Here is a 114,016-nt window from a genome sequence, read left to right as displayed (position 1 = left end):
GGCGCTGCTCGTCGCCGTCCATCAGGTCGTCGTGCAGGAGCGAGAAGTTGTGGACCAGTTCGACGGCGACCGCGCCGGGCACGCCCACCTCGGGCGCGGCCCCGGTGACCTCGGCGGAGAGCACCGCGAGCGCGGGGCGCACGGCCTTGCCGCCGTCCCCGTCGGTCGGGTTGCCCTGGGCGTCGATCCAGCCGAAGTGGTAGGCGGCGACCGTGTCCATGGGAGACACCAGGCGGTCGACGGCCGCGCGCAGCACCGGTGTGGCCAGGGTCCGGCCGCGCTCCAGCAGTGCGGTCACGTCCACCGCGGTCCTCCGAGCGGCCGTCTCGGCCGGGGGCACAGTGGGCACAGTTTCTCCTCTTGTCGCGGTACCGGAGGGGGTGCGGGGGTGTGCCGCGCCGTGCTGATCGAACGTCACCGGGTCCCACCTCGCAGGGGAACACCGGGGCCCTCCGGTTCTCGGCCCGGGGTCCGGCCCGCGGCGCGGCCGCCGTCGGATGCGGCGTCCCCCGGGGGGATGTGGTGGGCCGCCTCGTCGAGGGCGAAGAGGCGGCGGGGGCGGGGCCGGTCCAGGGGGCCGAGGGCGGCGTCCGCCGCACTCACGCCGCTGCGGACCGCGCTCTCCATGGTCGCGGGCCACCCGGTGGCGGTCCACGCTCCGGCCAGGTACAGGCCGGGTGACTTGGTGCGGGCGCCGGGCCTGCGCAGTCCGACGCCGGGGGTGGGAGCGAAGGTGGCCGTGCGTTCGCGGGTCACGAAGAAGTCCCGCAGCGTGGCGCCGCGGGTTGCCGGCAGCAGCCGCTCCAGTTCGGGCAGATAGCGCTCGCGCAGTGCGGCGACGGGCGCGTCGATGTCGGCCTGCGCGGCGGACTGCGACAGGGCGAGGTACTGGCCCTCGCGCAGTCCGGAGGCGTCGGTGCGGTCGAACACCCACTGTACGGGGGTGCCGAGTGCGGCGAGGAAGGGAACGTCGAGCACCTTGCGGTCGTAGACGACGTGCACGTTCAGGATCGGCGCCGTCCCGATCTCCAGGAGACGCTCGGGGGCGTCGAGTGCCCCGTCCGGCAGCAGGTCGTGAGCCTCGCGCTGCGGTACGGCGAGCACGACGGCGTCCGCGCTGAGCGTCCGGCCGGGAACCCGGACCGTCCACGTGCCGTTGTCGTCGGCGGAGAGGGAGGTGACGCGGGTACGGACCTCGGTGCGCACGCCCGCGGAGTCGAGCGCCTTGCGGGCCAGCCGGTCGTGCAGTTCGCCCAGCGGGACATGGGCCCAGCCGATGTCGGCCGCGCCCGGGTCGGACAGCAGGCCGGTCTTGAACACCATCGCGGCCAGCGCCAGGGAGGTGTCGCCCGCCACCGCGTTGAGGGTGGCGATCCCGACCAGGTCCCACAGTGCCTCGACGGCGCGCGCCGACTGGCCGTGCGCGGTCAGCCAACTACCGAAGTCCTGGGCGTCCAGGGCCGGATCGGCGAGGTCGAGCCCCTTGAGCGCGAGCGCGGCCCGGCCGACGCCGGCACGTTCGGCGAGCGAGAGGTGGGGATACGTGGCGAGACTGCGGGCCAGGTGGAGGGGGACCGGCAGCGCGTCGCGCCGCAGTCTGCCGAGCCGTCGCCCCTCGGGCCGGGCGAGGTCGACGACGGGCACGTCGAGACGGTTCTGGAGCGGTGCCAGCGCCGCCCCCTCGATGCGGTCGAGGAACCAGCGGTAGGCGGTGCAGCAACGCAGGTAGACGTGCTGGCCGTTGTCGACGGTGAGCTCGCCGCGCCGGAACGAGAAGGCCAGGCCGCCGAGCCGGGGCCGGCCTTCGAGCAGGGTGACACGGACGCCCGCGTCGGCGAGCGCGAGCGCGGCGGTGATGCCGGCGAGCCCTCCGCCGATCACGACGGCGTCCCGGCCGGAGGTCTCCGGGACTGCGGAGCGTGGCTCGTCGCTCATCGTGAACCCTCCCCCGTGCGCCCACCGCTACCGTGGGAATCCGCACGGCCGGCCGTCGCAGTCAGGGACGCCGCGCCGCGGCGGAGGGTTGCCCGCCGTTCTTCCCCGGTACCGTCGCCCTGGTCCACTCTGTCGCCCCGTGGGTCCATCAGATCTGCCTCCTGCCGGCCAGCCGGGACACCTGGCGGGTGTCCAGACCGGAGAGTCCGCGGACGGCGACGTACGCCTTCTCCCGGCCGGGCAGGGAGACCCGGCCGCGCAGGACGGCCTCGGGGTCGCGCTCGATGCGGTCGAGGAGGCGGCGGTAGATACCGGCCATCGCGGCCACGCAGGCGCCGCTGCGGCGGTCGAGCAGCGGGAGCAGCCGGTAGCCCTCGGCGAAGAGGGCGCGGGCCCGTCGCACCTCGAAGTGCACGAGGCCCGCGAAGTCGGAGCCCTCCGGCGGCGTCGCCCCGTCGAACCCGGCCGAGCAGCCGAACTTGGCGAGATCGTCGGCGGGCAGATAGGTGCGCCCCCCGATGGCGTCCTCGCGGACGTCCCGGAGGATGTTGGTCAGCTGGAGGGCGAGGCCGAGGGTGTCGGCGTACTCCGGCGCCCGCTCGGCACCGCGCGCCCCCGGCTCCGTGCCGAACACGCCGAGGGAGAGCCGCCCGATGGCGCCCGCCACACACCGGCAGTACGCCTTCAGGTCGTCCCACGTCTCGTAGGTCTCGCCGCGGACGTCCATCAGGACGCCGTCGATCAGCTCGTCCAGGCCGCCGAGCGGGATCGGGAACGTCCGCGCGGCGTGCGCGAGGGCGACCGCGACGGGGTCGGTGTCGTCCTCCTCGACCTCACCCGCGCGGACCCGGGTGAGCAGCGCCCGTGTGTCCGCCAGCCGGGCTCCCTTGACCTCGCCGTCCAGCGCGCCGTCGCCGATGTCGTCGACGCGGCGCGAGAACGCGTACAGCGCCGACATCGCGCGCCGCTTGGCGGTGGGCAACAGCCGGATGCCGTAGGCGAAGTTGCGCGCCTGCTGTCCGGTGACGGTCTCGCAGTAGCCGTAGGCGGCGAGTACCGGTGCGGACACGGGTGTCGGAGAGTCCACGTTCCGGATCACCCCTCTCCTCGCAGGGTCACGCCCACCTCGCGCAGCAGCCGGAGCCTGCCGGGCTTGGGCGGGCCGGGAAGAACGTCGTGATGGGCGGCGGCGATCGCGTGGAGCGCCGCCCTTCCTCCCGCCACGAAGCCCGCGAGCAGCAGCCTGAGCCGGCCGTGGACGCTCCCCACGAGAGGGGCGCCTTCGTCCAGCAGGTCGTGGGCGCGCCGGGCCTCGAAGGCGACCAGGGCGCGCACCGACGCGCCCGCGGTGGCCGCGGCGAGATCCGCCTCCTGGACGTGAAAACGCTTCATGTCCGTGGCGGGAAGGTAGACACGGTCGCGGCCGAGGTCCTCGGCCACGTCCTGGAGGTGCTCGACGATCTGGAGCGCCGTGCAGATCGCGTCGGAGCGGCGGACGCGTTCGGGAGTCGCGGTGCCGGTGACGGCGAGGACCAGCCGGCCCACGGGGTTGGCGGACAGCTCGCAGTAGGCCAGCAGGTCGTCGTAGGTCTCGTACCGGGTGACGAGCTGGTCCTGGCGGTTGGCGGCGATCAGGCCGAGGAAGGGCTCGGGGGTGAGCGAGCGGCGGCGCACGGTCGGCTGGAGGCGGCGCAGCAGGGGGTGGCGGGGCGTGCCGTGGAAGACGCGCCGCAGGTCGTCCTCGAAGGCGTCGAGGAGGACCAGCCGGTCCTCGGCCTCGCCGGCCGGCACGCCGAGCAGGTGGGCGTCGACCCCGCCGGGCGCCAGGTCACCGTCGCCGATGTCGTCGACGAGGCGGGCGAATCCGTACACGGCGACCAGATCCTCGCGCCAGTCCCCGGGCAGGAAGAACGGGGCCACCGGGAAGTTCTCGTGGGCGGCTTTGGCGAGGGTGCCGCGCTCCGCGTCCGCGACGCTCGGCGGCGTCATCGTCGGCTGCCGGGAGCAGGGACGGCGCATGCTGCGTTGAGCTGGGGAGTTTCCATAGCCATTGCCGTCACATCTCCCGTTCTACACCGACAACCCGACACCCACTATTTCGGACACGCCGCCCGGCCGCCCGCGCGGCGGCGGTGTCCGAGGGCGTCGCGCGTTATCGCCCCACTTGACTCGATTCGGGACCGCTACAGCTTACGTTGTACGACGCAGCGAGGTCCGCGCGGGTGTCCCGCACATCACGACAACACACCGATCAGCGTCAAGATTCCTACGCCAGGCGGAAGTTGACACTTCTTTTGCAGACGCGGGGCCCCGCCGGAAGGTTCCGGCGGGGCCCCGACGGCACCGGGTCACTTCCCGGTGAACTTCTCGTACTCCCTGAGGACCTCTTCGGTCGGTCCGTCCATGCGCAGTTCTCCGCGTTCCAGCCACAGCACGCGGTCGCAGGTGTCGCGGATCGACTTGTTGCTGTGGCTGACCAGGAACACCGTCCCGGCCTGCCGGCGCAGCTCCCGGATGCGCTCCTCGGAGCGCTTGCGGAACTTCGCGTCGCCGGTGGCCAGCGCCTCGTCGATCATCAGCACGTCGTGGTCCTTGGCCGCTGCGATGGAGAACCGCAGTCGGGCCTGCATGCCGGAGGAGTAGGTGCGCATGGGCAGGGTGACGAAGTCGCCCTTCTCGTTGATGCCGGAGAAGTCGACGATCTCCTGGTAGCGCTCCTTGATCTGCTCTCGGGACATGCCCATGGCCAGTCCGCCGAGGACGATGTTGCGCTCGCCGGTGAGGTCGTTCATGAGGGCGGCGTTCACGCCGAGCAGGGAGGGCTGGCCGTCGGTGTAGACCTTGCCGCTCTCCGGCGGCAGCAGGCCGGCGATGGCACGCAGCAGCGTGGACTTGCCGGAGCCGTTGGAGCCGATCAGGCCGATGGCCTCGCCCCGGTGGGCGACGAAGGAGACGCCGCGCACCGCGTGCACCTTGCGCACGCCCCGGTCCTCGCTGCGCTTGACGATACGGCTGAGGGCGGCGGTGGCGCTGCCCTTGCCCGTCCGGGTGCCGTTGACGCGGTAGACGATGTGCACGTCGTCGGCGATGACGGTGGGGACCCGGGTGCCCGGCGCCTGGTCAGCCACGGCCGTACCTCTCCTCCGCCTGCCAGAAGTAGACGAAGCCGCCGATCGCGAACAGCGCGGCCCAGCCGCCGGCGACCGCCCACACGTGCTCGGGCAGGTTCTCGGCGCCGTACTCGTCGATGAGGGCGAAGCGCATCAGGTCCATGTAGATGGCGGCCGGGTTCCACTGGAGGACGTTGGCCACCCACTGCGGCTTCTCGGCGAGGAAGACGGGGATGGAGAACATGACGCCGGAGGCGTACATCCAGGTCCGCATGACGAACGGCATCAGCTGGGCGAGGTCCGGGGTCTTCGCGCCGGCCCGCGCGAAGATCAGCGCCAGCCCGGTGTTGAAGCAGAACTGGAGCACCAGCACCGGGACGATCAGGGCCCAGGAGGCGTCCGGGTAGCTGCCGAAGCCGATCACCACGAGGAACAGCACGATCATCGAATACAGCAGCTGCTGGAGCTGCTGGAGCGCGAAGGAGATCGGCAGCGAGGCCCGCGGGAAGTGCAGGGCGCGGACCAGGCCGAGGTTGCCGGAGATCGCGCGGACCCCGCTCATCACCGAGGACTGGGTGAAGGTGAAGACGAACACGCCCGTGACGAGGAACGGGATGTACACCTCCTTGGCCATGCCGCGGCTGGCGTTCAGGATCACGCCGAAGATCATGAAGTACACGGCGGCGTTCAGCAGCGGCGTGGCCACCTGCCACAGCTGGCCCAGCTTGGCCTGGCTGTACTGCGCGGTCAGCTTCGCCTGGGAGAAGGCCAGGATGAAGTGACGACGCCCCCAGAGCTGGCGGACGTACTCCCGCAGCGGGGGCCGGGCACCGCTCACGGCCAACCCGTGCCTGGCGGCCAGCTGTGCCGCCGTGAGGCCCTCGTCGGGCGACGGCGGCGCACTCACCGCGACTCCGCCGTCATGCGTTGTCTCACTCACCAGTAGGAAACTTTCGTCTTCGGGATGCGCGGCCTCGACCGGGCCGGCACGTGCCGGGGGGCCGCGGAACGGCCCGGGGCCCTCGGGGACGAGCTTGTCAGATGACGGGAGGCCGGCCCAGTCGGGTCAGCCGCCACACCGTACGCCACTTCATGGGCCTGCGCGGTCCGCACGAGGTGGTCCACCCTTCCCGGAAACCACCGAACCACGCCTTCAGGGCCGAGCGCGAGGGGCGGCGCACGAGAGTGAGCAACAGCCAGACGCCGAGATAGACCGGGACGAGGAGCGTGGGGAGGTTGCGGCGGGCCAGCCAGACCCGGTTGCGGGCGACCATGCGGTGGTAGACCGCGTGCCGCGAGGGAGCGGTCGTGGGGTGGTGCAGCACCATGTCGGACCGGTAGTCGATCATCCAGCCCGCGTCGAGGGCCCGCCATGCCAGGTCGGTTTCCTCGTGGGCGTAGAAGAATTCGTCCGGGAGCCCGCCGACCTCGGCGAGGACCTGGGTGCGCACCGCGTTGGCGCCGCCGAGGAAGGTGGTGACGCGGGAGGAGCGCATCGGGTCGGAGGCACGCAGCCGGGGCACGTGGCGGCGCTGGGTGACCCCGGTCTCGGGGTCGGCGATGCGGAAGCTGATGATGCCCAGCTCGGAGTCGGCCGCGAAGGCCTCGCGGCACAGCCGTGCGGTGTCGTGCCGGGCGAGCAGTCCGTCGTCGTCCAGGAACATCAGCACGTCGACGTCGCGGCCGCTGGGGCCGAAGGCCGCCGTGCCGACGTTGCGGCCGCCGGGGATGCCCAGGTTCTCGGGCAGTTCGACGGTGCGCACGTGCGCGGAGAACTCGCTGAGGTCGGGGACCGGGGAGCCGTTGCCCACCACGACGACCTCGACCGGGTCGCCGTCCTGCCTGGCGATCGATTCGATCAGGGCGCGCAGTTCCTCGGGACGGTTGCCCATGGTGATGATCACCGCGCCGACCTTCATGGGGGCGCTCACCGCAGCCTGCTGGACGCGAGGATGGACACCAGGTGCAGCACCGTCTGGAGCAGCGCGATACCGGCCAGTACGGCGACGCCGAGCCGGGAGAAGAAGAGGTCGCCGCGCGTCTGGTCCACGATCGCCAGCACCAGGATGAGCAGCGAGGCCTCGATGCCGAGGACCAGGCGGTGGAACTTGAGCGCGGCGGCGGCCCGGCGGGCCAGCGCCATGCCGGAGGAGCGCGGCTCGGACGCCGTCTCCTGGACCGGCGGCAGTCCGCCCTGGTGGCGGGCGACGCCGACGAGGTCGGTCTCCGCCTTGATCAGGATGGCGCCGAGCGCGGCCAGCGTGCCGAGGAAGGCCCACAGCCAGTCGATGCGCCCCGTGCCCCACAGGTCGGCGGCGCGCAGGCCGAAGCCGACGAGCACCGCGGCGTCGGTCAGATAGGCGCCGACCCGGTCCAGGTAGACGCCGCCGAGCGAGTACTGCTTCTTCCAGCGGGCGATCTCGCCGTCGACGCAGTCCAGCAGCAGGTACATCTGCACGCAGACGACGCCCAGCACCGCGCCCGTGATCCCCGGCACCAGCAGCGCCGGGGCCGCGAGCACGCCGAAGACGGTCATCAGGTACGTGAGCTGGTTGGGCGTGACCCTGGTGTTCACCAGGTAGCGGTCGACCCGCAGGGACACCTCACGCATGTAGAGGCGTCCCATCCAGTGCTCACCGCTGCGCCGGTCCTTCACCCCCGCGGGGTGGACGACCGGTCTGAGTTCAGCTACCGATGGCCTTGACATAGTCGGCGTAGGTGTCCTTGATCTGTTCGGTCTTGAGGTCGAGGTGTTCGAGGATCGTGTAACGGCCGGGGCGGGTCTGCGGGGCGTACTCCACGACCTTGACGAACTCCTCCGTCGTGAAGCCGATCTCGCCGGGCAGCACCGGCAGCCCGTGCCGGCGCAGGACCTCGGCCATGTACGCCGACTCCTCGTGGGCGCCGCGCAGGTACATCGCGAAGGCCGCGCCCAGGCCGCACTGCTCGCCGTGGGCGGCGGCGCGCCTGGGGTAGAGCAGGTCGAAGGCGTGGTTGATCTCGTGGCAGGCGCCGGAGGACGGGCGGGAGTCGCCGGACACCGACATCGCGATGCCGCTGAGGACGAGCGCCTCGGCGAGCACCTGGAGGAAGCCGGTGTCGCCGATGCCGCCCGGGTGCCTGAGGACGGCCTCGCCGGCCTGCCGGGCGATCGCGGCGGCGAGGCCGTCGATCTTCTCGCCCTTGACGCGGTGGGCGAGCTCCCAGTCGGCGATCGCGGAGATGTTGGAGACGGCGTCACCGATGCCGGCCCGTACGTAGCGCACCGGCGCGTCGCGGATGACGTCCAGGTCGATCACGACGGCGATCGGGTTGGGCACACCGTAGGAACCGCGGCCCGCGTCGTTGTCGAGGGTGGCGACCGGCGAGCACAGGCCGTCGTGCGCGAGGTTCGTCGGTACGGCGACGAGCGGGAGGCCGACCCGTGCCGCGGCGAACTTGGCGCAGTCGATGATCTTGCCGCCGCCCAGGCCCACGACGGCGTCGTAGTGGCCGGCCTTTATGTCACCGGCGAGCCGCACGGCGTCGTCGAGGGTGCCGCCGCCCACCTCGTACCAGGTGGCGCCGGGCAGGGCGGGGGTGAGGCGCTCGCGCAGCCGGGCACCCGAGCCGCCGCTGACGGCGATCGCGAGCTTGCCGGAGTGCGAGATGCGCTCGTCGGCGAGGACCCCCACGAGGTCGTCGAGGGCACCCGGACGGATGTCGACGACGACCGGCGAGGGGATCAGCCGGGTCAGTACTGGCACGCGATCTCCCGTCCACGGGCGAGATCGTCGTGGTTGTCGATCTCGACCCAGCTGACGTCGCCGATCGGGGCCACGTCGATCCGGAAGCCGCGGTTCACCAGTTCCTGGTAGCCGTGCTCGTAGAACTGCTGGGGGTCGGTCTCCCACACGGTCTTCAGCGCGTCGGCCAGTTCGGGAGCGGCGTCGCCCTCGATGAGAGTGACGCCGATGTACTCGCCGGTGGCCTCGGCGGGGTCCATCAGCTTGGTGATCTTCGTCATGCCCTTGTCGGGGTCGACGACGACCTTCATCTCCTCGTCCGCGAGGGACTTCACGGTGTCGAGGGCGAGAATGATCTTCTTGCCGTCGCCGCGGGCGGCGAGCAGCGTCCTCTCCACGGAGACCGGGTGCACCGTGTCGCCGTTGGCGAGGATCACCCCGTCCTTGAGGGCGTCACGCCCGCACCACAGGGAGTAGGCGTTGTTCCACTCCTCGGCCTTGTCGTTGTCGATGAGGGTCAGCTTGAGGCCGTACTTCGCCTCCAGGGCCGCCCTGCGCTCGTACACGGCTTCCTTGCGGTAGCCGACGATGACCGCGACCTCGGTCAGACCGATCTCGGCGAAGTTGCCGAGGGTCAGGTCCAGCACCGTGGGTTCGCCCTCTATGCCCGCGGGCCCCACCGGCACCAGCGCCTTCGGCAGGCTGTCGGTGTAGGGGCGCAGACGCCGTCCGGCGCCGGCCGCCAGCACGAGGCCGATCATGCGGGTTCTCCTTCATCGTGTACGGCTGGGGCCCCTGCGGAGACCCAGAAGCGGATGCTCTCGGCGAGCACCACGAGGGCGACGGCCACGGCGAGGACCGTGAGCGCGACGGTGAACTGCCGGGCGGTGAGTACGGCGGCCAGGACGGCCACGAGCAGCGTCCGCCCCTCCTGCCCCCCGACGGCGCGCACCAGCCAGGCAGGCGGCGCTCCGGCGTTGCCGCGGATGCGGTACACCGTGTCGTAGTGATGGTAGGCGACGGCGGCCACCAGCCCGAAAGCCGCCGGTAGCGCTCCGTTCACGTCCGCCTTCGCCGCGAGGATCAGCACCGTGCCGTACTCGGCGGCGCGGAAGAGCGGCGGGACGAGCCAGTCGAGGGCGCCCTTGAGGGGGCGGGCGACGGCTTCACCGGACACCAGCGCGTAGACGACGGCACCCAGGACGACAAGCCGGCCGGCCCCGTGGAGCCAGGCCCCGAGCAGCAGGAAGGCCGCCCCGGAGGCGACCCAGACGATCGGCGGGAGGAAGCGGGTGGGCGGCAGGACGCGGGCGAGCAGGACGGCCACGGGCCCGCTGTCCGCGAGGTCGGCCAGGGCCAGTGCGGCCCGGTCCGTGCGCCTGGCCTTACGGGTCAGGGAGCGCAGGACGCGGCCCGCCGTCGTGTACGTCGCGGCGAAGGCACAGCCGACGAGAAGGGCGTAGAAGGTGATGCGCGGGGTGGTGGCCGCGGTGAGGACGGCGATCATGGCCCATCGTTCGCCGATGGGCAGCACTATCATCCGGCGCACCCAGACCGTCCAGCCGACGCTGTCCAGCTTGCCCGAGAGGGCGGCGGTGGGGCTGGTGTTGGCGGTGGCGTCGTGGTTGGCCTCGTTGAAGGAGAAGTCCACGACGTGCCGGCAGGTCTGCAGAACCATCGCGCCGAGGGCCAGCGCCCAGACGTCGTCACCGCCGCGGGCCGCTCCGAGGGCGAGGCCGGCGTAGTAGGCGTACTCCTTGGCCCGGTCGAAGGTGGCGTCGAGCCAGGCGCCGAGGGTGGAGTACTGGAGGGAGTAGCGGGCGAGCTGGCCGTCGGCGCAGTCCAGGACGAAGGAGAGGAGGAGCAGCAGCCCGGCGGCGATGTATCCGCCGCGGGTGCCGGTGGCCGCGCAGCCCGCCGCGATCAGCGCGGTGATCAGCGAGGCGGTGGTGACCTGGTTGGGGGTCAGTCCCCGGCGGGCGCACCAGCGGGCGAGGTAGCGCGAGTAGGGGCTGATGCAGAACGTGGTGAAGAAGCCGTCGCGGGCCTTCACGGCCGACTTCAGGCGTACGGCCTCGTCGTCGACGGCGCCGACGGCCTGCCGTGCCTCGTTGCGGGACTGGGGGTCGGCGGGGACCGCGGCGACCAGGCTGCCCAGCTCGGGCCGGTGGACCTCGCTGCCGTCGGCGTCGAGGGCGGTGGCGATGCGGTCGGCGAGGCTGTCCACGGCGAGCGCGGTGCCGCCGCTCGCGGAGTTCTCGCGGGCCATGGCGCGGGTCAGTGCCTGGCGGCCGGCCGGCTGCGCGGTGACGGCGCCCGGCACCGCGGCGAGCGGGAAGCGGGGGTCGGTCAGGCCCAGGCGCAGCGCGTGCTGATGGCCCACGAAGCGGGTGTCGACGACGGCGACCCGCTGGTCGCCCGGGACGGCGGCGAGAAGCGTCTCCGCGTCGGCGGCATCGGCGGCGGTCCGGACGTCGAAGCCGAGGGACCGCAGGTCTTCCTCGATCGACGAACCGGGGACCGGCTGACCGGTGAGGATGGCGGTCGACAACCGAACTCACTCCCTGGGTCCCGGCGCGTGCGCGCCGGTCTTCTGCATGGTGGGCTCTGCGTGGCGGGCACCCCTGGACGGCACCGGTGAGGGCACCGGGCGCGCGGCGTTCGGCAGAGGCTATCGGATGCCCGGAAGGCCGTGTTCACCGGCCGTTCAGGTCCGATCCACACGCTCCGGACCGGCCTTCGCCGAGATCATCATGTGCGATCGGCGGCCCCGCCGACAAACCGCGCTCCCGCACGGCAGACATCCGGGACATTGCGCACGGACCCACGGCCTCGGCATAGGGTGGGCGGCCATGACGTGGCTGATCACCGGCGGGGCCGGATACATAGGGGCACATGTGGCGCGGGCCATGACCGGCGCCGGCGAGCGCGTCGTCGTACTGGACGACCTGTCGGCCGGTGTCCCCGCGCGGCTGCCGGCGGAGGTGCCGCTGGTGGCGGGCTCGGCGCTCGACGCCGGCCTGCTCCAGCGCGTCCTGGCCGAGCACGCGGTGACCGGGGTGGTGCACCTGGCGGCGCGCAAGCAGGTCGCCGAGTCGGTGGCGCGGCCCACGCGCTACTACCGGGAGAACGTCGGAGGTCTGGCCACCCTGCTCGAGGCGGTCGCCGAGGCCGGTGTCCGGCGCTTCCTGTTCTCCTCGTCCGCCGCCGTCTACGGCAACCCGGGCGTGGACCTGATCACGGAGGACACCCCCTGCGCCCCGGTCAACCCGTACGGCGAGACCAAGCTCGCCGGGGAGTGGCTGGTGCGGGCGGCGGGCGAGGCGCACGGCATCGCGACCACGTGCCTGCGCTACTTCAACGTGGCCGGGGCGGCCGAGCCCGAGCTGGCGGACACCGGCGTCTTCAACATCGTCCCGATGGTCTTCGACCGGCTCACGCGCGACGAGGCCCCGCGGATCTTCGGTGACGACTATCCGACGCCGGACGGCACCTGTGTGCGGGACTACATCCACGTCGCCGACCTGGCCGAGGCGCATCTCGCGGCGGCCCGGCGGCTCGCCGAGCCGGACGCGAGCGGCGATCTGACGGTGAACATCGGCCGGGGCGAGGGCGTCTCGGTGCGCGAGCTGGTCACGCTGATCGGTGAGGTCACCGGCGACAGCCGGCCGGCCGTGGTCGAGGGACGACGCCCCGGCGACGCGCCGCGCGCGGTGGCGTCGGCGGCGCTGGCGGCCCGGGAGCTGGGCTGGAGCGCGTCGCGGGGGATGCGCGAGATGGTCGGTTCGGCCTGGCGGGGCTGGCAGTTGCACCACGGCGGGTGAGCCGTCCGCAGGCGTCTGACCTGCCGTTCGTTTCCGCAGGTCAGGGCATATGACAACGGTGTTCAGTGCCGCGTTGCCGGATACCCCCCACCCGTAGTTCACTGGGGTCCCGGGCGGATCACAGGAGGCTGTTTCTCATGGGGGCTGGGCACGATCACGGCCACGGTCACACGCACGCGCCGGCCACGGGTACGGCCGCGGCGGCGTACCGCGGAAGGCTGCGGGCCGCACTGTCGATCACGCTGACCGTCATGGTGGTGGAGATCGTCGGCGGTGTGCTCGCCGACTCCCTCGCCCTGGTCGCCGACGCGGCGCACATGGCGACCGACGCGCTGGGCCTGGGCATGGCACTGCTCGCCATCCACTTCGCGGGCCGCCCGCCGTCCGGCAACCGCACCTTCGGGTACGCCCGCGCCGAGATCCTGGCCGCCCTCGCCAACTGTCTGCTGCTGCTGGGCGTGGGCGGTTACGTCGTGTACGAGGCCGTGCAGCGGTTCTTCACGCCGGCCCCGACCGAGGGCGCCCTGATGATCGTGTTCGGTGGGATCGGCCTGGTCGCCAACATGGTCTCGCTGACGCTGCTGATGCGCGGGCAGGCGGACAGCCTCAACGTGCGCGGCGCGTTCCTCGAGGTGGCGGCGGACGCGCTGGGCTCGGTCGCGGTGCTGCTGTCGGCGGTGGTGATCCTGACGACGGGCTGGCAGGCCGCCGACCCGGTCGCCTCGCTCGTCATCGGCCTCATGATCGTCCCGCGGACGGTGAAGCTGCTGCGCGAGACGCTGGACGTGCTGCTCGAGGCGGCTCCGAAGGGGGTCGACATGGCCGAGGTGCGCACCCACCTGGTCGCCCTGGACGGCGTGGAGGACGTGCACGACCTGCACGCCTGGACGATCACCTCCGGGATGCCGGTGCTGTCGGCACACGTGGTGGTGCGCTCGGACGTGCTGGACGCGATCGGCCACGAGAAGATGCTGCACGAACTCCAGGGCTGCCTGGGCGATCACTTCGACGTGGCGCACTGCACCTTCCAGCTGGAGCCGGGCGGGCACGCGGAGCACGAGGCGCGGCTGTGCCACTGATCGCCGGCGCGGCACGGCGTTCGCACACCCGTTCCTGACGGTTCCGTGCCCGCGGCACCGGGCAAGATCACTTACCGGACGCCTTTTCCGGCGATGCCGGCGGCGGGACATGCGGGCGTTCGTACGGAAGTGCCGGGAGCACCGTGCACGTGCGGCAGACTGGGGCGCGAGGACCGATGTTAAGGATGGGTATGCCGATCACACCTGCCACCGCGACGAACGGCTCGTCGAACGGCACCGCGGACGCGATTTTGCTGGAACTGGTCGATGAGGACGGCGTGACCATCGGCACCGCGGAGAAGCTCGCGGCCCATCAGGCGCCGGGGCGGCTGCACCGGGCGTTCTCGGTGTTCCTCTTCGACGAGCGGGGCCGGCTGCTGCTCCAGCGGCGGGCGCTCGGCAAATACCACTCCCCCGGCGTCTGGTCCAACACCTGCTGCGGTCACCCCTATCCGGGTGAGGGGCCGTTCGCGGCGGCCGCGCGGCGCACCTTCGAGGAGCTGGGAGTGTCCCCCTCGCTGATGGCGGAGGCGGGCACGGTCCGCTACAACCACCCGGACCCGGCCTCGGGCCTGGTGGAGCAGGAGTACAACCACCTGTTCGTGGGGATGGTGCAGTCCGCGCTGCGGCCGGACCCGGAAGAGGTGGGCGACACCGTCTTCGTGACGCCCGCCGAGCTGGCGGAGCGGCACGCGCGGGACGTGTTCTCGTCCTGGTTCATGACCGTGCTGGACGCGGCCAGGCCGGCGGTACGGGAGCTGACGGGCCCCTCGGCCGGCTGGTGAACCGCCGGCCGGCGAACTAGCGCGGTCCCGCGGGCTTGAGCGGCAGGGCGGCCCAGATCACCTTGCCGCCGCCCGAGGTGTGTTCGACGTCGCACACCCCGCCCGCCTCCCGGGTGATCTCCCGTACCAGCAGCAGCCCCCGGCCGCCCGTCCGGCCGTGGTCGGCCTCCAGGGCGGTCGGGCGGTAGGGGTGGTTGTCCTCCACGGACACCCGCACCCACTCGGCCCCCACGGCCACCTCCACCGCGAGCATCGGCGACAGCAGCGCAGCGTGCCGCACGGCGTTGGTCACCAGCTCGGAGACGATCAGCAACAGGCCCTGGACCAGGTCGTCCGAGACGGGCACCCCCTGCCGGTGCAGCAGGTCCCGCACGGCGTGTCGGGCCTGCGGGACCGAGGCGTCCTCGGCGGGCGCGGTGAACCGCCAGACACCTTCGTACGGCAGCGGTCGGGGCGGCTGGTGCGGCCCTCTGTCGGCCGGGGACGCCTCCGGCGTCTCGGGAGGTGTCCCCGCGTCACCCTCGGGGCGTGGGCCGGGCTCGCGCCCGTGGTTCTCCATCGTCCGGTCGCCGTCCTTGCGCTCGATTGTCACCACACGTCGAGTGTTGGTAACGCCGCGCTTCCCGCCTGATAACTGAACAGAAGTCAGCCCATATCGAGCGTTTCCGACCGCCGGAGTCGCCGAATGCCAGGGGTGCGCCCACTTCTGGCTCGCCCGTGCCGCCTTCGCGCACTCTTCGGGTTGTACGCGTCGGGCCGTGCGCTCGTCCCGCTCGGGGGCCGCGTCGACACGTCTTTCGGCACCTCCTCGTAGCGCCCGCCCCACGTCCCTCCGCGTCGATGCCGTGACGCTCGCCGGCCGGCTTGATCGTGTGCACGGCCGGACGGTTAGCATCCGGGCCATGGAGCCCGAACTGCTGCACGGTGTCACCGACGCTGTCGCCACCGTCGTCCTGCACCATCCGGCCAAGCGCAACGCCATGACGGCCGCGATGTGGCGGGCGCTGCCGCCGCTGCTGGAGAAGCTGGCCGCCGATCCCGCCGTAGGGGCCCTGGTACTGACCGGCGCGGGCGGCACCTTCTGCGCGGGGGCCGACATCTCCACCCTGCGGGGCTCGCCGGCCGAGGCCCAGGCACTGGCCGTGCGGGCCGAGGAGGCCCTCGCCGCCTTCCCCAAGCCGACGCTGGCCGCGGTGAAGGGGCACTGCGTGGGTGGCGGCGCGCAGCTCGCGGCCGCCTGCGACCTGCGGTTCGCCGAGGAGGGGGCGCTGTTCGGGGTGACGCCGGCCAAGCTCGGGATCGTCTACCCGTCCTCCGCCACCCGGCGGCTGGTGGCGCTGGTGGGTCCGGCCACCGCCAAGTACCTGCTGTTCTCCGGCGAGCTGATCGACACGGAGCGGGCGCTGCGCACGGGTCTGGTGGACGAGGTGCGGCCGGCCGGCGAACTCGACGAAAGGGTCGCGCAGTTCACCCGTGTCCTGGTGTCCCGGTCACGGCTGACGCAGGCCGCGGCGAAGGAGTTCGCCGACGGACGCACGGACCGCGACGCCCACTGGACGGCGCAGGCGCGGGCAGGCGGCGACACCGCGGAGGGGGTCGCCGCCTTCCTGGAGCGCAGAGAGCCGCGCTTCACCTGGACTACGTCAGGGTGAACCGGTGGACTACGTCAGGGTGAACCGGCTCGCGGCACGGAACTCCTCCACGAGGTGTGCCGGTGCCTTGTCCGGTGACCCGGCGTCGTAGGGCGGCCGCGGGTCGTACTCGGTCAGCAGTTGGACGGCCTGGGCGTGTTCGTCGCCGGCGATCCGGCGGAGACACCGGCCGAGGTGGAGACGTGCCCGTCGCGCACATAGACGGGGTCGGCCTCGACCTCGATCGCCGGGTGGTCCCGGGCGATGGTTTCAGTACGCCCAGTGGGTGGTGGCGCGGCGGCCGTCCAGCAGTCCCGCCTGCGCCAGCAGGATCGCGCCGGTGCACACGGAGACCAGGCGTTCCGCACGCGGGCCGTGCTCGCGCAGCCAGTCGGTCAGCCGCGGGTCGGGCGTGCGGGTGCCCTGCCCGCCCGGCACGAGGAGGGTGTGCGGGCCGGGCGCGTCGGCGAGGGCAGTGTCGGGTACGAGGGTCAGGCCGCTGGAGGTGCGCACGGCACCGCCGTCCAGAGAGGCGGTCCGGACGCGGTACGTGCCCGGCGTGAGCGTGTCGGCCCCGGCGAAGACCTCCACGGGGCCGGTGACGTCGAGGCTCTGGACATCGTCGAAGAGGACGACGAGAACGGTTCGCTGGGCCATGCGGTCGATTCTTCGCGGGCCGCCCCGTGGCCGCAACGACGAGTCCCCACCTTTTCCGCCATGCGCGGCCGCCCGCGCACGGCGGACCGCCGGGGAGGCTCTCGACGGCATGGCGTGCGGTCCCCGTCGTGCGGGTGACGCGAGCGCACGGCCCGCGCCGCCGCCTCGCACGTGTCGGCCGACGCCGGGGCCGGCGCCCCCTGCCCCACGCTGGGCACGGTCCCGGACAAAGAGCGGGAAAACGCCCTGGCAGCCGGGGACCAGGGAACCCGCAGGCGCATGATCGGCCGCCGGCGAGGTATCCGGACAGCCCGGCCGTTCGGCCGGAGGACGAAAGGAGAACTCCGTGTTCCGTGCCATCGCAGACGTACTGCGTCAGATCGGCGGTGCGATCGCCACCGTGGTGACCCTGCCCTTCCGGGCTCTTGCCCGGCTGTTCGGCGGGGCCTCCTCCAGCACGCGGCGCGGCACGTCCTGAGGGCCGGCCCGGACGCGCCCTGATCCCCGGGTGTCGGTGCCGCCTGCCACAATTGCCGCGCAACCTCAGTGGAGAAGGCGGTACGGGAATCGTGACGACACAGCTGCCACCCCTCGCAGGGTCCATCGAAGGCAGGATCGCCGAGGAACTCGGCGTACGGGAGCGGCAGGTGAAGTCCGCCGTGGAGCTGCTCGACGGCGGCTCGACGGTGCCCTTCATCGCCCGCTACCGCAAGGAAGCGACCGAGATGCTCGACGACGCGCAGCTGCGCACGATCGAGGAGCGGCTGCGCTATCTGCGGGAGCTGGAGGAGCGCCGGACGGCGATCCTGGAATCCGTGCGCGAGCAGGGCAAGCTCACCGACGAGCTCCAGGCGCGGATCCGGGGCGCCGAGACCAAGGCGCGGCTCGAGGACATCTACCTGCCGTTCAAGCCGAAGCGGCGGACGAAGGCGCAGATCGCGCGGGAGGCCGGCCTGGAGCCCCTCGCCGACGGGCTGCTCGGCGACCCCTCGGTGGAGCCGCTCGCCGCGGCGGCCGCGTTCGTCGACGCCGACAAGGGCGTCGCCGATCCGCAGGCCGCGCTGGACGGCGCGCGGGCGATCCTCACCGAGCGGTTCTCGGAGGACGCCGACCTGATCGGCGAGCTGCGCGAGCGCATGTGGGTGCGGGGCCGGCTCGCCGCGAAGGTGCGGGAGGGCAAGGAGGAGACGGGCTCGAAGTTCGCCGACTACTTCGACTTCGCCGAGCCGTTCACCGCCCTGCCCTCGCACCGGATCCTGGCGATGCTGCGCGGTGAGAAGGAGGAGGTCCTCGACCTCGTCCTGGAGCCGGAGGAACCGACGGAAGGGCCGTCCTCGTACGAGGGGATCGTGGCGCACCGGTTCGGCATCGCCGACCGGGGCCGACCGGGCGACAAGTGGCTGAAGGACACGGTCCGCTGGGCCTGGCGCACCCGCCTCCTCGTGCATCTCGGCATCGATCTGCGGCTCAGGCTGCGCACGGCCGCCGAGGACGAGGCGGTGAACGTGTTCGCGGCGAACCTGCGCGATCTGCTGCTCGCCGCCCCGGCGGGCACCCGCGCGACGCTCGGCCTGGATCCCGGCTTCCGCACCGGCGTGAAGGTCGCCGTCGTCGACGCGACCGGCAAGGTCGTCGCCACGGACGTCATCCACCCGCACGTCCCGGCGAACAAGTGGGACGAGGCGATCGCCGCGCTGGCGCGGCTGGCGAAGGAGCACGCCGTCGAGCTGATCGCGATCGGCAACGGCACCGCGTCCCGCGAGACCGACAAGCTCGCCGGCGAACTCATCGACAAACACCCGGAGTTGAAGCTCACCAAGGTGATGGTGTCCGAGGCCGGCGCGTCGGTGTACTCGGCGTCGGCGTTCGCCTCGCAGGAGCTGCCCGACATGGACGTGTCGCTGCGCGGCGCGGTCTCGATCGCGCGCCGGCTCCAGGACCCGCTGGCCGAGTTGGTCAAGATCGACCCGAAGTCGATCGGGGTCGGGCAGTACCAGCACGACCTGTCCGAGCTGAAGCTGTCGCGTTCGCTGGACGCGGTGGTGGAGGACTGTGTGAACGGCGTCGGTGTCGACGTCAACACCGCCTCGGCCCCGCTGCTCGCCCGGGTCTCCGGCATCACCTCCGGCCTCGCCGAGAACATCGTGGCGCACCGGGACTCCCACGGGCCCTTCACGTCCCGGCAGGCGCTGAAGAAGGTGCCCCGGCTCGGTCCCAAGGCGTACGAGCAGTGCGCGGGCTTCCTGCGGATCCGGGGCGGCGACGACCCGCTGGACGCCTCCAGCGTGCACCCCGAGGCGTACCCGGTGGTGCGGCGGATGGTGAAGACGTCCGGTCAGGAGGTCGCCTCGCTGGTGGGCAACACGGCCGTGCTGCGTTCTCTGCGGCCGGCCGACTTCGTGGACGAGACATTCGGTCTGCCGACCGTCACCGACATCCTGAAGGAGCTGGAGAAGCCCGGCCGCGACCCGCGGCCGGCCTTCAGGACGGCCACGTTCAAGGACGGCGTGGAGAAGATCTCCGACCTGGAGTCCGGGATGGTCCTCGAGGGGGTCGTCACCAACGTCGCGGCCTTCGGGGCGTTCATCGACATCGGCGTCCACCAGGACGGACTGGCGCACGTCTCCGCGCTGTCCAGGACCTTCGTCAAGGATCCGCGCGACGTGGTCAAGCCCGGTGACATCGTCAAGGTGAAGGTCCTCGACGTCGACATCCCGCGCAAGCGGATCTCCCTGACGCTCCGGCTGGACGACGAGGCGGCCCCGAAGGGAGACCCGTCGGGCGAGGGCCGGCCGCAGCGCGGCGGGCGTCCGCCCCAGCAGCGTCGGCAGGGCGGGCCGCGCCGGCAGGAGGGGCAGCGCGGCGAGGGCCAGCGGCCCGCCGGCGGGCGGCAGGCTCCGCCGCCGGCCAACAGCGCGATGGCGGACGCTCTGCGCCGCGCGGGTCTGACCGACCCGAAGGGCAAGCGGTGACGGGCGGGCGGTGGGCCCGGTTCGGCGCTCCGCGACGGCCGGGCCCGGCTCGTGGAGTGCCGGTATGAGCTCCACGCGTGTACTCACCTGGGACGTACCGGCGAGCCGGGGCTACGAGACCGCCTGGGCCGAACTTCACGGTGACGCCCTGCTGGCCCGGGGGCGGGCGGTCGGCACCGTGCCGGAGCCGTACTGGATCACGTATGAACTGCGGACCTGGGACGGCTGTGTCACGCGCCGGCTGCGGGTGACGGCCGAGACCGCCGCCCGCAGCCGCAGCCTCGATCTGCGGCACGACGGGCGGGGCGGATGGACGGCCGACGGCGAGCGGCTGCCCGCCCTGGAGGGCGCGCTCGACTGTGACCTGGGGCTGTGCCCCCTGACCAACACGATGCCGGTGCTGCGCCACCGGCTGCACCAGGTGGCGGGCGAGCGCCGGCTGCTGATGGCGTGGGTGTCCGTGCCCGACCTGGAGGTACGGCCGTCGCGGCAGACGTACACCCATCTGGCACCTGCGCGCGGCGGCGGGGGCCGGGTCCGGTTCGCCTCCGGGACCTTCCGCAGCGACCTGGACTTCGACGCGGACGGTTTCGTCGTCGACTATCCGGGCCTGGCCACGCGGATCGGAGGGTGACGGGCGGCTAGCGTTCCGTCACCCTGCCGTCGGCGACCTCCAGGCGGCGGGTGACGTGGACCGCGTCCAGCATGCGGCGGTCGTGGGTCACCAGCAGGAGGGTGCCCTCGTAGGCGTCGAGGGCCGACTCCAGCTGTTCGATGGCCGGGAGGTCGAGGTGGTTGGTGGGCTCGTCGAGGACCAGGAGGTTCACTCCCCTGCCCTGGAGGAGCGCGAGAGCCGCGCGGGTGCGTTCACCGGGTGACAGGGTGGCCGCCGGGCGCAGCACGTGCTCCGCCTTGAGACCGAACTTGGCCAGCAGGGTGCGCACCTCCGCCGGCTCGGTGTCGGGGACGGCCGCGCCGAACGCGTCCAGCAGCGCCTCGGGGCCGTGGAACAGCTTGCGGGCCTGGTCGACCTCGCCGACCAGGACGCCCGAGCCGAGCGCGGCGTGTCCGGCGTCCAGCGGGACCCGGCCGAGGAGCGCGCCGAGCAGAGTGGACTTGCCCGCGCCGTTGGCGCCGGTCACCGCGACCCGGTCGGCCCAGTCGATCTGGAGGGTCACCGGGCCGAAGGCGAAGTCGCCGCGCCGCACCTCGGCGTCACGGAGGGTGGCCACGACGGCGCCGGAGCGCGGGGCGGACGCGATCTCCATGCGCAGTTCCCACTCCTTGCGCGGCTCGTCGACCACCTCCAGGCGTTCGATCATGCGCTGGGTCTGGCGGGCCTTGGCGGCCTGCTTCTCGCTGGCCTCGCTGCGGAACTTGCGGCCGATCTTGTCGTTGTCGTTGGCCGCCTTGCGGCGTGCGTTCTTGACGCCCTTGTCCATCCAGGAGCGCTGGGTCTGCGCGCGGTCCTGGAGGGCGGCCTTCTTGTCGGCGAACTCCTCGTAGTCGTCGCGAGCGTGCCGGCGGGCCACCTCCCGCTCCTCCAGATAGGCGTCGTAGCCACCGCCGTAGAGAGTGATCCGCTGCTGGGCCAGGTCGAGTTCGAGGACCTTGGTGACGGTGCGGGTGAGGAACTCGCGGTCGTGGCTGACGACGACGGTGCCGGCGCGCAGGCCGGTCACGAAGCGTTCGAGGCGCTCCAGGCCGTCCAGGTCGAGGTCGTTGGTCGGCTCATCGAGGAGGAACACGTCGTAGCGGGACAGGAGGAGGGAGGCGAGACCCGCGCGGGCCGCCTGGCCGCCGGACAGCGAGGTCATCGGCTGGTCCAGGTCGACGCCGAGACCGAGGGAGTCGGCGACCTCCTCGGCACGCTCGTCGAGGTCGGCGCCGCCCAGGTCGAGCCAGCGCTCCAGGCTGGTGGCGTACGCGTCGTCGGAGCCGGGCGCCCCGTCGACGAGGGCCTGGGTGGCCTCGTCCATGGCCCGCTGGGCCTCGGCGACGCCGGTACGGCGGGCGAGGAACTCCCGCACGCTCTCGCCGGGGCGGCGTTCGGGCTCCTGGGGCAGGTGGCCGACGGTCGCGGTCGGCGGGGACAGGCGCAGCTCGCCCTGCTCGGGGGCGGTGAGCCCGGCGAGGAGCGTCAGCAGGGTGGACTTGCCCGCGCCGTTGGCTCCGACCAGCCCGATCACGTCCCCGGGGGCGACGACGAGGTCGAGCCCGGAGAAGAGGGAGCGGTCGCCGTGGCCGGCGGCGAGGTTCTTGGCGACGAGGGTGGCAGTCATCAGACGCCAGATCCTAGTCGCACCTCCGGTGCAGGGTCGCGGCGGTCTCGTACCGTCGCCGGTGGGCCGGTGACCGGCTACCGTCCGGGCGTGGACACTCAGCGCGGTGGCGATGTGATCGTGGTCGGAGGCGGGGTCATCGGGTTGGCGACGGCGGTCGTCCTCGCCGAGCGGGGCCGGCGGGTGCGGGTGTGGACGCGGGACCCGGTCGAGCGGACCACCTCGGCCGTCGCGGGCGCGCTCTGGTGGCCGTACCACATAGAGCCGATGGTGTCGGCGCGGACGTGGGCGCTGCGCTCCCTGGAGGTGTACGGGGAACTGGCGCGGTGGCCGGAGTCGACCGGGGTGCGCCTGGTCGACGGGGTGATGGGCGAGACGGACCTGGACGAGGTCGGGGGCTGGACCGTCGGCCGGCCGGTCGGGCTGCGCCGGGCGACGGCGGCGGAGTACGCCGGCGGCACCGCCGTCCACGCCCGGCTGCCGTTGATCGACATGGCGGCGCACCTGCCCTGGCTGCGGGAGCGGCTGTGGCGCGCGGGCGGCACGGTCGAGGAGCGCACGGTGCGGGATCTGGCCGAGGCGGACGCGCCGGTCGTGGTCAACTGCACCGGCCTCGGCGCCCGTGAGCTGGCCGCGGACTCCTCCGTCCGGCCGGTGCGCGGTCAGCTGGTCGTCGTGGAGAACCCGGGGGTGCGCACCTGGCTCGTGTCCACCGCGCCGGACGGCGAGGTGGCCTACCTCTTCCCGCAGCCTGGGCGGCTGCTGCTGGGCGGCACGGCCGAGGACGACGTGTGGTCCCTGGAGCCCGACCCGGCGGTGGCGGCGGCGATCGTGCGGCGCTGTGCGGCGCTGCGGCCGGAGGTGGCCGGGGCTCGGATCCTGGAGCACCGGGTGGGACTGCGGCCGGTCCGGCCCGCGGTGCGGCTGGAGCGGGAGGTGCTGCCGGACGGACGGGTGGTGGTGCACCACTACGGGCACGGCGGGGCCGGGGTGACCGTGGCGTGGGGCTGCGCGGAGGAGGCGGCCGGGCTGGCCGCCCCCTCCTGAACCCGCCTCTCGCGAGGGCCTCGAGGCACGCGGTGGGTGTGCCGCGGGGCAGCCCTGCCGTCCGGCGGCGCGGACTCGGGCGTGGCCGTCGCGGTAGCGGCCGCGGCGGCGAAGGCCGGGGCGCCGCCGCAGGACGGGACGTGGGCGGTGGTGCGGCACAGGTCCGGGGTGAGGGTCGGGGTGTGGGCGGGTGGGTCGACGAGGTCCTTGTCGGGGCCGGCGACGATCAGCGCCAGGCGGTGGCCCGCCGGGACGACATGGTCGCCGACGGCCAGGTCGACGGTGATCGTGCGGGCCTGGCCCGGCGTGAGCGGGACGCCCTCGCCTTCGTCGGCATGGGTGCCGTGGTCGGCGCCGGGGTCGGCCCGTCCCCGGCTGAGGACGGTGTGCCCGACGGCGGCGGTCTTCGCCCGTGCCTGCTTGGAGCAGGCGCTGCCGCCGGCGGTGCTCGGGCCCCGGCCGGTGCGTTCGGTGAGGGTGGTGACGCCCCCGCCGCTCGCGGCGTGCTCGCGGGCGGTACCCGTCCTGGGCCCTCAGCCGGTGGGACTCCCCTGGGCCGTCCCGGCGAGGAGCTGGTCCCGGCCGATGGCGTCCGCCACCGTGGACGGCACCGTGCAGGCGTACGCCCCGGCCATCGCGCCGTACTCGGCGCACCTGTGCGGGGGTTCGCCGGTGAGCCGGCCGTAGAGGAAGGCGGCGGCGAAGGCGTCGCCGGCGCCGTTGCTGTCCACCACCGGCGCCGGGGGCGTCACCGGCGGTACACGGGTCAGTTCGCCGTCGGCCAGCAGGTACGCGCCCGCGGCGCCGGCCGTGGCGACGACCACCTCGGCGCGACCCCGGTCGGCGATGCGGCGCATGGTCCGCTCGGGGTCGGTCAGCGCGGTCGTGGAGAGGAAGACGACGTCGGCGGTATGGGCGAACGCCTCGTGGTAGGGGTTCTCGCCGTCCCAGTCGTGCAGGTCGGTGGAGAGGGTCACGCCGGTGTCACGCAGGGCGGGCAGGGCGTGGGCGCAGGGCTGGGTGATGGACACGTGCGCGTGCCGGCTCGCGCCGGCGAGGGTCCGCAGCGTGTCCTCGGGGAACCGGTCGTCGGGGTGGGCACGGCTCGTGTCGTACAGGGAGAGGCGTCGGCCGTCCGGGCCGACCAGGTTGACCGCGCGCTTGGTGCCGGCGGGCTGCGGGACCGCGGTCAGGGCGATGCCCCGGTCCTCGTGCAGGGCCCGCACCAGGTCGCCCTCCGGGTCGTCGCCGAGGAAGTCCAGGTGGTGGGTGCGCAGGCCGAGGGTGCTCAGCCCGAGCGCGACGAAGTCGCCCGTCTGTCCCGCACGGGTGCGGACCCCGCTGTCGATCATGTAGCTGTCGGCGTACGGGAGCGGCAGCTCCGGCACGTACACGATGGTGTCCACACCCGCGCCGCCCAGCACGAGTACGTCGATGTCCCGGCTCACTTCGGTCCCTCCCCGTGGTTGCGGACGGTGACAGCGCTCCCGCGCGAGCCGCCCGAGGACGGGCGGCTCGCGCGGGACCACTTGCCGCCGGCCGGAGCGCAGCCTAGCGCTCCGCCGGGTGAGCAGGCCTGGTGAGTGATCGTTCCTGACCGACGGCCCACCGCCGTGGGTGTCCGCCGTCGCGCGGACCGGGGGCGCGGTCCCCCGTGCCCGCCCGGACGCGTCCACGGCCGTCCGTCGGTGAGGGGCGGGGCCACGGACGGCGGCGCCGTCCCTCACCCTTGTCTACTTCGTCAGGTCGGTCGGCTTCCGGTCCGTCGATGGGGACGCGCCACGGCGGAGTGCGAACCAGCCGAGGACCAGGGCCGCCGCGACGGCCGGGATGAGGAGGAGCGTCCTGCGACCGACCTCGGGGTCGTTCCACATCAGGGCCAGGACCGCGACGAGGAAGACGATCGTGACGATCTCGGTGACCGGGCTGCCGGGGAGGCGGAAGGCCGGGCGGGTCAGCAGGCCGGCCTCGGCACGGCGGACGAAGACCAGGTGGCAGACCATGATGATCACCCAGGTGCTGATGATGCCGAGGGAGGCGACGTTCAGCACGATCTCGAAGGCCTGGTCCGGCATGAGGAAGTTCAGGCCGACGCCGAGGACGCAGACCGCGCAGGTCAGCAGGATGCCGCCGTAGGGGACCTGGCTGCGGTTCATGCGGGCGGTGAACTTGGGGGCCGAGCCCGCCATCGCCATGGAGCGCAGGATGCGGCCGGTGGAGTACAGGCCGGAGTTCAGTGAGGACATGGCGGCGGTGAGGACGACGAGGTTCATCACGTCGCCGGCGCCGGAGACGCCGATCTTCGACAGGACGGTGACGAAGGGGCTCTCGTCGCCGGAGTAGACCGAGCCGGGCAGCAGCAGGGCGAGCAGGACGACCGAGCCGACGTAGAAGAGGCCGACGCGCCACATGATCGAGTTCACCGCGCGCGGGACGACCTTCTCGGGCTCGGCGGTCTCGCCCGCGGCGACGCCGACCAGCTCCAGGGCGGCGTACGCGAAGATCACGCCCTGCATGACGAGGACGACGGGCATCGCGCCGTGCGGGAGGAACCCGCCGTGGTCGGTGATCACGCCGAGGCCGGGCGTCCGGCCGTCCACCTCGTGCCGGGTGGCCAGCAGGAAGATGCCGATGCACATGAAGGCGACGAGGGTGGCGACCTTGACGATCGCGAACCAGAACTCCATCTCGCCGAAGATCTTCACGGAGATCAGGTTCACGGCGAGGACCACGGCGAGCGCGATCAACGCCAGCACCCACTGCGGGATGCTCGTGAACATGCTCCAGTAGTGCGTGTAGAGCGCGATCGCGGTGATGTCGGCGATGCCGGTGGTCGACCAGTTCAGGAAGTACATCCAGCCGGCGACGTAGGCGCCCTTCTCGCCGAGGAACTCGCGCGCGTACGACACGAAGGACCCGGAGGACGGGCGGTACAGGACCAGCTCGCCGAGGGCCCGCACCACGAAGAAGGCGAAGACGCCGCAGACGAGGTAGGCGAGCGCGAGCGCCGGGCCCGCGTTGTGGAGGCGTCCTCCGGCGCCCAGGAACAGGCCGGTGCCGATGGCGCCGCCGATCGCGATCATGTTGACGTGGCGGTGCTTGAGGTCCTTGCTGTAGCCGGCGTCGCCCGCGTCCGCGGGGTGCGCCGTCGCCTGGGGGTGGGCGGCGACTTCGGCCGTGTGCACGGCGTCCTTGCTCACGGGTGGTTCCACTTTCTGGTGCGCCCGGAGCGTGGTGCGCCCGGGTGTCCGTACTGTCGTGGCCGGCGGCTCCCGGGTAGGGGCACAGACCAAGGGGGCAGCTTCCCAGAGCCCCGGCGGCCACACGATGGCCTATGTCACAGCGCGTTACTTCTCACAGGGCGGTCGTCGCGCGTCCACGGGTTTCACAGCACTGGTGTGACAGCGATACTGCTGCGCATGACGATCGAGACCGAGGAGCCGTCCCTCACGGTCGACGAGCTGGCCGCGCGCGCTGGGGTCACCGTGCGGACGGTGCGGTTCTACAGCACCAAGGGGCTGCTGCCGCCGCCGGTGATCGGTCCGCGCCGGGTGGGGCGCTACGGTCCCGAGCACCTCGCGCGCCTCGCGCTGATCGAGGAGCTGCAACGGCAGGGCCTGACACTGGCGGCGATCGAGCGCTACCTGGACCGGCTGCCGCCCGGCCTCGACGCCGAGGACCTGGCCGTGCACCGGGCGGTGGTGGCGTCCTGGGCGCCGGACACGGTGGAGACGGTGACCCGGAAGGAGCTCCAGCGGCGGGCGGGGCGGGCACTGGACGACGCGGACGTGGAGCGGCTCACCGCGATGGGCGTACTGGGCGAGCGGGCCGGCGACGGTTCGTACCGCGTCGACGCCGGGCTGCTCAGGCTGGGCGTCCGCCTCCTCGACGTGCCGCTGTCGCACGAGGCGATCCTGGCGTCGCGCAAAGTCCTGGTGGACCATGCGCGGGCCGCGGCCCGCGAGCTGTCGCGGCTGTTGCGCGAGGACGTGGCGGAGCGGGACGCGCGGGCGGTGCGGTCGCTGTCGGCGCACATGCAGCCGCTGGTCGTGCAGGCGCTGCTGACGGCCTTCCAGCGGTCGCTGACACAGGAGGTTCGCCAGTGGCTCGGGGAGCCGCCGCAGAGGGACGGCTCCCCGTGACGGGTGGGCGGTTCAGCGCCCGTCGGTGAAGGTCTCGCCCCGCTCCGCCTTCTCCACCAGCAGCGCGGGCGGGGTGAAGCGGTCGCCGTAGCGCTCGGCGAGTTCACGCGCGCGGGCCACGAATCCGGGCAGGCCGCCCTCGTAGCCGTTGATGTACTGAAGGACGCCGCCGGTCCAGCCCGGGAAGCCGATGCCGAACAGGGAGCCGATGTTGGCGTCGGCGACGGACGTCAGGACGCCCTCCTCCAGGAGTCTGACGGTGTCGAGGGCCTCGGAGAACAGCATGCGTTCCTGCATGTCCTCGAAGGGGATCCGCGCGCCCTCCCGCGTGAAGTGCTCGCGCAGGCCCGGCCACAGGCCGGTCCGCCTGCCCTCCCCGTCGTACTCGTAGAAGCCGCCGCCGCCGCTGCGGCCGGTGCGGCCGAACTCGTCGACCATGCGGTCGATGGCGGCCTCGGCGGGGTGGCCGGGCCAGGTGCCGCCGGCCTCCTCGACGGCCCGCTTCGACTCGTTGCGGATCTTGCGCGGCAGGGTGAGGGTCAGCTCGTCCATGAGGGACAGCACCTTGGCCGGGTAGCCGGCCTGGGCGGCCGCCTGTTCCACGGACGCGGGCTCGATGCCCTCGCCGACCATGGCGACGCCCTCGTTGATGAAGTGGCCGATCACCCGTGAGGTGAAGAAGCCGCGCGAGTCGTTGACGACGATCGGCGTCTTCTTGAGCTGTCGGACCAGGTCGAAGGCGCGGGCGAGGGCCTCGTCGCCGGTGCGCTCGCCCTTGATGATCTCCACCAGCGGCATCTTGTCGACGGGCGAGAAGAAGTGCAGACCGACGAAGTCGCTCTGTCGCTCGACGCCCTCGGCGAGGACGGTGATGGGCAGGGTGGAGGTGTTGGAGCAGAGCAGGGCGTCCGGCTCGACGATGTGCTGGATCTCCTGGAACACCTTGTGCTTGAGCGAGGTGTCCTCGAAGACGGCCTCGATGACGGCGTCGCAGCCGGCCAGGTCCTGCGGGTCCGCGGTGGGCGTGATGCGGGCGAGCAGCGCGTCCGCCTTCTCCTGACTGGTGCGGCCTCGGGAGACGGCCTTGGCGCAGAGCTTCTCGGAGTACGCCTTGCCCCTGAGGGCCGCTTCGAGGGAGACGTCCTTGAGGACGACGTCGATGCCCGCGCGAGCGGCCGAGTAGGCGATGCCGGCGCCCATCATCCCGGCGCCGAGGACCGCCACCCTGCGGACCTGGCGGGGCTCGACGCCCCGCGGCCGGCTGACGCCGGAGTTGACGGCCTGAAGGTCGAAGAAGAACGCCTGGATCATGTTCTTCGCGGTCTGCCCCGCGGCCAGTTCCACGAAGTAGCGGGCCTCGACGACCTGGGCGGTCTCGAAGTCGACCTGGGCTCCCTCGACGGCGGCGGCGAGGATGTTGCGCGGCGCCGGGTAGGGGGCGCCGCCCGTCTGCTTGCGCAGGGTGGCGGGGAAGGCCGGCAGGTTCGCCGCGAACCTGGGGTCGGCGGGGGTGCCGCCCGGGATGCGGTAGCCGGGCCTGTCCCAGGGCTGCTGCGACTCGGGGTTGGCGTCGATGTAGGCGCGGGCCCTGTCGAGCATCTCCTCGTGGGTGTCGGCGACCTCGTGGACCAGGCCGTTCTCCAGGGCGCGCCGCGGGCTGTACTGGGTGCCCTGGAGGAGGACCTTGAGGAGGGCGTCGGCGATGCCGAGCAGGCGGACCGTGCGGACGACGCCGCCGCCACCGGGGAGCAGACCGAGCGTGACCTCGGGGCAGCCGATCTTCGAGCCGGGCGCGTCGAGGGCGATGCGGTGGTGGCAGGCGAGGGCGAGTTCGTAACCACCGCCGAGTGCCGCGCCGTTGAGGGCGGCGACGACGGGCTTGCCGAGGGTCTCGATGCGGCGCAGGTTGCGCTTGATCTCCAGGCCGCCGTCGAACAGCTCCTGGGCGGTGTCGGGGGTGACGCGGATCAGGTCGCGCAGGTCGCCGCCCGCGAAGAAGGTCTTCTTGGCGGAGGTGATGATGACGCCCCGGACCGTGTCCTTCTCGGCCTCCAGGCGGTCGGCGACCACCGCGAGCGACGCGCGGAAGGCCTGGTTCATGGTGTTGGCGGACTGGTCGGGGTCGTCGAGGACGAGGGTGACGAGGCCGGTGCGGTCCTGTTCCCAGCGGATGGTGGTGCTCTGTGTCATGACAGGGTCTCCGTAGAAGTCTCGTGGTTCCGCCGGGGTGGTCAGACGCGTTCGACGATCGTGGCGATGCCCATGCCGCCGCCCACGCAGAGGGTGGCGAGGCCGTAGCGCTTGTCCTGGCGCTCCAGTTCGTCGACGAGTGAGCCGAGGATCATGGCGCCGGTGGCGCCCAGGGGGTGGCCGAGGGCGATCGCGCCGCCGTTGACGTTGACCTTGTCGAGGGAGAGGCCCATGTCGCGCGCGAAGCGCAGGACGACTGCCGCGAACGCCTCGTTGATCTCGACGAGGTCGATGTCGTCGATGGTCAGGCCGGCCTTGGCGAGCGCCTTGCGGGTGGCGGGGGCGGGGCCGGTCAGCATGATCGTGGGCTCGGAGCCGGAGACGGCGGCGGAGACGATCCGCGCGCGCGGGGTGAGGCCGTAGCGCTCGCCGGCCTCCTTGGAGCCGACCGCGACGAGCGAGGCGCCGTCGACGATGCCGGAGGAGTTGCCCGCGTGATGGACGTGGTCGATCTTCTCCACCCAGTGGTACTTCTGGAGCGCCACGGCGTCGAACCCGCCCAGCTCGCCGATGTCCGCGAACGAGGGCTTCAGCCGGGCCAGGGAGTCGGCGGTGGTACCGGGGCGCAGGTGTTCGTCGTGGTCGAGGACGACGAGGCCGGCGCGGTCCTTCACGGGCACGAGGGAGCGGTCGAAGCGGCCCTCCTTGACGGCGGTGGCCGCGCGCTCCTGGGAGAGGGCGGCGTACTCGTCGACGTCCCGGCGGGAGAAGCCCTCGATGGTGGCGATGAGGTCGGCGCCGATGCCCTGCGGCACGAAGTTCACGGCGAGGTTGGTCATCGGGTCGTTGAACCAGGCGCCGCCGTCGGAGGCCATCGGCACCCTGGACATCGATTCCACGCCACCCGCGAGGACGAGGTCCTCCCAGCCGGAACGCACCTTCATGGCGGCCAGGTTGACGGCCTCCAGGCCGGAGGCGCAGAAGCGGTTCTCCTGTACGCCCGCCACGGTGTCCGGCAGTCCGGCGGCGATCGCGGCGATCCGGGCGATGTCGGAGCCCTGGTCGCCGACGGGCCCGACGACACCGAGCACGATGTCGTCGATCGCGGCCGGGTCCAGGCTGGGGAAGCGCTCACGCAGCTCGTGGATGAGCCCGACGACGAGGTCGATGGGCTTCGTGCCGTGCAGGGCGCCGTTGGCCTTGCCGCGCCCGCGCGGGGTACGGATCGCGTCGTAGACGTACGCTTCGGTGCTCACGGGGAGGCCTTTCGGTGAGGGTCGGGGAGCCGGGGGTCTTCGGGTTCGGCGAGCCGGGGCAGGTCCCAGTCGCGGGCGACGGCGGCGGTGTCGGCGCCGGGCCGGGCGGGCCCGCCGCGCACGGCGGTCGAGGTCGCGGAGAAGCGGGGGGCGGGGGCGGGCTGGGTGAGCCCGCCGTGGTCGGTGAAGGTGCCGCGGGCGGCGAGGTGCGGGTGGTGCGGGGCCTCGCGCAGCGACAGCACGGGGGCCACGCAGGCGTCGGTGCCGTCGAAGACGGCCGTCCACTCGTCTCGGGTGCGGGACGTGAATGCGGCCGCGACGGCCTCGCGCAGTTCGCCCCAGCGGGTCCGGTCCGTGCGGGCGTCGTCGAAGCCGTCGAGGCCGAGGAGGCGTACGAACTCGTCGTAGAACCGCGGCTCCAGGGCGCCGACGGCCATGTGGCCGCCGTCGGCGGTCTCGTAGGTGCCGTAGTAGGGGCAGCCGCCGTCGAGGAGGTTGGCGGCGCGGCGGTCCTGCCAGGCGCCGGCCGCGAGCATGCCGTGGATCATGGCTGACAGGTGGGCGGCGCCGTCGACGATGGCGGCGTCGACGACCTGGCCGGTGCCCGTCGCGCGCGCGTGGTGCAGCGCGGCGAGGACGCCGACGACGAGGTAGAGGGATCCGCCGGCGTAGTCGCCGAGGAGGTTGGCGGGCGCGGGCGGCGGGGTTCCGGGGGCGCCGGTCATGCCGAGGGTGCCGGTGACGGCGATGTAGGCGATGTCGTGGCCGGCGCGCTGGGCGAGTGGCCCGTCCTGGCCCCAGCCGGTCATCCGGCCGTAGACGAGCCGGGGGTTGCGGGCGTGGCAGGCCTCGGGGCCGACGCCGAGGCGCTCGGCGACGCCGGGGCGGTTGCCCTCGATGAGCACGTCGGCGCGGGCGGCGAGGTCGAGCACGCGCGCGGGGCCGTCCGGTGCCTTGAGGTCGACGAGCACCGAGCGCTTGTTGCGGTTGGTGACGTCGTGGGCGGGGTCGATGCCCAGGGCGGGGCCGCCGGGGCGGTCCACGCGGACGACGTCGGCGCCGAGGTCGGCCAGCAGCATGGCCGCGAAGGGGCCGGGCCCGATGCCGGCCAGTTCGACCACGCGCACCCCGGCGAGCGGGCCGTGCCCCGTCGTTCCTGCCGTCGTCGTCATCCAGCCCCCTTGCTGTGACACAACCGATGTAACACCAGTGATGCTAAGAACGCGTTCCGGTGGACACAAGACATGGCGAGCAAGCGCTTGGCCAGGGTGCGGGAGCGGGGCCGCGTCCGGGAGCCCCGGCCGCCCTCCTCGGGGGGCGTCGAGTTCCGTCATGCGCCGCTTGGCGATCGTGCGGCAGCCCTCCCCGCCCCGGTCGCAGAGCGGCTCGGCCGTGGGGGCGCCACCTTCCGCCGGCGGGACCCGCACCCCGCCCAGCTCCGCCGAGGCCGTACCCGGCCGGTGCGGCGCCCGGGGAGGCCGGCGCGTGGGCGGGGGCCGTCTCTCCGCCCTTCAGCTCGACCGTGGGTCCGAGCGGGTGACCGCCACCGGCGGCGCCGAGGAAGACGAACACCTTGCTGTCGGCCCCGGCGACGGTCTCGCGCCACGGGAACTCCTCGGTCGCACCCGGCAGGCCGAGCGCGCAGCAGCGTACTTTCTCCCGTTTCCTCATGGCGTTCCTGTCCACGGCCACCTGCTGCCTCCGGGCTCGTCGTCGGGCTCCGCCCTCCTCACGCTAACCTCAGCCACCGACAGCGGCGCGGCTGCGAGAGCAAGGGGTGTCATGAGCAGGCTGAAAAGGGCGGACCGTCCGTACGACCTCGTACTCTTCGGGGCGACCGGCTTCGTCGGGACGCTCACGGCCGAGTACCTCGCGGCCCACGCGCCCGGGGACCTGCGCTGGGCGATCGCCGGGCGCGACGCGGAGAAGCTGCGGCGGCTGCGGGACCGGCTGCCGGGCGGCGCCGAGCCCGGTGTACTGCGTGCGGACGTGTCCGATCCCGCCTCGCTGCGCGTGCTCGCCGAGCACGCGCGCGTGGTCGCGACGACCGTCGGGCCGTACGTGACGTACGGAGAGGAACTGGTGGCCGCCTGCGCGGACGCCGGCACCGACTGTCTCGACCTCACCGGCGAACCGGAGTTCGTGGATCTGACGTACGTCCGGCACGACGCACGCGCGCGGGAGACGGGCGCCCGGCTGGTGCACGCCTGCGGGTTCGACTCGGTCCCGCACGACCTGGGCGCGTACTTCACGGTCCGGCAGCTCCCGGAGGGCGTCCCGCTGACCGTGGACGGCTATGTGAGCGTCGATGCCGCCTTCTCCGGCGGGACGTTCGCCTCCGCGCTGGGCCAGTTCGCCCGCGGCCGGCAGATGGTGGCCGCGGCCCGCGAACGGCACCGGCACGAGCCGCGTCTGATGGGCCGCCGGGCCACGGCCCCGCTGGGGCCGCCCCGGTTCGCCCCGGAGGTCGGCGCGTGGGCGCTGCCCCTGCCGACGATCGACCCGCAGATCGTGCGCCGGTCGGCCCAGGCCCTGGAACGGTACGGCCCCGACTTCCGCTACCGCCACTACGCGGCCGTACGACGGCTGCCGGTCGCGGTGGGCGCGACCGCGGCCGTCGGCGCGCTGTTCGCCGCGGCCCAGGTGCCGCCCGCCCGGCGGTGGCTGTCGGACCGGCTGAAGCCCGGAGCGGGCCCGAGCGCCGAGAAACGCGCACGCAGCTGGTTCTCGGTGCGGTTCGTGGGCGAGGGCGGCGGCCGGCGGGTGTGGACGGAGGTCTCCGGCGGGGACCCCGGCTACGACGAGACGGCGAAGATGTTCGCCGAGGCCGCGCTGGCCCTGGCCCTGGACGACCTGCCGGAGACGGCCGGGCAGGTCACGACGGCGGTGGCGATGGGCGACGCGCTGACCCAACGGCTGCGCGCGGCGGGCATCCGCTTCCGGGTGGCGGCGAGCCGCTGACCGCGCGGCCCGGATCCCGTCGGCTCAGACCGGCCACTCCACCAGCGTGTAGATCATCCCGGCGACCCAGCCCAGTCCGGCCAGCACGGCGAGGACCAGCGCCACGTTCACGGCGCGCTCGACGGGCCGGTCGGGGTCGGCGAGGGGCTTCGGGGCTCGGTGCGTCGTCATACGGCCAGCCTGCCGGGCGCGCACCGGGCCCGACATCCGTACAGGTACTCAGTTCGGCCCGCTCGGGTCCCCGGGGAGTCGACCTCGCTGCCCTGACCTCCGTTTGAGGCTTCTGGCCGCCTTCCCCGCTTTCCCCAGGGCCTGTGAGCGGCCAAGTACCAACAAGCACTTCAATGAAACGATGGAAGGGCGCGAGCGGAGGGAGGTGAGCGGCGTGAAGTTCGTTCTCGAAGTAGCCGTGGACGAGGGGGCGTCGGCCCAGGACCGGGCACGCGAGCTGGGACGCGTCCTGCGGTACTGGGGCGGGAACCTCGGCCACTACGCCCTGGAGCCCGGAGACGGGTCGCCGGTGTACGACTCGGAGTACCGCGAGGTCGGTCAGTGGCGGGTGGTCGCCTCCTGAAGCGCCCGGCGGCACAGCGCGTCCGCCCGCCGGGTCGACTCCGGCAGGCGGAACTCCGGCGCGAGGGCCAGGGTGTGCGCGCAGGCGTTGTCCAGGCTCACCCGGTGGCCGACCGACACGAAGACCGGCTTGACGCCGGCGCGGGTGCGCAGGGCGCGGCCCACCTCCTCGTCCCCGGCGAGCAGCGGCGCGGCGGACCCCCGCGCGGCGGCCGGGTCGGCGTACGTGAAGGTGAAGGGGTTCTTCGCGACACCGATCGTGGGCAGGCCGGTGAGGACCCCGAGATGGCTGGCGAGGCCGAACCGGCGGGGGTGGGCGAGGCCGTAGCCGTCGCACACGACCAGTCCGGGCGCGCACGGCAGGGCGTCCAGGGCGGCGAGGACGGTGGGAATCTCACGGAACGCCAGCAGGCCGGGCACGTACGGGAAGGAGATCCGTCCCACGGCGGTGGCCTCGGCGACCACGTCGAGGCTCGCCGCGTCCAGCACGACGGCCGCGGCGACCACGACGTCCCGCTCGTCGTCGTAGGCGACGTCGACCCCCGTCACGTGCCCGGTGCCGGGCGGCGGACCCGCCTCGCGCAGCACCACCCGTGCCCGCAGCTCGTCCTGGACGGCGCGGGCCTCCTGCTCGGTCGCGGGCCAGCCCGCCGGAATGCTTACGGTCGTCATGGTGAGGACGAGCCTACGGGGCCGCCCCGGACGGCGTAGGGTCGCGATCATGTTCGTACTGGAACTGACCTACACCGCGCCGCTGGACGCCGTGGACGCCGTCCTCCCGGACCACGTGGCCTGGCTCGACGAGCAGTACGCGCGCGGGGTGTTCCTGGCGTCGGGCCGCAAGAACCCCCGCGACGGCGGTGTGATCGTCGCCGTCGCGGAGGACCGCAGCCGGATCGAGGAGATCACGGCGGGCGACCCCTTCGTCCTCGCCGGCGTGTGCGCGTACCGGGTCGTCGAGTTCGAGGCCACGAGGACGACACCCGAGCTGGAGCGGTACCGGGTCGTGCCCGGCTGACGGCCCCTGAGCTGGAGCGGTACCGGATGTCCCGGCCGGCCGTCCCCCTGGCTGGAGCGGTGCCGGATCGCGCCCGGCCGACTCACCGGAGCGCCGTCAGTCGTCGTGCCCGGCTGACCGGAGGGTCGCCGGTCAGTCCTTGCCGAGGGCGCTCCGCAGCTGGCTCTTGTTCATGTCCGAACGGCCGTGCACGCCGCGGCGCCTGGCCTCCTCGTACAGCTGGTCGTAGGTGGGCCCCTGGGAGCCCTTCCCGGACCGCTGCCCGCCCCGCTTGCCGGACGACATGTCCTGCGTGGAGGTGCGGCTCGCGGTCTTCGACTCGCCGGACCGGGCGCGCTCCTTGTTCACCGTGCGGGCGGCGATCTCCTTCGCCCGGCCGGCGCTCTCACCCCGCTCCTGCGCGCTCTCCTTGATGTGCTCGTACTGGCGCTCCCGCTTGGGGCTGGACCCGCGTGGCATCTGCGCTCACTCCTCTCGTCTCCGCACCGCCCGGGTACCCCGGAAACGGCTCACTTCTCCAGGCGCGCCACCCGGCCCTGTTCGCCGGCGGCCCAGCAGCCCTGGTCGGGGGCGCAGTCGACGGTGTCGTACGAGCCGGTGTCGAGGGTGCGCCAGGTGCGGCCGGCGTCGGTGGTCAGGTCGGTACCGGTGGGGCCGACCGCGAGGGCGGCGGTGCGGCTGTGCGGCAGCCAGGCGACGCCGGAGCGGTAGGCGGGCGGTGGCGTGTCCGCGGGCCGCCAGGTACGGCCCGCGTCGCCGGTCGTGGCGGCGGCCGACGGGGAGACCTGGTCGGCGCGGTAGTCGCCGCCGACCACGAGGCCGTGTCCACGGTCGCGGAAGGCGAGCGCGAACACCCCGCGCGCGGGGTCGCCCGCCGGGATCGGGGCGTCGGCGACCGTCCAGGTCCGTCCCCGGTCCGTGGAGTGCAGCACGCGCGCGCGTGCTGCGCCGCCGGTGGCCAGCCACACGTTCCGGGAGCCGGCCGACACCAGACACTGGCCGCTCGCCGCGAAGCCCGCCTCGCCCGGCAGGGCCGGCGGCATGCCGGCGTCCGGCAGCACCGTCCAGGAGCGGCCGCCGTCGCTGGTCGACAGGATGCGGAACCTGCCGTCGACGGGGTCGCTCATCGCAAGACCGTGGCGGCGGTCGAAGAAGGTCAGGCAGTCGTAGAAGGCCCGGGCGTCGGTGTTGCGGAAGGACTCCGTCCAGGTCGCCCCGCCGTCGTCGGTGCGGTACACGCGGGAGGCCTCGCCCTCGCCGATGGCCAGCACGACGGCGTGCCGCGCGCCGAAGGCCTCGACATCCCGGAACTGGAGGTCGGCGGCGCCGGGCGGGGAGACGTCACGCCAGCTCGCGCCGCCGTCGGTCGTGCGCAGGACGGTGCCCCGCGTACCCGCCACCCAGGCGGTGTCCCGGTCGACCGCGGCCAGGCCCCGGAAACGGACGGCGGGCGTGGCGGTGTCCTTGAGCGCCCACGCGGGCGCGTGGCCGCCCCGCCCGGCCTCATGCGCCTGCGCGGGTAGGGCCGTCAGCACGGCCAGCGCCGCCGCGCAGGCCGCTCCCGCCGCTGTGCGCCCCGCCCGCCTCACCAGCGCCGTGGGTGCCGTGCGGATCATCTGTCGCGTCTTCCCCGAGGGCCTCATGGCGGGCGAAGCTAGTCCACCGATTCGACGGCGTCCAGATGCCCGCGATCACCTCGTCGGCCGTACGGGGCACAGGAGGCACGGCAGGAGAGCTGAGTCACTCCTGTGCATGAAGGCGGTGACCGAGGTCACTCGCACCTCGTGTGCACGGATCGGCCGGTTCCGGCGTCTCTTCCAGTGTCCGGCCTCACCCACCCGGAAGTTCGCCCCGCCGTCACAAGGGAGCAAGGCGTTGTCCATCGTCATCGAGCAGCCCGTGGAGGCGCGCCTGGTCGCCGCCGCGCCGCGGATGCAGAGCATCCCCGCCACGCTGCACTACGACCGGCGTGATCCCTTCGCCGTCCGCATGACCTTCCCGGCCCCGGCCACCCTGGAGGGTGTGGACGTCTGCTGGACCTTCGCCCGCGACCTGCTCACCGCGGGTCTGCACGACGCCGAGGGCGACGGGGACGTCCGCGTGCGGCCGTACGGGTACGACAGGACGGTGCTGGAGTTCCACGCGCCCGAGGGCACCGCCATCGTGCATGTGCACTCGGCGGAGATCCGTCGCTTCCTGCGGGCCACCGACGAACTGGTGCCGGCCGGCCTGGAGCACCTCCAGCTCGACCTGGACCGCGACCTGGCGGAGCTGATGCGCGACGCCCTTTAATCCGTTGACAGCCCTCCCCGGCCGCTCCTAGCGTGGAGCACGCATCTGCTGCCGCCGATAGGAGAAGGACGTTGCTCGTCTGAGGTCCTGAGACACCCCCGCCACACACCCTTCGGGTGTGGGCGTCGCGTGCGACCTCGGCGTTTCAGCCGTCCTTGCGGAGCAGACCCGACCCACGGCTTTCCGTGCCCCGCACTCCCCCGCTCCCGCGGTGGTCGCCGCCCTGCGGTGTCTCGATACGCGTTGCCCTGACCGCACACGCGACCGCGAGGCCCCCTTGTCATTTTCGATCACCTGTACCTCCCTCTCCTTCGCCTGGCCCGACGGCACCCCCGTCTTCGACGGGCTCGACGTCGCCTTCGGCCCCGGCCGGACCGGACTCGTCGGCGTCAACGGCTCCGGCAAGTCGACCCTGCTGAAGCTGATCGCCGGCGAACTCGTCCCCTCCGACGGCACCGTCCGCCGCGCGGGCGAGGTCGGATACCTCCCGCAGAACGTCACGCTCGACACCTCCCTCCGCGTCGACGAGGCCCTCGGCATCGCCGCCCGCCGGGCCGCGCTGCACGCCATCGAGGCCGGGGACGTGTCCGAGGAGCACTTCGAGACCGTCGGCGACGACTGGGACGTCGAGGAACGGGCCCTGGTCACCCTCGGCGAACTCGGGCTCGGCCACATCGGCCTGGACCGCACCATCGGCGAGGTGTCGGGCGGCGAGTCCGTCCTGCTGCGGCTGGCCGCCCTGCTGCTGCGCCGGCCGGACGTCCTGCTGCTCGACGAACCCACCAACAACCTCGACCTCTACGCCCGACGGCGCCTGTACGCGGCCGTCACGGCCTGGCCGGGCGTGACGGTCGTCGTCAGCCACGACCGGGAACTGCTCGAACTCGTCGACCAGATCGCCGACCTGCGGTCCGGGGAGGTCGCCTGGTACGGCGGCAACTTCTCCGCCTACGAGGAGACGCTCGCCACCGAGCAGGAGGCCGCCGAGCGCATGGTGCGCGTCGCGGAGTCCGACCTGCGCAAACAGAAACGCGAACTGGCCGATGCCCAGGTCAAGCTGGCCCGGCGCAAGCGGTACGGCCAGAAGATGTGGGACAGCAAACGCGAACCGAAGATCGTCATGGGGGCGCGCAAGCGGGCGGCGCAGGAGTCCGCCGGCAAGCACCGCATCATGCACGAGGAGAAGCTCACCGAGGCCAGGGAGCGGCTCGACGAGGCGGTCGAGGCGGTGCGGGACGACGACGAGATCCGCGTCGACCTGCCGTACACGGCCGTACCGCCGGGCCGCGACGTGCTCACCCTGATGGATCTGCGACTCGCCCACGGGTCACGCGTGGAGGGCGGTTTCGACCTGCGCGGGCCGGAGCGGGTGGCGCTGGTGGGCCGCAACGGAGCGGGCAAGACGACGCTGCTGCGCACGATCGCCGGGGAACTGGCCCCGGTGGCGGGCCAGGCACACGCACACGTGCCGCTCCGTTTCCTGCCGCAGCGGCTGGACGTCCTCGACGACGAGCTGACGGTCGCCGAGAACGTGGCCCGCTTCGCACCGGACGCCACCAACAACCGGATCAGGGCCCGGCTGGCCCGCTTCCTGTTCAGGGGCGCCCGCGCCGACCAGAAGGCGGCGACGCTGTCCGGCGGCGAACGGTTCCGGGCGACGCTCGCCGCGCTGATGCTGGCCGAGCCCGCGCCGCAGCTGCTGATGCTGGACGAGCCGACGAACAACCTCGACATCGCGAGCGTCCGGCAGCTCACGTCCGCCCTGGAGTCCTACCAGGGCGCTCTGATCGTGGCCAGCCACGACCTGCCGTTCCTGGAGTCGATCGGGATCACCCGCTGGCTGCTGCTGGACGGGAAACTGCGGGAGACGTCGGCGCAGGAGCTGGCGGACCCGGCGTAGCGCGGCGCGCCCGGCGTGGCGTGCCGCGTCCGGCGTGGCGTGCCGCGTCCGGCGTGGCTCGGCGCGTCCGGCGTAGCGCGGCGCGCCCGGCGTGGCGTGCCGCGTCCGGCATGGCTCGGCGCGTCCGGCGTGGCTCGGCGCGTCCCGGGAAGGCCGGGGACCGGCGGGGAGGGTTTCGCGTCGTGGACCGGACCTGCATGATGGCTGACCGGCGCCTCTCACGGGGCGCCGGTCAGCCGCCGCCGATCCGGAGACCTGGACGTGCCCAGCAAGAAGGCCCTCATCCGCCGCCCCAGCCCGCGTCTCGCGGAAGGTCTGGTGACGCACGTCGAGCGTGGACCGGTCGACGTGGGCCTCGCCCTGGCGCAGTGGGAGGCCTATGCCGAGGCCCTGCTGGCCAACGGCTGGGAGACCATCGAGGTCGACCCCGCCGACGACTGCCCGGACTCCGTGTTCGTCGAGGACACGGTGGTGATGTACCGCAACGTCGCCCTGATCACGCGGCCCGGCGCCGAATCGCGGCGCGCGGAGACCGCCGGGGTCGAGGAGGCCGTCGCCCGGCTGGGCTGCTCGGTCAACTGGATCTGGGAGCCGGGCACGCTGGACGGCGGCGACGTCCTCAAGGACGGCGACACGGTCTACGTCGGCCGGGGCGGCCGCACCGACGCGGCCGGGGTCCAGCAGGTGCGGGAGGCCTTCGAACCGCTCGGGGCGCGGGTCGTGGCCGTCCCCGTGAGCAAGGTGCTGCATCTGAAGTCCTCGGTCACCGCGCTGCCCGACGGCACGGTCATCGGCCACGTCCCGAAGGTGGACCGGCCGGCGCTGTTCCCGCGGTTCCTGTCCGTGCCCGAGGAGGCCGGCGCCCATGTGGTGGCGCTCGGCGGCCCGAGACTGCTCATCGCGGCCAGCGCGCCCAGGACCGCGGACCTGCTCGGCGGCCTCGGGTACGAACCCGTCGTGGTGGACATCAGCGAGTTCGAGAAGCTGGAGGGATGTGTGACGTGTCTCTCCGTGCGGCTGCGGGGTCTGTACGCCTGATCGGGTGATCGCGCCCCCGATTCGGCCCCGCGACCTGCGTGTCCCGCGCTCCTTCGGGGTACTCGGACGACGGCCCCGGCCTCCCGGCAGGGTGGGGCTGATCAGCAGTCTTTACTCCGAACTTAACCTACGGCTACGTAACCTACGGGTTCGTAGCCTACGATCCCGTAAGTTCCGGCGTTCGCCCGCCGGTCGTAGTCCGCTCTGCATCACGTCCCCTGGAGTACCCGTGACGACCACTTCCCCGCACCTCGGCAGCCCCTCCGCCGTCTGGACCGACGCCCGGCTGCTGTACGCCTTGGAGGAAGTGGTCGAGACGGAACTGAACCGGCACCTGAAGGTCGCCAAGGACTGGATGCCGCACGAGTACGTGCCGTGGAGCGACGGCCGCAACTTTCCCGGTCTCTTCGAGGACGGCCAGGCCTGGGACAAGGAGCAGTCGAAGGTCACCGAGATCGGCCGGATCGCCCTGGTGGTGAACCTGCTCACCGAGGACAACCTCCCCAGCTACCACCACGAGATCGCCTCGCTGTTCGGCCGTGACGGCGCCTGGGGCACCTGGGTGCACCGCTGGACGGCGGAGGAGGGGCGCCACGGCATCGTGATGCGCGACTACCTGCTCGCCTCGCGCGCGGTCGACCCGGACAAGCTGGAAGCGTTCCGGATGGCCCACATGAGCGAGGGCTTCGAGTCGGACAACCGTCACTCGATGCTGCACTCGGTGGCCTACGTCGCCTTCCAGGAACTGGCCACCCGCATCTCGCACCGCAACACCGGCCACCAGTCCGGCGACCCGGTGTGCGACCGCATGCTGGCGCGCATCGCGACCGACGAGAACCTCCACATGGTCTTCTACCGCAATCTGCTGAAGGCCGCCTTCGAGCTGGCACCCGACCTGACCATGCAGGCGGTGCGGGACGTGGTGGTGAACTTCCGCATGCCCGGCCACGGGATGCCCGGCTTCGAGCGGGCGGCGGCGCAGATGGCCATCGGCGAGGTCTACAACATGCGCATCCACCACGACGACGTGCTCCAGCCCGTCCTGCGGCACCTGAGGGTCCTGGAGATGGACGGCCTCGGCCCGGAGGGCCTGAAGGCGCAGGAGGAACTCGGCCTGTACATGGGCGGTCTGGACGCCGAGGCCCTGAAGTTCGACGAGAAGCTGGCGGCGCGCAAGGCCCGCATGGCGGCCCGCGCCGCCGGCTGACCCGCCACCACCGCGACACCTCGAACGGCCCGCACCGGGAGCGAACTCCCGGTGCGGGCCGTTCCGGGCTACGGCACCATGCCGCCACGCGAGCTCCCGGATATCGACCGCACCCCCGCGATGCGGTCGTACAGATGTCCGGGTCGGGCATGCCCGTGCGGGCTCAGTTCGAGATTCGGCGCAGGTGCAGGCGTTCCTTCTCGGACAGGCCGCCCCAGACGCCGAAGCGTTCGTCGTGGGCGAGTGCGTAGTCGAGGCACGCGGTGCGCATCTCGCACATGCCGCAGATGCGCTTGGCCTCCCGCACCGAGCTGCCGGGTTCCGGGAAGAAGAAGTCCGCCCCGGTCTGTGCGCACAGCGCCTCCCGCTGCCAGGCGAGGTCGGACGGGGGAATCGTGTCGGTGTACATGGCCAGAATCGTGGCCCGCGGCGAAAAACGTTCCCTCAACGCCGGATATACGCGGCTCGGCGGGGCCCCCGGCCGCACTGACGGTGCCCCTGGAACGGACCGTGGCGCACGGCGGCGCGCCGCGTCCGCCGTCCGCGCTCCGGCAGCGGTTGTCGGTGGGCGGTGCCAGACTCGGCAGTGCGAGAACGGATCTTCCGAGGAGGAGGGCGAAGATGCTCACCACCCGCTTCGTCGACGGCGCCCCGAACTGGCTCGACATCGGCACGTCCGACATCGACCGCGCCGCCGGCTTCTACGACGCCCTCTTCGGCTGGCGGTTCCGGTCCGCGGGGCCCGACGCCGGCGGCTACGGCTTCTTCCAACGGGACGGCAGGACCGCGGCGGGCGGTATGCAGGCCGCGCCCGAGCAGGGCCACCCGTCGTGGACGGTGTACTTCCGGACCGCCGACGCGGACGCCACCTGCAAGGCGGCCGAGCAGGCGCACGGCAGGGTGCTGTTGCCGCCGCTGGACGTCATGGGCCAGGGCACGATGGCGATCATCGCCGACCCGGCGGGCGTGCCCTTCGGCCTCTGGCAGCCGGGCCGGCTCGAGGGTGTGGACGTGGCGGGCGAGCCCGGCTCATTGTGCTGGGTCGAGCTGTTCACCCCGGACATCGCCGCGGCGGCCGCCTTCTACTACGCCACCCTGGGCCTGGAGACCTCGGCCGTCGCCTTCCCCGGCGGCACCTACACCTGCCTGAATCCGGCCGGGACCGGCGAGGAGTCCATGTTCGGAGGGGTCGTCCCGCTGGCCGACGACCCCACGGACGCGCCGTACCCGGCGTACTGGCTGCCGTACGTCGAGGTGACGGACGTCGACGCGGTCGTGGCGCGGGCCGAGGAACGGGGCGGCACCGTCCGGATGGCCCCGACGGACATCGCGGGCGTGGGCCGGATCGCCCGGCTGGCCGACCCGGACGGTGCCCGGTTCGCGGTGATCAGAAGCGATCCGCGGGAGGCGTGAGCAAGCCCGGCACCGCCCGCGTCGAACCCCGCTACGCCGAGGCGCGGCGCACCAGGGTGGTCGGCAGGACCAGGCCGCCCGGAGCCGCTGGTGCCACGGGGTTCGGGGCAGCGGCTCCGGCGGTGTTGCGACCCTCGACGCCGCGCATGTTGCGACCCTCGATGCCGCGCAGCAGGAGGCGGGTCATGAGGCGGCCCATCTCCTCGATGTCCTGACGGATCGTGGTCAGGGGCGGATCGGTCTGTTCGGCGACCGGCACCATGTCGTCGAAGCCGATCACGGCGACGTCCTCGGGCACCCGCCGTCCGCGTTCGCGCAGGACGCGCAGGACGCCCGAGGCGGTGAGGTCGTTGGCGGCGAACACGGCGTCGACGTCCGGGCAGCGCTCGAGGAGGTCCCGCATGGCCCGCTCGCCCCCGCCGGGGGTGAAGTCGCTCTCCACGACGAGCCTCGGGTCGGCGTCCCCCATCACGTCCCGGAAGCCCTGGAGCCGGTCCGCGGCGGAGGTCTGGTCGAGCGGCCCGGTGATGTGTGCGACGCGAGTACGGCCGAGGCCGACGAGATGGCGTACGGCGGCACGGGCGCCACCGCGGTTGTCGCTGTCCACGTAGACGACGTCACGCGTGCCGTCGCCCCAGCCGGGGCGGCCGCCGAAGACCGTCGGCACCCCGACGCCCGGGATCAGTCCCGGGAGCGGGTCGTCGACGTGGAGGGAGAAGACGAGGGCGCCGTCGACATGCCCGCCGGCGAGATACCGGGCGACCCGGCCGTGATCGTCGGGTCCCTCGGTGAGCAGCAGCACGAGCTGGTTGTCGTGGGCGGTCAGCTCCTTGCTGATGCCGCGCAGTTGGAGGGCGAAGAAGGGGTCGGCGAAGACCCGTGTCTCCGGTTCGGCGATGACGACGGCAACGGCGTCGTGCCGCTTCGTCACCAGGCTGCGCGCCGCCTGGTTGGGGACGTACCCGAGTTCCTCCACGGCCCGCCGGACCCGCTCGACGAGCGGCTCACGGACACCGTCGCCGCCGTTGACGACCCGCGAGACCGTCGCCCGCGAGACCCCCGCCCGTGCGGCCACTGCCTCCAGCGTGGGACGCGGCGCTGTGTCGCTCACTTCGGGCTCCTCCTCGGTGCGGTGCGGCTCAGGATAGCCGCGGAGGAGGGAGGGCGAGAGCGCTCCCGGTGCCGGGGAGGAGGCACAGGTGAGAGCGCTCCCGGTGCGAGCGAGGAGGAGTGGTGAGCGCGCTCCCGATGCCGGTGGGGGGCGCGGGCGGGCAGGCCGTGGCGGTGCCGGAAGCTCTCGCGCCGGATGGGGGGGCGGGCTTCGCCGCGCGCGGTCCGTCAGTGCTCGTGGGGTTCGTGCGGCTCGTGTCCCGGTATCGTGCCGTCCGGCTTCTTCACCAGGAACAGGCCCACCATCCCCATGTCGGAGTGGCTCTGTACATGGCAGTGGTACATCCACGCCCCGGCGCCCACGCCCTCCCCCGCGATCACCTGGAAGCCGAAGGAGTCGGCCGGACCGACGATCTTGTTGTCGATGACCTGGCTGGGGTCGTCGGGGCCGGTGAGCATACCGGTGCGGTTGTCGGCCCAGCGATGCCCGTGCAGGTGGAAGGTGTGGTAGTACTCGCCGTGCGTGATCATCACGAACTCGACGCGATCGCCCACCGTGGCCTCGAAGTCCGGGCCGCTGTGGGCGGGCCTGTTGTTGATCGTCATGTCGTTGAAGACGATCGTGTGGGTCGCGTCGGGCAGGACGTCGCCCTTGCGGCGGACGATCACCGGTCCGTAGAGGCCCTTGCGGATACCGCCCGTCCCGTGTTCCGTGCCGACGACGTGGTCGTGGTAGTGCCAGTAGCCGGCGCTGCCGGCGCGCCAGGTGCCGTCCGCGCGGCGGCCCGGGGCGTGGGTACGCCATGTGTAGGTGCGGGTGCCGCCGGGTTCCACGTCGCTGTGGTTCATCGCTGTGCCGTCGCTGGAGATCTCGTAGTCGAGGCCGTGCACGTGCAGACTCGCCGCCACATCCAGGGTGTTCTCGAACTCGATGTGGACGGTGTCGCCCTCGTTCACCTCGATGAGCGGGCCCGGGATCGTCGCCCTTCCCTTCTCGAAGCCGTAGCCGTACTGCCCGTCGGGCAGCTTCTCGGCGTACAGCCTGAGATGTCGCACCTGGCCGCCGGCGGGGGCCGCCCCGGCCGGGGTGTCGGCGCCGGCGGCCCGGGAGGCGGCCAGTGATAACGATGTCGCCGCAGCGCCGCCGAGCAGCACCCGCCGGTTGAAACCGCGTCTGTCCATGCGGAACTCCCCTCCGTGGGACGGAACGTGCGGAGGCGTACCTGTGATGATTCTGTGTGACGGTACCGGCCGTTCCGCCGTTCATCCACACCCAGGACAAAGTTCGTGCCATTGCGGTGATTGGTATTGGCGAGGCGGGCAAAGAGGTCTAGCTTCCTTGGCGCTGCCGCTGTGACCAAGGAGGTGCCCATGCGCTTACGAGGGTTGAGCACGGGAAGTGCGCGTAGCGCGAGAAGTGCCGTACACCGTAGGAGACGGGCCAGGGTGGCCACCGTGGCCGCCGGGGTCGTCGCCGCCGGGCTGCTGTCCGGGCCCGCCGCACAGGCGCGCCCGGCGCCGGAACCACCCCTGACAACGATGTCCGTGAAGTCGCCGCCGGGCGGTCCGGGCGTGACCGTCCTCGTCTTCTACGGCTCCGCGGCCGCCGGGGACGAGTCGCCGGTCGTGGACGCCGGTATCGAGGCGATCGAGGACATCGGTCTCACCGGCCCGGCGGACCAGCGCTTCGAGGTCGAGGCCACCGACGACGCCTCGGTCTTCACCGACGGGACGCGACTGGGGCGGTACAACGCGATCGTGTTCCTGACCGGTGGCGGCGACGTCCTCGATCCCGAGCAGGAGGCGGGCCTGGAGGCCTACATGGAGGCCGGCGGCGGTTTCGTCGGCCTCCATGACGCGGCGCGCGCGGAGCCGTACTCGGACTGGTTCACCGGTCTGATCGGCGCCCGCCCGGCGGCGAACGGTCCGACGGCCGTCCAGCGGGCCACCGTCGAGGTCGGCGACCGTCGTCACCCGGCCGGAAAGGACCTTCCCCTCGAGTGGAAGCGGCCCGACCGGTGGCCGAACTGGACACGCAACCCCTCCGGCACGGTGCACACCGTCGCCCGGGTGCGCGAGTCGACGTACCAGCCGGGCGCGAGCGCCAACGGCTGGGACCATCCGATCAGTTGGTGCCGGGACTACGACGGCGGCCGGTCCTTCTACACGGGCATGGGCGGCACGGTGTCCTCGTACGACGAGACGGACTTCCGCGCGCACCTGCGGGGCGCGTTGCTGTGGACGAGCCGGCTGACACAGGCCGACTGCAAGGCGACCATTGCGGCGAACTACAGGGCGGAGCGGCTGACGCAGCCCAATCGCCCGGGACTCAACGACCAGATCGGCGAGCCGCACGGGCTCGTCACGGCGCCCGACGGCCGGGTGTTCTACATCGGCCGCGGCGGTGCCGACTCCTCCCAGCCCGTCGTCACCGACTGGAACGACCCGGCCATCGGCAAGGGCAAGGGCGAGATCCACGTCTACGACCCCGCGACCAAGCAGGTCACCCTGGCGGGCGCGTTGACCGTCTTCGGCAACAAGGGCGGCGGTGACGAGCTGGTCAAGGTGGAGGAGGGCCTCCTCGGCATCGAGCTGGACCCGCGTTTCGAGCAGAACGGCTGGGTGTACCTGCACTACACGCCCCACTCGGGGCTCGACCGCGAGAAGCGGATGGCCGAGCGGCGCGTCTCCCGCTTCACGCTCGATCCCGCCACGGACAAGCTGGACCTCGGCAGCGAGAAGGTGCTGCTGAAGTGGCCGGTGCAGGTGCACAGTTGCTGCCACGCCGGCGGCGGGATGACCTGGGACTCCAAGGGCAACCTGTACATCGCGACCGGTGACAACAACTCCAGCGGTTTCAGCGACGGTTACTCCGGGAACAACCCGCAACCGAACTACAAGGGCGTCTCCTTCGCCGACGCGCGCCGCACCGCCGGGAACACCAACAACCTCAACGGCAAGATCCTGCGCATCCACCCGGAGCCGGACGGGACGTACACGCTCCCCCAGGGCAACCTCTTCACCGGCCGGGAGACCGAGGAGGGCGGCGGCAGGACACGCGGCGAGATCTATGTGATGGGGGTCAGGAACCCGGCCCGCATCTCCGTCGACCAGCGGACCGACATCCTGTACGCGGGCTGGGTCGGACCGGACGCGAGCGTCCCGTCGACGACCTGGGGCCCCGCCAAGTACGACACGTTCGCCGTCATCACCAAGGCGTCCAACCGGGGCTGGCCGTACTGCATGGGCAACAAACAGCCCTACCGCGACCGCAACCTGCCGGACCCGGCCAAGCCGCTCGGCTGGTACGACTGCGACCACCCGAGGAACGAGTCGCCGAACAACGACGGCCTGGTGAACCTGCCACCGGTTACCGGCAACAACATCTGGTACTCGCCGCAGGGCGGCGCCCCGGACTATCCGCGGGACGCGAGCGGCGTGCCGTCCTACAAGCGGGAGGAGGCCCGCCACCTGCTCCCGTGGCTCAAGGGCGGCGGCCAGGCCGCGATGAACGGGCCGGTCTACCGCTACGACGCGGCGAGCACGAGCACGGCGAAGTGGCCCGCCTACTGGGACGGCAAGTGGTTCGTCGGGGACTTCTACGACGCCGACCAGCCGCGCAACGCGGTCCTGATGAACCCGGCGACCCAGGGCGACGGAGGTCTGCCGGTGCACTCCGAGTCGTTGAAGAAGATCGTGCCGGTCGGCAACGACGGCATCAAGAACCTCATGGACTGGAAGTTCGGTCCGGACGGCGCGCTGTACGTCCTCGACTACGGGCGGGGATTCTTCACCTCCGACGCCAAGTCGGCGCTGTGGCGGGTCACGTACACCGGTGGCGGTCCGACGCCGGCCGCCGGGCGATTGGCGAGGGGGACACGGTGACAGGACGACGAAGAGTCTGGACGGCCCTGCTGGCCGCCGTGCTGACGGTGCTCGGCCTACAGGCCGCGCCCAGCGCGGCGCGGTCCGAGCGGCAGCCGGCTCCCGCCGCGGCCGCGCAGGTGCTGACCTGGACGGCCGGTGACGACATCACCAGGTACACGACGGTGCCGACGACGGCGGTGGCGGGTCCGGCGACGATCGTCTTCGAGAACAGCGCGGCGACCGGCAACACCACGGGGATGCCGCACACGTTGACGTTCGTGACGAGCGATCCCGAGTTCAACGACGATGTCGAGCTGAACATCCTGGCCGGTCCGAACGACGGCATGGGCGGCCGGCACACCGCCGAGGTCACGCTCTCCCCGGGTCGCTACTTCTACCACTGCACCATCCCCGGTCACGGCCAGATGCAGGGCATCCTCGTGGTGACCGAGGGCGGCGGAGAGGACACCACCGCGCCGGAGACATCGGCGCGCGTCAGCGGGGTGCAGAACGCCCGGGGCGAGTACGTCGGGTCCGCGAGTGTGACGGTCTCGGCGACGGACGACGACGGCGGGTCGGGAGTCGACAGGATCCAGTACACCGTCGACACCACGGGCGACTGGCTGCCGTACACAGCGCCCGTGGTCGTCGACCGGGTCGGCAACCACACCATCCGCTACCGCGCCTTCGACAAGGCGGGAAACGTTTCGGCGGAGAAGACCGTGGCCTTCACCGTCGTCCCTCCGTCCTCCGACGACACCACCCCGCCGGAGACGTCGGCGACGGTGAGCGGAGAGCGGAACAGCGACGGCGCGTACGTCCACATGGCCACCGTCACGGTCACGGCATCCGATACGGGCTCGGGCGTCGACCGCATACAGTACGCGGTCGGCGCGGCGGGTGACTGGATCCCGTACACCGCCCCCGTCATGCTCCACCAGTACGGCACCCACACGGTCCGCTACCGCGCGGTCGACAAGGCGGGCAACGCGTCCGCCGAGAAGAGCGTCACCTTCACGGTGGTCGCCGCACCCCCGCGGGACACCACTCCCCCGGTGACGGGCGCGACCGTCGACGGCACGCGCAACTCCGCCGGCGCGTACGTCGGCCATGCCCGCGTCACCGTCAGCGCGAGCGACGAGGGCGGCTCCGGGGTCGCCGGCGTCGAGTACTCGCTCGACGGCGGCCCCTACCTGGCATACACCGCACCGGTGATCGTCGACCGGGCCGGTACGCACACGGTGGCGTACCGGGCGAGCGACAAGGCGGGCAACACCTCGGCGGCGCGGAGCGTGAGTTTCACGGTGGCGGCCGGCGGCGGCGTGCCCGCGCCCAACTGCCCCGAATGGGACGAGCGGTTGACGGTGATCGTCGGCACGGTCGACAGCGGCGTCCCGAACCGGGTGACCGACAACCGGTGCCGGATCAACGAGTTGATCGAGGACGAGCGGGAGTGGACGTCCCACGCCCTGTTCCTGAAGCACGTGAAGACCGTCCTCGACGGGCTGTTCGGGCACGGGGTCGTCGACCAACGGGAGCACGACACCGTCCTGGAGGCGGCCCGCGCCTCCGGGATCGGCAGGCCGGGGCAGACCGAGGGCTACCGCACGATCATGGACGGCAGCGCGGCGTCCTTCGCGCAGTGGGAGCATGTGGGCGGGGGCTCCTTCGCCCCCGACGGCGACGGTTCGATCACCTCGGGCACGACGAGGGACGGCCTCGGCATGCTGTGGTTCCCGCAGCGCAAGTACGGCGACTTCTCGCTGCGGTTGCAGTGGCGGGACGACGCGCCGGGCACCGGCAACGCCAACTCCGGTGTGTTCGTGCGGTTCCCGTGGGTCCACGGCCATGCCGAGGAGCCGCGCCCGGAGTGGGCCGCCATCAAGTACGGGCACGAGGTGCAGGTGCTGGACCGGCCCGACGGCGACATGTACAAGACCGGCTCGGTCTACGGCTTCGACCGGGTGGGCCTGGCCGGGGCCGGTGTGACACAGAAGGGCACGTGGAACGACTACGAGATCCGGGTGGTCGGCCAGCACTACTCGGTGTTCCGCAACGGTGTGCTGATCAACGAGTTCGACAACACCGGCGGCCAGCAGTTCTCCCCGCCGCGCGCGGACGATCCGGGCACGGACGGGCGGCGGTTCGCCTCCGGTTACCTGGGACTCCAGGTGCACGGCACGACCGACGTGGTGTCGTACCGGGACATCCGCGTCAAGGAGCTGTAGGCCTCGGGCGACCGGCGTCTCGAGCAGGGCTGTTCGTCAGGAAGCCGTGGGCGCGTCCGGCCCGTCCTTGCGGGCCCGGCTCGGCTGTACCCGCCTGGGTTCGCCCGGCATCTTCGGATACTCGGGCGGGTACGGCAGATCGCCGAGCCCGTGGTCGTGTTCGTCGCGGCGGGCCAGCTCCAGGAGAGCCTCCAGCGAGAAGGCGTGTTCGTCCATGTCGGCGTGCACGTCCCCGAGTTCGGCGAAGCGGACCGGCATGGTCGCGATGTCGAAGTCACGGGGGTGGGCCACGCCGACCTCCTCCCAGCTCAGGGGGGCCGAGACGGGGGCGTGCGGGCGGGGGCGTACGGAGTAGGCGGAGGCGATGGTGCGGTCGCGGGCGGTCTGGTTGTAGTCGACGAAGATGCGCTCGCCCCGCTCCTCCTTCCACCACTTGGTGGTGACCCGGTCCGGCATCCGACGTTCCAGCTCGCGGCCGGCGGCGATGGCGGCGCGACGGACCTGGGTGAACGTCCAGCGCGGCTCGATCGGCACGAACACGTGCAGGCCGCGTCCGCCGGAGGTCTTGGGCCAGCCACGCAGGCCGCCGAACTCCGCCAGTACGGCGCGCAGTTCGTGGGCGGCGCGGACGGCGTCGTCGTAGTCGGTGCCGGGCTGCGGGTCGAGGTCGATCCGGAGTTCGTCGGGGCGGTCGACGTCGCCGCGGCGCACGGGCCAGGGGTGGAAGGTGAGCGTGCCGTACTGGGCGGCCCACAGCACGGCGGCTTGTTCCGTGGGGCACATCTCGTCGGCGCTGCGGCCGCTGGGGAAGGTGATGTGGGCGCGCGGGATCCAGTCGGGCATGTTCTTCGGCGCGCGCTTCTGGAAGAAGGACTCACCGGTCACGCCGTCCGGGTAGCGCTCCAGGGTGGTGGGGCGGTCGCGCAGGGCGCGCAGGATGCCGGGGGCGACGGCCTGGTAGTAGCGGGCGAGGTCCAGCTTGGTGAAGCCGCGCTCCGGGAAGAAGATCTTGTCCGGGCTGGACAGCCGCACGGTCCGGCCGGCCACCTCGAGTTCCACCGCATCGCCCATGCGAGCCACGGTAGGCGTACCTCGCACGGCTCGCACACCGGGCGGTCGCGGCGGTTTCCGAGCAGAATCGGACCATGGATCTGCCCGTCATGCCGCCCGTGAAGCCCATGCTCGCCAAGTCGGTGACGGCGATCCCGCCGGGGATGCAGTACGAGGCGAAGTGGGACGGCTTCCGGGCGATCGTGTTCCGCGACGGCGCCGAGGTCGAGCTGGGCAGCCGTACCGGCAAGCCGCTGACCCGGTACTTCCCTGAACTGGCGGCCGCGCTGCGTGAGCGGGTGCCCGAGCGGTGTGTGCTGGACGGGGAGATCGTGATCGCCCGTGAGGGACGGCTGGACTTCGACGCGCTGACCGAGCGGATCCACCCGGCGGATTCGCGGGTGCGCACGCTCGCCGAGCGGACGCCGTCCTCCTTCGTGGCCTTCGACCTGCTGGCGCTGGACGACGAGTCGCTGCTCGACGTGCCGCTGACCGACCGGCGGGCGCTGCTGGAACGGGCACTCGACCGGGTGACGCCGCCCGTGCATCTCGCGCCCGCGACGACGGACATCGACGTGGCACGGCGGTGGTTCGAGGAGTTCGAGGGGGCGGGTCTGGACGGAGTGATCGCCAAGCCGCTGACGCTGGCGTACCGTCCGGACGAGCGGGCCATGTACAAGGTCAAGCACGAGCGGACCGCGGACGTGGTGGTGGCCGGATACCGGCTCCACAAGAGCGGTCCGGTGGTCGGCTCGCTGCTGCTGGGCCTGTTCGACGACCGGGGTGCCCTCCAGCATGTCGGTGTGTCGGCCGCGTTCACGATGAGGCGCCGCGCCGAGCTGGTCGAGGAGCTGGGACCGCTGCGCATGGACGACGTGAGCGGACATCCCTGGGCCGCCTGGGCGGAGCAGGCGGCCCACGAGAGTGCCCGGCTGCCGGGTGCGCCGAGCCGCTGGTCGGGCAAGAAGGACCTGTCCTGGGTGCCGCTCAGGCCGGATCGGGTGGCCGAGGTGGCGTACGACCACATGGAGAACGGTGCGCGCTTCCGGCACACGGCCCGTTTCCGCCGCTGGCGCCCGGACCGGACCCCGGAGAGCTGTACGTACGCGCAGTTGGAGGAGCCGGTGCGCTACGACCTGGCGGAGATCCTCGGGGCGCCGCCGCGGAAGGCGCCCTCCTGACCGGCCCCGCACCGGACCGCGCGCCCCGCGGTCACGACCCGGCGACGTCGCGGTTCGGGCCCCGCGTCACGGCGTCATGAGGATCTTCACGGCCCCGTCCCGCTTGTGCTGGAACATCTCGTACGCCTTGGAGGCGTCCGAGAGCGGAATGCGGTGGGTGGCGAAGTCGTCGACGCCGAGCGGGTCCTCGTCGGTGAGGTAGGGCATGATGTCGTCGCTCCAGCGGCGTACGTTGGCCTGGCCCATCCGGATCTGTAGCTGCTTGTCGAACATGGTGAGCATGGGCAGCGGGTCGGCCGTGCCGCCGTAGACGCCGACCAGGGAGAGCGTGCCGCCCCGGCGCACCAGTTCGATGGCGGTGTGGAGGGCGGCGAGCCGGTCGACGCTGAAGTGTTCGGCGAGGGGGCCGCTGATCTTGCGCGGCAGTAGGGCGGACGCGTTCTGGATCAGGCGGGCGGCCGCGCTGCCGTGCGCCTCGGTGCCGACGGCGTCGATCACGGCGTCCGGGCCGCGTCCGTCGGTCTCGTCGCGGATCGCGTCGACCAGTTCCTTCTCGCTGTCGAAGTTCCTGAGGTCGTACGTCTCGACGCCGCGCGAGTGGGCCCGGCGCAGCCGGTCGCCGACCAGGTCGACGCCGAACACCCGCCCGGCGCCGCGCACCTGGGCGACGCGGCAGGCCATGTCGCCGATGGGTCCGAGGCCGAGCACGGCGACGCTGCCGCCCTCGGGGATGCCGGCGTATTCGACGGCCTGCCAGGCGGTGGGCAGGACGTCGGAGAGGTAGACGAACCGGTCGTCGGGCGGGCCCTCGGGCACCTTGATGGGGCCGTACTGGGCCTGCGGGACGCGCAGGTACTCGGCCTGCCCGCCGGGCACCGCACCGTACAGGCGGGTGTAGCCGAACAGGGCGGCGCCCATGCCCTCGGCGGTGACCTGGGTGGTCTCGCACTGGGTGGGCAGGGAGTTGAGGCACATCCAGCAGCCGCCGCAGGCGATCTGGAAGGGCACCACGACCCGGTCGCCGACGCTGAGGTCGGGGACGCCGGGGCCGACCTCCTCGACGATGCCCATGGGCTCGTGGCCGAGGATGTCGCCCGGCGTCATGAACGGGGTGAGCACTTCGTAGAGGTGCAGGTCGGAGCCGCACAGTCCGGTGGACGTGACGCGGATGACGGCGTCGGTCGGTTCCTGGATCGTCGGGTCGGGCACGCTCTCCACCCGTACGTCCCGCTTCCCCTGCCAGGTCACTGCCTTCATCGTGCCGCGCTCCCTCCGCCGAGTTCGGGGGCCCGCCGCGTTCGGAGCCGGGTCCCGGGGTGCCGCCCGGGTACCCGGGACCCCGTCCCCGAACCGCGCCGGGCGTGGCCGGGCCGCGCCGCACCCGCACCCGCACCCGCACCCGCACCCGCACCCGCACCCGCACCGGAGTGGACGGATCGGCCCGGCCGACGCGAACGATCAGGCTCGGTCGCGTATGGCCACCACCGAACCGACAAGCGCACAATCGGGGCAGGGAACGGGGTGGCGGCGAGGGTGGACATGGCGACGGTGGACGACACGACGGGCCCGGGACCCGGCAGGCGGATCCGGCCCCCGCGGCGACGGGGCCCGCGGGGCCTGGGCGCAGGCCGCGGGCGGGCCGTGGCGACCGCGGCGGCGCTCGCCGCGGCGCTCACGCTGTCCCTCGCGGCGGGCTGCACGAGCGGGTCGGGCCCGGCCGAGGACGGCCGGGGGACCGGCCGGTCGCCGAGCCGCACGGGCACGAGCACGGCCACTCACGGCCAGGTCCTGGCCGTGAAGATCGACAACGTGCCCGCGGCCCGCCCGCAGACCGGCCTGGAAGCCGCGGACATCGTCTACGTCGAGCAGGTCGAGGGCGGCCTGAGCCGGCTGATGGCGGTGTACGCGACGAGGTTGCCGGAGACCGTCGGGCCGGTGCGCAGCGCCCGCGAGTCCGACCTGGAGTTGCTGCGCCAGTTCGACCGGCCGGTGCTGGCGTTCTCCGGCGCGCAGGGCAAACTGCTGCCGCTGATCGACAAGGAGCCGCTGGAGGCCGTCACCCCGGAGGGTGCGGAAGACGCCTACCACCGGGGCACGGACAGGCCCTCCCCGCACAACCTCTATCTGCGTCCCGGCCGGGTGCTGCCGGCCGCACCGGGCGAGGCCGCGCTGACCACCGGCTTCCGCCACGGTCCCGCGCCCGACGGGGGCGCGCCCGCCACCTCACGCACCGTGCGCTACCCCTCGGCGCGCTTCACCTTCACCTGGTCCGGGGAGCGGCGGCACTGGGAGGTCGCGACCGACGGCACGCCGACGGTCACCGCCGGTGGACAACGGCTCGCCCCGGCGACGGTGGTCGTGCAGTACGTGGAGGTGCGCGGATCCGGCTACCACGACTCGCTCGGCAACCACACGCCGTACACGGAGACGGTCGGCTCCGGGACGGCCGAGGTGCTGCGCGACGGGCGCTCCTACGACGTGCGGTGGCAGCGTCCGCGGGCGGCGGACGGTACACGGTTCACCACGCGGGACGGCGAGCCGGTCGCCTTCGCCGACGGCCAGGTGTGGGTGGTCCTCGCACAGGCGTCGTGACGCCCGCAGGCCGCGTGCGGAAACCGTCCGGCGCGGGTGCCCAGGCGTTCGGGTCCGGGTCGGGCCAGGCCCAATCCCGCGAGGCCGGCCTGGTCCGAACGAGTGGCCCTACGCGTTCACACCCGGGCCGACCAGGGGCTCCGCCGGGTTGCGCAACCCCTCCGCCGCGTCCGCCACCCGTCGGATCAGATCGAAGAAGAGCGTCTGCTCCTCGGCGGACAGCGGCGCGAGGAAGACCTGGCTCATCCGGGCCGCGCGCACGGCGAGTCTGCGGTGGGCGCGTACGCCGTCGTCGGTCAGGCGCAGCAGGAACCGGCGGCCGTCCTGCGGGTCGCGGACCTTGTCGAGGAGTTCGCGTCGGATCAGCCGGCCGATCACCTCGGCGACGGTGGAACGGTCCAGGCCCACCCGCTCCCCCACCGTGCGCTGGTCGAGGCCCGGCTCGGCGACGAGCGCGTTGAGGACGGCGAACTGCGGCGAGGTGATCTCCTCCGAGACCATCGCGTTCCACAGTAGGTAGTGCGCCTGCTGGAGCCGCCGGGCGAGGTGCCCGGGATGGGTGTTCAGGTCCACCGCAGCCATGCGCGCTCCCTCTGCCGAATCATACGTGCACGGAACGATACCCCGCCAGAAGACTACCGCCCGTCTGCCTTCGAAGCTGATGACCTCACCCTCGTCAGCACTCTTGACGGCCCCGGCCCGCCGATGACAGCGTGAGGGCACCTCGCGAAATAGTCAGTGCCCTGATTAATTCGGGCTGGGGCGCATCCGAAGGAGAGGGGGCCGCAGGCATGGACAAGGTGGTGGCCACGGCCTGGGAGGCGGTGGCCGACGTGCCGGACGGCGCGTCGCTCGCCGTGGGCGGTTTCGGACTCAGCGGCGTACCGGGCGTCCTCGTCCAGGCCCTGTACGAGCGGGGCGTCACCGGAGTGTCGGTCGTCTCCAACAACTGCGGGGCGATGGAGTCGGGCCTCGCCGTCCTGCTGGCCGCCGGGCGGATCGCCCGGGTGACCGGTTCCTACATCGGGGCCAACAAGGAGTTCGCGCGCCAGTACCTGTCCGGGCAGCTGGAGGTCGAGATGATCCCGCAGGGCACGCTCGCCGAGCGCCTGCGGGCCGGCGGCGCCGGTATCCCCGCCTTCTACACCCCGGCGGGGGTGGGCACCCAGGTCGCCGAGGGCGGACTGCCGTGGCGCTACGACGGCGAGGGCGGGGTCGCGCTCGCCTCGCCGCCGAAGGAGGTGCGGGAGTTCGACGGCACCGAGTATGTGCTGGAGCACGGCATCCGCACCGACTACGCCCTGGTCAGGGCTGCGAAGGGGGACCGGCACGGCAACCTCGTCTTCCACAGGTCCGCCCGCAACTTCAACCCCCTCGCGGCCATGGCGGGGCGGATCACGATCGCCGAGGTGGAGGAGCTGGTCGAGCCCGGCGAACTGGACCCGGACGCCGTGCACCTGCCGGGCGTCTTCGTCCAGCGGGTGGTGGCCCTGACGCCCGAGCAGGCCGCCGACAAGAAGATCGAGAAGCGGACCGTCTCGGCACCCGCCACGACGGAACGGGTGAGCGGCTGATGGCCTGGACACGCGAGCAGATGGCCGCCCGGACCGCACGCGAGCTGCGGGACGGGCAGTACGTCAATCTCGGCATCGGCCTGCCGACCCTGGTCCCCAACCACCTCCCGGCCGGCGTCGAGGTGGTCCTGGAGAGCGAGAACGGCATCCTGGGCACCGGCCCCTACCCCACCGAGGACCAGGTCGACCCGGATCTGATCAACGCCGGCAAGGAGACCGTCACGGTCCTGCCGGGCGCCTCCTTCTTCGACTCGGCGCTCTCCTTCGGCATGATCCGCGGTGGCCACATCGACGTCGCCGTGCTCGGCGCGATGCAGGTGTCCGAGAGGGGCGACCTCGCCAACTGGGCGATCCCGGGCAAGATGATCACCGGCATCGGCGGGGCGATGGACCTGGTCCACGGCGCCCGCACCGTCATCGTCGTCATGACGCACACCGCGAAGGACGGCAGCCCGAAGATTCTCGCCGAGTGCGCGCTGCCCCTCACCGGCAGGGGCTGCGTGAACCGGATCATCACCGACCTCGGCGTCCTCGACGTCACCGAGGACGGCCTGCTGCTCGTCGAGACCGCGCCCGGCGTGGGCGCGGACGAGATCGTCGCGAAGACCGACGCCGAGGTCGGCGTCCTGGAGGGGATCCGGCCGTGAACAGCGTCCACATCGTCGACGCGGTGCGGACCCCGGTCGGCCGCTGCAACGGCGGCCTGGCCGCGTTGCGCCCGACGACCTCGCCGCCCATGCGATCCGGGAACTCCCGTCCCGGACACCGGCGTTGGACCCGTCCCGGATCGAGGACGTGTACTTCGGCAACGCGAACGGCGCCGGTGAGGACAGCCGCAACGGGGCGCGGATGGCCGCGCTGCCGGCGGGGTCGCCGACCTCCGTGCCGGGCGTGACCGTCGACCGGCTGTGCGCCTCGGGCCTGGAGGCGGTGATCCCGGCGGCCACCGCGATCGCCGTCGCGACGCCTCGATCGCGGTGGCCGGCGGGGTCGAGTCGATGACCCGCGCGCCCCATGTGCCGCCCGCGCTCGCCAAGGTCGGCAGGGGCTTCGACGACCTGTCCGTGCTCGAGCCGGACGAGGCCCTCGCCGCGCAGGTGCCGGGCTGCGTGGCCGAGTGGCCCGAGTTCGACCCGGCGATCCTCAACCCGCAGGGCGGCGCCATCGCCCTCGGCCGTCCCCTCGGCCGTCCCCTCGGCGCCTCCGGCACCCGCCTCGCCGGCACCGTCGCCCACCAGCTCACCCGCCGCGGCTCCGGCACCGGTGTCGCCGCCGCCCTCTGCGTCGGCGTCGGCCAGGGCCTCGCCCTCGAACGTCAGCGACCCCAGGATCCCTCATGACTCACACGCAAGCCGACATCGACCAGGAGATCGCGGCCGAGCACGCCGCGTACGAGCAGCGGGTCGCCGACGGCGCCCCCGTCGAGCACCATCCGCGCCGCGACTACGCGCCGTACCGCTCCTCCGCCCTGCGCCATCCGCGGCAGCCGCCGGTCCCGATCGACGTCAGCAAGGACCCGGAGCTGGTGGAGCTGGCCTCGCCGGCCTTCGGCGAGCGGGACGTCACCGAGATCGACAACGACCTGACCCGCCATCATCGCGGTGACCCGATCGGCGAACGCATCACCGTCTCCGGCCGGCTCCTCGACCGCTCCGGGCGGCCGGTCCGTGGCCAGCTGGTGGAGATCTGGCAGGCCAACTCGGCGGGCCGCTACGCCCATCGGCGCGAGCAGCACGACGCACCGCTGGACCCGAACTTCACCGGCGTGGGCCGCACGCTCACCGACCACCAGGGCTTCTACCGGTTCACCTCGGTCCAGCCGGGCCCGTATCCGTGGCGCAACCACGTCAACGCCTGGCGGCCCGCGCACATCCACTTCTCGCTGTTCGGTTCGTCGTTCACCCAGCGGCTGGTGACGCAGATGTACTTCCCCGGTGACCCGCTGTTCGTCCACGACCCGATCCTCCAGTCGGTGACGGACGAGGCGGCCCGGCAGCGGCTGGTCGCCACCTACGACCACAGCCTGTCCGCGCCCGGGTTCTCGCTCGGCTACCACTGGGACATCGTGTTGGACGGCCCGAACGCCACCTGGATCGAAGAAGGACGCTGACCCCCCATGACGAAGATCGACACCAGCGGCCCGGAGAGCGTGCCGCCCACCCCGTCGCACACGGTCGGCCCCTTCTACGGGTACGCCCTGCCCTTTCCGGGCGGTGGTGACATCGCGCCCGTCGGCCACCCGGACACGATCACCGTCCAGGGCCATGTGTACGACGGGGAGGGCAGGCCGCTGCCGGACGCCTTCGTCGAGCTGTGGGGCCCGGACCCGGACGGCCAGGTCCCGGCCGTCGACGGCTCGATCCGGCGGGACCCCTCCACCGGCGGCTGTCTGGGGCGCAACGGCGTGGAGTTCACCGGCTGGGGCCGCATCCAGACGGACGCCAACGGCCACTGGTACGCGCGCACGCTACGACCCGGCGCGCGCGGCCGGAGCGCTCCCTACCTGAGTGTGTGCGTCTTCGCGCGGGGCCTGCTCGTCCATCTCTTCACCCGGATCTACCTCCCGGAGGACACGGCCGCGCACACCAGGGACCCGCTGCTGGCCGGCCTCGGCCCGGCGCGCCGCGGCACGTTGATCGCCGCGGACGCCGGCAGGGGCACCTACCGTTTCGACATCCGCCTTCAGGGCGAAGGCGAGACGGTCTTCCTGGAGTTCCAGTGACAGCTGATCAGTCGGACGGCGGTCTGCTCGCCCCCGGGTGGGCCGGCTCTCCCGCCGCCTCCGCGACGAGCGACACCGCATACCTGCGGGCCCTGCTCGACGCGGAGGCCGCGCTGACCCGTGCGCAGGCCGGGCTCGGGCTGGCCCCGGCCGCCGCCGCGGCGGCCGTGACCGAGGCCGCCGCGGGCACCTTCGACGTACGGTCCCTCGCCGGACGCGCGCGGGGCGGCGGGAACCCGGTGATCCCGCTGGTCGCGGATCTCGCGGCGGCGGTCGGCGCCGAGCACGGGCCGTACGTCCACCGGGGTGCGACCAGCCAGGACATCATGGACACCGCGACGATGCTGGTCGCGGTGCGGGCGTTGGAGCCGGTCCTCGCCGACCTGGACCGAACACAGCGGGCACTGGCGCGGCTGGCCGCGGAGCACCGGGACACGCCCATGCCGGGCCGGACGCTCACCCAGCACGCCGTACCGACGACGTTCGGGCTGAAGGCCGCCGGGTGGCGGTCGCTGGTTCTGGACGCGCGGGACCGGATCTTGGGCGTACGCGACTCCCTGCCCGCCCAACTCGGCGGTGCGGCCGGGACGCTGGCGGCCTTCACGGCGTACGGCGCCGAGGACCCGACCGCGCTGCCCGCCGCGTACGCGCACGAACTGGGCCTGCGCGCGCCGCTGCTGCCCTGGCACACGCTGCGGACGCCGGTCGCCGACCTGGCCGGGTGCCTGGCCTTCGCGGCGGGGGCACTGGGAAAGACGGCGGCCGACGTGCTCACGCTCTCCCGAACCGAGATCGGCGAGATCGCGGAGGGCAGCGGCGGCGGCTCCTCGGCCATGCCGCACAAGGCGAACCCGGTACGGTCCACGCTGATCACGGCCGCCGCCCTGCGGGCCCCGCAGCTCGCGGCGACGCTGTACGGCGGGCTGGTCGCGCCGGACGAACGGCCGGCCGGGGCCTGGCACGCCGAGTGGGAGCCGCTGCGGGATCTGCTGCGGCTGGTCGGCGGAGCCGCCCGGGACGCGGCGGAACTGACCGGAGGTCTGCGGGTGCGGGCGGACGTCATGCGCTCGCACCTCGGGCTCACCCACGGGCTGATCGTCTCCGAGCGGCTCGCCGCCGAGCTGTCGGCCGTGCTCGGCCGGGACCGCGCCGGGGAACTGCTGACCCGGCTCGCGTCCCGCGCCTTCGACGAAGGCCGCTCACTGGGCGAACTCCTGTCGTTCGAGTCGGCGTTGCGGGACGTCGACCTGGACGACCTCACCGATCCCGCCCACTACACCGGCTCCGCCGGAGTCCTCACCGACCGTGCGTTGGAGCGACATTGACCGACAACCTGCTCAACCACCGTGCCGAGGGTGCCACCTCCGCTCCCCCGCTGCTCCTCGGCCCCTCCCTCGGCACCTCGTACGCGCTGTGGGACGAGGTCGCTCCCGAACTGTCCATCGCGCACCGGGTGATCCGCTGGGACCTGCCGGGACACGGCGGCTCGCCCGCCGGCCTCGTCGGCCCCGGCGCCACCGTGGGCGACCTGGCCCGCCTGGTGCTGGCCCTCGCCGACTCCCTCGGCCTGGAACGGTTCGCCTACGCGGGCGTGTCGCTGGGCGGGGCGGTCGGACTGCATCTGGCACTGCACCATCCCGAGCGGGTGTCCTCGCTGGTGGTGATCTGCTCGTCCGCCCACTTCAACGGCGACCGGCCGTGGCGGGAACGGGCCGCGCTGGTGCGGCGCGAGGGTCTGGCCTCGCTCGCGGACACCGCGAACTCGCGCTGGTTCACGGACGGGTTCACCGTGCCGGAACTGGTCGCCGACCACCGCCGCGCCGACCCGGCAGGCTACGCGGCCTGCTGCGACGCGCTGGCCGCGTTCGACCTGCGCGGGAGGCTCGCGGAGATCTCCGTACCCACGCTGCTGGTCGCCGGTCGCGAGGACCCGGCGACGCCGCCGGCGCACCTGCGGGAGATCGCGGACGCGGTGCCGGGCGCCGCCCTCGTGGAGATCCCGGGTGCCTCGCACCTGGCTCCCGCGCAGTGTCCGCAGGCCGTGCTGACCGCACTGCGCGCCCACTTCACAGCCGGCACCGGGCAGGGCATGCGGGTACGGCGTGAGGTGCTGGGCGACGCGCACGTGGACCGGGCGCAGGTCCGTCAGACGCCGTTCACCGCCCGCTTCCAGAACTTCGTCTCCCGCTATGCCTGGGGCGAGATCTGGACCGATCCGACGCTCAGCCGCCGCGAGCGCAGCATGATCACCCTGACCGCGCTGGTCGCCCACGGCCACGACGAGGAGCTGGCCCTGCACGTCCGGGCGGCCCGGCGCAACGGACTCACGCCGGAGCAGATCGGCGCGGTCCTGCTCCAGACGGCCGTCTACTGCGGCGTACCGGCAGCGAACTCGGCGTTCGCGACGGCCCAGCGGGTGCTGGCGGAGGAGGAGGACGGCGAGTGACCTCGTCGGGGCCGGCCCCACCTCCGGTGCGGCCGGGCCGGCTCGTCGGGGCTCCGGCGCGGGCGGGACCCGACACCGATCCCGGCCGGCTCCCCACCCCCCCTCGCGCCGCGCCGGGGGGCGGCCCGACCGGCCGGGGCGGACGCCCGCCGCATCCCTGCCGGGCACCAATAGCGGGGCTCGCCGGCGCGGACGTCGCCTCCGCCGGGGCCGACCTCGCCGGGACGCTGCCTCGGTCGCGGTCATGGCCGTGCCCGGCTGGGGCCCTGTCGGCGCTACTTCCGCTTCTGGCCCGGTACCAGCCCGACCGCGGGGGCGCCGAGGGCGTCCAGGGCGGCTTGGGCCTGGGTGACCAGGCCGTCCGCGTGGCAGGAGCGGGCCAGGGTGAGCCCGCGGTGGAGCTCGGAGGCCGAGCGGGAGGCGATGCCGTACTCGACGCGGGCGGCGGCGTGTTCGTACTGGCAGGGCGAGGCTTCGAGGTAGGCGACCGCCTGGGCGGCGAGGCGGACCGCGCGCTGACCGGTCTCCAGGGCGGCGGCACAGCGCAGGGCCTCGCCGATGGCGGTGTCCGTGCCGAAGCGTTCGGCCTGGCGGCGGGCGTCGGAGGCCAGCCGGGCGGCGCGGGCCGGGTCCTCGGTGGCGAGGGCCTTGGCCAGGTCGGCGGCCCACGGAACCATCACCGGGTTGAGGTGGCCGCGGACGGCCGCCGCCTTCTCGGCCTCCTCCAGTTCGTTGATGCCGTCCTGGGTGCGGCCCACGGCCAGCAGCAGCCGGCCGCGCACCGACCGCGGGTCGGGCAGCACGATCGTGGACGGGTAGGGCGGGGCGAAGCCGTACTGCTGGGCGATGTCCCAGGCCTCCTGGACATGGCCGCGGGCGAGCAGCGTGTCGACGAGGTTGCAGACGGCCGACCAGTACAGCGGCAGGCCACGGCCGACGCGTTCGGCGATGCGCAGCGACTCCCGCAGGGACTCCTCGGCCTCCTTCAGCCGGCCCCGGCGGCGCAGTCCGAGTCCGAGGTAGGCGTGGGCCAGGGCGAGGTGGCCGCCGCTCCAGCCGGCGGTGACGTAGGCGCGGAGCGCCTCGTTGAAGAGGGCCTCGGCTCGGTCGAGGCGGTCGGTGTAGGCGTACGAACTGGCGAGCATCATCAGCAGTTCCAGGCCCCACTCGGGGTCGGTCCAGCCGAGGCCGGGTGCGAGGCGGCCGTTGACCAGGGCGCGGTCGCACATTTCGACGACGACTTCCGCGTTCTCCCCGTGGGTCATGGCGTCGAAGCCCCGCAGGATGAGCAGGGCCCGCTCCGCGTTGTCCCGGCCGGTGCAGGTGGCGGCGAGCGCGCTGAGCTTCTCGGAGCGGCCGGGCGAGGTCGTCTCGCCGGCGTGGATGCCCTCCCACATGAACTGCACGGCCTGGAGCCGCATCCGGGCCGGCCCGGCGGTCTGCCGGGCGGCCTCCGCCTCGACGGTGCGGACGGCCTCCTCCAGCTGGTCGTTGTGGGTGAGGGCCTGGGAGAGGCAGTAGACGGCGTCGACCCGTTCGGCGTCGTCGAGGCCGGGCATGGCGAGCGCTGTGCGCAGGTGCTCGATGGTCCTCGCGGGCGCGGTGAGGAGGGTGGCGCAGCCGAGTTCGTAGAGCACGTGCGGGTGCACGTCGGGCGCGGGCGGTTCACGCAGGGCGCGTTCCAGACAGCGGCGGGCCGCGTCCGGGGCGCCGACGGCGAGATGCTCGCGGGCGGCCTCGCGCAGCTGCTCGACGAGTTCCTCGTCGTCGTCCGCGTGGACCTGGAGCAGATGGCGGGAGGCCGCCGCGAGGCCCTTGCCGGCGTCGATGACGACCTGGGCGGCGATGCCGTGCATCGCCTTGCGCAGGCCCTCGGGGATGGAGTCGTAGACGGCGGTGGCGATCAGCGGGTGGACGAACTCCAGGTCGCCGTCGTCGGCGGGTGCGGCCACCGTGTCGGGGGCGGTCAGGATGCGGGCGGTACGCAGCAGTTCGGCGCAGCGCACCGCGACGTCGTGGCGCATGCCGGCGAGCCGGGCCGCCTGGCCGACGGTGATCCCGGCACCGAGGATCGCGGCCGCCATGGCGAACCGGGTGGCGTCGACGCCCAGTTGTTCCAGGCGGGTGACGAGGCCGCCGCCGCGTGCCGAGCGGTTCAGCGGGCGCAGTTCGGTGGCGGAGGACTCGCCGGGTGTCAGGGCCCGGTCCTGGACCTTGGCGAGGAGTTCGACGGTGTCGTAGGGGTTGCCGCCGGTGACGGCCCAGACCTCGCGGCAGAACGGGTCGTCGGCGTGCGCGCCGAGGGTGGCGCGGGTGAGTCCGGCGACCGCCTCCGGGGTCAGGGCGCTCAGGCTGGTGACGGACGGTCCGGCCGCCGCGGCGACCGTGTCGAGGTGCCGGGCGCTGTCGCCCTTGACCTCGGTGGTCCGGCGGGCCACGACGACCAGCACGGACAGGTCGTCGAGACGTTCCACGAAGGCGGCGAGCCAGCGCAGGGTCTCCTGGTCGGCCCAGTGCGCGTCGTCCACCAGCAGCACGAGCGGCCAGTCCCGCCGGGCCAGCCGGGTCACGGCGGCGACGAGGCCGTCGCAGACGCCCTGCGGGTCCGCATTGCCCTCACCCGGTTCCGCGATGCCGAGGGCGGGGCCCGCGATGTCGTACCAGTCGCCCAGGTACTCGCGGGCCTCCTCCGGGTGCAGCGACAGCAGCGCGGGCTGGAGCAGTTGCCGTACCACGTTGAAGGGGACGGACCTCAGGGTCTCCCCGCCGCGCGCCGACCACACCGTGCAGCCACGGGCCTCGGCGATACGCCGTGTCTCGGCCAGCAGTGCCGTCTTGCCGATTCCCGCGTCGCCGCGCAGCAGATGCACCTGTCCCGATGAGGAGCGGTCGGCGCAGAGCCTGTCCACCACCCGCTCGATGGCGGCCACTTCCTCGTCGCGCTCCCACAGGGAGGCCGAGGCCGCCGCCGCCGGCCGTACCTCCGTCATCCCGCTACCTCCCCGAGTCGCCCGAACGACGTACCAGACCTTGAGCGTAGCCGTCCTGCGGTCCGGGCGGAGGACGGTCCGCCCAGCTGTTGCCCCGGCGGGTGACGGGGGGTGCCCCGCGGGGGCCCGCGGGCCTGCGGGAGAAGCCCGGCGACGTCAACGAGAAGGGACTCGCGGCGAATTGACGTCGGTTTCCCGCCAACGGGCACGGAGTGCCGGAGGGACTCCCCGCACAAGGGGGCCGTCCCTCTCATACGGATTTCACCGACGCCTCATACGGTGGGGGCATGACGCAGGTGACTCCCCCCGGGTGGTACCCCGACCCCGGGCAGACAAGTGACGCTCCGCCCACCGAACGATGGTGGGACGGCGGGGCATGGACGGACCGGACCCGTCCCGCGGGCTCGGCCGCCGCGTGGGGTGCGCCGGCGCAGGCCCCGACGGTCGGCGCCTTCCCGGCATATCCGACGCATCCCCACCCCTCCGCCCCGCCCGCCGGCTCGCGGCGCGGGCTGCGCACCGCGACAGCCGTCGCGGCGGCCGTGGCGGTCCTGGCCAGCATCGGGGTCGGCGTGTACGCGCTGGCCAAGGACGGCGGCGGTTCCGACGCACCCGGCACGGCGCAAGGACCCGGCGGCCGGGGCGGGCCTGAGGGTCCCGGCGGCCGGGACCCCTTCGGCGACTCGGGTGGCCGGGGAGACGCCTCGCCGTCCCCCGAGGGGTCGCAGGCGCCGAAGATCAGGAGCGGCGCGGTGACCGACGCGTTCAACGGCATCAGCATCCCGATCCCCGACGGCTGGAGCGGGCAGGAGCTGAGCGTGGGCGCCCAGGTCACGTCCGAGTCCTCCTACCCGTGCCCCGGCGACACGTCGAAGACCTGCGCCGAGGGCGGCGTGTACTCGGCTCCGGCCCAGGTGCCCGGCTCCACCGCCGAGGCGGTCGCCAAGGCGGACATCGAGGCCAACGCGGAGGAGTCCTACGGCGGTACCACGTACGGCGAGATCACCTCCCACCAGGTGCTCGCGTCGAAGGCGGTGACGGTGGCAGGACAGAAGGGCTACCTGGTCCGCTGGAAGGCGGTCACGAGCAAGGGCGCCGACGGCTACGTCGAGTCCCTGGCCTTCCCCGCGCCCGCGGACGCCAAGCGGATGGTGGTCCTGCGCTTCGGCGTCGACGCCGACCAGAAGGTGTCCGTCATCGACGAGATGACCAAGGGCATCAAGGTGGCGACGGGGGGCGGCAGCGGCCGAGGGGTGTGAGCGGGTCCGGATCGGCGTCGGCGGGACCGAGCCGAACGCCGGCCGGTGCCGTGCGGCCCGATCCGGCGCCGGGACACGGACGGCCGGGTGGGGCACCCCTCCGCTCAAGGGGTGCCCCGCCCGGCCGGGGGTGCGCGCCGCCCCCGTCCCCACGGTGCGGCGCGGGCAGGTCACCGTCCGGTCATCCCGCGGACGGCGGCCTGGGTCTTCACGGTCCGAGGCCGAGCGCCGGCAGTACGGCGGCCTCCACGAAGCGCAGCAGATAGTCCTCGTCGGCGTACTCCCCGTCCACCACGGGACGGGCGCGGACGACACCGAAGATCTGGGCCGGGATGTACTCCAGCGCCGGGTGGTCGGCCGCGACCTCGCCGCGCTCGACGCCCCGGCGCAGGATCTCCCGCAGAGCGGTGACCTCGGGTTCGACGATCGCCTCGCGCAGCGCGCAGGCCAGCTCCGCGTCCTGGGTGACGGCGTGCCCGAGGGCCTGGAGGAGCTTGGTGTCGGTCATGGACCACCGGGCGGTTCCCCGCGCGGCCTCGCGCAGGTCGTCGGCGAGTGATCCGGTGTCGACGCCGGCGAGCCGCGACCGGCGGCGGGAGCGCAGGGCCGCCACGACGAACTGCGGTTTGGTCTTCCACTGCCGGTACAGCGTGGATTTGCTGCACCGGGTGCTCGTGGCGACGCCCTCCATCGTGACGGCCTCGTACCCGCACTCGCGGATCTGTTCCAGGACGGCGTCGAAGAACTCCTGCTCGCGCTCGGGCGTGAGTTTGGAGCGGCGCGAGGCGGCTACCGACTCCGGTCCGTCCGCGGCCTGCGACGTCATCGGCGCTTCTCCTCACTGCTGTCCGGCGGCCCGTCGAAGGGGCCCGCTTCCAGTGTGTCCTATCTCAATCGATACGCCAGTGTACCGGTACCCGAGCGTATCGGTACACTGGCGTATCGGTACTGCACCGTATCGATGATGCGCACAGGGCCCACGGGCCCGCGCACCAGCACCACGCGCCCGCAGCACGCCCGTGCACCGCACGCGCACCACCCACACGCACCACGTCAGTGAAGGGGCCGGGGGATGAATGCCCGTACCGAGCCTGAAGAAGCGGAACCGGCCACGCCGGTACGGCCGCCGATAGTCCGGGAGCTGTTGCTCGTAGCCGGTCTCTTCCTCGTCTACAAGTTCGGCCGACAGCTGGCCACGGGCCACACCGCCGAGGCCTTCCGCAACGCGCACCGCGTGTGGGACACGGAACGGTGGCTCCGGCTCCCGGACGAGGACGCGGTGCAATCCCTGCTGCTGCACGGCGACGGCCTGGTCCATGTCGCGAACACCTACTACGCGACCGTCCACTTCCCGGCCACCGCGGCCTTCCTGGTCTGGCTCTACCTGCGCCGGCCCGCGCACTACGTCTGGGCCCGCCGGGTCCTGGCCGCCGTCACCGCCGCCGCCCTGGTGGTCCACCTCACGTTCCCCCTCGCCCCGCCCCGGATGCTCGCGACGACGGGTCTGGTCGACACCGCGCGGGTGTACGGGCCGTCGGTGTACGGGCCCCCGCAGACCGACACGCTGTCGAACCAGTTCGCGGCGATGCCCTCGCTGCACTTCGGCTGGGCCCTGATGGTCGCGGTCGGACTGATCGTCTCCACCCGGTCGCGCCGGCGGTGGCTGTGGCTGCTGCACCCGCTGCTCACCCTGCTGGTGATCGTGGGCACGGCGAACCACTACTGGCTCGACGCCCTCATCGCCTCCGCCCTGCTCGGGGTCGCCCTCGCGGTGATCCACGCGCCGCGGCGCAGGGTGACGACGGCCGGTCGCGGTGCGCCCGCGCCCGTGGCGGCCGGTGGAAAGGTCCTCGTGGGGGCGGTCCGATGAGCGCCGCCCTCGTCGCCGTCGTCCTGTCGCTGTTCTCCGCGGTCGCCTACGCCGCCGCGGCCGTGGCCCAGGAACGGCTGGCCGCCCGTTCCCCCGGCACCGGGGTGGCACGACTGCTGGGCGGCGGCGCCTGGTGGGCTTCGGTGGGACTCAACGCCGGGGCAGCCCTGCTGCACGTCGTGGCCCTCAAGTACGGTCCGCTGACCGTGGTACAGCCGCTCGGCGCGCTCACCCTGGTCGCCGCGGTGCCGCTGGGCGCGCGCATCGCCGGACGCCGGGTCGGAGCGGCGGAGTGGCGGGGCACCGCCCTGACCCTGCTCGGGCTGGCCGCGATCCTGGTCTCGGCGTCCGGTTCGGCCCCCGCCGACGTACTGAGCGGGTCCGAGGCCGTCGCCGTGGCGGGGGTGACGGCGGCGCTGATCGGGCTGCTGGCCCGGCCCGGCGCCCGGCCGGGCCTGCGGCACGCGGGCGCGTCCGGCTTCGCCTCCGGGGTGGCCTCGGCCCTCACTCAGACCGTGACGGTGGCCGCGACCGACCGGTCCGGTCCGCTGCTGAGCGTGCAGGTGATCGGGGTGGCGCTGCTGGTGGCCGCCTTCGCCACGGGCGGGCTGCTGCTGTCGCAGACCGCCTACCGGGGCGGACTGGGCGCCCCGCTGGCGGTGGTGACGCTGGCGAACCCGATGGCCGCCGCGGTGATAGGCCTCAGCCTGCTGGGCGAACGGCTCCAGGGCGGGGCGGCGGGCGTGCTCCTCGCGGTCGCCGGGGCCGGACTCTCCGCGTGGGGCGTGGTGCTGCTGTCCCGGGCGACGCCGCAACCCGCCACGGCACTCCCCACGGAGCCCACCGAGACTCCGACGGTGGTCCATGGCCGCGGATACGGCTTTCGGTTCGACCCGCGGTACGACGGGGAGCACGCCGGGGGCCGCGACGACGAGCACGACGAGCATCCGGTGGCCGCGGTGCTGGCGCTGAAGCCGGGGACGGCGTCGGCCGAGCCCGCGCTGCTGCCCCGGCCGGCCACGGGACCGGGGCACCTCACGTCGCTGTGACCGGCGTCAGCCGAGGCCGCGGGAGTCCTGCTTCAAGGCCGTGTCCACCGTCAGGGCGGTGGCGACGACCAGGCTCAGCAAGGGTTCGGGCAGCTGGTAGTGGATCTGAAGGACGTAGTTGTCCGCCGTGGTGAAGAGGGTCTTGGCCAGGCCTTCCCAGGTCTTGGTGATCCGGGCGACCTCGTTGTCCGCGTGGTCGACGATCGCGAAGTTCCAGGCCCGCCAGTTCTCCGCCTTGATCGCGCCGACCTGCCGGCCGTCCGCGTGGATGGCGAAGTTGATCTTGCCGAAGACGTTCTGCTGGGCGATCTCGCCGACCGGCTGTCCGTCGGGACGCGTCACGACCACACGCGACTTGAGGAACTTGCGCGGGCGGGTGAGCAGCAGCACCGGCTGACCGTAGGCGTCGCGGATCTCCAGCTTGTGCGTCATGAACTGGTCGATGCTGGCGACGAAGCGCAGGATCTTCTTCAGCGCGCTCTGCCCGACCTGCACGACCGAGCCGAGCTGGTTGCCCTGCTGGTCCATGACCTTGTACTCGTTGGTCAGCTCGATCAGCTTGGCCTTCTGGTTGACCACCAGTACCGGCTCGCTGAACAGCGTGCCGCCGCCGGGGCCGCCCGCCGCGACCCCCGCCTGCTGCTGCACCTGGCGCTGCACACGGGGATCGGGCCCGGCGGCCGGCTGGGCGGGCACCTGCGGCGGGAAGGGCTGCGCCGCCACGGACTGCTGGACAGGTGCCTGCTGATGGGCAGGTGCCTGCTGCTCGGCGTGGGTGTGCTCGGTCCACTGGGACCCGTCCCAGTAACGCAGGGTCCGGTCGGCCCCGTGCGGGTCGGGATACCAACCTGAAGGTGTGTTCGAATGCGTGGTCACCGGGGCACACTACCCCGAGCCCACCCGGACCTGACCAGCCCCCACGATGCGGTGTTCACCGGGCTTTTGGCGTCGGCCCGCTCATTCCGTGACGATGGCCGGGTCACTCACGCCGGGGCGCCCGTTCTCGACGTGCCCGGCGAACCGCCGCTGGAAAGACGGGTCCGCGACGGAGGTGACCGTGAGGTCGTACCAGCGGCGGCCGGCGCTCAGGTCGACGGTGCGCTTGAGGACGGCGCCCACCCGCACCCGTACGGACGTGGTGCGCCCGCGGTAGCCGTCCGCCACCTTCAACTCGAGCGCTCCGGAGCCACGGTTGGTGAAGGTCAGCTCCAGGTGGTCGCCCACGTGCCGGGCGACGACCTCGGCTCCCGCGGTCTTCCCCGGCCCCTTGAAGACGCGCAGGAAACCGTTCGGCCCGTGCACGGTGAGGTCGTGGGAACCGCCCGAGTACGCCGGGTTCCAGGTGTCGGAGACCTTCCTGCCGGCCCCGGTGGTGTACGTCCACGGCCCGTCGGCGCGGTTGCCGGAGGTGACCAGGAAGGCGGCGCCGGCCTTGGCACCGGAGGCGAAGGTAAGTGTGAGCTTCCCCGTGGCCGGATCGACCGAAGCGTCCACCGCGGGCGCGTACTCGAGGGGGCGGGTGGGCCGCAGACCGCGCTCCTGCGTGGGCAGGGCCCCCTCGGCCGGCGGGGTGGGCCGGTAGTCGGGGTGGCGCTCGCGGTCCTGTGGCTCGTATCCGCCGGTGTCGGGCAGCGCGACCGGACCGGTGTCCCTGCGGGAGAAGTCGAAGGCGCCGGTCAGGTCGCCGCAGACGGTCCGCCGCCAGGGCGAGATGTTCGGCTCGTGCACCCCGAAGCGGCGCTCCATGAAACGGATGAGCGAGGTGTGGTCGAGGGTTTCGGAGCAGACGTAGCCGCCCTTGCTCCAGGGCGAGACGACGAGCATCGGCACCCGCGGGCCCAGACCGTACGGGCCGGCGACGCGGTCGCCGGCGCCCGGGTACAGGTCCAGGGTCACGTCGACGGTGGACCTGCCCCGCTCCTCGGAAGCGGGCGGGAGCGGCGGCACCACGTGGTCGAAGAAGCCGTCGTTCTCGTCGTAGGTGATGAACAGCGCCGTCCTCGCCCACACCGCCGGGTTGGAGGTGAGCGCGTCCAGGACCTGGGCGATGTACCAGGCGCCGTAGTTGGACGGCCAGTTGGAGTGCTCGGAGAAGGCCTCGGGGGCGACGATCCAGGAGATCTGCGGCAGCTTGCCGGCCTTCACGTCGGCGCGCAGTCGGTCGAAGTAGCCGTCGCCGTTCCTGACGTCCGTGCCGGTGCGGGCCTTGTCGTACAGCGGGTCGCCGGGGGCCGCGTCGCGGTACTTGTTGAAGTAGAGCAGCGAGTTGTCGCCGTAGTTGCCGCGGTAGGCGTCCTGGATCCAACCCCAGGAGCCCCGCGCGTCGAGGCCGTCGCCGATGTCCTGGTAGATCTTCCAGGAGACGCCGGCCTTCTCCAGCCGCTCGGGGTACGTCGTCCAGTCGTAACCCACCTCGTCGTTGCCCATGACGGGGCCGCCGCCCCGGCCGTCGTTGCCCGTGTGCCCCGTCCACATGTAGTAGCGGTTCGGGTCGGTGGAGCCGATGAACGAGCAGTGGTAGGCGTCGCAGACGGTGAACCTGTCGGCGAGCGCGTAGTGGAAGGGGATGTCCTCGCGGGTGAGGTACGCCATCGTCGTCGTGCCCTTCGCGGGCACCCACTTGTCGTACGTGCCGCCGTTGTAGGCCGCCTGGCCGTCGGGCCAGCTGTGCGGCAGACCTTCGAGGAACTGCATGCCGAGGTCGTCGGCGGTCGGGTGGAAGGGCAGGAGGTCCTTGGTGCCGTCCGACTGGTGCCACACCGACTTGCCGTTCGGGAGCGTCACCGGGCGCGGGTCGCCGAAGCCGCGCACACCCCTGAGCTTGCCGAAGTAGTGGTCGAAGGAACGGTTCTCCTGCATCAGGACGACGATGTGCTCGACGTCCTCGATCGTCCCGGTTCGGTGATGGGCCGGCAGGGCCGCGGCACGCTCGATGCTGCTCGACAGCGCGCTGAACGCCGTGGTGGCACCCGCGATCTGGAGGAATCTGCGCCGGTTGACTTCGGACATGGGGAAAGCCTCTCGTGCGGGACGTGTTCGGCGGCCGGTGGCTCGCTGGGGGAGTGCGCGCGCAAGTGAGTGTTCCAAGGGCGCGCAACGGGAGGGAAGGCGCGGATGGCCCCCATGTGAAGGCCGACGGTACGGGGAGTGCGGGGCGGCCACCGTGGTTCGGGCGCGGCTGACGGGGGGGGGACGCACACCCGACGCAGCCGCGGAGCGGGCCGACCGCGCGCCATCCCTGACGACCGGTTCGACCGCGGGGGCAGCGGCGGGCCCGTGTACACGCCCGAGACGCGTGTCCTGTGCGCCTGACGGGCCACCTCCGACGGACCACGTCCGCCGGAGGCCGTCGGACGAGCGCGCCCGACGGGACTCGCGCGCCGAGCCGGACCCGACTGTCCGTCGGAAACTGTCGGACGCGTTCACACTGACCGGAAATCGGTTCGCGACCTGGAAAGCGCCTGTGAACGGGCGCGCACCACGCCAGGGATCAACGGTGCCGAGCGCGGCGGGCCGGACCGGCCCGCCGGAACGCCCTCCGAAGCCCGGACCAGCAGGCTCTCTCCTGGCGCCACCCGGCTTCCCCGGCGGACCGGCCGACGGCCCCAGGCCCTCTTCGGTTCCCGGGGACCTCATTGGCCACCTGCACTTTTCCGTCACGTTTCGCAACACCACCACGAAAGCTACACAGAGACATCACTATGTGACGCGACGGATGCGTCGACGACCGGCTTCTGAGGGGGATGCCGGCGCCGCGCGAGGGGGTGCGTCCGCTCCATGGGAGCCGTGCTCACCCCTGCCCGGGGAGGGGACTTCACCGCATGAAGCGGACCATACGCACCACCGTGCTCACGGTGGGCGCGCTCATCGCCGCCTTCGGCCTGCCGGCCGGCGCGGCGCACGCGGACACCACACCCCGCGTCGATCTGCGGGTGCTGGTGGTGAGCGACGGCGGCCCCGCCACCGGCGCCATCGCGGCCGAACTCGACGCGGCCGGCACGCCGTACACCGAGATCGACCTGACCCGGCCCGGACGGCCCGTGATCGACACCGGCTTCCTGGCCGACACCGTGGACGGCCGGCCGCGTGCCAAGTACCAGGCCGTGGTGCTGCCCAACGACAACCCGTTCCCGGCCGGTTCCACCGAGATGGCGGCCCTCGCGGCCTACGAGCAGACGTACGCGGTGCCCCAGGTCGACGCCTACACCTACGCGCGTCCGGAAGCCGGTCTACAGTATCCGGTGTACGGCGGCTACTCCGGCAGCCTCGACGGCGTGCGGGCGTCGGTGACCACCGCCGGCCGCGCCGGACCCTTCGGCTACCTGGACGGTGCCGTGCGGTTCGATGACAACGACGCGGCCGTCGGGGAAAGTTACGCCTACCTCTCACAGCCCGTCGCGGGCGCCGACTTCACCTCCTACGTCGACGCGCCGATCCCGGGCCGGACGACGCGGGGCTCCCTGGTGGGCGAGTACCGGCACGACGGGCGGCGCGAGCTGGTCGTCACGTTCGTCTACAACCAGTACCAGCAGCAGTATCGGCTACTGGCCCGCGGCATCGTGGAGTGGATGACCGGCGGCGTGCACCTGGGCGCCTCCCGGAACTACTTCGCGGTGCACGTGGACGACGTGCTGGCCGCCGACGACCGCTGGAACACGGCCCTGAACTGCACTCCGGGCGACGTCGACTGCACCGACCCGAACGCCGCCCCGGACCCGATCCGGATGACCCCGGCCGACGTCGACCACGCCGTCTCCTGGCAGCGGGAGCACGCCTTCACCCTCGACTTCGCCTACAACGCCGCGGGCAGCGTCGACCACCGCGAGGACAACCACGGCTCCGACCCCCTCGCCGACGAGCTGATCACCGACCGGAACGCGTTCCGCTGGATCAACCACACGTACACGCACGCCTTCCTGGGCTGTGTGCAGGACACCTCGGTGGTGCCGTGGAAGTGCGCCACCGACCCCGACGGTTCCACCCGGTGGGTGAGCCGCAACGAGATCGCGGACGAGATAGCCGCCAACCGCGCATGGGGATCGGCGGCGGGGCTCCCCATGGAGAACGGCGAGTTGGTCACCGGCGAGCACTCGGGCATGAAGGTCCTGCCGCAACAGCCGATGGACAACCCCAACCTGGCGCCCGCCCTCGACGACAACGACATCACGTGGCTCGGTTCGGACAACTCCCGTGAGAAGGACCAGCGTTCGCTCGGCCCGGCGACCACCGTCCCCCGTCACCCGATGAACGTCTTCTACAACGCGGGCCGCGCCGCCGAGCAGGTCGACGAGTACAACTGGATCTACACGAGCCGCGCCCAGGGCGGCAGCGGCATCTGCGAGGACAACCCGGCCACGACCACCTGCCTCGCCGCCCCGCTGGACCCGGCCACCGGCTACACCGGGCACATCGTGCCGCTGGAGACACGCATCGCCCTCGGGCACGTCCTGTCCAACGACCCCAAGCCGCACTTCATCCACCAGTCGAACCTCGCCGAGGACCGCATCGCCTACCCGGTGCTGAGCAGCGTCCTCGACGGCTACGCGGCCCTGTTCGCGGACGACACCCCGGTGGTGAACCCGCGAATGAGCGAGATCGGCACGGAGCTGGGCCACCGGTCCGCCTGGCGGAGCGCCCTGCGGGCCGGCCGGGTGACGGCCTACCGCGTCGGCGACACGGTCACCGTCGAGGCACCGGCCGGGCTCTCGGTCACCGCGACCCTGCCGGCCGGCTCCACGCTGGACGGCACCGCGTTCGGCGCGCCGTACGCGGGCAAGGTCTCCGGCTGGACGCCCTCCGCCGGCACCCCGATGGCCCTCACCCTGCCGGCCTCCGCCCCGTCCGTCACCGCCCCGGCCACCGACGGCGACGCCGCCCCGGTCACGAGGCCGGCCCCGGACACCCGCGTCCCGGCGGGCCTCACCGCGCCGGTCACCTCCTCCGCACGGCGCTGAACGGCGCACCGCCCCGGTCCCACCGAAGGTCCCGGCCGTCCACCCGCGGCCGGGACCGTCACTGGAGAAACGGTTCCTCGGAGGGGCCGTCCACCGGGCACGACCACCCCACTCCTCGGCCGTGGAGCACCTCGATGCACGATCCCCACGGCGCGCGACGCCCCGGCGCAACGCGCGTCACCCTGCTCACCGAAGGCACCTACCCGCACAGCCATGGCGGCGTGAGCGTCTGGTGCGACCAGCTCGTCCAGGGCATGCCCGACATCGACTTCGACGTCCTCGCCGTCACCGGCACGGGACGCGAACCCCTGGTGTGGGACCTGCCCGCGCACGTCAAGGGGGTGCGGTCCGTCCCCATGTGGGGCGCCCCGCCCGAGGGACGCGTGCCTCGAGGCCGGTCCCGCGGTCGCATCGCCGCCGCCTACGAGCGGTTCCTGACCGCGCTCCTCGATCCGTGCGCGGAGGACGCGTTCGCACCCGCGCTGTACGCCATGGCGGGGGCGGCGGGGGACGGCGGGCTGAGCGCGTTCCTGCGGAGCGACCGGGCGATCGCCCTGCTGTCCTCGGTGTGGAACCGTCCCGGCCTGGCCGTGCGCGAGGCCCGTCCCACCGTCCATGACGCGCTGACCGCGACGGCCCTGCTGGAGCACGCCCTGCGTCCGCTGGCCGTACCGCCGCCGCAGAGCGGGGTCGCGCACGCGGTCAGCGGCGGGCTGGCCGCCCTGCCCGGCCTCGCCGCGCTCGAACGGCACGGCGTGCCGCTGCTGCTGACCGAGCACGGCGTATACCTGCGTGAGCGCTACCTCGGTTACCGCACAGCCCCCTACCGCTGGCCGGTGAAGGCCGTCGTCCTCGGCTTCTTCCGGCTGCTGGCGGAGGAGACGTACCGTCGGGCCGCGCTGATCACGCCCGGAAACCGTTACAACCGGTTGTGGGAAGAGCAGGGCGGCGCCGACCCGGAGTCGATCCGCACGGTCTACAACGGCGTGGACCCCGCCGCGTTCCCGCCGGCCGGCCCCGAGCCGGAGGCGCTCACCCTCAGCTGGGCGGGCCGGGTCGACCCGATCAAGGACCTGGAGACCCTGATCCGGGCCTTCTCCCTGGTGCGCGCCGAATTCCCCGCCGTACGACTGCGGTTGTTCGGCGGGACGCCGCGGGGCGGGGAGGCGTACCGTGAGCGGTGCGAGGCGCTGGCCGCCGAACTGGGGCATGCGGACGCTGTCACCTTCGAGGGCCGCGTCGACGACATCAAGGACGCCTACGCGGCCGGCAACGTGGTGATGCTCTCCAGCATCAGCGAGGGTTTCCCCTTCACGCTGATCGAGGCCATGTCGTGCGGGCGGGCCACCGTCTCCACCGATGTGGGCGGGGTCCGCGAGGCCGTCGGCGACACCGGTCTGGTGGTGCCGCCGCGGGATCCCGCCGCGATGGCGGCCGCCGTGCTGCGACTGCTGGGCGACCCGGCGCGGCGCCGGTCGATGGGCGAGGCGGCGCGGTCGCGGGTGATCGAGCAGTTCACCCTGCGGCAGACCATCGACACCTTCCGCTCCATCTACCGGGAACTGCCCGTCATGAAGCGGGAGTCGGTCACCCCGATCGTCCTGCCCGCTCCCGCGGTCACCGGCACGGGGAGCCTCGCCGGATGAGCGGGCCGATGTCCCTCGAACCCGGCGGCGCCGAACAGGACACGCTGGCCCTGTGGCTGGCGACGCCCCGCCCTGCGCGCCGCCGCCCGCGCTGGGCCCTGGACGACACCACCCTCGCCATCCGGCTGCCCCGGCAGGGCCCCGACGAGGAGGCGGTCAGCGCCCTCGCCGCCGAACTCGCCGACCGCGTCGGTCCCGCCGTCCACCCCTACGAGGTGGCCGCGCTGCTGGAGGCGGAGGGCCTGTCCGCCTCGGTGATCAGGGAGCGGTACGGCCACCCGAACCTCTTCTCGCTCGCCTCGGCGCTCTACGAGAGGGTGCCGCGGACCTTCCCCGAGCCCGCGTCGCCGGCCGACCCCTGGCGCCCGGACACCGTGCGCTGTCTGCTGCGGGGCGTCCTGTTCGCGCTGCCGGGACTCGCCTATCCGCTCACCGCCCCCCTGTGGGACGCCGGCCGCCACACCGCCGTACTGGTCGTGGCGGGACTGATCTCGTGGGGCTGGGGGCAGGCGCTGGGGCACCGGGCTCACCTGCGGATGACGGCCGGGCGGCGCGAAGCCGGCCGTACTCTTCTCGCGGGCGCGCCCCTCGGGGCGGCGATCGCCACGGCGGCCGCCGCGCTGCCCGCCGGGGGCGGACCGGTGACGCTGGTCGCGGCCGGGCAGTCGGTGTATCTGGCGGCGGCCGGCGTGCTGCTGGTGCTGGGCCGGGAGCGGCTGCTGCTGGCCGCGCTCGGTCCGCTGGTCGCCGGGGCCGCCGTACTGCCCCGGTGGGACCTCGCCCCGTCGCTGCGGGTCGGGTTGCCGCTGCTGGCGCTGCTCGCCACGCTCGCCGTGACCGGTCACGCGCTGCGCGCCGCCCTCGCCGTCGCGCCGGCGCCGGCCGCGGCCCGGCCACGCCTGCTGCGGTCGCTGCCGTACGGGCTGTTCGGGCTGGCCGCGGGGGTGCTGGTGCTGTTGGAGGGCCACCAGGAGCCGTACGCGGTGATCGTGCTGACCGTGAGCATGGGACCGGCGGAATGGTTGCTGTACCGCTACCGGGGGCTGTCCGTCGCCGCGCTGCGCGCCACCGCCACGCCCGCCGCCTTCCTGCTGCGCTCGGCCGGCATCCTCGCCCTCTGTCTGCTCGCCTACGTGCTGCCGCTGCTGCCCGCGGCCCTGCTCACCGGCGCCGATCCGGCCGTCCTGCTGCCGCTCGGCGCCGTCCTGTGGACCGCGCTGCTGCTCCAGGCGTTCGGAGCGGCCTGGCCGTCCGCCGCGATCTGTCTCACGGCCGCGGCCGTCGCCTCGGGGGCCACCCTGCTCCACCGGCCACCCGGTCCCGCGGCCCTGGCCCTGTGCTGCGGCGCCGCCGCGCTCTGTCTGGCGGGGTGCGCGCTGCGGCTGCTCGGCCGGCCGGCCCCGCACGCCTGACCTCACCCGCTTCTCGTCCCCCGACAACCGGAAGGAACACCGCGTTGACCTCCGCACCGCTCGCCGCCGTCACCGGAGCCGAGGGTTTCATCGGCTCACATCTCACCGAGGCGCTGGTCGCCTCCGGCCACCGGGTGAGAGCCATGGCCCAGTACAACTCCTTCTCCTCCTACGGCTGGCTGGAGACACTGCGCCCGGACGTCCTGGACCAGGTGGAGATCGTCCTCGGCGACGTCCGCGATCCCGGCTCGGTGCGCGGCCTCCTCGACGGCGCCGACGTGGCCTACCACCTGGCCGCCCTGATCGCGATCCCGTACTCCTACCAGGCGCCGCACAGTTACGTGGACACCAACGTCACCGGCACCCTCAACGTGCTGGAGGCGGTGCGCGCGCTCGGTACGCCCCGGCTGGTGCACACCTCGACCAGCGAGACCTACGGGACCGCGCGGACCGTGCCGATCACCGAGGACCATCCCATCAACACCCAGTCGCCGTACGCCGCCTCCAAGGCGGGCGGGGACCGGCTGGCCGACAGCTACCACGCGAGCTTCGACACCCCTGTGGTGACACTGCGGCCGTTCAACACCTTCGGGCCGCGCCAGTCGATGCGCGCGGTGATCCCCACCGTCATCGGGCAGGTGGCCGCCGGGGAGCGGACGATCACTCTCGGCGACCTGCGCCCCACCCGGGACTTCACGTTCGTCAAGGACACCGCGCAGGCCTTCCTCGCGGTGGGTTCGGCGCCCGCCGAGCACGTCGTGGGCCGCACCTTCAACGCCGGTACCGGTGGCGAGATCTCGGTCGGGGACCTGGTGGCGCTGATCGGGAAGGTGATGGAGACCGCGCTCGACGTGCGCGAGGACCCGGCCCGCATCCGGCCGGCGAACTCCGAGGTGCTGCGGCTGGTCGCCGACGCGAGTCGGCTCGCCGCCGCCACCGGCTGGCAGCCCGCGCACACCCTGGAGGACGGCCTCGCGCACACCGTGGAGTTCTTCCGCGACCCGGGCAACCTGGCCCGCTACAAGACCGGCATCTACAACATCTGACCCGTCCGGCACGTCCCGAGCACACGCATGAAGGAGGAGCCCCATGCACGCAGTGATCCTCGCGGGAGGCAAGGGCGTCCGGCTGCGGCCGTACACCACCGCGCTGCCCAAGCCGCTCGTCCCCATCGGTGACCAGCACGCCATCCTGGAGATCGTGCTGCGCCAGCTCGCCACGGTTGGGTTCACCAGCTGCACCATCGCCATCGGCCACCTCGGCGAGATCATCCGCGCCTACGTCGGCGACGGCACCCAGTGGGGCCTGGCCGTCGACTACGCCACCGAGGAGAGCCCGCTCGGCACCATGGGCCCGGTGCTGAAACTGCGCGACCGGCTTCCCGAGACGTTCCTGGTGATGAACGGCGACGTCCTGACCGACCTGGACTACGCCGACGTCCTGCTCCGGCACCGCGCGTCGGGGGCGCCGCTGACCATAGCGACGTACGCCCGCAAGGTGAACATCGATTTCGGGGTGCTGACCACCACCGACAGCAAGGTCGTGGCGTTCACCGAGAAGCCGAGCCTGGACTACCGCGTGTCGATGGGCGTCTACGGTCTGACGCGCTCGACGCTGGACGGCTACACGGCCGGACTGCCGCTGGGATTCGACGAGTTGGTCCTGGATCTGCTGAAGGCGGAGAACGCGCCGCACGCCTACGATTTCGACGGGTACTGGCTGGACATCGGCCGTCCCGACGACTACGACCGGGCCAACGCCGAGTTCACCAGCCGCAGGTCACTGCTGCTCAAGGGAGCCTGAGCACCACATGCGCATTCTCGTCCTCGGCCACACCGGCTACCTGGGCACCCACGTCGCCGAGCGACTGCGGGCCCTGCCGGGCACGCACGTCCTCGGCGGCGGGCGTTCACCCGCCGCCGAGTTCTCCCTCGACCTCGCCACCGTCCGCCCGGAGCACCTGGCGAAGACCCTGGTCTCGGCCGCGCCCGACACCGTCGTCAACTGCGCGGGCGCGACCGGCGGCGACGCCGTGACCCTCGCGGAGGTCAACGCCCGCGGCCCCGCCGTCCTGTGCGCGGCGCTGCGCTCGGCGGCGCCGGCGGCCCGCCTGGTCCACCTCGGCTCGGCCGCCGAATACGGTCCCGGCGCCGTGGACACCCTGGTGACGGAGTCGGCGGCCACCAGTCCGGCCGGCCCGTACGGCGCCACCAAGCTCGCGGGGACGGCCGCGGTGACCGCGTCGGGGCTGGACGCGGTGGTGCTGCGGGTGGGCAATCCGGTGGGGCCGGGGGCGCCCGCCTCGGGGCTGCCGGGCCGGATCGCCGGTCTGCTGCGGGCGGCGGGAGCGGACCCGGAGGCGGTGCTGCGCCTCGGCGACCTGTCGGCCTGCCGCGACTTCGTGGACGTACGCGATGTGGCGCGGGCCGTGGCGCTGGCGGTGACGGCGCCCGGTCCGCTGCCGCCCGTCCTCAACATCGGTGGCGGGCGGGCGGTCCCGGTGCGAGAGCTGGTGCGGCGTCTGGTGCGGCTCGCCGGGTTCACGGGGCGGGTCGAGGAGAACGCGGCGGGCTCGGCCCGATCCGCTCACGTGTCCTGGCAGTGCTCGGACATCGGCGCCGCCGCGCGGGCCCTCGACTGGCGCCCTTCCCACTCCCTGGACGACGCCCTCGCCGCGCTGTGGGGAGGCGACCGTACACCGTGAGCCTGCTGATCCCGCTGTACGTCCATCCGGCCGAGGACCCGGGCGCCTGGCACCGCCTGATCACGTGCGCCCCCGACACCTACGGCGTCGTCCTCAACCCGGCGAACGGGCCGGGCCACCACCCCGACCCCGCGTACGCGGCGGCGGCCTCGGCGCTGCGGGCGGCGGGGGCGCGGCTGCTGGGATACGTGGACACCGATTACGGGACACGGGACGGCGCGGAGGTCGCCGACGAGGTGCGCCGGCACCGGGAGTGGTACGCGGCCGACGGCTGTTTCCTGGACCGGGTGACGGCGGCCCCGGACGGTCTGCCCGCGTGCCGCCGGCTGGTCCGGGCGGCGCGGCGGTCGGGCGCGGCGACGGTCGTGCTGAACCCCGGGGTCCACCCGGCGGCCGGTTACGTCCGGCTGGCCGACCTGACCGTCACCTTCGAGGGTCACTGGTCGACGTACGTCTCGGCGTTCAGCAGACCGGCGTGGACCGCCCGGCAGGCGCCCGAGCGGCTGTGCCACCTGGTGTACGGGGTGCCGGAGGCGCTGGTGCCGCTCGCCGTGCGCACCGCGCACGAGCGCGGGGCAGCGGTCTGCGGCCCCGTCACCGGCGAACTTCCCAATCCCTGGGCCGCGTTGAGCCCGGCTTTGGACGGAGCCCGGCCTTGAGGCGGGTGGTGGCGGCCCTGTCGGCACTGACCGCCGTGCTGGTGGCGGCGCTGAGCGGCTGCTCCGGGGACGGGCGGACCGGCGACCCGACCCCGACGGCGAGGCCCCGTTGGCAGCCGCGTCCGGGCCTGGCCTGGCAGTGGCAGCTCGACGGGAAGGTCGTCCCGTCGGCCGACGTGCCCGTCTACGACATCGACGGCTTCGAGAACTCCGCGGCCGACGTGGCCGGGCTGCACCGGGACGGCCGCAAGGTCATCTGTTACCTCAATGTCGGCGCCTGGGAGAGCTTCCGGCCCGACAGGGACGCCTTCCCGCGCGCGGTGCTCGGCAAGCCCAACGGCTGGGCGGGCGAGCGGTGGCTGGACATCCGGCGGCTCTCCGTGCTGCGCCCGCTGATGGAGAAGCGTTTCGACATGTGCCGCGACAAGGGCTTCGACGCGGTGGAACCCGACCTGATGGAGGGCTACGGCAACGAGACCGGGTTCCCGCTCACCGCCGGCGACCAGCTCCGCTACAACCGCATGATCGCCGAACTGGCCCACGACCGGGGCCTGTCGGTGGGGCTGAAGAACGACCTCCCCCAGATCCCCGAGCTGGTCGGCGACTTCGACTTCGCGGTCAACGAGGAGTGCGCCCAGTACGACGAGTGCGGCCGCCTCGCCCCGTTCGTGGCGGCGGACAAGGCGGTCTTCCACGTGGAGTACACCGAGCCGGCCGGGGAGTTCTGCCCCGAGTCCCGCAGGCTGCGCCTGTCGTCGATGCTGAAGAAGCCGGACCTCGGGGTGTGGCGCAGGCCCTGTTGAGAGTGCCCGGACCCGTCGTCGTGGCATCGGGCTCCCGGACGGCGGCGCGGTCCGGCCCCGCCGAACCGCTCGCACCCGAACCGCTCGCGCCGCGGGCGCCCGGGCCGTTCGAGCCGCACGTGGGGAGCCGCGCCGACCATGGGGACGGGTAGGACGCGGACGACGGGCCCGGTGCTTCCCGCGCACCGGGCCCGTCGCGTGACGCACCTCCGGTCACACGATGCCGAGCAAGGCCTTCCGTCTGGCAGAAGTCGCCTTGCCGGGCCACCGCGGGCGCGGCGACGCTGAGTTCCGACCACGGCAGGCGGGGCGACGGCGCCCCGCCGACAGGGACGGGAACGCCATGCCTCACATGACCGCCTTCGCCAGGAACCAGTGGTACGTCGCCGCCTACCGCCACGAGGTCGGGCGCGCGGCGTTGCTCGGCCGCACGGTCCTCGGGGAACCGCTCGTCCTGTACCGGACGGAAGGGGACGGGACGCCGGTCGCACTGCACGACCGCTGTGTGCACCGTCGTTTCCCGCTCTCCGAGAGCCGCCTCGACGGCGACCGGATCGTATGCGGGTACCACGGCTTCACCTACGACACGTCCGGCACCTGCGTGTACGTGCCGGGGCAGAGACGCGTTCCGCGCACCGCGCGCGTCGCCTCCTACCCGGTCGTCGAGCAGGACTCCCTGGTGTGGGTGTGGATCGGCGACCCGGCACTCGCCGACCCGCGGACCGTCCCGCGCGCCCGCCACCTCGACTCCCCCGGCTGGACCACCGTCCGCGGCATGGAGCCGATCGACGCCGACTACGGGCTGCTGGTCGACAACCTCCTGGACCTGTCCCACGAGACATATCTGCACGGCGGTCACATCGGCACACCCGAGGTCGCGGAGACGCCGATCACCACCGAGGTGGACGAGGGCGCGGGCATCGTGCGGGTGAGCCGGCACATGGACGACGCCGAGTGCCCGCCGTTCTACGCCCGTTCGACCGGCACAGAGGGCCGGGTCACGCGCTGGCAGGACATCGAGTACCACGCGCCCTGCCTCTATCTGCTGCACAGCCGCATCGCCCCGGTCGGGGTACTGCCGGAGGCCGACGGCACCGACCCGAACGGCTTCCACACCGAGATCACCTACGCCATCACGCCCTCCTCGGACGGCAGGGTGTACGACTTCTGGATGGTCTCGCGGGACTGGGCGACGGACGACGACCAGGTCACGGAGTTCCTGCGGGACAACAACCACACGGTCGTCATGCAGGACGTCGACGCACTCGACCTCCTCCAGCGCACGCTCGGTTCGGAGCGGTCGGGTTACCAGGAGCTGAGCATCAACATCGACACCGGCGGCCTCGCCGCCCGCCGGATCCTCGCCCGTCTGGTCGAGCAGGGGGACAAGCCCATGGAGAGGGTCCGGTGAGCAGCCCGACCGGCGAGGTCTACCGCATCGACTGGCTGCCAGGTACCGACGTCCTGCACGGCACCTGTCACTGCGGGGCCGAGCACACCGCCGAGGACCCGGTGCGGATGTGGGAGTGGATGCTCGGCCACCCCGAAGACCACCGGCCGCGAGAAGGCGGCGGCGTCGCCGCGGTCCCGCGCGCCGGCGGCGACACAGGGCACGACGGGAACGACGGGCACGCCGGCGACACCGACGGAGACAACGGAAGCGACGCATGACCACGGTCCACGAAACACACCTCGTCGTCGACGGTATGCGGTCCGCGGCCGACGGTGTACGGGCTCTCACCCTGCGCCACCCGCTGGGCGAGGTCCTGCCCGCCTGGGAACCCGGCGCGCACATCGACCTCCTTCTCGGTCCGGGCCTGGAGCGCCAGTACTCGCTGTGCGGCGACCCGGCGGACCGTTCCGTCTGGCGGGTCGCGGTCCTGCGGGAGCCGCAGGGGCGCGGCGGATCCGCTCATGTGCACGAGCGGTTGGGGCCGGGCGACACGGTGCGGGTGCGCGGCCCGCGCAACCACTTCGCGCTGCGGCCCGCTCCCCGCTACCGCTTCGTCGCGGGCGGCATCGGGATCACCCCGATCCTCCCGATGCTCGCGGCGGCCGAGGCGGCGGGCGCCGAATGGAGCCTCCTGTACGGCGGCCGCTCCCGCGCCTCGATGGCGTTCACCGAGGAACTGGCACGGTACGGCGACCGGGTCACCCTCGCCCCGCAGGACGAGGCCGGGCTGCTCGACCTCGGCTCCGTGCTGGACGCGCTGCCCGAGGGAACCCTGGTGTACTGCTGCGGCCCGGCTCCGCTCCTCGACGCGGTCGAGGCGCGTTGTCCGTCCGGTGCGCTGCACGTCGAGCGGTTCCGGCCCCGGGAGCCACCGGGCGGTGGGGAGGGCGAGTTCGAAGTCGAGCTGGCCCGCAGCGGCCGTACGCTGACCGTCGCACCGGACGTCTCCGTGCTGGAGACCGTTCGCGCCGCCGGAGTCGAGGTGCTGTTCTCCTGCACCGAGGGGACCTGCGGCACCTGTGAGACCGACGTCCTCGACGGCGCTCCGGACCACCGGGACTCCGTGCTCACCGAAGAGGAGCGGGAGGCCGGGGAGACGATGATGATCTGCGTCTCCCGCTGCCGGGGGACGCGGCTCGTGCTGGATCTGTGAGAGACGGTACTGCGAGTCGCGGGGGCCGAGGAGCACGGGAGCCGAGGAACGTGGAGGTGAGGAACGCGGAAGCCGGCGAGTCCGCCCAGCTGTGCACACCGGATCCAGGCGGCCGAGCACGGCGCCCCGCCGCAGGACACCCGGGTGAGGACGGGGAAGACGAACGGGACAGCGGGACGCGGGGACGGTGGTGAGGACGGAGCCGCCGTCCCGTTGACCCGGGCGCCGTCGGCGACCTGAACGCCGACGGTGCCCGGTCAGACCTCGGGGGCGGGGACCACGCTGAGGTGTCCCGCGGTGCGGCGCGGACGCCGTACGCCGCGCGGTGCCGGCGTGGGTGCCTCGCGCAGCACCATCGTCAGCCGCGTGTACCCCATCTCGCGCAGGGTCCGCGGAGCCTCGCCGACGATACGGCACTCGGTGGCGGCCCGGCGCGGGTCCGGGTGGAGCAGGGTACGGACCGCCCCGTCGTGTTCGACGGCGTCCTCGCCCATCGCGCGCACCCAGTGCGGCAGGCCCTGCCGGTAGGCGGCCTCCATGAGCGGGTCCTGGGCGATCTCGCGGCGGATCGCCTGGAGGACGGGATCGTGGCCGTGCCGTTCGAGGGTCGCGGCGAACCGGGCGAGCATCGGCAGGCACCAGCCGGCCTCGTGGTCGCCGAGGACCGAGGACGCGTCCGGGTGGAACAGGACGAACCGGAGGAAGTTGTCGTCCGGCAGGGCCGTCGGATGCGGACTCACGTCCCGGAAGAGTGACGCGAAAGCGGGATTGGCGAGAACCACGTCCCAGCGGTGGTCGAGCACGACGGAAGGGAAGGGCACGGCCTCCAGGTACGTGGCGTAGTCCCGTAGATAGGACTGGGCCTCGGGACTCTCGGGGACGGGCCGCGGTACCGACCGCTGCCCACCTGCCTGATACGCCATCGGGAGGTCACCCCTCTTGCCTCTGCGGCCTTCTCGCGGCTTGCCGATCCTGCTGCCCGGCGCGCGGCGTGTCAACTATCGTGGCATTCACCACTCGTTGACGGCTGAAATTGGCCACAGTTGTGGCGAGACCTGGATGTGAGTTCGAAAGACCGGTTAGTCTCCGGGCAGTTCACGGCGATCGCGTGTGCCCGTGAGAGGCTCGTGAGAGACGTAGGAGACCTGTCGGTGACGGATGGCTTCGAAGTTCCGGGCGCCACGGCGACGGTGCTGCTGTCCGCCGTCGTCGCCCGTGTCACCGCTCTCGCCGACCGGCTCGGCGTGCCGCACGCGGAAGTCTTCGGCACCGGGCGGCTGTCCGTCGCCTCCGGGGTCCCCGAGTCCGTGGTCAAGGCCCTCCTGAGCGGGCGACCGGCGGGTGAGCCGGATGTGCAGGCCCGGTTCCTGCAACGCCTGGACCTGCTGCGCCGCACCAGACTCAAGCCCAACGGCCGCAGATACACCCAGCAGGAGATCGCCGACGGCGCCGGAATGTCGCGGCAGCAGGCGGGCGCCCTCATCAACGGCGACCGCCGCCCCACCATGGAGCATTGCGACGCCCTCCAGCGCTTCTTCCGCGTGCACGCCGGCTTCCTCACGGCCGAGGACCCCGAGGCACTGGCGGGCGCCCTCCAGCACATCGAGCAGGAACTGCTCCAGAAACTCGCGGCCCGGGAGGCGGCCGCGGCGGTCGAGGACCCGCTGGAGCGGCTGCTCCAGGACCACGGAGTGCGCGGGATCGCGTGGCGGGCAGCCCAACTGCCCACCGACCAGCACCGCGACAAGGTCGCCGAGTGGCTGGACATGCTCCTGGAGAGCGTGAAGCGGCCCGAATCGTGATCCGGGGGAGAACTGGGAGAGCTGTGGGCATCGCCAAGGACATGCGCCGTCTGTGCGGCGAACTGGTCGCGGAACTGACCCTCCCCGCTCCCGCCGCCCCGGCCGACCTGTACACGGCCCTGTGTGACGGCATGAGCCGCCGCCGCGGCCGTCCGGTCACCTTCCGTACGGCCGCGTTCCCGACCGGTACCGCCAGCGGCCTGTGGCTCGACATGGCCGACCAGGACCTCGTCGTGATCGAGGAACGCACGGCGCCCGACCACCAGTTGGTGATCCTCGGCCATGAGCTGTGGCACATGCAGGCGGGTCACTGCGGCCACCACGTGGAGGGCGCCGCGGTCGCGGCCCGGCTCCTCCACGACGGCGCGGACCTGGAGGCGACGGTCCGCAAGGTCGCCGCGCGCACCCGGTTCGACCAGGCCGAGGAGCGGGACGCCGAGAGCTTCGGCCTGCTCCTCGCCAGCAAGTGCCGTACCTGGCTCGCCGGTTCGTCGCCACGCGGGCGGCGCGATCACCTGGCGGGCCGGATCGAGGCGGCCCTGGGGTACCTGGGGCCGCAGGGCCGGGCGTGACCCACCGGCCGGCACAGGTCATGTCAGGTCAGGTGGCGCTGTGCTCGCCGGCTTCTTCGAGGCCGCGCTCCCCGGTGGCGGGTGACGCGCCCGCGCCGGTGGACCAGGACCGGCGCGGGGCCTTTCCCCGGCCCTCCGGAAGGCGTCGCCTCGGCAGCCGTGCAGGGCGCGGTCATGCGCCTGGAGTTCGCCGTCGCCGGCCCGGCGCGGCCGTGAGGGCCGCGCCGCGGGGCGGTGCCGCGGGGGGTGTCGACCAGCCGTTCGCCTCCCCTCCCCCTGACCCGCCGGACCCCGACGGTCGGTCGAAAAGCCTTTTTCCAGGGCAGGAAGGTTTTTTCAGCAGGGCATTCGGGGCGGTTTCGCCTCCGCTGAGCGGGCGAACCGCAGGCCGGCAAAGCCGGATTGTCAGTGGTGGGCGGCAAGCTGGAGGATGCGCCGCCGTACGGGGGCGTGCGCGCCGCCGGGCGCGTGGGAGACGACGCCGACACGGGGAGAGCCGACCGATGCCCACTGCCGTACTGACCGACCGCGAGCGCACCGCCGTGCAGGCCTACCTGCGGCTGCTGCACACCGTCCGCGCGGCGTTCGGGGACGACGCCGGCGATCCACCTTACGACCGGCTGCCGCCGGTGGTGCCGCCCGGCGTCCTCGCCGAGGCGGAGCAGGCCCTGGCGGCCGCGGGACTCGCGGGCAACGAGGAGGAGTTCTTCCGGCTGCTGCACAACTGGTTCCCGGACCGCTGACGGCGGGCCGGACCGGTGCCGGGCCCCGGCACGCGGACGGCGGCGACCGGGGCGGCGGAGCTATCCGTGCGGGACGGTGATCGCCGTCGCCACCAGCCCCCGCCCCACGGTCCAGCCGCCCTCGAAGTGTCCGAGGCGGTAGCCGCCGACCACCGGTCCCGGGACGAGGAGGCGGGCCCGCAGGGTGCCCTGCGAGGCGCCCGCGGGGCCGGCGTCGATCTCGATGTCGGCCTCGCTGAAGTCCAGCCACTTCCGGGTGAGGGGGAACCACGCCTTGTAGACGGACTCCTTGGCGCTGAACAGCAGCCGGTCCCAGTGCACCTCGGGCCGGTCCGCGGCCAGCCGGCGCAGCCGTTCACGCTCCGCCGGCAGGGAGACGGCGGACAGCACGCCCTCGGGGAGCGGCTGGTGCGGTTCGGCGTCGATCCCGAGCGAGGCCAGGTCGGCGGCCCGGACCAGGGCGGCCGCGGCGTAGCCGTCGCAGTGGGTCATGCTGCCGGCCAGCCCGGCCGGCCACATCGGGGCGCCGCGTTCGCCGGGCAGCACGGCCTGCGGCGGCACACCGAACTTCTCCATGGCGCGCCGGGCGCAGGAGCGTACGAGGGTGAACTCGCGGCGCCGTTTGGCGACGGCCCGCGCCACCAGCGCCTCCTCCTCCGGGTAGAGCGGCCCGTCGCCGAACTCGCGGACGCCGTCCTCGCCGTGCGCCTCCACGGCGACCACCGTCTCCGGAAGCAGCTCCTCGATCACGCGCTCTCGTCCTTCCAGGGCAGGATGCGGCGCAGCCGGCCCGGCGGCTGCGGGCGTTTGCGCCACTCTCGGGGGTAGCCCACCGACACCTCCTCGAAGCGGACGCCCTCGTGCCAGGTGGTCCTCGGGATGTGGAGGTGCCCGTAGACCATGGCCGCGACCCGGAAGCGGTGGTGCCAGTCGGCTGTCAGCCGGGTGCCGCACCACATGGCGAACTCGGGGTACCACAGGACGTCGGTGGGGTGCCGGTCCAGCGGATAGTGGTTGACGAGGACGGTGGGGAGGTCCGCCGGGAGGGCGGCGAGCCGGCGCTCGGTCGCGGCGACGCGGGCCCGGCACCAGTCCTCACGGGTCGGGTAGGGATCGGGGTGCAGCAGGTACTCGTCGTTGCACACGACGCCCGTCCCGTGGGCGTACCGAAGCCCCTCCTCCTTGGTGGCGCAGCCGGCCGGCAGGAACGAGTAGTCGTACAGCAAAAACAGCGGGGCGACCGCGACGGGGCCGCCGGGACCGTCCCAGACGGGGTAGGGGTCCTCGGGGGTGGTCACCCCCAGCTCGCGGCACATCTCGACGAGGTGCTCGTAACGGGCGACGCCACGCAGGGTGACGGTGTCCTTGGGGTGGGTCCACAGTTCGTGGTTTCCGGGGGCCCAGACGACCTTGCGGAAACGACTCGCGAGGGTTTTCAGCGTCCAGTGGATGTCGGCCACGTTCTCCGAGACGTCACCGGCGACCAGCAGCCAGTCCTCGTCGGTCTCCGGGACCATGCGCTCGACGAGGGCCCGGTTCTCGGGATAGCCGATGTGCAGATCGCTGATGGCCAGTAGCTGCCCGGCTCCACCGGCCGTCGACGTCACGCTCTGCTCCCGTTCCCCGACTCTCACCGTCACCGCACGCTCGAACGACACGGCGGCCCTCCCATCCTTACCCGCGCTCGCGTCCCGTACGAACATGATCGGAAGATCCGTGACAGTGGCGTTGCACGCGGCACCTCCGGGAGGCCGTATGATCGCCCCAACACCACCGCCCCGACCTCCCTTCGCGCAGGGCGGTTTGGTGTCCCTCCAATCCCCCCTGCCCGGGCCGGGCCTGCTTCGCCCTGCCCGCGAACCGTGAAAGGCGGCCCGCATGGTCTCTCGCGTACGCGTCTGGCTCAACCGCACGTACGCGGAGAACGTGTTCTTCATGGATCAGCTGCGGCGGAATCCGAGCGACCGGGCCGTGGACATCCACGCCACGCACGGTGACGTCGACTCGCCCGTCCTGGCCGCCGCCGACACCGCCGACCTGGAGCCGGAGGGCCTGTCCCCGGCCGGGTACGTCGAGTACGCCCTCGACCAGTGCCGGCGCCGCGGCATCGACGTGTTCGTGCCCCGGCTGCACCAGGCGGCGATCGTGGCGCACCGCGCGGACTTCGCCGCGGCCGGTACGGCGCTGCTGGCCCCGCCGCCCGAGGCAGTCGCGGTCTTCCACGACAAGGTGATCGCCTACGAGGCGGTCCAGGCGATCGGCGTGCCCGTGCCCCCGTGGCGGCGGGTCCGGTCGGCGGACGAACTCGTCGCGGCCGTGGAGGAGTTGGAGGCCGACGGCCACACAGCGTGCTTCAAGCCGGCGTCGGGAGCGGGCGGAGTGGGCTTCCGGATGATCACGCGCGCTCCTTTCTCGCTGTCGCAGCTCAGCGGTTTCCCGACGCCCTACGTCCAGCTGGACATGGTCGTCGAGGCGTTGGAGCAGGCCGCGGAGCAGGTGGACTGGCTGGTGATGCCCCGGCTTGAGCAGCCGGAGGTGTCGGTGGACTGTCTGACCGGCCCGGACAACCGGATCCGGCTGTCCATCGGCCGCACGAAGAACGGCCGCCGCCGGGGTTTCACCCTCCAGGAGCAGTGGCTGGAGCCGGCCCGGCTGATCGCCGAGGGGTTCGGGCTGCACTACCTGTCCAACATCCAGTTCCGCATGTTCGGTGGCGTGCCGGTCCTGATGGACGTCAACACGCGTCCGGCCGGCGGGCTGCACCAGCTGTCCCTGTGCGGGGTCAACGCCCCGTGGGCGGCGGTGCAGCTGGCCCTCGGCGAGGACCCCGGCGAGATCGTTCCGCCGTTCCTCGGGCAGGACTACGCGGTGGTGTCGGGGCTGCGCCAGCTGCGCCCGCTGTCGCTCCCGCAGCCACGGCCGGAGGAGACGGAGCCCCTGCTGCCGGCCGTGCCCGCCCCGGCCGACTCCGTCGAGGTGGGCCAGGCGGCGCAGGCACTGCCCCTGTAGGCCTCACCGGTACGGGCCGATTCCGCCGACCACCTCGACCGCGGGGTCGGCCCGAAGCCACTCGGGTTGCGCATCCCAGCACCTGTCCGCACGCCCGACGTGACCCATGTCGGCGACCGGGCGGACAGCCGGCACCTCGCCCGGCTCGCCTGCCGGCCCGTCAACCGCGGCCGTCCGCGAACCGGCGGCGGAGCGACCGGCAACCGCTCCGGGATCAACGCAGCACCTGGCGGTTCACCTCCGTCACAGCCGGCTTCAGCGGCCGAACCCGCCCCGAGACGCCCGAGGTCCCCCGGACGGAAAGTCCGGGAAACTTTTCTCTCCCAGGGTGTATCAGGATCCGGGGTGCGCGCTCTTAACGGTGTAACACCGAAGGCCCACGGAGGACCACGGGGGACGACGGGGGTCATGGGGGCCTTCGTGGGAGCAGGAAGGCACGACGAGCACCACCGCACAGGGACCGACGGGGGAAACCGGGGACCGACGGGGGGTCCCCGGGGCAACGGGGGATCGGGCCGGCCGGCCGCTGTCACGGGGAGCGGCCGGCCGGCCCGAGCACGCCGGCACTCCCCGGCCGGCAGTCCGCACGCCGCCGTTCCCGACGCCCCGCGGGCCACCGTCCGACGAGCCGGGTCGGCGACTCGTGGCGGATCAGCGCGGCGAGTTCCTCGACACGCCATCGCTGCTGCTGGTGCGACCCAGACGGAGTGTCAGGATCTGGAAGGGCCGCAGTCGCACGAGGACGCCGCTCTCGCCGTCGGTGACGGCCGGCTCCAGCGGTCGCTCCAACAGGTCCGTGACATGGGCGCCGGCCAGCGGGAAGCCGGTGCGCAGGGTGCCGGTGGCCCGCCCGCCGCGCGACTCGTAGAGCCGGACGACGACATCGCCGGACGTGTCGTCGGCCAGCTTGACCGCCTCGACGGTGATGCCCTCGCCGTCGACGGAGACGACCGGGGCGGGCGCGCTCACCGCCTCGGCCATCCGCAGCGGCAGATTGAGGGCGTAGCCCTCCGCGACCGCGTCGCCGATCGTGGCGCCCGGGAGCAGGGAGTAGGTGAATCTGTGCTTGCCCTGGTCGGCCCCGGGGTCCGGGATCCGCGGGGCGCGCACCAGGCTGAGGGCGACCGTGGTCGTCGTACCGCCGTCCTCGCGGACCGTGCGGGAGACGTCGTGGCCGTAGGTCGAGTCGTTGAGGACCGCGACGCCGTAGCCGGGTTCGCCGATGTGCACCCAGCGGTGGCCGCAGACCTCGAAGCGGGCCGCCTCCCAGCTGGTGTTGGTGTGCGTGGGCCGCTGGACGTGGCCGAACTGGATCTCCGCGGAGGAGTACGCCGCCCGGACGTCCACCGGGAAGCCCGCCTTGAGGATCTTCTCGGCCTCGTGCCAGTCGATCTCGGTCTCGAAGTCGACACGGGGGCTGCCGGCGCGCAGCGTGATGGTCTGGGTGATGGTCGAGCCCTTGCCGAAGGCACGGATCACTCGGATCGAACCGACCAGCACGTCCCGCTCGACGACGGTCATGGACTCGACGTCCAGGAGCTCCGCGTACCGATTCTTGTAGTGCTTGTCGATGTCCCATGCGTCCCAGTAGTTGGGCAGGTCCGTGTGGAGGCGGAGCAGGTTCCCCTTGCCTGCGAGGACTTCGCGCTGGAAGCGCCGGTCGAAGACCGAGGCCACGGTGCCGTCCTCGGCCAGCTCCACGCGGACCAGGCCGTTGTCCAGGACGCGGTCCTCCACGACCACGATGTCGCCCGGCTGGTCGTTGGAGACGGGGGCGCTTCCGTTCGCCGGTACCCTCACGAAACCGATCCGGCCCTCACGGTCACGCACCACCTCGCGCCGCTCGAACGGGCTGGTGTTGAAGAACCGGGTCTCCCCGGGGCCTCCGCCCACCGCGGCCACCGCCGCCGCCGTCAGCGCCTCCAACTCCTCGGCGACGCGGGCGTACTCGGCCTCCGCCTCGCGGTGCACCCAGGCGATCGAGGAGCCCGGCAGGATGTCGTGGAACTGGTGCAGCAGGACCGTCTTCCACAGCCGGTCGAGCTTCTCGTACGGGTACACGTAGCCCGGCGCGTGCAGTGCCGCCGTCGTGGCCCACAACTCCGCCTCGCGGAGCCTGTGTTCGCTGCGCCGGTTGCCCTGCTTGGTGCGGGCCTGGGAGGTGTAGGTGGCTCGGTGCAGCTCCAGGTACAGCTCGCCGTTCCACACCGGTGCGTCCGGGTACTCGGCGCGGGCCTTGGCGAAGAAGTCGTCGGGGTGCTCGATGACGACCTTGGGCGAACCCTCCAGGTCGGCGAGGCGGCGGGCGCGTTCCATGATCTCGCGGGTGGGGCCGCCACCGCCGTCCCCCCAGCCGAAGGGCGCCAGCGAGCGGGTACCGGCGCCCTTCTCGGCGTAGTTGCGGACGGCGCGGTCCATCTCCTCACCGCTGAAGCGGGCGTTGTAGGTGTCGATCGGCGGGAAGTGGGTGAAGATGCGGGTGCCGTCGATGCCCTCCCACCAGAAGGTGTGGTGGGGGAACTTGTTCGTCTGGTTCCAGGAGATCTTCTGGGTGAGGAACCAGTCGTTGCCGGCGAGCTTGGCGAGCTGCGGGTAGGCCGCGTTGTAGCCGAAGGAGTCCGGGAGCCAGACCCCCTTGGTCTCGATGCCGAAGTGCTCGATGAAGAACCGCTTGCCGTGGACCAGTTGGCGGGCGATGGCCTCACCGCCGGGCAGGTTGCCGTCCGACTCGACCCACATGCCGCCGACCGGCGCCCACTGCCCTTTCTTCACCGACTCCTGGATGCGCGCCCACACCTTGGGGTGATTGTCGCGCACCCACTCGTACTGCTGGGCCTGGGAGCAGGCGAAGATGAAGTCGTCGTACTCGTCGGCCAGAGCGGTGACGTTGGAGAAGGTGCGGGACGTCTTGCGTTTGGTCTCGCGGACGGGCCACAGCCAGGCGGAGTCGATGTGTGCGTGGCCGACGCCCGAGACGGTGTGGGCGCTGGCGTGGGCGGGCCTGGCCAGGACGGGGGCGAGGAGGTCGCGGACGCCGGCGGCGCTGCCCGAGATGTCGTCCAGGTCGACGGCGTCCATGGCGCGGTCGAGGGCATGTGCGATCTCGTGCCGCCGCGGCTCGTGCTCGCCGAGGTGGACCATGAGTTCGCGCAGGACCTGGAGGTCGAGGTCGAGGTGGAAGACCTGCTCGTCCAGGACGGAGATGTCGGCGTGCCGGAATGTATACAGTGGACGGTCGCCTGCCGTCAGAACATCGCCGAGCGGCGTGGGGGCCGCGAAGCCGTTCGCCAGGATGTCGGGATTGGAAGCCGCCTCGACCAGGTAGTCGATCACCTCGCCGCCGGTCGCCGGGCGGCCTATCGGCACGTACCGGTTGAGGGGGTTGACCGCCTTCAGCGGGGTGCCGTCGGTCAGGTGCACCAGGGCCTCGGCCTGGTTGCCGGGCCAGCCGCCGACGAAGCCCAGATCGATGACCGCCTCGACCCGCTTGCCGGCCCACTCGGCGGGCACCCGGCCACGCATCCGGAACCAGGTGGTCCCCCAGGGCGGACCCCAAGGCGTGTCCATCGCGAAGGGCTCGTACGGCGCGGCCGCGGCCTCCGCGAAGGAGACGGGTTCGCCCGGTGCCTGCCAGGCCTCCACCTCCAGGGGCACGGTGGCCGAGTAGACGGCGGGCTTGATGCGCTGGGTGTGGATGCGCTCGACGCGCTCCTCGATCCGGCGGCGTTCGTCGTGCATGGAAAGTCTCCAGGAAACCCGGGAAGGCGGACTGCTGGAACCTACGGGAAAAAGAGGGAAAGCGCTTACCCGAGATAGGCCAGGCCGGGATGCACGGCGGTATAGCCCGCCACGAGCCTGCGGGCCACGTTCACCGAGTCGACGAGCGGGTGCAGGGCGAAGGCCTTCACCGCGCTCGCCCGCGAGCCGGACTCGGCGGCGGCCAGCACCTCCCGCTCGACCCCCTTCACCGCGCAGACCAGGCCGGTCGCGTGCTCGGGCAGCGGGGCCACCGCCACGGGATGGGCGCCGTTGGCGTCGACGAGGCAGGGCACCTCGACTACCGCGTCCGTGTCGAGCACCGAGAGGGTGCCCCGGTTGCGGACGTTGAGGATCAGGGTGGTGCGTTCGTCGCGGGCGATGGCCCTCATCAGGGCGAGGGCCACCTTCTCGTAGCCGCCGGAGAGGTCGTCGGCGTCACGTTCGCCGGCGCCGGCCGTCTCCCGGTTCTCGGCCATGTAGGTCGCCTCGCGCTCGGCGCGGGTGCGGTCCCAGGCCGCCAGCGCCGCCGCGTCCGGCCGGCGCATCTCCTCGTAGAACCGTGCCTGCTGATCGCGCAGGAAGGCGCCGCGGGTCTTCTCGGCCTGCTGGTAGGCGCGCACGGCCTCGCGGTTGAAGTAGTAGTAGTGCAGGTACTCGTTGGGGATCGCGCCGAGCGACCGCAGCCAGTCGACTCCGAACAGCTTGCCCTCCTCGAAGGAGCCGAGCAGGTCGGGGTCGGCGAGCAGCCGCGGGAGTTCGTCGCGGCCGGCGACCCGCAGGCCACGTACCCAGCCGAGGTGGTTGAGGCCGACGTAGTCGATGAACGCCTCGTGCGGGTGCGCGCCGAGGACGCGCGCGATACGGCGGCCGAGGCCGACCGGTGAGTCGCAGATGCCGATGACGCGGTCGCCGAGGTGGCGGGCCATGGCCTCGGTGACCAGGCCGGCCGGGTTGGTGAAGTTGATGACCCAGGCGTCCGGTGCGAGGCGGGCCACCCGCCGGGCGATGTCGACCGCGACGGGTACCGTGCGCAGACCGTAGGCGATGCCGCCGGCGCCTACCGTCTCCTGGCCGAGGACACCCTCCGCCAGAGCCACCCGTTCGTCGTTCGCCCGGCCCTCCAGGCCGCCGACGCGGATCGCGGAGAAGACGAAGTCGGCGCCTCGCAGGGCCTCGTCCAGATCGGTCGTCGCGGTCACGCTGGGGGCGTCGGCCACCGTCGACGCCTGTTCCGCCAGTACTCGGGCCACCGCATACAGTCGGCTGTCGTCCAGGTCGTGCAGCACGACCTCGGTGACCCGCCCCTCCGCGTGGTCCGTCAACAGCGCCCCGTACACGAGCGGCACCCGGAACCCGCCGCCGCCCAGAATCGTCAGTCTCACGCTTGTACCCTTCCTGCCGGGACCACCTCGACGGCCGCCTCCTCGAGTGCGACCGACCGCGCCGGACCGTGGCGGCGCTCACGCCCGACCGCTCGGCGAGATCGGTCACGGCCGCGGGAGCACCGGAGCGCCTGGCCCGCGGGATGAGTCGTTGTCGTCCTTGTGCCGGCACGACGCGAACACTACTCGTCACCTTCTCGTCGGGTATCGGCCGATCCCGCCGAGCGAGGGGCACAGCTTCCGGGCACCCGGACGAACGGTTCCGCGAACCACCGATCCGTGTGCCGAACCCGTCGGGGTCGCTCGGGTCACCCGGCGAAGCGACGCCCCGCCCGGAGGCGAGGACGTTCCCGTCGACGACGCCCGGCCCGACGTGCTGCTGGCCGGGCTCCTCCTCCACGACCCCGTTCTCACCGGCCCGGACGGGCCGCCCACACCGGGCGGGGAGACCGGGACAACCGAGCCGCGGCCGCCGGTGGCCGGGCCGCCGCCGGCCGGGACGCCGGATCGCCCGGGCCCGATTCCGCCGGGACGGTGGGTTCCTGGCCGGAACCCGACCGGAGGTACCGTGACCGCGTGACCACCGAAGAGTCGCTGCGACCGCAGTCCCTGATGCTCACCTTCCTGGGCGACCAGGTGCTCGGACGTGACGTGTGCGTCTACTCGGGCAGTGTGATCGAGGTCTTCGGACGCGCCGGCGTGGGCGAACAGGCGACCCGCTCGACACTGACCCGCATGGTGCACCGGGGTCTGCTGCGTCGGCAGCGGGAGGGCCGGCGCATGTACTTCGGCCTCACCGAGCACTCCGCGGAGGTGCTGCGCGACGGCGAGCGGCGGGTGTGGCAGACCGGCGCCGTGAACCGGCACTGGAACGGCACCTGGACCCTGCTCGGTTTCTCCCTGCCGGAGTCCTGGCAGCGCCAGCGTCACGACCTGCGCGCGAAACTCGCCTGGAGCGGTTTCGGCCCGTTGTTCGGCGGGCTGTGGATCGCGCCGGGCGACGTCGACGTGTCCGCCCTGGTCGCCGAACTCGGACTCGCCTCCCATGTGAAGGTGTTCCGTGCGAACGCCGACGCCGGCACGGACATCGGCGCGATGATCGAGGAGACCTGGGGACTCCCCGAACTCGCCGACCGCTACAGGGCGTTCCGACGGCGCTGGCAGCCCTGGGAGACGGCGGCGCCGGACCCCGACGACGCCCTGGCCCGCCGGCTGCTCCTACAGACCGAGTGGCTGCGGACCATCCGCAGCGACCCGCGTCTGCCCGTGCAGCATCTGCCGGACGACTGGCCCGCCGAGCAGGCGGAGAAGACCTTCCGGAGCGTCCACGAACGGCTGTCCCCGCTCGCGGACGCCTCGGTTGAGCGCCTGCTCGACCTGGTGCCGGTGCGCCCCGATCCGGCGTAGAGCCGGCCGGGCGGCGGCGCGCAGCGGCCGGGCCGGGACCGGTCAGGCGTAGAACCGCGACAGGCTCTGGAGCACCGCGGCCGGCTTCGGACCGCCCTCGATCTCGATCGCGCCGTCGACGGCGATCTGCACCCCGCCCGGCACCTCAGCCACCTCGGTGAGCCGGGCGGTCAGCCGAACGCGGGAGCCGACCTTCACCGGCGCGGGGAACCGGACCCTGTTCAGGCCGTAGTTGACCTTCGTGGTGACGCCCTGGACGTCCAGCAGCTCGGTGAACAGCGGGATGAACAGGGACAGGGTGAGGTAGCCGTGCGCGATGGGGGCGCCGAAGGGGCCGTCCTCGGCGCGCTCCGGATCCACGTGGATCCACTGGTGGTCGCCGGTGGCGTCGGCGAAGGTGTCGATGCGCTCCTGGGTGACCTCGATCCACTCGCCGGTGCCTAGATCGCTGCCGGCCAGCTTCTTCAGCTCGTCGAGGCCGTTCACGGTGAGGCTCATGCAGCCGTCCTTCATCGCTGGGAGTTGTCGCCGAAGCGCTTGCGCACCCGCGACTTGAGGAGCTTGCCGGAGGCGGTGCGCGGGAGTTCGTCCGCGATGACCACCGACTTCGGGATCTTGTACTTGGCGAGCCGGCCGGCGAGCGAGGCCAGTACCTCGTCGGGGTCCGGCGAGGCGCCCTCTCGGGCCACGACCACCGCCCGCGGCACCTCGCCCCACTTGTCGTCGGGCACACCGATGACCGCGCACTCGACGATGTCGGGGTGGGCGAGAAGCAGATCCTCGATCTCGGCGGGGTAGACGTTCTCGCCGCCGGAAATGATCATGTCCTTCATACGGTCGACGATGTACACGTAACCGTCTTCGTCGACGCGCGCCACGTCCCCGCTGCGGAACCAGCCGTCGGCGAAGGAGGCGGCCGTCTCCTCGGGCAGCCCCCAGTAGCCGGGCATGACGTGCGGGCCGCGCACCACCAACTCACCCGTCTCGTCGGCCCGGACGGGCGCCAGGTCGGGCCGGACCACCCGTACGTCGCTGAAGAAGTGCGGGACGCCGGCCGAGCCGGCCTTGGAGACGGCGTGTTCGGCGTCCAGGAACAGGGTGCCGGGGGCGGCCTCGGTCATCCCGTAGCCCTGGAGGAAGGTCAGTCCGCGCTCCTGGTAGGCGGCGATCAGCGGAGTGGGGACCGGGGAGCCGCCACAGGTGAGGATGCGCAGGGAGGACAGGTCGGCGTCCGGCCAGCGCGGGTGCCGGGCGATCTGGTCGAACATCGTCGGCACCCCGAACATGAAGGTGATCCGGTGGCGTTCGACGAGGTCGAAGGTGATGTCGGGGTCGAAGGACTCCGCCAGGACACAGGTGCCGCCCTTGAGCAGAACCGGCAGAGTGAGCATGTTCAGGCCGGCCGTGTGGAACAACGGCGCGCAGACCAGAGCCCGTTCGTCGGCGATCAGGTCGGTGTCGACGAGGACGTTGAGCGCGTTCCAGGTGAGGTTGCCGTGGGTGAGCATCGCGCCCTTGGGGCGGCCGGTGGTGCCTGAGGTGTACATGATGACGCAGGGGTCGTCGGCGCCGACCGGCTCGTCGATCGGATCCTCCGCGGCGGACGCCAGGGCCTCCTCGTACTCGGCACCGACCTCCAGGTAGGTCCGGACGTCGGTGCTGCCGGGCAGCCCTGCCACCAGGCCCGCGAACGCCGGACCGTGGACCAGTGCCCTCGCCCCGGAGTCGGTGAGCTGATAGGCGATCTCGGGGCCGGCCAGGCGGATGTTGAGCGGCACGAAGACGGCGCCGAGGGTACCGGAGGCGAACAGGGTCTCCAGGTACGAGGGGTGGTTCGGGCCGAGGTAGGCGATCCGGTCGCCGCGGCGGACGCCCCGCGCACGCAGGGCGTGGGCCAGACGCGTGGTGCGTGTATGCAATGTGCGGTAGTCGGTCGACCGATAGTCGATCGACAGCGCATCGTGGGCCGTGGACAGGCCAGTGTGGGTCGTAGACCGTTCACCGTGGACCGTCGACGGGCCACCGTGGGCGGCGGACCGCTCACCGCATGCCGTCGACAGGTCGCCGTGGACCAGGGCCGTGCGGTGCGGGGTCTTGCGGGCCCGGCGTGCGGGCCAGGATCCCAGTCCCTCGTTGCGCATCTCCACGCCCCTTCACGGTGTGGTCAGCCCGAGCAGCCGGGCGGCGTTCTCCTTGAGGATCTTCGGCTTCACCTCGTCCCTGATCGTCAGCTTGTCGAAGTCGGCGAGCCAGCGGTCCGGGGTCAGGACGGGGAAGTCGGAGCCGAAGAGGACCTTGTCCTTCAGCAGCGTGTTGGCGTACTGCACGAGTTGCGGCGGGAAGTACTTCGGCGACCAGCCGGACAGGTCGATGTGCACGCCCGGCTTGTGCGTGGCGACGGCGAGGGCCTCGTCCTGCCAGGGGAACGACGGATGCGCCAGGATGATCTTCAGATGCGGGAAGTCGGCGGCGACGTCGTCGACATGCAGCGGGTTCGAGTACTTCAGCCGGATGCCGCCCCCGCCGGGCACGCCGGCACCGATACCGGTCTGGCCGGTGTGGAACAGGGCGATGGTCCCGGTCTCCTCGATCACCTCGTAGAGGGCGTACGCCACGGCCCGGTCATTGGGGAAGAAGCCCTGGATGCTGGGGTGGAACTTGAAGCCCTTCACCCCGTACTCCTCGACCAGGCGCCGGGCCTGCCGCACACCCGCCTTCCCCCGGAAGGGGTCGATGGAGGCGAAGGGGATGAGGACGTCGGCGTTCACGGCGGCCGCCTCGGCGACCTCCTCGTTGGGGACGGGGGCGGTGCCGGTCGCGGACTCGGCGTCGACGGTGAAGATCACCGCGGCCATCCTCCGCTCGCGGTAGTAGGCGGCCGTCTCCTGGAGGGTCGGCTTCCGGTTGCCCTCGACCTTGAAGTAGGCGGAGGAGGCGCCGTGCAGCTCGTCGTCCAGGGAGGAGTGGCCTCGGGAGGACACCTCCGCGTGGGTGTGGACGTCGATCGCGACGAGGTCCTCGACGATCATGGAGGGAGCCGTCATCACGCCTCCGGGAACTGGGGTGCCGGGATGCCGACGGTCTGGAGTTGCGCGCCGACCGAGGTCGGGAAGGCGTCGGCCAGGCCGTCCGGGGTCCAGCCGCCGTCGGCGTACGCCGTGCGGATCTCCTGCGGATGCGACCAGAGTGCCACCTTGTCGCCGCCGATGCCGATGACCTGTCCGGTGACCGAGCGGGCGGCCTCGGAGGCGAGGAAGGGGACGAGGGCCGCGCAGTCCTCGGGGGTGCCGAAGCCCTCGCCCCGGCGGAGGAAGGCGGGCAGCGCCTCGCCGCGCTTCATGGCCTCGACGTAGGGGGCGAACGCGGGGATGGTCTCGGTCATCGCGGTGGCGGCGACCGGGACGATCGCGTTGACGGTGATGTCCGCGCGGCCCAGCTCCATGGACCAGGTGCGGGCCATGGCGGCGATGCCGGCCTTGGCCGCGGCGTAGTTGGTCTGGCCGAAGTTGCCGCGCTGGCCGGCCGGGGAGCCCACCAGGACCAGCGTGCCGCCCTCGCCCTGCTCGCGCAGCCGTACGGCGGCGGCGCGGGCGCAGGTGAAGGTGCCCCTGAGATGGGTGGTGATCACCGCGTCGAACTCGTCGTCGGTCATCTTCCACAGCACCCTGTCGCGCAGGATGCCCGCGTTGGCGACCAGGACGTCGAGCCGCCCGAACTCCTCCACGGCGCGGTTCACCAGCCGGTCGGCGGCCTCGGAGGTGCCGACGGCGACCACCTCGGCGACGGCGGTGCCGCCCGCCTCGGTGATGGACTTCACGGCCTGCTCGGCGACCGCCTCGTCGACATCGTTGACGACCACGCGGGCGCCGTGGGCGGCGAGGGCATGGGCGTAGGCGAGACCGAGGCCCCGGCCGCTGCCGGTGACGACGGCGACCCTGCCGGTGAGATCGATGGGCACGACGGTGTCCCTTCACATGGGGCGGCCGCAGCGCGCAGGGGATGCGGCCGCACGCGGTGGTGGCGCGACTTCGAGATCGAAGCTAAGAGCAATGATTGTTGTCGTCAATAGTTGTTGCCGCCCTATGGGTGCGTCATGCTGGAATGCGTCATACCGAGACCGCCCTCCGAGACCGCCCTCCGGGGCCGACACCAGGGAGCCCGCCATCGCCCGCCAGGACGACACCGTGAACGCCACACCGATCGACGCGGACGAGCCGTGGATGCGCGCCCTGCACGCGGACACCGGCTATCTGCTCTACCGCCTGGGACTGCGCTCGGGGCAGCTGTTCAACTCGTCCCTCCAGGAGTCGGGGCTGCGCCTGCGCCACTACGCCGTGCTGCGCTTCCTGGCCACGGCCGAGGGCGCCCTCCAGCGCGAACTGAGCACCCGCCTCGGCTACGACCCGAGCGCGATCGTCGGCCTTGTCGACGACCTGGAGAAGCTGGGCTTCGCCGAACGCCGCCCCGCCCCGGACGACCGCCGCAGCCGGATCGTCGTCCTGACCGAGGCCGGCCGCGCCTTCCTGCGCGGCACCGACGCGGCCGGCCGGCGGGTGACCAACGACCTCCTCGCCCCGCTCGACCGGGCGGAACGCGCGACCCTGCACGCCCTGTTGCTGCGCATCGCGGAGGACGGACTCGACTGATGTTGTGCAAATGATTGACGACTGCCGCACAGCTGCCTAACTTCACGGGACACGCCGGGCTCTCCACCGGCATCTGCACCACCTCCGCCCTCCTCCCCAGGGAGACCCCGTGCAGCCATCCCGTACGTCCGCCCGCCGCCCGTCCCCACAACTGCGCCCCGTCGCCCTGTCCGGGCTGATCGGCACCACCGTCGAGTTCTACGACTTCCTCGTGTACGGCACCGTGGCCGCGCTCGTCTTCGGCGATCTGTTCTTCCCCGGCGCCGACCCCGCCGTGGGCACCGTCGCGGCCTTCGGCACCTTCGCCGCCGGCTATGTGGCGCGTCCGCTCGGCGGCCTCGTCTTCGGTCACTTCGGCGACCGGATCGGCCGCAAGTCGATGATGCTGCTGACCATGACGCTGATGGGTTCCGGCAGCTTCCTCATCGGCCTGCTCCCGACCTACGACGCGATCGGCGTGTGGGCGCCCGTCCTGCTGGTCGCCCTGCGGGTCGTACAGGGCCTCGCGATCGGCGGTGAGTGGGGCGGCGCGACCCTCATGATCGTCGAGCACGCGGAGCACGCCGAGGGGTCCGGGGGCTCCCGGCGCGGCCTGTGGTCCAGTTTCACCCAACTCGGCGCCCCGCTCGGCTCCGTGCTGTCGGCCGGTGTGGTGACCCTCGTCTCCACACTGCCGGACGACCAGTTCCGCGAGTGGGGCTGGCGGGTGCCGTTCCTGCTGAGCGTCATTCTGCTGGCGGTCGGGGTGTTCGTCCGGCTGCGGGTCGCCGAGAGCCCGCTCTTCCACAAGGCCGAACCGCTCGACCGGCCACCGGTCCTGGAGGTGGTGCGCCGGCCGAAGCCGGTACTGCTCGCGGCCGGCGTGGGCATCGGGGCGTTCACCGCCCAGTCGCTGCTGACAGGATTCATGATTTCGTATGCGGTCGACCGCGAACACGGCGCATACAGTCGACCGCAGGTGCTCGCCGCCGTCACCATCGCCTCCTGTGTCGCCCTGGTGGTGCTCCCCGCCGCCTCCGCGCTGTCCGACCGGGTCGGCCGCCGGCCCGTGGTGCTCGCCGGTGCCGTCACCTCGGCGGCCCTGGCCTTCCCGGTACTCGCGTTGGTCGACTCGGGCTCCCCCGGCCTGCTGGTCCTCGCCCTCGTCCTCGGGCACGGCATCGCCCAGTCCACGATGTACGGGCCGCTCGGCGCCCTGCTCACCGAGATGTTCGGCACCCGGGTCCGCTACACCGGCGCCTCCCTCGGCTACCAGGCGGCGACACTGATCGGCGCGGGCTTCTCCCCGCTGATCGCGAGCAGCCTGCTCGCCTCGAACGGCGGCGGGAGCACCCCGGTCTCACTGCTGCTGTGCGCCGGCGCCGCGATCACCGCGATCACCGTGTGGCGGCTGCGCGAGACACACGGGGACCCACTCGACCCCGCTCCGGCACGGTCGGCCGACCGGGCCAGGGAAGGCACACCGCAGTGAGCGGGAGAGCGCGGCGAACCCGCAGGCCGCCTGGGCCCGTGAAGCTGGCATGACGACGTCGTGGCCCCGACCGTGAAGCCGAGGGAAGCCCGTGCCATGACCGCTCGCTCCGCTCCCGACCGGCTGCTGTCCGTGCTCGCCGCGTTCGACCACGCGCACCCCGCGCTGACCCTGACCGACATCAGCCGGCGGGCCGGGTTGACCCTCACCACCGCGCACCGGCTGGTGACCGCCCTGTCCGCATGGGGCGCGCTGGAACGGGACGCGTCCGGGACGTACCACATCGGGCTGCGGCTCTGGGAGGTCGCGGCGCTCGCCCCGCGCGGCCTCGCCCTGCGCCAGGCCGCGCTGCCCTACCTGGAGGATCTCTACGAAGCCACCCACGAGAACGTGCAGTTGGCCGTCCGGGACGGCTCCGACGTCGTCTACACCGAGTGGCTGTCCGGGCACTCCGCGGTCGGTGTCCGCATCCGGGTCGGCGCCCGCTGGCCGCTGCACGTCACCGGGGTCGGTCTGGTCCTGCTCGCGCACTGTCCTTCCGAGGTGCAGGAGTCGTACTGCGAGGCGCCACTGGCGGCCTGTACCGACCACACCGTCACCGATCCGGCCCGGTTGCGCCGGGTCCTCGCCGAAGTACGGCGCACCGGCGTCGCGGTGAGCAGCCGTCAGGTGACCGAGGACGCCCTGTCGGTGGCCGCCCCGGTGCGCGGGCCGGACGGCGCGGTGGTCGCGGCCGTTTCGGTCGTGGTGCCCTGCGCCGGCGCGCAGGTCCCGGTACTGGCGCCGACGGTCCGGCTGGCGGCGCGGGGCATCTCACGGGCGCTCGGCTGGCAGCCCGGCTGACCTCCTGGAAGGGGTCGCGCGGCGGTCCTGGCGCCGGCCGTCGGGGCCGGTGCGCGCTGGTCCGGCCTTCGGCGGCGCGACGGGCCGGGGGAAGGCCGGCGGCGCGCCGCGAGGCGGGGTCGTTGACAAGGTGAACTCGTGCGCCGAGTAGGCGGATTCCCTGCTTCGACTCTTGACGGCCGGGTTGCCGAGGAGCACATTGACGGAACTTTGAGAGCGCTCTCACGCACTGGGGCGCTGTCGAAGGCACCCGCCCACGACCACCCCGTACCCGAGAGGCGTTCCCCACCATGAGCGAAACCTCCGGCACACCACCACGCGGACGGCGCTCCCTGCGGCGCGCGCTCGTCGCCGTCGTCGGCACGCTGGGCCTCGCGGCGGCCGCCGCCACCGTCACCTCCCCGTCCGCGAACGCCTCCGCGCCCACTCCCCCGGCGGGGTGGTCGCAGGTCTTCCTCGACGACTTCACCGGCGCCGCCGGCACCGGCGTCAACACCTCCAACTGGCAGTACGCCACCGGTACCTCGTATCCGGGCGGGCCCGCGAACTGGGGCACCGGCGAGGTCGAGACGATGACGAACAGCACGAGCAACGTCTCGCTCGACGGCAACGGCAATCTGCGCATCACCCCGCTGCGGGACTCCGCGGGCCGCTGGACCTCGGGCCGTATCGAGACCAACCGCACCGACTTCCAGCCCCCGTCCGGCGGCAGACTGCGGGTCGAGGCCCGGATCCAGATGCCCAATGTGACGGGCACCGCCGCCGAGGGCTACTGGCCGGCGTTCTGGACGCTGGGCGCCCCCTACCGCGGCAACTACCAGAACTGGCCCGGCGTCGGCGAGCTGGACATCATGGAGAACGTCCAGGGGCTGAACAGGGTCTGGGCGACGATGCACTGCGGCACCAGCCCGGGCGGCCCGTGCAACGAGACCACCGGCATCGGCAACTCCACCGTGTGCCCCGCCACCACGTGTCAGTCCGGCTTCCACACCTACACCATGGAGTGGGACCGCTCGGTGACCCCCGAGGCGATCCGCTTCTTCGTCGACGGCGTCAACTTCCACACCGTGACGGCCGCCCAGGTCGACGCCACGACCTGGAACAACGCGACGAACCACGGCTTCTTCATCATCCTCAACGTGGCGATGGGCGGCGGCTTCCCCGACGCGTTCGGGGGCGGCCTGGACGGCGACACGCGTTCGGGCGTGCCGATGGTCGTCGACTATGTGCAGGTCCTCCAGGCCGCGGGCGGCGGGGGCGGCACCACACCTCCCCCGACCGGCGACCGCGACGCCTACGCCACCGTCCAGGCCGAGTCCCACGACGGCCAGTCCGGCGCGGTCACCGAGACCACCACCGACACCGGCGGCGGCCAGAACATCGGCTCCCTCGCCCACGGCGACTGGGCGCTCTACCGCGGCGTCGACTTCGGTTCCACGGCGGCGCGACAGTTCAGCGCGCGGGTGGCGAGCGGCGCCGCCGGCGGGGTCAGCGGTCTGGTCGAGGTGCGCCTGGACAGCCGTAGCGCCGCACCCGTCGGGAGTTTCGCGCTGGCAAACACGGGCGGCTGGCAGTCATGGCGGACGGTCCCGGCGAACATCACCTCGGTGACCGGGACGCACGACGTCTATCTGACCTTCACCAGCGGTCAGCCCGCCGACTTCGTGAACGTGAACTGGTTCACCTTCGGCCACTGACTGAGGACACCCGTCGACCCGGCGGCGTTTCAGCGCAGTTCCGCGCGGAACGCCGCCGGTGTCATGTCCGTGTGCTGGTGGAAGAACTTGGAGAAGTTGGCCGGGTCGGGGAAGCCCACCGCCGCGCCGACCCTGCCGATCGGCAGTTCGGTGTGGGCGAGGAGGCGCTTCGCCTCCAGGACGACCCGCTTGTCGATGAAGCCCTTGGGTGTCTGGCCGGTCGCGGCGCGCACCGCGCGCACGAGGGTGCGTCGGGAGTAGCCGAGCGCGTCGGCGTACGCGCTGACGCTGTGGTTGGTGGCGAAGTCCCTTTCCACGGCCTCCCGGAAGAGGGTGAACGTGGTGTCGGCGTGGCGGTGGGCCGCCTCCGCCGAGCTGGCGGCGAGGTGCGCGAGGCGCAGCAGAAACGCCGTCAGGGAGTGCCGCAGCACCGAGGTGTGCAGGCTCGGGGGCAGGGTCGCGGTGTCCTCGTACTCCTGTTGCAGGTGCGCCAGGGCCGCGCGAAGGCCGGCCGACCGGGCCTCGTCGGGGCGCAGCAGCGGCGGCAGGTCGTAGCGGTACAGGCCGGTGGCCTCGACGGTGGCGCGGGGCAGGAAACCGGGCTGCATGGCGAGGACGGTTCCGCGGTACTCGCTCGTCTTCGAGAAGCGGTGGACCTGGCCCGGGCGGATCCACAGGACGTCACCGGCCGTCGCCTCGTACTCGGCGAAGTCGACCATGTGACGGACGGGACCGTCGGTGAACAGCAGGACGATGTGGAAGTCGATCCGGTGCACGCGCTCCAGCGGCGCGTCGGCGTGCCAGGTGCGGCCGGCGCCCATGGGGCCGACCTGCATGCCGACGCCGCCGACGCTGAGATCGACCGGGAAGGGGAACGTTCTGATCCCGTCGCCGTCTTCGACGGTTGTGTCCGCCATGTCCGTCTCGTGCCGCCTCGATCGTGCCCAGCGTCGCCGGGGTGTCCCACTTTCACCACAGCCTGACACACGCCGACCTTCCCTCGGAAAAGTCAGACTTTTACGTTTGAACACGCCAGACCAGCCAGTTCGCTCTCACCGAGGATTTCTTGAAGATGAGCACGCAGACACCGGACACCTTCGAATGGACCGAACTCGACCGGCGTGCCGTCGACACCGCGCGCCTGCTGGCGGCGGATGCGGTGCAGAAGGTGGGCAACGGCCATCCCGGCACCGCGATGAGCCTCGCGCCCGCCGCGTACACGATCTTTCAGAAGGTGATGCGACACGATCCGGCGGATCCGGAATGGGCCGGCCGTGACCGCTTCGTCCTCTCCCCGGGCCACACCTCGCTGACCCTGTACACGCAGTTGTTCCTCGCCGGCTACGAACTGGAGCTGGACGACCTCAGGGCCTTCCGCACCCACGGGTCGAAGACACCGGGCCACCCCGAGTACGGGCACACCGCCGGGGTGGAGACCACCACCGGACCGCTCGGCCAGGGCGCCGCCAACGCCGTCGGCATGGCGATGGCCGCCCGCTACGAGCGCGGCCTGTTCGACCCCGAGGCGCCCGAGGGCACCTCGCCGTTCGACCACACCGTCTGGGCGATCGTCTCCGACGGCGACCTCCAGGAGGGTGTCTCCGCCGAGGCCTCCTCGCTCGCCGGCCACCAGAAGCTCGGCAGCCTCGTCTTCCTCTACGACGACAACCACATCTCCATCGAGGGCGACACGGCGACCGCCTTCTCCGAGGACGTCCTGAAGCGGTACGAGGCCTACGGCTGGCACGTGCAGCGGATCGAGCCGCAGGGCAACGGCGACGTCGACGTGCACGCCCTGCACGCGGCCCTGGCCGCGGCGCGCGCCGAGACGACACGCCCCTCGATCATCGCGATGCGCACGGTCATCGCCTGGCCCGCCCCGAACGCGCGGAACACCGAGGCCTCCCACGGTTCCGCGCTCGGCGACGCCGAGGTGGCCGCCACCAAGCGCCTCCTGGGCTTCGACCCGGAGCGGTCCTTCCAGGTCCCCGACGACGTCCTCGCCCACACGCGCGCCGCCCTCGACCGGGGCGCCGAGGAGCACGCGGCCTGGGACAAGCGGCTCGACGCGTGGCGCGGTGCGCAGCCGGAGCGGGCGAAACTGTTCGACCGTGTCCTCGCGGGCCGGCTCCCCGAGGGCTGGGAGGACCACCTGCCCGTCTTCGAGGAGGGCAGGGCGGTGGCCACCCGTGCCGCGTCCGGCAAGGTGCTCCAGGCGCTCGGCCCGGTCGTCCCGGAGCTGTGGGGCGGCTCCGCCGACCTGGCCGGCTCCAACAACACCACCATCGACAAGACCTCGTCCTTCCTGCCTCGGGGCAACCCGCTGCCCGAGGCCGACCCGTACGGCCGCACCGTCCACTTCGGCATCCGCGAGTTCTCGATGGCCGCCGGGATGAACGGCATCGCCCTGCACGGCAACACCCGCGTCTACGGCGGCACCTTCCTGGTGTTCTCCGACTACATGCGCAACGCCGTCCGCATGTCCGCGCTGATGCAGCTGCCGGTGACGTACGTCTGGACCCACGACTCGATCGGTCTCGGCGAGGACGGCCCCACCCACCAGCCGGTCGAGCACCTGGCCTCGCTGCGCGCCATCCCCGGGCTGAACGTCGTACGCCCCGCCGACGCCAACGAGACGGCCATCGCCTGGGCGGAGATCCTCCGTCGGCACGGCTCCCGTCCGGCCCCGCACGGCCTGGTCCTCACCCGGCAGGGCGTGCCGACGTACGCGCCGAACCCGGACGCGGCGAAGGGCGGTTACGTCTTCCAGGAGTCCTCCGAGGGCACTCCGGACGTCGTCCTGATCGCCACCGGCTCCGAGGTGCACCTCGCCGTCGCCGCGCGCGAGGTGCTGGAGGCCGAGGGGATCGGGACCCGGGTGGTGTCGATGCCGTCCGTGGAGTGGTTCGAGGAGCAGCCGCGCGAGTACCGCGACAGCGTCCTGCCGCCGTCGGTGAAGGCACGCGTCGCCGTCGAGGCGGGCATCGGCCTCACCTGGTACCGCTTCGTGGGGGACGCGGGACGCATCGTCTCCCTGGAGCACTTCGGCGCCTCCGCCGACGCCGGAACCCTGTTCACGGAGTTCGGCTTCACCCCCGAGAACGTCGCCGCCGCGGCTCGGGCCTCTCTGCACGCGGCCACGGGCCCTGCCGCCCGCGGTTGATCCGATCGCCAGAAGGAAGATGATCACAGTGACCGAAGCAACCGCCGCCGCGGGAGCCCTGGAGCGCCTCTCCGACCAAGGCGTCTCGATCTGGCTGGACGACCTGTCCCGCAAGCGCATCACGTCCGGCGATCTCGCCGCCCTCGTCGCCACGCGGCACGTCGTCGGCGTCACCACGAACCCGTCGATCTTCCAGGCGGCCATCGGCTCCGGTGAGGGCTACGAGGAGCAGCTCGCCGACCTCGCCGTGCGGCGTGTCACGGTCGACGAGGCCGTACGGATGGTGACGACCGCGGATGTGCGTGCGGCCGCCGATATCCTGCATTCCGTATACACGGCCACGGGTGGCCTCGACGGCCGGGTCTCCATCGAGGTCGACCCCCGTCTCGCCCACGAGACCGCGGCCACGATCGCCGAGGCCAAGCAGCTCGCCTGGCTCGTCGACCGCCCCAACGTCATGATCAAGATCCCGGCGACCAAGGCCGGCCTGCCGGCCATCACCGAGGTCATCGGCCTCGGCATCAGCGTCAACGTCACGCTGATCTTCTCGCTGGAGCGCTACCGCGAGGTCATGGACGCCTACCTGGCCGGACTGGAGAAGGCCGCCGCGCGGGGCATCGACCTGTCGACGATCCACTCCGTGGCCTCCTTCTTCGTCTCCCGCGTCGACGCCGAGATCGACAAGCGCCTCACCGTCCTCGGCACGGAGGAGGCCCTCGCGCTCAGGGGCCGGGCCGCGCTCGCCAACGCGCGGCTGGCCTACCAGGCGTACGAGGAGACGTTCGGCTCCGCCGACGATCCGTCACGTGCCCAGGACCGCTGGACCGCCCTCGCCGCGGCGAAGGCCAACAGGCAGCGTCCGCTGTGGGCATCCACCGGTGTGAAGGATCCTGCATACAAGGACACGCTGTACGTCGACGAACTCGTGGCACCCGGCACCGTCAACACCATGCCGGAGGCCACCCTGAACGCCACCGCCGCCCACGGCGCCATCACCGGCGACACGGTCACCGGCGCCTACGCGCAGGCCCGCGCCGACCTCTCCGCCGTGGAGGCGCTCGGCATCTCCTACGACGAGGTGGTCACCCGGTTGGAGGACGAGGGCGTCGCCAAGTTCGCGGCGGCGTGGCAGGACCTTCTGGACGCGGTCACGAAGTCGCTCGACACCTACGCACTCGCCACCGAGGCACTCGACACCGAGGGAGTTGACGCGGAATGAGCACTGCCGGCACCGACGCCGTCTGGGACAACCCGCTGCGGGATCCCCGCGACCGGCGCCTGCCCCGAATCGCCGGCCCGTCCGGGCTCGTCATCTTCGGCGTGACCGGCGACCTGTCCCGCAGGAAGCTGATGCCCGCCGTCTACGACCTCGCCAACCGCGGCCTGCTCCCGCCGGGCTTCTCGCTCGTCGGCTTCGCCCGCCGCGACTGGGAGGACCAGGACTTCGCACAGGTCGTGCACGACGCGGTGCGCGAGCACGCGCGGACGCCGTTCCGCGAAGAAGTCTGGCAGCAGCTCGCCGAGGGCATGCGGTTCATCCCGGGCGACTTCGACGACGACACGGCGTTCAAGCAGCTGCGTGACGCCGTCGAGGAGCTGAACCGCTCCCGCGGGACCGGCGGCAACTTCGCCTTCTACCTGTCCGTACCGCCGAAGTTCTTCCCCAAGGTCGTCGAGCAGCTCAAGAAGCACGGACTGACGAACGCGCCGGACGGGTCGTGGCGGCGGGCGGTGATCGAGAAGCCGTTCGGGCACGACCTGGCGAGCGCGCAGGAGCTGAACGCGATCGTGCACGACGTGTTCGAGCCGGACCAGGTGTTCCGCATCGACCACTACCTGGGCAAGGAGACCGTCCAGAACATCCTGGCGCTGCGCTTCGCCAACCAGATGTTCGAGCCGATCTGGAACCGGTCGTACGTGGACCACGTCCAGATCACGATGGCCGAGGACATCGGCATCGGCGGCCGGGCCGGCTACTACGACGGCATCGGCTCGGCGCGTGACGTGATCCAGAACCACCTCCTCCAGCTGATGGCGCTGACCGCGATGGAGGAGCCCTCCTCCTTCGACGCGGCCTCGCTGCTGACCGAGAAGCTGAAGGTCTTCAAGGCCGTGAAGCTGCCGGAGGACCTCGGCCGGCACACCGTGCGGGCGCAGTACTCGGGCGCCTGGCAGGGTGGCGAGAAGGTGCGCGGCTATCTGGAGGAGGACGGCATCGACCCGGCCTCCACGACGGACACCTACGCCGCCGTCCGGCTGAACGTCGACAACCGCCGCTGGGCGGGCGTGCCGTTCTACCTGCGCACCGGCAAGCGTCTCGGCCGCCGCGTCACCGAGATCGCGGTCGTCTTCCAGCGGGCGCCCCACTCCCCCTTCGACTCCACCGCCACCGAGGAACTCGGCGCCAACGCGATCGTCATCCGGGTCCAGCCCGACGAGGGCGTCACCGTCCGCTTCGGTTCCAAGGTGCCGGGCACGTCGATGGAGATCCGGGACGTCACGATGGACTTCGCGTACGGCGAGTCCTTCACGGAGTCGAGCCCGGAGGCGTACGAGCGCCTCATCCTGGACGTGCTGCTCGGCGACGCCAACCTGTTCCCGCGCCATCAGGAAGTGGAAGAGTCCTGGAGGATCCTCGACCCGATCGAGGAGTACTGGGCACGCCACGGCAGGCCCGCGCAGTACGCCTCGGGCAGCTGGGGACCCGAGGAAGCCGACGAGATGCTCGCACGAGACGGACGGAGCTGGCGCAGGCCATGAAGATCGACCTGACCGACACCACGGCAAGCAAGATCAACAAGGCGCTGGTGCAGGGTCGCCGCGCCATCGGCACACCGGCCGTGGGCATGGTCCTGACGATGGTGATCGTCACGGACGAGGAGAACGCCTACGACTCGATCAAGGCGGCCGAGGAAGCCTCGCACGAGCACCCCTCGCGCACCCTGGTCGTCATCAAGCGGCACGCCCGCACCCCCCGCGAGCGCACGCAGTCGCGCCTCGACGCCGAGGTCCGGGTGGGTTCCGAGGCCGGCACCGGGGAGACGGTGATCCTGCGGACCTACGGCGAGGTGTCCGAGCACGCCGACTCCGTCGTCCTGCCGCTGCTGCTGCCGGACGCGCCGGTCGTCGTGTGGTGGCCGGTCGACGCGCCGCACAACCCGGTCAAGGACCCGCTGGGCGCACTGGCCCAGCGCCGGATCACCGACATGTACGCCGTCGAACGGCCCCTCCAGGCCCTGGAGGCGCGCGTGAAGTCGTACGCCCCCGGCGACACCGACCTGGCGTGGACCCGGCTGACGCCGTGGCGCTCGATGCTGGCGGCGGCGCTGGACCAGGCGCGGGTGCCGATCGTCTCGGCCGCCGTGGAGAGCGAGGCGGACAACCCGAGCGCCGAGCTGCTCGCGCGCTGGCTCGAGGCCCGGCTGAACGTGAGCGTCGACCGGGTGGAGACCGCGGGCCCGGTCGTCACGGCCGTCCGGCTCGGCACCGAGAACGGGGAGATCGTCATCGACCGCCCCGAGGGCCCGCTGGCCACGCTGTCCCTGCCCGGCCAGCCCTCGCGCACCCTCGCGCTGAAGGTCCGCCCCACCTCCGAACTGATCGCCGAGGAGCTGCGGCGCCTCGACGCGGACGAGATGTACGCCGTCGCCCTGCGCGGCGAAGGCACCAAGGAGACCCCTTCCCATGTCTGACACACCCCTGCTCACCCGGCGTCCCGAGTGGGCGGCGCTGAAGGACCACCGCGACCACTGGCACGCCCGTCTGCGCGAACTGTTCGCGGCGGACCCCAAACGCGCCGAGCGGTACGTCGTGCGCGTCGGCGACCTGCGCATCGACTACTCCAAGCACCTGATCACCGACGAGACCCTCGCGCTGCTGCACGAACTCGCCGCCGCCACCGACGTGTCCGGGCTGCGTGACGCGATGTTCCGCGGTGAGCGGATCAACATCACCGAGGACCGGGCGGTCCTGCACACCGCGCTGCGCGCCCCGCGCGACGCGGTGATCGAGGTGGACGGTGAGAACGTCGTGCCCGGGGTGCACGCCGTCCTCGACCGGATGGCCGGCTTCGCCGAGCGCGTCCGCTCCGGCGAGTGGACCGGCCACACCGGCAGGCGCATCCGCAACGTGGTCAACATCGGCATCGGCGGCTCCGACCTCGGCCCCGCCATGGCCTACGAGGCCCTGCGGGCGTTCACGGACCGTTCGCTGACCTTCCGGTTCGTCTCGAACGTCGACGGCGCCGATCTGCACGAGGCGGTGCGGGACCTGGATCCGGCGGAGACGCTGTTCATCGTGGCGTCGAAGACGTTCACCACGATCGAGACGATCACCAACGCCACCTCGGCCCGCACCTGGCTGCTCGACGGCCTGGACGGCGAGGTCACCTCCCGTTCCGGTGAAGCCGGGAGCGGGGGAGACAAGGCCGTCGCGAAGCACTTCGTGGCGCTGTCGACGAACGCCGGAAAGGTCGCGGAGTTCGGCATCGACCCGGAGAACATGTTCGAGTTCTGGGACTGGGTCGGCGGCCGTTACTCGTTCGACTCGGCGATCGGCCTGTCCCTGATGATTGCCATCGGCCCGGACCGCTTCCGCGAGATGCTCGACGGCTTCCGGATCGTCGACGAGCACTTCCGCACCGCGCCCGCCGAGGCCAACGCCCCGCTCCTGCTGGGCCTGCTGGGTGTCTGGTACGGCAACTTCTTCGACGCCCAGTCGCACGCCGTGCTGCCCTACAGCCACTACCTGTCGAAGTTCACCGC

The 114,016-nt window shown here is 72.5% G+C and carries 98 protein-coding genes and 3 pseudogenes (1 of these 101 cut by a window edge); 56 read left to right on the top strand and 45 right to left on the bottom strand.

Going from position 1 to position 114,016, the window contains the following annotated elements:
- The 12 genes from ACZ5Y0_RS07185 to ACZ5Y0_RS07130 form a co-directional block, all read right to left on the bottom strand.
- Positions 1-340, bottom strand: partial view of a polyprenyl synthetase family protein gene (locus ACZ5Y0_RS07185; RefSeq protein ID WP_469128020.1) — the 5' portion only. It extends 725 nt beyond the left edge of the window; only the first 340 of its 1,065 coding nucleotides appear in the window; its start codon is at positions 338-340; its stop codon lies beyond the left edge, outside the window.
- A 74-nt stretch (positions 341-414) separates the two neighbouring features.
- On the bottom strand, positions 415-1,935 hold the full coding sequence (gene hpnE, locus ACZ5Y0_RS07180; RefSeq protein WP_469127618.1) for a hydroxysqualene dehydroxylase HpnE: 1,521 nt from the start codon (positions 1,933-1,935) through the stop codon (positions 415-417).
- On the bottom strand, positions 1,932-2,084 hold the full coding sequence (locus tag ACZ5Y0_RS07175) for a DUF6380 family protein (protein ID WP_469127617.1): 153 nt from the start codon (positions 2,082-2,084) through the stop codon (positions 1,932-1,934). Before ACZ5Y0_RS07175 ends, hpnE begins: the two co-directional genes overlap by 4 nt.
- Positions 2,084-3,034, bottom strand: coding sequence for a presqualene diphosphate synthase HpnD (hpnD, locus tag ACZ5Y0_RS07170; RefSeq protein ID WP_469127616.1), 951 nt, complete (start codon positions 3,032-3,034; stop codon positions 2,084-2,086). The genes ACZ5Y0_RS07175 and hpnD overlap by 1 nt, the downstream gene beginning before the upstream one ends.
- Positions 3,031-3,924 carry a squalene synthase HpnC gene (hpnC, locus tag ACZ5Y0_RS07165; RefSeq protein ID WP_469127615.1) on the bottom strand — a complete coding sequence of 298 codons (894 nt, stop codon included), beginning with the start codon at positions 3,922-3,924 and terminating at the stop codon, positions 3,031-3,033. The genes hpnD and hpnC overlap by 4 nt, the downstream gene beginning before the upstream one ends.
- Positions 3,925-4,283: 359 nt before the next feature.
- Complete coding sequence (locus tag ACZ5Y0_RS07160; protein WP_467516167.1) at positions 4,284-5,063, bottom strand: ABC transporter ATP-binding protein; 780 nt, start codon at positions 5,061-5,063, stop codon at positions 4,284-4,286.
- Positions 5,056-5,985 (bottom strand): ABC transporter permease, encoded by a 930-nt coding sequence (locus ACZ5Y0_RS07155; RefSeq protein ID WP_469127614.1) that lies wholly within the window; start codon positions 5,983-5,985, stop codon positions 5,056-5,058. The genes ACZ5Y0_RS07160 and ACZ5Y0_RS07155 overlap by 8 nt, the downstream gene beginning before the upstream one ends.
- Before the next feature lie 97 nt (positions 5,986-6,082).
- The gene (locus ACZ5Y0_RS07150; RefSeq protein ID WP_469128019.1) at positions 6,083-6,964 is read right to left on the bottom strand and encodes a glycosyltransferase family 2 protein; all 882 of its coding nucleotides are present in this window, start codon (positions 6,962-6,964) and stop codon (positions 6,083-6,085) included.
- 8 nt (positions 6,965-6,972) lie between these two features.
- The gene (locus tag ACZ5Y0_RS07145; protein ID WP_469127613.1) at positions 6,973-7,752 is read right to left on the bottom strand and encodes a CDP-alcohol phosphatidyltransferase family protein; all 780 of its coding nucleotides are present in this window, start codon (positions 7,750-7,752) and stop codon (positions 6,973-6,975) included.
- A complete protein-coding gene (locus ACZ5Y0_RS07140) occupies positions 7,730-8,791 on the bottom strand; it encodes an iron-containing alcohol dehydrogenase family protein (protein WP_469127612.1) in 1,062 nt (353 codons plus the stop codon). The genes ACZ5Y0_RS07145 and ACZ5Y0_RS07140 overlap by 23 nt, the downstream gene beginning before the upstream one ends.
- On the bottom strand, positions 8,779-9,531 hold the full coding sequence (locus ACZ5Y0_RS07135; RefSeq protein WP_469127611.1) for a phosphocholine cytidylyltransferase family protein: 753 nt from the start codon (positions 9,529-9,531) through the stop codon (positions 8,779-8,781). Before ACZ5Y0_RS07135 ends, ACZ5Y0_RS07140 begins: the two co-directional genes overlap by 13 nt.
- Positions 9,528-11,321: a DUF5941 domain-containing protein gene (locus ACZ5Y0_RS07130; RefSeq protein WP_469127610.1), complete on the bottom strand. Its 1,794-nt coding sequence runs from the start codon at positions 11,319-11,321 to the stop codon at positions 9,528-9,530. Before ACZ5Y0_RS07130 ends, ACZ5Y0_RS07135 begins: the two co-directional genes overlap by 4 nt.
- 301 nt (positions 11,322-11,622) lie before the next feature.
- Between ACZ5Y0_RS07130 and galE the strand changes: the two genes are divergently transcribed.
- From galE to idi, 3 genes are all read left to right on the top strand, one after another.
- Entirely contained in the window at positions 11,623-12,594 is a 972-nt protein-coding gene (galE, locus tag ACZ5Y0_RS07125; protein WP_469127609.1) for a UDP-glucose 4-epimerase GalE, read from the top strand.
- Positions 12,595-12,731: 137 nt separating this feature from the next.
- Positions 12,732-13,673, top strand: coding sequence for a cation diffusion facilitator family transporter (locus ACZ5Y0_RS07120; protein ID WP_469127608.1), 942 nt, complete (start codon positions 12,732-12,734; stop codon positions 13,671-13,673).
- A 191-nt stretch (positions 13,674-13,864) separates the two neighbouring features.
- Positions 13,865-14,458 carry an isopentenyl-diphosphate Delta-isomerase gene (idi, locus tag ACZ5Y0_RS07115; protein WP_469127607.1) on the top strand — a complete coding sequence of 198 codons (594 nt, stop codon included), beginning with the start codon at positions 13,865-13,867 and terminating at the stop codon, positions 14,456-14,458.
- A 16-nt stretch (positions 14,459-14,474) separates the two neighbouring features.
- On the opposite strand, the gene ACZ5Y0_RS07110 is transcribed toward idi, so the two are convergent.
- Positions 14,475-15,017: an ATP-binding protein gene (locus tag ACZ5Y0_RS07110; protein ID WP_469128018.1), complete on the bottom strand. Its 543-nt coding sequence runs from the start codon at positions 15,015-15,017 to the stop codon at positions 14,475-14,477.
- 343 nt (positions 15,018-15,360) lie between these two features.
- Here ACZ5Y0_RS07110 and ACZ5Y0_RS07105 point away from each other — a divergent pair, with 343 nt between their 5' ends.
- Positions 15,361-16,110: an enoyl-CoA hydratase/isomerase family protein gene (locus tag ACZ5Y0_RS07105; protein ID WP_469127606.1), complete on the top strand. Its 750-nt coding sequence runs from the start codon at positions 15,361-15,363 to the stop codon at positions 16,108-16,110.
- A gap of 152 nt (positions 16,111-16,262) precedes the next feature.
- Here the strand turns inward: ACZ5Y0_RS07105 and ACZ5Y0_RS07100 are convergent.
- A pseudogene (locus ACZ5Y0_RS07100) lies at positions 16,263-16,746 on the bottom strand (AraC family transcriptional regulator); the annotation flags it as partial.
- A 346-nt stretch (positions 16,747-17,092) separates the two neighbouring features.
- Between ACZ5Y0_RS07100 and ACZ5Y0_RS07095 the strand changes: the two are divergent.
- The 3 genes from ACZ5Y0_RS07095 (at position 17,093) to ACZ5Y0_RS07085 (ending at position 20,352) form a co-directional block, all read left to right on the top strand.
- The gene (locus tag ACZ5Y0_RS07095) at positions 17,093-17,224 is read left to right on the top strand and encodes an LPFR motif small protein (RefSeq protein WP_469127605.1); all 132 of its coding nucleotides are present in this window, start codon (positions 17,093-17,095) and stop codon (positions 17,222-17,224) included.
- 91 nt (positions 17,225-17,315) lie between these two features.
- Entirely contained in the window at positions 17,316-19,718 is a 2,403-nt protein-coding gene (locus tag ACZ5Y0_RS07090) for a helix-hairpin-helix domain-containing protein (protein ID WP_469127604.1), read from the top strand.
- 64 nt (positions 19,719-19,782) lie between these two features.
- A complete protein-coding gene (locus ACZ5Y0_RS07085; RefSeq protein ID WP_469127603.1) occupies positions 19,783-20,352 on the top strand; it encodes a putative glycolipid-binding domain-containing protein in 570 nt (189 codons plus the stop codon).
- Positions 20,353-20,359: 7 nt separating this feature from the next.
- On the opposite strand, the gene ACZ5Y0_RS07080 is transcribed toward ACZ5Y0_RS07085, so the two are convergent.
- On the bottom strand, positions 20,360-22,000 hold the full coding sequence (locus ACZ5Y0_RS07080) for an ABC-F family ATP-binding cassette domain-containing protein (RefSeq protein WP_469127602.1): 1,641 nt from the start codon (positions 21,998-22,000) through the stop codon (positions 20,360-20,362).
- Positions 22,001-22,090: 90 nt separating this feature from the next.
- On the opposite strand from ACZ5Y0_RS07080, the gene ACZ5Y0_RS07075 reads away from it, so the two are divergent.
- Positions 22,091-23,047 carry an FAD-dependent oxidoreductase gene (locus ACZ5Y0_RS07075; protein ID WP_469127601.1) on the top strand — a complete coding sequence of 319 codons (957 nt, stop codon included), beginning with the start codon at positions 22,091-22,093 and terminating at the stop codon, positions 23,045-23,047.
- Here ACZ5Y0_RS07075 and ACZ5Y0_RS07070 read toward each other — a convergent pair.
- From ACZ5Y0_RS07070 to ACZ5Y0_RS07060, 3 genes and pseudogenes are all read right to left on the bottom strand, one after another.
- Positions 22,969-23,436: pseudogene (locus ACZ5Y0_RS07070) on the bottom strand (CocE/NonD family hydrolase C-terminal non-catalytic domain-containing protein); the annotation flags it as partial. The gene ACZ5Y0_RS07075 and the pseudogene ACZ5Y0_RS07070 sit on opposite strands and share 79 nt — an antisense overlap.
- Positions 23,437-23,580: 144 nt before the next feature.
- The gene (locus ACZ5Y0_RS07065) at positions 23,581-24,495 is read right to left on the bottom strand and encodes a PfkB family carbohydrate kinase (protein ID WP_469127600.1); all 915 of its coding nucleotides are present in this window, start codon (positions 24,493-24,495) and stop codon (positions 23,581-23,583) included.
- A 285-nt stretch (positions 24,496-24,780) separates the two neighbouring features.
- The gene (locus ACZ5Y0_RS07060) at positions 24,781-26,247 is read right to left on the bottom strand and encodes an amino acid permease (RefSeq protein WP_469127599.1); all 1,467 of its coding nucleotides are present in this window, start codon (positions 26,245-26,247) and stop codon (positions 24,781-24,783) included.
- A 219-nt stretch (positions 26,248-26,466) separates the two neighbouring features.
- Between ACZ5Y0_RS07060 and ACZ5Y0_RS07055 the strand changes: the two genes are divergently transcribed.
- Positions 26,467-27,189, top strand: coding sequence for a MerR family transcriptional regulator (locus tag ACZ5Y0_RS07055; protein WP_469127598.1), 723 nt, complete (start codon positions 26,467-26,469; stop codon positions 27,187-27,189).
- 12 nt (positions 27,190-27,201) lie between these two features.
- Here the strand turns inward: ACZ5Y0_RS07055 and ACZ5Y0_RS07050 are convergent, their stop codons facing one another.
- Genes ACZ5Y0_RS07050 through ACZ5Y0_RS07040 form a run of 3 tightly spaced genes read right to left on the bottom strand, consistent with a single transcriptional unit; the run spans position 27,202 to position 31,807 of the window.
- Positions 27,202-29,379 carry a 3-hydroxyacyl-CoA dehydrogenase NAD-binding domain-containing protein gene (locus ACZ5Y0_RS07050; RefSeq protein ID WP_469127597.1) on the bottom strand — a complete coding sequence of 726 codons (2,178 nt, stop codon included), beginning with the start codon at positions 29,377-29,379 and terminating at the stop codon, positions 27,202-27,204.
- 41 nt (positions 29,380-29,420) lie between these two features.
- Positions 29,421-30,635, bottom strand: coding sequence for an acetyl-CoA C-acetyltransferase (locus tag ACZ5Y0_RS07045; protein WP_469127596.1), 1,215 nt, complete (start codon positions 30,633-30,635; stop codon positions 29,421-29,423).
- The gene (locus tag ACZ5Y0_RS07040; protein WP_469127595.1) at positions 30,632-31,807 is read right to left on the bottom strand and encodes a CaiB/BaiF CoA transferase family protein; all 1,176 of its coding nucleotides are present in this window, start codon (positions 31,805-31,807) and stop codon (positions 30,632-30,634) included. Before ACZ5Y0_RS07040 ends, ACZ5Y0_RS07045 begins: the two co-directional genes overlap by 4 nt.
- A 610-nt stretch (positions 31,808-32,417) precedes the next feature.
- Between ACZ5Y0_RS07040 and ACZ5Y0_RS07035 the strand changes: the two genes are divergently transcribed.
- Entirely contained in the window at positions 32,418-33,596 is a 1,179-nt protein-coding gene (locus ACZ5Y0_RS07035; RefSeq protein ID WP_469127594.1) for a saccharopine dehydrogenase family protein, read from the top strand.
- Positions 33,597-33,620: 24 nt separating this feature from the next.
- On the opposite strand, the gene mmpA is transcribed toward ACZ5Y0_RS07035, so the two are convergent.
- Positions 33,621-33,767 carry a morphogenic membrane protein MmpA gene (gene mmpA, locus ACZ5Y0_RS07030; RefSeq protein ID WP_469127593.1) on the bottom strand — a complete coding sequence of 49 codons (147 nt, stop codon included), beginning with the start codon at positions 33,765-33,767 and terminating at the stop codon, positions 33,621-33,623.
- Positions 33,768-33,981: 214 nt separating this feature from the next.
- Here mmpA and ACZ5Y0_RS07025 point away from each other — a divergent pair, with 214 nt between their 5' ends.
- The gene (locus tag ACZ5Y0_RS07025) at positions 33,982-34,170 is read left to right on the top strand and encodes a hypothetical protein (RefSeq protein ID WP_469127592.1); all 189 of its coding nucleotides are present in this window, start codon (positions 33,982-33,984) and stop codon (positions 34,168-34,170) included.
- Here the strand turns inward: ACZ5Y0_RS07025 and ACZ5Y0_RS07020 are convergent.
- The gene (locus tag ACZ5Y0_RS07020) at positions 34,146-34,841 is read right to left on the bottom strand and encodes an endonuclease V (RefSeq protein WP_469127591.1); all 696 of its coding nucleotides are present in this window, start codon (positions 34,839-34,841) and stop codon (positions 34,146-34,148) included. The genes ACZ5Y0_RS07025 and ACZ5Y0_RS07020 overlap by 25 nt on opposite strands.
- A 49-nt stretch (positions 34,842-34,890) precedes the next feature.
- On the opposite strand from ACZ5Y0_RS07020, the gene ACZ5Y0_RS07015 reads away from it, so the two are divergent.
- Positions 34,891-35,187, top strand: a complete 297-nt coding sequence (locus ACZ5Y0_RS07015) for a YciI family protein (RefSeq protein WP_469127590.1) — start codon at positions 34,891-34,893, stop codon at positions 35,185-35,187.
- A gap of 132 nt (positions 35,188-35,319) precedes the next feature.
- On the opposite strand, the gene ACZ5Y0_RS07010 is transcribed toward ACZ5Y0_RS07015, so the two are convergent.
- On the bottom strand, positions 35,320-35,646 hold the full coding sequence (locus ACZ5Y0_RS07010) for a plasmid stabilization protein (RefSeq protein ID WP_469127589.1): 327 nt from the start codon (positions 35,644-35,646) through the stop codon (positions 35,320-35,322).
- 50 nt (positions 35,647-35,696) lie between these two features.
- Positions 35,697-36,803: a WD40/YVTN/BNR-like repeat-containing protein gene (locus tag ACZ5Y0_RS07005; protein ID WP_469127588.1), complete on the bottom strand. Its 1,107-nt coding sequence runs from the start codon at positions 36,801-36,803 to the stop codon at positions 35,697-35,699.
- Positions 36,804-37,062: 259 nt separating this feature from the next.
- On the opposite strand from ACZ5Y0_RS07005, the gene ssgD reads away from it, so the two are divergent.
- The 4 genes from ssgD (at position 37,063) to ACZ5Y0_RS06985 (ending at position 41,624) form a co-directional block, all read left to right on the top strand.
- The gene (gene ssgD / locus ACZ5Y0_RS07000; protein WP_469127587.1) at positions 37,063-37,479 is read left to right on the top strand and encodes a spore wall synthesis regulator SsgD; all 417 of its coding nucleotides are present in this window, start codon (positions 37,063-37,065) and stop codon (positions 37,477-37,479) included.
- A gap of 277 nt (positions 37,480-37,756) precedes the next feature.
- Positions 37,757-39,379 carry an ABC-F family ATP-binding cassette domain-containing protein gene (locus ACZ5Y0_RS06995; RefSeq protein ID WP_469127586.1) on the top strand — a complete coding sequence of 541 codons (1,623 nt, stop codon included), beginning with the start codon at positions 37,757-37,759 and terminating at the stop codon, positions 39,377-39,379.
- 261 nt (positions 39,380-39,640) lie between these two features.
- Positions 39,641-40,417, top strand: a complete 777-nt coding sequence (ddaH, locus tag ACZ5Y0_RS06990) for a dimethylargininase (RefSeq protein ID WP_469127585.1) — start codon at positions 39,641-39,643, stop codon at positions 40,415-40,417.
- Positions 40,418-40,646: 229 nt separating this feature from the next.
- Positions 40,647-41,624, top strand: coding sequence for an acyl-ACP desaturase (locus ACZ5Y0_RS06985; RefSeq protein ID WP_469127584.1), 978 nt, complete (start codon positions 40,647-40,649; stop codon positions 41,622-41,624).
- 163 nt (positions 41,625-41,787) lie between these two features.
- Here ACZ5Y0_RS06985 and ACZ5Y0_RS06980 read toward each other — a convergent pair whose 3' ends face one another.
- A complete protein-coding gene (locus ACZ5Y0_RS06980) occupies positions 41,788-42,033 on the bottom strand; it encodes a WhiB family transcriptional regulator (protein WP_469127583.1) in 246 nt (81 codons plus the stop codon).
- Between the two features lie 212 nt (positions 42,034-42,245).
- Between ACZ5Y0_RS06980 and ACZ5Y0_RS06975 the strand changes: the two genes are divergently transcribed.
- Complete coding sequence (locus ACZ5Y0_RS06975; RefSeq protein WP_469127582.1) at positions 42,246-43,037, top strand: VOC family protein; 792 nt, start codon at positions 42,246-42,248, stop codon at positions 43,035-43,037.
- A gap of 31 nt (positions 43,038-43,068) precedes the next feature.
- Here the strand turns inward: ACZ5Y0_RS06975 and ACZ5Y0_RS06970 are convergent, their stop codons facing one another.
- Both ACZ5Y0_RS06970 and ACZ5Y0_RS06965 read right to left on the bottom strand, forming a co-directional pair.
- Positions 43,069-44,148, bottom strand: a complete 1,080-nt coding sequence (locus ACZ5Y0_RS06970; protein WP_469127581.1) for a LacI family DNA-binding transcriptional regulator — start codon at positions 44,146-44,148, stop codon at positions 43,069-43,071.
- Between the two features lie 227 nt (positions 44,149-44,375).
- Entirely contained in the window at positions 44,376-45,329 is a 954-nt protein-coding gene (locus ACZ5Y0_RS06965) for a multicopper oxidase domain-containing protein (RefSeq protein ID WP_469127580.1), read from the bottom strand.
- A gap of 189 nt (positions 45,330-45,518) precedes the next feature.
- Between ACZ5Y0_RS06965 and ACZ5Y0_RS06960 the strand changes: the two genes are divergently transcribed.
- On the top strand, positions 45,519-48,032 hold the full coding sequence (locus ACZ5Y0_RS06960) for a ThuA domain-containing protein (protein WP_469127579.1): 2,514 nt from the start codon (positions 45,519-45,521) through the stop codon (positions 48,030-48,032).
- A complete protein-coding gene (locus ACZ5Y0_RS06955) occupies positions 48,029-50,242 on the top strand; it encodes an OmpL47-type beta-barrel domain-containing protein (RefSeq protein ID WP_469127578.1) in 2,214 nt (737 codons plus the stop codon). The genes ACZ5Y0_RS06960 and ACZ5Y0_RS06955 overlap by 4 nt, the downstream gene beginning before the upstream one ends.
- Before the next feature lie 36 nt (positions 50,243-50,278).
- Here ACZ5Y0_RS06955 and ligD read toward each other — a convergent pair whose 3' ends face one another.
- Positions 50,279-51,313, bottom strand: a complete 1,035-nt coding sequence (gene ligD / locus ACZ5Y0_RS06950) for a non-homologous end-joining DNA ligase (protein ID WP_469127577.1) — start codon at positions 51,311-51,313, stop codon at positions 50,279-50,281.
- Positions 51,314-51,387: 74 nt separating this feature from the next.
- On the opposite strand from ligD, the gene ACZ5Y0_RS06945 reads away from it, so the two are divergent.
- The gene (locus ACZ5Y0_RS06945) at positions 51,388-52,473 is read left to right on the top strand and encodes an ATP-dependent DNA ligase (RefSeq protein ID WP_469127576.1); all 1,086 of its coding nucleotides are present in this window, start codon (positions 51,388-51,390) and stop codon (positions 52,471-52,473) included.
- A 66-nt stretch (positions 52,474-52,539) separates the two neighbouring features.
- On the opposite strand, the gene ACZ5Y0_RS06940 is transcribed toward ACZ5Y0_RS06945, so the two are convergent.
- Positions 52,540-53,730, bottom strand: coding sequence for a zinc-dependent alcohol dehydrogenase (locus ACZ5Y0_RS06940; protein ID WP_469127575.1), 1,191 nt, complete (start codon positions 53,728-53,730; stop codon positions 52,540-52,542).
- 384 nt (positions 53,731-54,114) lie between these two features.
- Between ACZ5Y0_RS06940 and ACZ5Y0_RS06935 the strand changes: the two genes are divergently transcribed.
- On the top strand, positions 54,115-55,065 hold the full coding sequence (locus ACZ5Y0_RS06935) for a DUF3048 domain-containing protein (RefSeq protein ID WP_469127574.1): 951 nt from the start codon (positions 54,115-54,117) through the stop codon (positions 55,063-55,065).
- Between the two features lie 108 nt (positions 55,066-55,173).
- On the opposite strand, the gene ACZ5Y0_RS06930 is transcribed toward ACZ5Y0_RS06935, so the two are convergent.
- Positions 55,174-55,647 (bottom strand): MarR family winged helix-turn-helix transcriptional regulator, encoded by a 474-nt coding sequence (locus ACZ5Y0_RS06930; protein ID WP_469127573.1) that lies wholly within the window; start codon positions 55,645-55,647, stop codon positions 55,174-55,176.
- Positions 55,648-55,856: 209 nt separating this feature from the next.
- On the opposite strand from ACZ5Y0_RS06930, the gene ACZ5Y0_RS06925 reads away from it, so the two are divergent.
- The 7 genes and pseudogenes from ACZ5Y0_RS06925 to pcaDC all read left to right on the top strand — a co-directional run bounded on the left by ACZ5Y0_RS06925 (position 55,857) and on the right by pcaDC (position 61,807).
- Positions 55,857-56,639 carry a CoA transferase subunit A gene (locus ACZ5Y0_RS06925; protein WP_469127572.1) on the top strand — a complete coding sequence of 261 codons (783 nt, stop codon included), beginning with the start codon at positions 55,857-55,859 and terminating at the stop codon, positions 56,637-56,639.
- Positions 56,639-57,286, top strand: a complete 648-nt coding sequence (locus ACZ5Y0_RS06920) for a CoA transferase subunit B (protein WP_469127571.1) — start codon at positions 56,639-56,641, stop codon at positions 57,284-57,286. The genes ACZ5Y0_RS06925 and ACZ5Y0_RS06920 overlap by 1 nt, the downstream gene beginning before the upstream one ends.
- Positions 57,283-57,979, top strand: a pseudogene (locus ACZ5Y0_RS06915) (thiolase family protein). The gene ACZ5Y0_RS06920 and the pseudogene ACZ5Y0_RS06915 overlap by 4 nt, the downstream one beginning before the upstream one ends.
- Positions 57,976-58,749, top strand: a complete 774-nt coding sequence (gene pcaH, locus ACZ5Y0_RS06910) for a protocatechuate 3,4-dioxygenase subunit beta (RefSeq protein WP_469127570.1) — start codon at positions 57,976-57,978, stop codon at positions 58,747-58,749. The pseudogene ACZ5Y0_RS06915 and the gene pcaH overlap by 4 nt, the downstream one beginning before the upstream one ends.
- A 6-nt stretch (positions 58,750-58,755) precedes the next feature.
- Entirely contained in the window at positions 58,756-59,361 is a 606-nt protein-coding gene (gene pcaG, locus ACZ5Y0_RS06905) for a protocatechuate 3,4-dioxygenase subunit alpha (RefSeq protein ID WP_469127569.1), read from the top strand.
- Positions 59,358-60,686, top strand: coding sequence for a 3-carboxy-cis,cis-muconate cycloisomerase (gene pcaB / locus ACZ5Y0_RS06900; RefSeq protein WP_469127568.1), 1,329 nt, complete (start codon positions 59,358-59,360; stop codon positions 60,684-60,686). The genes pcaG and pcaB overlap by 4 nt, the downstream gene beginning before the upstream one ends.
- Positions 60,683-61,807 (top strand): bifunctional 3-oxoadipate enol-lactonase/4-carboxymuconolactone decarboxylase PcaDC, encoded by a 1,125-nt coding sequence (pcaDC, locus tag ACZ5Y0_RS06895; protein WP_469127567.1) that lies wholly within the window; start codon positions 60,683-60,685, stop codon positions 61,805-61,807. The genes pcaB and pcaDC overlap by 4 nt, the downstream gene beginning before the upstream one ends.
- A 275-nt stretch (positions 61,808-62,082) precedes the next feature.
- On the opposite strand, the gene ACZ5Y0_RS06890 is transcribed toward pcaDC, so the two are convergent.
- Positions 62,083-64,797 carry an ATP-binding protein gene (locus ACZ5Y0_RS06890; RefSeq protein ID WP_469127566.1) on the bottom strand — a complete coding sequence of 905 codons (2,715 nt, stop codon included), beginning with the start codon at positions 64,795-64,797 and terminating at the stop codon, positions 62,083-62,085.
- Positions 64,798-65,084: 287 nt separating this feature from the next.
- On the opposite strand from ACZ5Y0_RS06890, the gene ACZ5Y0_RS06885 reads away from it, so the two are divergent.
- Entirely contained in the window at positions 65,085-66,056 is a 972-nt protein-coding gene (locus tag ACZ5Y0_RS06885; RefSeq protein WP_469127565.1) for a DUF2510 domain-containing protein, read from the top strand.
- Positions 66,057-66,264: 208 nt separating this feature from the next.
- On the opposite strand, the gene ACZ5Y0_RS06880 is transcribed toward ACZ5Y0_RS06885, so the two are convergent.
- A complete protein-coding gene (locus ACZ5Y0_RS06880; RefSeq protein ID WP_469127564.1) occupies positions 66,265-66,882 on the bottom strand; it encodes a TetR/AcrR family transcriptional regulator in 618 nt (205 codons plus the stop codon).
- A 246-nt stretch (positions 66,883-67,128) separates the two neighbouring features.
- On the opposite strand from ACZ5Y0_RS06880, the gene ACZ5Y0_RS06875 reads away from it, so the two are divergent.
- Together ACZ5Y0_RS06875 and ACZ5Y0_RS06870 are read left to right on the top strand one after the other, a co-directional pair.
- Positions 67,129-67,926, top strand: a complete 798-nt coding sequence (locus ACZ5Y0_RS06875; RefSeq protein ID WP_469127563.1) for a phosphatase PAP2 family protein — start codon at positions 67,129-67,131, stop codon at positions 67,924-67,926.
- Positions 67,923-68,975: a DMT family protein gene (locus ACZ5Y0_RS06870; RefSeq protein ID WP_469127562.1), complete on the top strand. Its 1,053-nt coding sequence runs from the start codon at positions 67,923-67,925 to the stop codon at positions 68,973-68,975. Before ACZ5Y0_RS06875 ends, ACZ5Y0_RS06870 begins: the two co-directional genes overlap by 4 nt.
- A gap of 6 nt (positions 68,976-68,981) precedes the next feature.
- Here ACZ5Y0_RS06870 and ACZ5Y0_RS06865 read toward each other — a convergent pair whose 3' ends face one another.
- Complete coding sequence (locus ACZ5Y0_RS06865) at positions 68,982-69,851, bottom strand: LURP-one-related family protein (RefSeq protein ID WP_469127561.1); 870 nt, start codon at positions 69,849-69,851, stop codon at positions 68,982-68,984.
- 81 nt (positions 69,852-69,932) lie between these two features.
- Positions 69,933-71,984, bottom strand: coding sequence for a phosphocholine-specific phospholipase C (locus tag ACZ5Y0_RS06860; RefSeq protein ID WP_469127560.1), 2,052 nt, complete (start codon positions 71,982-71,984; stop codon positions 69,933-69,935).
- 812 nt (positions 71,985-72,796) lie between these two features.
- On the opposite strand from ACZ5Y0_RS06860, the gene ACZ5Y0_RS06855 reads away from it, so the two are divergent.
- The 11 genes from ACZ5Y0_RS06855 to ACZ5Y0_RS06805 all read left to right on the top strand — a co-directional run bounded on the left by ACZ5Y0_RS06855 (position 72,797) and on the right by ACZ5Y0_RS06805 (position 84,759).
- Positions 72,797-74,929 (top strand): hypothetical protein, encoded by a 2,133-nt coding sequence (locus tag ACZ5Y0_RS06855; protein WP_469127559.1) that lies wholly within the window; start codon positions 72,797-72,799, stop codon positions 74,927-74,929.
- A 134-nt stretch (positions 74,930-75,063) separates the two neighbouring features.
- Positions 75,064-76,575 carry a GT4 family glycosyltransferase PelF gene (gene pelF / locus ACZ5Y0_RS06850; RefSeq protein WP_469127558.1) on the top strand — a complete coding sequence of 504 codons (1,512 nt, stop codon included), beginning with the start codon at positions 75,064-75,066 and terminating at the stop codon, positions 76,573-76,575.
- Entirely contained in the window at positions 76,572-77,987 is a 1,416-nt protein-coding gene (locus ACZ5Y0_RS06845) for a hypothetical protein (protein ID WP_469127557.1), read from the top strand. The genes pelF and ACZ5Y0_RS06845 overlap by 4 nt, the downstream gene beginning before the upstream one ends.
- A gap of 44 nt (positions 77,988-78,031) precedes the next feature.
- Positions 78,032-79,033 (top strand): GDP-mannose 4,6-dehydratase, encoded by a 1,002-nt coding sequence (locus ACZ5Y0_RS06840; RefSeq protein WP_469127556.1) that lies wholly within the window; start codon positions 78,032-78,034, stop codon positions 79,031-79,033.
- Positions 79,034-79,076: 43 nt separating this feature from the next.
- On the top strand, positions 79,077-79,790 hold the full coding sequence (locus ACZ5Y0_RS06835; protein ID WP_469127555.1) for a nucleotidyltransferase family protein: 714 nt from the start codon (positions 79,077-79,079) through the stop codon (positions 79,788-79,790).
- Positions 79,791-79,797: 7 nt separating this feature from the next.
- Positions 79,798-80,691: an NAD-dependent epimerase/dehydratase family protein gene (locus ACZ5Y0_RS06830; protein WP_469127554.1), complete on the top strand. Its 894-nt coding sequence runs from the start codon at positions 79,798-79,800 to the stop codon at positions 80,689-80,691.
- Positions 80,688-81,350 carry a spherulation-specific family 4 protein gene (locus tag ACZ5Y0_RS06825; protein ID WP_469127553.1) on the top strand — a complete coding sequence of 221 codons (663 nt, stop codon included), beginning with the start codon at positions 80,688-80,690 and terminating at the stop codon, positions 81,348-81,350. The genes ACZ5Y0_RS06830 and ACZ5Y0_RS06825 overlap by 4 nt, the downstream gene beginning before the upstream one ends.
- Entirely contained in the window at positions 81,347-82,153 is an 807-nt protein-coding gene (locus ACZ5Y0_RS06820) for an endo alpha-1,4 polygalactosaminidase (RefSeq protein WP_469127552.1), read from the top strand. The genes ACZ5Y0_RS06825 and ACZ5Y0_RS06820 overlap by 4 nt, the downstream gene beginning before the upstream one ends.
- Before the next feature lie 343 nt (positions 82,154-82,496).
- Complete coding sequence (locus ACZ5Y0_RS06815) at positions 82,497-83,564, top strand: aromatic ring-hydroxylating dioxygenase subunit alpha (RefSeq protein ID WP_469127551.1); 1,068 nt, start codon at positions 82,497-82,499, stop codon at positions 83,562-83,564.
- Complete coding sequence (locus ACZ5Y0_RS06810; RefSeq protein WP_469128045.1) at positions 83,561-83,824, top strand: hypothetical protein; 264 nt, start codon at positions 83,561-83,563, stop codon at positions 83,822-83,824. The genes ACZ5Y0_RS06815 and ACZ5Y0_RS06810 overlap by 4 nt, the downstream gene beginning before the upstream one ends.
- The gene (locus ACZ5Y0_RS06805) at positions 83,821-84,759 is read left to right on the top strand and encodes a PDR/VanB family oxidoreductase (RefSeq protein WP_469127550.1); all 939 of its coding nucleotides are present in this window, start codon (positions 83,821-83,823) and stop codon (positions 84,757-84,759) included. The genes ACZ5Y0_RS06810 and ACZ5Y0_RS06805 overlap by 4 nt, the downstream gene beginning before the upstream one ends.
- A gap of 257 nt (positions 84,760-85,016) precedes the next feature.
- Here ACZ5Y0_RS06805 and ACZ5Y0_RS06800 read toward each other — a convergent pair whose 3' ends face one another.
- Entirely contained in the window at positions 85,017-85,682 is a 666-nt protein-coding gene (locus ACZ5Y0_RS06800) for an MmyB family transcriptional regulator (RefSeq protein ID WP_469127549.1), read from the bottom strand.
- 228 nt (positions 85,683-85,910) lie between these two features.
- On the opposite strand from ACZ5Y0_RS06800, the gene ACZ5Y0_RS06795 reads away from it, so the two are divergent.
- The 3 genes from ACZ5Y0_RS06795 (at position 85,911) to ACZ5Y0_RS06785 (ending at position 87,876) form a co-directional block, all read left to right on the top strand.
- The gene (locus tag ACZ5Y0_RS06795; protein WP_469127548.1) at positions 85,911-86,561 is read left to right on the top strand and encodes a helix-turn-helix domain-containing protein; all 651 of its coding nucleotides are present in this window, start codon (positions 85,911-85,913) and stop codon (positions 86,559-86,561) included.
- A 41-nt stretch (positions 86,562-86,602) separates the two neighbouring features.
- Positions 86,603-87,133 (top strand): toxin-antitoxin system, toxin component, encoded by a 531-nt coding sequence (locus tag ACZ5Y0_RS06790; protein ID WP_469128017.1) that lies wholly within the window; start codon positions 86,603-86,605, stop codon positions 87,131-87,133.
- Between the two features lie 503 nt (positions 87,134-87,636).
- The gene (locus ACZ5Y0_RS06785) at positions 87,637-87,876 is read left to right on the top strand and encodes a hypothetical protein (protein ID WP_469127547.1); all 240 of its coding nucleotides are present in this window, start codon (positions 87,637-87,639) and stop codon (positions 87,874-87,876) included.
- A 60-nt stretch (positions 87,877-87,936) separates the two neighbouring features.
- On the opposite strand, the gene ACZ5Y0_RS06780 is transcribed toward ACZ5Y0_RS06785, so the two are convergent.
- Positions 87,937-88,626, bottom strand: a complete 690-nt coding sequence (locus ACZ5Y0_RS06780) for a 4'-phosphopantetheinyl transferase family protein (RefSeq protein ID WP_469127546.1) — start codon at positions 88,624-88,626, stop codon at positions 87,937-87,939.
- On the bottom strand, positions 88,623-89,483 hold the full coding sequence (locus ACZ5Y0_RS06775; protein ID WP_469128016.1) for a metallophosphoesterase family protein: 861 nt from the start codon (positions 89,481-89,483) through the stop codon (positions 88,623-88,625). Before ACZ5Y0_RS06775 ends, ACZ5Y0_RS06780 begins: the two co-directional genes overlap by 4 nt.
- Positions 89,484-89,754: 271 nt before the next feature.
- Here ACZ5Y0_RS06775 and ACZ5Y0_RS06770 point away from each other — a divergent pair, with 271 nt between their 5' ends.
- Positions 89,755-90,885: an ATP-grasp domain-containing protein gene (locus ACZ5Y0_RS06770; RefSeq protein WP_469127545.1), complete on the top strand. Its 1,131-nt coding sequence runs from the start codon at positions 89,755-89,757 to the stop codon at positions 90,883-90,885.
- A 651-nt stretch (positions 90,886-91,536) separates the two neighbouring features.
- On the opposite strand, the gene ACZ5Y0_RS06765 is transcribed toward ACZ5Y0_RS06770, so the two are convergent.
- Both ACZ5Y0_RS06765 and ACZ5Y0_RS06760 read right to left on the bottom strand, forming a co-directional pair.
- On the bottom strand, positions 91,537-94,623 hold the full coding sequence (locus ACZ5Y0_RS06765) for an alpha-mannosidase (protein WP_469127544.1): 3,087 nt from the start codon (positions 94,621-94,623) through the stop codon (positions 91,537-91,539).
- A gap of 65 nt (positions 94,624-94,688) precedes the next feature.
- Complete coding sequence (locus tag ACZ5Y0_RS06760) at positions 94,689-96,026, bottom strand: 6-phospho-beta-glucosidase (protein WP_469127543.1); 1,338 nt, start codon at positions 96,024-96,026, stop codon at positions 94,689-94,691.
- Between the two features lie 576 nt (positions 96,027-96,602).
- Between ACZ5Y0_RS06760 and ACZ5Y0_RS06755 the strand changes: the two genes are divergently transcribed.
- Positions 96,603-97,433, top strand: a complete 831-nt coding sequence (locus tag ACZ5Y0_RS06755; protein WP_469127542.1) for a PaaX family transcriptional regulator — start codon at positions 96,603-96,605, stop codon at positions 97,431-97,433.
- 42 nt (positions 97,434-97,475) lie between these two features.
- On the opposite strand, the gene ACZ5Y0_RS06750 is transcribed toward ACZ5Y0_RS06755, so the two are convergent.
- The 4 genes from ACZ5Y0_RS06750 to ACZ5Y0_RS06735 are packed head-to-tail and all read right to left on the bottom strand — an operon-like array spanning position 97,476 to position 101,391.
- Positions 97,476-97,931 (bottom strand): MaoC family dehydratase, encoded by a 456-nt coding sequence (locus tag ACZ5Y0_RS06750; protein ID WP_469127541.1) that lies wholly within the window; start codon positions 97,929-97,931, stop codon positions 97,476-97,478.
- Positions 97,932-97,942: 11 nt separating this feature from the next.
- Positions 97,943-99,574 (bottom strand): acyl-CoA synthetase, encoded by a 1,632-nt coding sequence (locus ACZ5Y0_RS06745; RefSeq protein WP_469127540.1) that lies wholly within the window; start codon positions 99,572-99,574, stop codon positions 97,943-97,945.
- Between the two features lie 12 nt (positions 99,575-99,586).
- A complete protein-coding gene (locus ACZ5Y0_RS06740; protein WP_469128015.1) occupies positions 99,587-100,462 on the bottom strand; it encodes an amidohydrolase family protein in 876 nt (291 codons plus the stop codon).
- Between the two features lie 14 nt (positions 100,463-100,476).
- Positions 100,477-101,391 carry an SDR family NAD(P)-dependent oxidoreductase gene (locus tag ACZ5Y0_RS06735; RefSeq protein ID WP_469127539.1) on the bottom strand — a complete coding sequence of 305 codons (915 nt, stop codon included), beginning with the start codon at positions 101,389-101,391 and terminating at the stop codon, positions 100,477-100,479.
- Between the two features lie 262 nt (positions 101,392-101,653).
- Here ACZ5Y0_RS06735 and ACZ5Y0_RS06730 point away from each other — a divergent pair, with 262 nt between their 5' ends.
- From ACZ5Y0_RS06730 to ACZ5Y0_RS06715, 4 genes are all read left to right on the top strand, one after another.
- Positions 101,654-102,079, top strand: a complete 426-nt coding sequence (locus ACZ5Y0_RS06730) for a MarR family winged helix-turn-helix transcriptional regulator (protein WP_469128014.1) — start codon at positions 101,654-101,656, stop codon at positions 102,077-102,079.
- A gap of 109 nt (positions 102,080-102,188) precedes the next feature.
- Entirely contained in the window at positions 102,189-103,550 is a 1,362-nt protein-coding gene (locus tag ACZ5Y0_RS06725; RefSeq protein ID WP_469127538.1) for an MFS transporter, read from the top strand.
- Positions 103,551-103,646: 96 nt separating this feature from the next.
- Positions 103,647-104,393 carry an IclR family transcriptional regulator gene (locus ACZ5Y0_RS06720; RefSeq protein ID WP_469127537.1) on the top strand — a complete coding sequence of 249 codons (747 nt, stop codon included), beginning with the start codon at positions 103,647-103,649 and terminating at the stop codon, positions 104,391-104,393.
- Positions 104,394-104,683: 290 nt separating this feature from the next.
- Positions 104,684-106,090, top strand: coding sequence for a glycoside hydrolase family 16 protein (locus ACZ5Y0_RS06715; protein ID WP_469127536.1), 1,407 nt, complete (start codon positions 104,684-104,686; stop codon positions 106,088-106,090).
- A gap of 29 nt (positions 106,091-106,119) precedes the next feature.
- Here the strand turns inward: ACZ5Y0_RS06715 and ACZ5Y0_RS06710 are convergent, their stop codons facing one another.
- Positions 106,120-107,007: a helix-turn-helix domain-containing protein gene (locus tag ACZ5Y0_RS06710; protein WP_469127535.1), complete on the bottom strand. Its 888-nt coding sequence runs from the start codon at positions 107,005-107,007 to the stop codon at positions 106,120-106,122.
- A gap of 155 nt (positions 107,008-107,162) precedes the next feature.
- Here ACZ5Y0_RS06710 and tkt point away from each other — a divergent pair, with 155 nt between their 5' ends.
- From tkt to pgi, 5 genes are all read left to right on the top strand, one after another.
- The gene (gene tkt / locus ACZ5Y0_RS06705) at positions 107,163-109,253 is read left to right on the top strand and encodes a transketolase (RefSeq protein ID WP_469127534.1); all 2,091 of its coding nucleotides are present in this window, start codon (positions 107,163-107,165) and stop codon (positions 109,251-109,253) included.
- A gap of 19 nt (positions 109,254-109,272) precedes the next feature.
- Positions 109,273-110,472, top strand: a complete 1,200-nt coding sequence (gene tal, locus ACZ5Y0_RS06700; RefSeq protein WP_469127533.1) for a transaldolase — start codon at positions 109,273-109,275, stop codon at positions 110,470-110,472.
- Complete coding sequence (gene zwf / locus ACZ5Y0_RS06695) at positions 110,469-112,013, top strand: glucose-6-phosphate dehydrogenase (protein WP_469127532.1); 1,545 nt, start codon at positions 110,469-110,471, stop codon at positions 112,011-112,013. Before tal ends, zwf begins: the two co-directional genes overlap by 4 nt.
- Positions 112,010-112,945: a glucose-6-phosphate dehydrogenase assembly protein OpcA gene (gene opcA, locus ACZ5Y0_RS06690; protein ID WP_469127531.1), complete on the top strand. Its 936-nt coding sequence runs from the start codon at positions 112,010-112,012 to the stop codon at positions 112,943-112,945. Before zwf ends, opcA begins: the two co-directional genes overlap by 4 nt.
- Positions 112,938-114,016: glucose-6-phosphate isomerase (gene pgi / locus ACZ5Y0_RS06685; RefSeq protein WP_469127530.1), on the top strand; the 1,079-nt coding region annotated here is incomplete at its 3' end. The genes opcA and pgi, both read left to right, overlap by 8 nt.

This window comes from Streptomyces sp. NPDC033216, from assembly GCF_055577115.1.
This window is presented reverse-complemented; position numbering and strand designations above follow the sequence as displayed.

Bases quoted from the DNA above. Each gene is read 5' to 3' on its own strand.
- hpnE (WP_469127618.1), bottom strand. From the start codon at position 1,935: ATGAGCGACGAGCCACGCTCCGCAGTCCCGGAGACCTCCGGCCGGGAC.
- ACZ5Y0_RS07175 (WP_469127617.1), bottom strand. From the start codon at position 2,084: ATGGACCCACGGGGCGACAGAGTGGACCAGGGCGACGGTACCGGGGAA.
- hpnC (WP_469127615.1), bottom strand. From the start codon at position 3,924: ATGACGCCGCCGAGCGTCGCGGACGCGGAGCGCGGCACCCTCGCCAAA.
- ACZ5Y0_RS07150 (WP_469128019.1), bottom strand. From the start codon at position 6,964: ATGAAGGTCGGCGCGGTGATCATCACCATGGGCAACCGTCCCGAGGAA.
- ACZ5Y0_RS07145 (WP_469127613.1), bottom strand. From the start codon at position 7,752: ATGTCAAGGCCATCGGTAGCTGAACTCAGACCGGTCGTCCACCCCGCG.
- ACZ5Y0_RS07135 (WP_469127611.1), bottom strand. From the start codon at position 9,531: ATGATCGGCCTCGTGCTGGCGGCCGGCGCCGGACGGCGTCTGCGCCCC.
- galE (WP_469127609.1), top strand. From the start codon at position 11,623: ATGACGTGGCTGATCACCGGCGGGGCCGGATACATAGGGGCACATGTG.
- ACZ5Y0_RS07120 (WP_469127608.1), top strand. From the start codon at position 12,732: ATGGGGGCTGGGCACGATCACGGCCACGGTCACACGCACGCGCCGGCC.
- idi (WP_469127607.1), top strand. From the start codon at position 13,865: ATGCCGATCACACCTGCCACCGCGACGAACGGCTCGTCGAACGGCACC.
- ACZ5Y0_RS07110 (WP_469128018.1), bottom strand. From the start codon at position 15,017: ATGGAGAACCACGGGCGCGAGCCCGGCCCACGCCCCGAGGGTGACGCG.
- ACZ5Y0_RS07105 (WP_469127606.1), top strand. From the start codon at position 15,361: ATGGAGCCCGAACTGCTGCACGGTGTCACCGACGCTGTCGCCACCGTC.
- ACZ5Y0_RS07085 (WP_469127603.1), top strand. From the start codon at position 19,783: ATGAGCTCCACGCGTGTACTCACCTGGGACGTACCGGCGAGCCGGGGC.
- ACZ5Y0_RS07080 (WP_469127602.1), bottom strand. From the start codon at position 22,000: ATGACTGCCACCCTCGTCGCCAAGAACCTCGCCGCCGGCCACGGCGAC.
- ACZ5Y0_RS07055 (WP_469127598.1), top strand. From the start codon at position 26,467: ATGACGATCGAGACCGAGGAGCCGTCCCTCACGGTCGACGAGCTGGCC.
- ACZ5Y0_RS07050 (WP_469127597.1), bottom strand. From the start codon at position 29,379: ATGACACAGAGCACCACCATCCGCTGGGAACAGGACCGCACCGGCCTC.
- ACZ5Y0_RS07040 (WP_469127595.1), bottom strand. From the start codon at position 31,807: ATGACGACGACGGCAGGAACGACGGGGCACGGCCCGCTCGCCGGGGTG.
- ACZ5Y0_RS07035 (WP_469127594.1), top strand. From the start codon at position 32,418: ATGAGCAGGCTGAAAAGGGCGGACCGTCCGTACGACCTCGTACTCTTC.
- mmpA (WP_469127593.1), bottom strand. From the start codon at position 33,767: ATGACGACGCACCGAGCCCCGAAGCCCCTCGCCGACCCCGACCGGCCC.
- ACZ5Y0_RS07020 (WP_469127591.1), bottom strand. From the start codon at position 34,841: ATGACGACCGTAAGCATTCCGGCGGGCTGGCCCGCGACCGAGCAGGAG.
- ACZ5Y0_RS07015 (WP_469127590.1), top strand. From the start codon at position 34,891: ATGTTCGTACTGGAACTGACCTACACCGCGCCGCTGGACGCCGTGGAC.
- ACZ5Y0_RS07010 (WP_469127589.1), bottom strand. From the start codon at position 35,646: ATGCCACGCGGGTCCAGCCCCAAGCGGGAGCGCCAGTACGAGCACATC.
- ACZ5Y0_RS07005 (WP_469127588.1), bottom strand. From the start codon at position 36,803: ATGATCCGCACGGCACCCACGGCGCTGGTGAGGCGGGCGGGGCGCACA.
- ACZ5Y0_RS06980 (WP_469127583.1), bottom strand. From the start codon at position 42,033: ATGTACACCGACACGATTCCCCCGTCCGACCTCGCCTGGCAGCGGGAG.
- ACZ5Y0_RS06975 (WP_469127582.1), top strand. From the start codon at position 42,246: ATGCTCACCACCCGCTTCGTCGACGGCGCCCCGAACTGGCTCGACATC.
- ACZ5Y0_RS06965 (WP_469127580.1), bottom strand. From the start codon at position 45,329: ATGGACAGACGCGGTTTCAACCGGCGGGTGCTGCTCGGCGGCGCTGCG.
- ACZ5Y0_RS06960 (WP_469127579.1), top strand. From the start codon at position 45,519: ATGCGCTTACGAGGGTTGAGCACGGGAAGTGCGCGTAGCGCGAGAAGT.
- ligD (WP_469127577.1), bottom strand. From the start codon at position 51,313: ATGGGCGATGCGGTGGAACTCGAGGTGGCCGGCCGGACCGTGCGGCTG.
- ACZ5Y0_RS06945 (WP_469127576.1), top strand. From the start codon at position 51,388: ATGGATCTGCCCGTCATGCCGCCCGTGAAGCCCATGCTCGCCAAGTCG.
- ACZ5Y0_RS06940 (WP_469127575.1), bottom strand. From the start codon at position 53,730: ATGAAGGCAGTGACCTGGCAGGGGAAGCGGGACGTACGGGTGGAGAGC.
- ACZ5Y0_RS06930 (WP_469127573.1), bottom strand. From the start codon at position 55,647: ATGGCTGCGGTGGACCTGAACACCCATCCCGGGCACCTCGCCCGGCGG.
- ACZ5Y0_RS06925 (WP_469127572.1), top strand. From the start codon at position 55,857: ATGGACAAGGTGGTGGCCACGGCCTGGGAGGCGGTGGCCGACGTGCCG.
- ACZ5Y0_RS06920 (WP_469127571.1), top strand. From the start codon at position 56,639: ATGGCCTGGACACGCGAGCAGATGGCCGCCCGGACCGCACGCGAGCTG.
- pcaH (WP_469127570.1), top strand. From the start codon at position 57,976: ATGACTCACACGCAAGCCGACATCGACCAGGAGATCGCGGCCGAGCAC.
- pcaG (WP_469127569.1), top strand. From the start codon at position 58,756: ATGACGAAGATCGACACCAGCGGCCCGGAGAGCGTGCCGCCCACCCCG.
- ACZ5Y0_RS06890 (WP_469127566.1), bottom strand. From the start codon at position 64,797: ATGACGGAGGTACGGCCGGCGGCGGCGGCCTCGGCCTCCCTGTGGGAG.
- ACZ5Y0_RS06885 (WP_469127565.1), top strand. From the start codon at position 65,085: ATGACGCAGGTGACTCCCCCCGGGTGGTACCCCGACCCCGGGCAGACA.
- ACZ5Y0_RS06880 (WP_469127564.1), bottom strand. From the start codon at position 66,882: ATGACGTCGCAGGCCGCGGACGGACCGGAGTCGGTAGCCGCCTCGCGC.
- ACZ5Y0_RS06875 (WP_469127563.1), top strand. From the start codon at position 67,129: ATGAATGCCCGTACCGAGCCTGAAGAAGCGGAACCGGCCACGCCGGTA.
- ACZ5Y0_RS06870 (WP_469127562.1), top strand. From the start codon at position 67,923: ATGAGCGCCGCCCTCGTCGCCGTCGTCCTGTCGCTGTTCTCCGCGGTC.
- ACZ5Y0_RS06860 (WP_469127560.1), bottom strand. From the start codon at position 71,984: ATGTCCGAAGTCAACCGGCGCAGATTCCTCCAGATCGCGGGTGCCACC.
- ACZ5Y0_RS06855 (WP_469127559.1), top strand. From the start codon at position 72,797: ATGAAGCGGACCATACGCACCACCGTGCTCACGGTGGGCGCGCTCATC.
- pelF (WP_469127558.1), top strand. From the start codon at position 75,064: ATGCACGATCCCCACGGCGCGCGACGCCCCGGCGCAACGCGCGTCACC.
- ACZ5Y0_RS06845 (WP_469127557.1), top strand. From the start codon at position 76,572: ATGAGCGGGCCGATGTCCCTCGAACCCGGCGGCGCCGAACAGGACACG.
- ACZ5Y0_RS06835 (WP_469127555.1), top strand. From the start codon at position 79,077: ATGCACGCAGTGATCCTCGCGGGAGGCAAGGGCGTCCGGCTGCGGCCG.
- ACZ5Y0_RS06830 (WP_469127554.1), top strand. From the start codon at position 79,798: ATGCGCATTCTCGTCCTCGGCCACACCGGCTACCTGGGCACCCACGTC.
- ACZ5Y0_RS06815 (WP_469127551.1), top strand. From the start codon at position 82,497: ATGCCTCACATGACCGCCTTCGCCAGGAACCAGTGGTACGTCGCCGCC.
- ACZ5Y0_RS06805 (WP_469127550.1), top strand. From the start codon at position 83,821: ATGACCACGGTCCACGAAACACACCTCGTCGTCGACGGTATGCGGTCC.
- ACZ5Y0_RS06800 (WP_469127549.1), bottom strand. From the start codon at position 85,682: ATGGCGTATCAGGCAGGTGGGCAGCGGTCGGTACCGCGGCCCGTCCCC.
- ACZ5Y0_RS06790 (WP_469128017.1), top strand. From the start codon at position 86,603: ATGCGCCGTCTGTGCGGCGAACTGGTCGCGGAACTGACCCTCCCCGCT.
- ACZ5Y0_RS06785 (WP_469127547.1), top strand. From the start codon at position 87,637: ATGCCCACTGCCGTACTGACCGACCGCGAGCGCACCGCCGTGCAGGCC.
- ACZ5Y0_RS06770 (WP_469127545.1), top strand. From the start codon at position 89,755: ATGGTCTCTCGCGTACGCGTCTGGCTCAACCGCACGTACGCGGAGAAC.
- ACZ5Y0_RS06765 (WP_469127544.1), bottom strand. From the start codon at position 94,623: ATGCACGACGAACGCCGCCGGATCGAGGAGCGCGTCGAGCGCATCCAC.
- ACZ5Y0_RS06750 (WP_469127541.1), bottom strand. From the start codon at position 97,931: ATGAGCCTCACCGTGAACGGCCTCGACGAGCTGAAGAAGCTGGCCGGC.
- ACZ5Y0_RS06745 (WP_469127540.1), bottom strand. From the start codon at position 99,574: ATGCGCAACGAGGGACTGGGATCCTGGCCCGCACGCCGGGCCCGCAAG.
- ACZ5Y0_RS06740 (WP_469128015.1), bottom strand. From the start codon at position 100,462: ATGATCGTCGAGGACCTCGTCGCGATCGACGTCCACACCCACGCGGAG.
- ACZ5Y0_RS06730 (WP_469128014.1), top strand. From the start codon at position 101,654: ATGCGCGCCCTGCACGCGGACACCGGCTATCTGCTCTACCGCCTGGGA.
- ACZ5Y0_RS06720 (WP_469127537.1), top strand. From the start codon at position 103,647: ATGACCGCTCGCTCCGCTCCCGACCGGCTGCTGTCCGTGCTCGCCGCG.
- ACZ5Y0_RS06715 (WP_469127536.1), top strand. From the start codon at position 104,684: ATGAGCGAAACCTCCGGCACACCACCACGCGGACGGCGCTCCCTGCGG.
- ACZ5Y0_RS06710 (WP_469127535.1), bottom strand. From the start codon at position 107,007: ATGGCGGACACAACCGTCGAAGACGGCGACGGGATCAGAACGTTCCCC.
- tkt (WP_469127534.1), top strand. From the start codon at position 107,163: ATGAGCACGCAGACACCGGACACCTTCGAATGGACCGAACTCGACCGG.
- tal (WP_469127533.1), top strand. From the start codon at position 109,273: ATGATCACAGTGACCGAAGCAACCGCCGCCGCGGGAGCCCTGGAGCGC.
- zwf (WP_469127532.1), top strand. From the start codon at position 110,469: ATGAGCACTGCCGGCACCGACGCCGTCTGGGACAACCCGCTGCGGGAT.
- opcA (WP_469127531.1), top strand. From the start codon at position 112,010: ATGAAGATCGACCTGACCGACACCACGGCAAGCAAGATCAACAAGGCG.